This is a genomic window from Chitinispirillales bacterium ANBcel5 (genome assembly GCA_029688955.1).
Taxonomy (GTDB): Bacteria; Fibrobacterota; Chitinivibrionia; order Chitinivibrionales; family Chitinispirillaceae; genus Cellulosispirillum; species Cellulosispirillum alkaliphilum.
The window spans coordinates 1-115,343 of the sequence record JARUKZ010000007.1; the positions used below are offsets into that span (position 1 = coordinate 1).

99 protein-coding genes and 4 tRNA genes (1 of these 103 running past the window's edge) are annotated in these 115,343 nt (G+C 41.1%); 40 read left to right on the forward strand and 63 right to left on the reverse strand.

Annotated features, from left to right (window positions below; translation table 11 throughout):
- The 4 genes from QA601_05215 to QA601_05230 form a co-directional block, all read right to left on the reverse strand.
- On the reverse strand, window positions 1–696 hold a 696-nt coding region (locus tag QA601_05215; GenBank protein ID MDG5814466.1), incomplete at its 3' end, for a hypothetical protein.
- Between the two features lie 85 nt (window positions 697–781).
- Window positions 782–4,753, reverse strand: a complete 3,972-nt coding sequence (locus QA601_05220; GenBank protein MDG5814467.1) for a hypothetical protein — start codon at window positions 4,751–4,753, stop codon at window positions 782–784.
- 534 nt (window positions 4,754–5,287) lie between these two features.
- Window positions 5,288–6,268, reverse strand: a complete 981-nt coding sequence (locus tag QA601_05225) for an NAD-dependent epimerase/dehydratase family protein (protein ID MDG5814468.1) — start codon at window positions 6,266–6,268, stop codon at window positions 5,288–5,290.
- A 93-nt stretch (window positions 6,269–6,361) separates the two neighbouring features.
- Window positions 6,362–6,631, reverse strand: coding sequence for an Lrp/AsnC ligand binding domain-containing protein (locus tag QA601_05230; protein ID MDG5814469.1), 270 nt, complete (start codon window positions 6,629–6,631; stop codon window positions 6,362–6,364).
- Window positions 6,632–7,073: 442 nt separating this feature from the next.
- Between QA601_05230 and metK the strand changes: the two genes are divergently transcribed.
- Genes metK through QA601_05250 form a run of 4 tightly spaced genes read left to right on the forward strand, consistent with a single transcriptional unit; the run spans window position 7,074 to window position 12,423 of the window.
- Window positions 7,074–8,294, forward strand: a complete 1,221-nt coding sequence (gene metK / locus QA601_05235; GenBank protein MDG5814470.1) for a methionine adenosyltransferase — start codon at window positions 7,074–7,076, stop codon at window positions 8,292–8,294.
- 21 nt (window positions 8,295–8,315) lie between these two features.
- Window positions 8,316–9,317, forward strand: a complete 1,002-nt coding sequence (locus QA601_05240; protein MDG5814471.1) for an adenosine kinase — start codon at window positions 8,316–8,318, stop codon at window positions 9,315–9,317.
- An 11-nt stretch (window positions 9,318–9,328) separates the two neighbouring features.
- A complete protein-coding gene (ahcY, locus tag QA601_05245) occupies window positions 9,329–10,741 on the forward strand; it encodes an adenosylhomocysteinase (GenBank protein ID MDG5814472.1) in 1,413 nt (470 codons plus the stop codon).
- Between the two features lie 23 nt (window positions 10,742–10,764).
- Window positions 10,765–12,423: a methyltransferase domain-containing protein gene (locus tag QA601_05250; protein MDG5814473.1), complete on the forward strand. Its 1,659-nt coding sequence runs from the start codon at window positions 10,765–10,767 to the stop codon at window positions 12,421–12,423.
- A gap of 150 nt (window positions 12,424–12,573) precedes the next feature.
- On the opposite strand, the gene QA601_05255 is transcribed toward QA601_05250, so the two are convergent.
- The 9 genes from QA601_05255 to QA601_05295 all read right to left on the reverse strand — a co-directional run bounded on the left by QA601_05255 (window position 12,574) and on the right by QA601_05295 (window position 22,111).
- On the reverse strand, window positions 12,574–14,601 hold the full coding sequence (locus QA601_05255) for a CocE/NonD family hydrolase (protein MDG5814474.1): 2,028 nt from the start codon (window positions 14,599–14,601) through the stop codon (window positions 12,574–12,576).
- 24 nt (window positions 14,602–14,625) lie between these two features.
- On the reverse strand, window positions 14,626–15,912 hold the full coding sequence (locus tag QA601_05260; GenBank protein ID MDG5814475.1) for a hypothetical protein: 1,287 nt from the start codon (window positions 15,910–15,912) through the stop codon (window positions 14,626–14,628).
- 530 nt (window positions 15,913–16,442) lie between these two features.
- Window positions 16,443–16,518 (reverse strand) — tRNA-Glu (locus tag QA601_05265).
- A 24-nt stretch (window positions 16,519–16,542) separates the two neighbouring features.
- Window positions 16,543–16,616, reverse strand: a tRNA-Gln gene (locus tag QA601_05270).
- Window positions 16,617–16,757: 141 nt separating this feature from the next.
- Window positions 16,758–17,081: a flagellar biosynthesis anti-sigma factor FlgM gene (locus QA601_05275; GenBank protein ID MDG5814476.1), complete on the reverse strand. Its 324-nt coding sequence runs from the start codon at window positions 17,079–17,081 to the stop codon at window positions 16,758–16,760.
- Between the two features lie 97 nt (window positions 17,082–17,178).
- Complete coding sequence (locus QA601_05280; GenBank protein ID MDG5814477.1) at window positions 17,179–18,375, reverse strand: type II secretion system F family protein; 1,197 nt, start codon at window positions 18,373–18,375, stop codon at window positions 17,179–17,181.
- Window positions 18,376–18,460: 85 nt separating this feature from the next.
- Complete coding sequence (locus QA601_05285) at window positions 18,461–19,519, reverse strand: type IV pilus twitching motility protein PilT (protein MDG5814478.1); 1,059 nt, start codon at window positions 19,517–19,519, stop codon at window positions 18,461–18,463.
- 45 nt (window positions 19,520–19,564) lie between these two features.
- A complete protein-coding gene (gene pilB / locus QA601_05290) occupies window positions 19,565–21,256 on the reverse strand; it encodes a type IV-A pilus assembly ATPase PilB (GenBank protein MDG5814479.1) in 1,692 nt (563 codons plus the stop codon).
- A 237-nt stretch (window positions 21,257–21,493) separates the two neighbouring features.
- The gene (locus QA601_05295; GenBank protein ID MDG5814480.1) at window positions 21,494–22,111 is read right to left on the reverse strand and encodes a hypothetical protein; all 618 of its coding nucleotides are present in this window, start codon (window positions 22,109–22,111) and stop codon (window positions 21,494–21,496) included.
- 271 nt (window positions 22,112–22,382) lie between these two features.
- Between QA601_05295 and QA601_05300 the strand changes: the two genes are divergently transcribed.
- The 6 genes from QA601_05300 (at window position 22,383) to thiH (ending at window position 27,100) form a co-directional block, all read left to right on the forward strand.
- Window positions 22,383–22,862 (forward strand): SPOR domain-containing protein, encoded by a 480-nt coding sequence (locus tag QA601_05300; GenBank protein MDG5814481.1) that lies wholly within the window; start codon window positions 22,383–22,385, stop codon window positions 22,860–22,862.
- 273 nt (window positions 22,863–23,135) lie between these two features.
- Window positions 23,136–24,029 (forward strand): homoserine O-succinyltransferase, encoded by an 894-nt coding sequence (locus QA601_05305; protein ID MDG5814482.1) that lies wholly within the window; start codon window positions 23,136–23,138, stop codon window positions 24,027–24,029.
- 25 nt (window positions 24,030–24,054) lie between these two features.
- Window positions 24,055–24,972, forward strand: coding sequence for a DapH/DapD/GlmU-related protein (locus tag QA601_05310; protein MDG5814483.1), 918 nt, complete (start codon window positions 24,055–24,057; stop codon window positions 24,970–24,972).
- Window positions 24,973–24,992: 20 nt separating this feature from the next.
- Window positions 24,993–25,199 (forward strand): sulfur carrier protein ThiS, encoded by a 207-nt coding sequence (gene thiS / locus QA601_05315; GenBank protein ID MDG5814484.1) that lies wholly within the window; start codon window positions 24,993–24,995, stop codon window positions 25,197–25,199.
- Between the two features lie 6 nt (window positions 25,200–25,205).
- Complete coding sequence (locus tag QA601_05320; GenBank protein MDG5814485.1) at window positions 25,206–25,979, forward strand: thiazole synthase; 774 nt, start codon at window positions 25,206–25,208, stop codon at window positions 25,977–25,979.
- A gap of 11 nt (window positions 25,980–25,990) precedes the next feature.
- Complete coding sequence (thiH, locus tag QA601_05325) at window positions 25,991–27,100, forward strand: 2-iminoacetate synthase ThiH (GenBank protein ID MDG5814486.1); 1,110 nt, start codon at window positions 25,991–25,993, stop codon at window positions 27,098–27,100.
- A gap of 39 nt (window positions 27,101–27,139) precedes the next feature.
- Here thiH and QA601_05330 read toward each other — a convergent pair whose 3' ends face one another.
- The 3 genes from QA601_05330 to greA form a co-directional block, all read right to left on the reverse strand.
- A complete protein-coding gene (locus QA601_05330) occupies window positions 27,140–28,555 on the reverse strand; it encodes a UTP--glucose-1-phosphate uridylyltransferase (protein MDG5814487.1) in 1,416 nt (471 codons plus the stop codon).
- A gap of 158 nt (window positions 28,556–28,713) precedes the next feature.
- Complete coding sequence (locus QA601_05335; protein MDG5814488.1) at window positions 28,714–30,939, reverse strand: bifunctional alpha,alpha-trehalose-phosphate synthase (UDP-forming)/trehalose-phosphatase; 2,226 nt, start codon at window positions 30,937–30,939, stop codon at window positions 28,714–28,716.
- Window positions 30,940–31,164: 225 nt separating this feature from the next.
- Entirely contained in the window at window positions 31,165–31,635 is a 471-nt protein-coding gene (gene greA / locus QA601_05340; protein MDG5814489.1) for a transcription elongation factor GreA, read from the reverse strand.
- A 151-nt stretch (window positions 31,636–31,786) separates the two neighbouring features.
- Here greA and larE point away from each other — a divergent pair, with 151 nt between their 5' ends.
- Window positions 31,787–32,602 carry an ATP-dependent sacrificial sulfur transferase LarE gene (gene larE / locus QA601_05345; protein MDG5814490.1) on the forward strand — a complete coding sequence of 272 codons (816 nt, stop codon included), beginning with the start codon at window positions 31,787–31,789 and terminating at the stop codon, window positions 32,600–32,602.
- A 59-nt stretch (window positions 32,603–32,661) separates the two neighbouring features.
- Here larE and QA601_05350 read toward each other — a convergent pair whose 3' ends face one another.
- Entirely contained in the window at window positions 32,662–35,307 is a 2,646-nt protein-coding gene (locus tag QA601_05350; protein ID MDG5814491.1) for a DUF2723 domain-containing protein, read from the reverse strand.
- Between the two features lie 361 nt (window positions 35,308–35,668).
- Between QA601_05350 and ettA the strand changes: the two genes are divergently transcribed.
- Window positions 35,669–37,345 carry an energy-dependent translational throttle protein EttA gene (gene ettA, locus QA601_05355; protein ID MDG5814492.1) on the forward strand — a complete coding sequence of 559 codons (1,677 nt, stop codon included), beginning with the start codon at window positions 35,669–35,671 and terminating at the stop codon, window positions 37,343–37,345.
- A gap of 40 nt (window positions 37,346–37,385) precedes the next feature.
- Here ettA and QA601_05360 read toward each other — a convergent pair whose 3' ends face one another.
- On the reverse strand, window positions 37,386–38,513 hold the full coding sequence (locus QA601_05360) for a glycosyltransferase family 4 protein (GenBank protein ID MDG5814493.1): 1,128 nt from the start codon (window positions 38,511–38,513) through the stop codon (window positions 37,386–37,388).
- A 122-nt stretch (window positions 38,514–38,635) separates the two neighbouring features.
- Window positions 38,636–38,723, reverse strand: a tRNA-Ser gene (locus QA601_05365).
- 297 nt (window positions 38,724–39,020) lie between these two features.
- Here QA601_05365 and glgP point away from each other — a divergent pair.
- Together glgP and ptsP are read left to right on the forward strand one after the other, a co-directional pair.
- Window positions 39,021–41,429 (forward strand): glycogen/starch/alpha-glucan family phosphorylase, encoded by a 2,409-nt coding sequence (glgP, locus tag QA601_05370; protein MDG5814494.1) that lies wholly within the window; start codon window positions 39,021–39,023, stop codon window positions 41,427–41,429.
- The gene (gene ptsP / locus QA601_05375) at window positions 41,426–43,180 is read left to right on the forward strand and encodes a phosphoenolpyruvate--protein phosphotransferase (GenBank protein MDG5814495.1); all 1,755 of its coding nucleotides are present in this window, start codon (window positions 41,426–41,428) and stop codon (window positions 43,178–43,180) included. The genes glgP and ptsP overlap by 4 nt, the downstream gene beginning before the upstream one ends.
- Before the next feature lie 9 nt (window positions 43,181–43,189).
- Here ptsP and folE read toward each other — a convergent pair whose 3' ends face one another.
- The gene (gene folE, locus QA601_05380; GenBank protein MDG5814496.1) at window positions 43,190–43,753 is read right to left on the reverse strand and encodes a GTP cyclohydrolase I FolE; all 564 of its coding nucleotides are present in this window, start codon (window positions 43,751–43,753) and stop codon (window positions 43,190–43,192) included.
- 228 nt (window positions 43,754–43,981) lie between these two features.
- Here folE and QA601_05385 point away from each other — a divergent pair, with 228 nt between their 5' ends.
- Together QA601_05385 and QA601_05390 are read left to right on the forward strand one after the other, a co-directional pair.
- Window positions 43,982–44,953 (forward strand): hypothetical protein, encoded by a 972-nt coding sequence (locus tag QA601_05385; protein ID MDG5814497.1) that lies wholly within the window; start codon window positions 43,982–43,984, stop codon window positions 44,951–44,953.
- 28 nt (window positions 44,954–44,981) lie between these two features.
- Window positions 44,982–45,509 (forward strand): methylated-DNA--[protein]-cysteine S-methyltransferase, encoded by a 528-nt coding sequence (locus QA601_05390; protein MDG5814498.1) that lies wholly within the window; start codon window positions 44,982–44,984, stop codon window positions 45,507–45,509.
- Here the strand turns inward: QA601_05390 and pdxA are convergent.
- From pdxA to QA601_05430, 8 genes are all read right to left on the reverse strand, one after another.
- Window positions 45,494–46,486 (reverse strand): 4-hydroxythreonine-4-phosphate dehydrogenase PdxA, encoded by a 993-nt coding sequence (pdxA, locus tag QA601_05395; GenBank protein ID MDG5814499.1) that lies wholly within the window; start codon window positions 46,484–46,486, stop codon window positions 45,494–45,496. The two genes, QA601_05390 and pdxA, sit on opposite strands and share 16 nt — an antisense overlap.
- 242 nt (window positions 46,487–46,728) lie before the next feature.
- Window positions 46,729–46,968, reverse strand: coding sequence for a carbon storage regulator CsrA (gene csrA, locus QA601_05400; GenBank protein ID MDG5814500.1), 240 nt, complete (start codon window positions 46,966–46,968; stop codon window positions 46,729–46,731).
- Between the two features lie 4 nt (window positions 46,969–46,972).
- Complete coding sequence (gene fliW / locus QA601_05405; protein MDG5814501.1) at window positions 46,973–47,389, reverse strand: flagellar assembly protein FliW; 417 nt, start codon at window positions 47,387–47,389, stop codon at window positions 46,973–46,975.
- A 144-nt stretch (window positions 47,390–47,533) separates the two neighbouring features.
- Complete coding sequence (locus tag QA601_05410) at window positions 47,534–48,379, reverse strand: flagellin (protein MDG5814502.1); 846 nt, start codon at window positions 48,377–48,379, stop codon at window positions 47,534–47,536.
- 206 nt (window positions 48,380–48,585) lie between these two features.
- The gene (gene flgL / locus QA601_05415; GenBank protein ID MDG5814503.1) at window positions 48,586–49,794 is read right to left on the reverse strand and encodes a flagellar hook-associated protein FlgL; all 1,209 of its coding nucleotides are present in this window, start codon (window positions 49,792–49,794) and stop codon (window positions 48,586–48,588) included.
- A gap of 16 nt (window positions 49,795–49,810) precedes the next feature.
- The gene (gene flgK / locus QA601_05420; protein MDG5814504.1) at window positions 49,811–51,490 is read right to left on the reverse strand and encodes a flagellar hook-associated protein FlgK; all 1,680 of its coding nucleotides are present in this window, start codon (window positions 51,488–51,490) and stop codon (window positions 49,811–49,813) included.
- 12 nt (window positions 51,491–51,502) lie between these two features.
- Window positions 51,503–52,006: a flagellar export chaperone FlgN gene (gene flgN / locus QA601_05425; GenBank protein ID MDG5814505.1), complete on the reverse strand. Its 504-nt coding sequence runs from the start codon at window positions 52,004–52,006 to the stop codon at window positions 51,503–51,505.
- Window positions 52,007–52,009: 3 nt separating this feature from the next.
- Window positions 52,010–52,825, reverse strand: coding sequence for a transglycosylase SLT domain-containing protein (locus QA601_05430; protein MDG5814506.1), 816 nt, complete (start codon window positions 52,823–52,825; stop codon window positions 52,010–52,012).
- Between the two features lie 283 nt (window positions 52,826–53,108).
- On the opposite strand from QA601_05430, the gene QA601_05435 reads away from it, so the two are divergent.
- Both QA601_05435 and QA601_05440 read left to right on the forward strand, forming a co-directional pair.
- Window positions 53,109–53,477 carry a hypothetical protein gene (locus tag QA601_05435; GenBank protein MDG5814507.1) on the forward strand — a complete coding sequence of 123 codons (369 nt, stop codon included), beginning with the start codon at window positions 53,109–53,111 and terminating at the stop codon, window positions 53,475–53,477.
- An 82-nt stretch (window positions 53,478–53,559) separates the two neighbouring features.
- Window positions 53,560–54,339, forward strand: coding sequence for a TatD family hydrolase (locus QA601_05440; protein MDG5814508.1), 780 nt, complete (start codon window positions 53,560–53,562; stop codon window positions 54,337–54,339).
- Here the strand turns inward: QA601_05440 and QA601_05445 are convergent.
- On the reverse strand, window positions 54,329–56,107 hold the full coding sequence (locus QA601_05445; protein MDG5814509.1) for an EAL domain-containing protein: 1,779 nt from the start codon (window positions 56,105–56,107) through the stop codon (window positions 54,329–54,331). The genes QA601_05440 and QA601_05445 overlap by 11 nt on opposite strands.
- 277 nt (window positions 56,108–56,384) lie before the next feature.
- On the opposite strand from QA601_05445, the gene aspS reads away from it, so the two are divergent.
- From aspS to QA601_05460, 3 genes are read left to right on the forward strand one after another with little or no spacing between them, the layout of a single operon-like run.
- The gene (aspS, locus tag QA601_05450; GenBank protein MDG5814510.1) at window positions 56,385–58,238 is read left to right on the forward strand and encodes an aspartate--tRNA ligase; all 1,854 of its coding nucleotides are present in this window, start codon (window positions 56,385–56,387) and stop codon (window positions 58,236–58,238) included.
- Between the two features lie 17 nt (window positions 58,239–58,255).
- Complete coding sequence (locus tag QA601_05455) at window positions 58,256–59,512, forward strand: hypothetical protein (GenBank protein ID MDG5814511.1); 1,257 nt, start codon at window positions 58,256–58,258, stop codon at window positions 59,510–59,512.
- Window positions 59,509–60,837 carry an MFS transporter gene (locus QA601_05460; GenBank protein ID MDG5814512.1) on the forward strand — a complete coding sequence of 443 codons (1,329 nt, stop codon included), beginning with the start codon at window positions 59,509–59,511 and terminating at the stop codon, window positions 60,835–60,837. The genes QA601_05455 and QA601_05460 overlap by 4 nt, the downstream gene beginning before the upstream one ends.
- A 69-nt stretch (window positions 60,838–60,906) precedes the next feature.
- On the opposite strand, the gene QA601_05465 is transcribed toward QA601_05460, so the two are convergent.
- The 8 genes from QA601_05465 to QA601_05500 form a co-directional block, all read right to left on the reverse strand.
- Window positions 60,907–61,950, reverse strand: a complete 1,044-nt coding sequence (locus QA601_05465; protein MDG5814513.1) for a DUF4340 domain-containing protein — start codon at window positions 61,948–61,950, stop codon at window positions 60,907–60,909.
- A complete protein-coding gene (locus QA601_05470) occupies window positions 61,950–62,888 on the reverse strand; it encodes a hypothetical protein (protein MDG5814514.1) in 939 nt (312 codons plus the stop codon). The genes QA601_05465 and QA601_05470 overlap by 1 nt, the downstream gene beginning before the upstream one ends.
- The gene (locus QA601_05475; protein ID MDG5814515.1) at window positions 62,878–63,696 is read right to left on the reverse strand and encodes a GldG family protein; all 819 of its coding nucleotides are present in this window, start codon (window positions 63,694–63,696) and stop codon (window positions 62,878–62,880) included. Before QA601_05475 ends, QA601_05470 begins: the two co-directional genes overlap by 11 nt.
- Before the next feature lie 23 nt (window positions 63,697–63,719).
- On the reverse strand, window positions 63,720–64,436 hold the full coding sequence (locus tag QA601_05480) for an ABC transporter permease subunit (GenBank protein ID MDG5814516.1): 717 nt from the start codon (window positions 64,434–64,436) through the stop codon (window positions 63,720–63,722).
- Between the two features lie 3 nt (window positions 64,437–64,439).
- Complete coding sequence (locus QA601_05485) at window positions 64,440–65,393, reverse strand: ATP-binding cassette domain-containing protein (GenBank protein ID MDG5814517.1); 954 nt, start codon at window positions 65,391–65,393, stop codon at window positions 64,440–64,442.
- A 239-nt stretch (window positions 65,394–65,632) separates the two neighbouring features.
- Window positions 65,633–65,806, reverse strand: a complete 174-nt coding sequence (locus QA601_05490) for a hypothetical protein (protein MDG5814518.1) — start codon at window positions 65,804–65,806, stop codon at window positions 65,633–65,635.
- A 152-nt stretch (window positions 65,807–65,958) separates the two neighbouring features.
- Complete coding sequence (gene sppA / locus QA601_05495) at window positions 65,959–66,834, reverse strand: signal peptide peptidase SppA (GenBank protein ID MDG5814519.1); 876 nt, start codon at window positions 66,832–66,834, stop codon at window positions 65,959–65,961.
- Window positions 66,831–68,912 carry a LysM peptidoglycan-binding domain-containing protein gene (locus tag QA601_05500; protein MDG5814520.1) on the reverse strand — a complete coding sequence of 694 codons (2,082 nt, stop codon included), beginning with the start codon at window positions 68,910–68,912 and terminating at the stop codon, window positions 66,831–66,833. The genes sppA (QA601_05495) and QA601_05500 overlap by 4 nt, the downstream gene beginning before the upstream one ends.
- A 605-nt stretch (window positions 68,913–69,517) precedes the next feature.
- Between QA601_05500 and sppA (QA601_05505) the strand changes: the two genes are divergently transcribed.
- Window positions 69,518–71,272 (forward strand): signal peptide peptidase SppA, encoded by a 1,755-nt coding sequence (gene sppA, locus QA601_05505; GenBank protein MDG5814521.1) that lies wholly within the window; start codon window positions 69,518–69,520, stop codon window positions 71,270–71,272.
- Here sppA (QA601_05505) and QA601_05510 read toward each other — a convergent pair.
- From QA601_05510 to QA601_05545, 8 genes are all read right to left on the reverse strand, one after another.
- Window positions 71,269–72,570: a DUF2254 domain-containing protein gene (locus QA601_05510; GenBank protein MDG5814522.1), complete on the reverse strand. Its 1,302-nt coding sequence runs from the start codon at window positions 72,568–72,570 to the stop codon at window positions 71,269–71,271. The genes sppA (QA601_05505) and QA601_05510 overlap by 4 nt on opposite strands.
- Window positions 72,571–72,720: 150 nt before the next feature.
- Complete coding sequence (locus QA601_05515) at window positions 72,721–73,077, reverse strand: response regulator (GenBank protein MDG5814523.1); 357 nt, start codon at window positions 73,075–73,077, stop codon at window positions 72,721–72,723.
- Window positions 73,078–73,092: 15 nt separating this feature from the next.
- On the reverse strand, window positions 73,093–73,548 hold the full coding sequence (locus tag QA601_05520; GenBank protein ID MDG5814524.1) for a chemotaxis protein CheX: 456 nt from the start codon (window positions 73,546–73,548) through the stop codon (window positions 73,093–73,095).
- 26 nt (window positions 73,549–73,574) lie between these two features.
- Complete coding sequence (locus tag QA601_05525) at window positions 73,575–74,462, reverse strand: HDOD domain-containing protein (GenBank protein ID MDG5814525.1); 888 nt, start codon at window positions 74,460–74,462, stop codon at window positions 73,575–73,577.
- A gap of 111 nt (window positions 74,463–74,573) precedes the next feature.
- On the reverse strand, window positions 74,574–75,728 hold the full coding sequence (locus QA601_05530) for an NAD(P)/FAD-dependent oxidoreductase (GenBank protein ID MDG5814526.1): 1,155 nt from the start codon (window positions 75,726–75,728) through the stop codon (window positions 74,574–74,576).
- Window positions 75,729–75,918: 190 nt separating this feature from the next.
- Entirely contained in the window at window positions 75,919–76,914 is a 996-nt protein-coding gene (locus QA601_05535) for a hypothetical protein (GenBank protein MDG5814527.1), read from the reverse strand.
- Entirely contained in the window at window positions 76,904–77,860 is a 957-nt protein-coding gene (locus QA601_05540) for a UbiA family prenyltransferase (GenBank protein ID MDG5814528.1), read from the reverse strand. The genes QA601_05535 and QA601_05540 overlap by 11 nt, the downstream gene beginning before the upstream one ends.
- Entirely contained in the window at window positions 77,857–78,831 is a 975-nt protein-coding gene (locus QA601_05545; protein ID MDG5814529.1) for a UbiA family prenyltransferase, read from the reverse strand. Before QA601_05545 ends, QA601_05540 begins: the two co-directional genes overlap by 4 nt.
- A 278-nt stretch (window positions 78,832–79,109) precedes the next feature.
- Between QA601_05545 and QA601_05550 the strand changes: the two genes are divergently transcribed.
- From QA601_05550 to QA601_05560, 3 genes are all read left to right on the forward strand, one after another.
- Window positions 79,110–80,135, forward strand: a complete 1,026-nt coding sequence (locus tag QA601_05550) for a hypothetical protein (GenBank protein ID MDG5814530.1) — start codon at window positions 79,110–79,112, stop codon at window positions 80,133–80,135.
- Window positions 80,136–80,239: 104 nt separating this feature from the next.
- Window positions 80,240–82,270 carry a response regulator gene (locus QA601_05555; GenBank protein ID MDG5814531.1) on the forward strand — a complete coding sequence of 677 codons (2,031 nt, stop codon included), beginning with the start codon at window positions 80,240–80,242 and terminating at the stop codon, window positions 82,268–82,270.
- 148 nt (window positions 82,271–82,418) lie between these two features.
- The gene (locus tag QA601_05560) at window positions 82,419–83,414 is read left to right on the forward strand and encodes a peptidyl-prolyl cis-trans isomerase (GenBank protein MDG5814532.1); all 996 of its coding nucleotides are present in this window, start codon (window positions 82,419–82,421) and stop codon (window positions 83,412–83,414) included.
- Between the two features lie 57 nt (window positions 83,415–83,471).
- Here QA601_05560 and QA601_05565 read toward each other — a convergent pair whose 3' ends face one another.
- From QA601_05565 to QA601_05575, 3 genes are all read right to left on the reverse strand, one after another.
- Window positions 83,472–83,681, reverse strand: coding sequence for a hypothetical protein (locus QA601_05565; protein MDG5814533.1), 210 nt, complete (start codon window positions 83,679–83,681; stop codon window positions 83,472–83,474).
- A gap of 261 nt (window positions 83,682–83,942) precedes the next feature.
- The gene (locus QA601_05570; protein ID MDG5814534.1) at window positions 83,943–84,203 is read right to left on the reverse strand and encodes a hypothetical protein; all 261 of its coding nucleotides are present in this window, start codon (window positions 84,201–84,203) and stop codon (window positions 83,943–83,945) included.
- Between the two features lie 17 nt (window positions 84,204–84,220).
- Window positions 84,221–84,727, reverse strand: a complete 507-nt coding sequence (locus tag QA601_05575) for a hypothetical protein (protein MDG5814535.1) — start codon at window positions 84,725–84,727, stop codon at window positions 84,221–84,223.
- Between the two features lie 199 nt (window positions 84,728–84,926).
- On the opposite strand from QA601_05575, the gene QA601_05580 reads away from it, so the two are divergent.
- On the forward strand, window positions 84,927–85,277 hold the full coding sequence (locus QA601_05580; GenBank protein MDG5814536.1) for a hypothetical protein: 351 nt from the start codon (window positions 84,927–84,929) through the stop codon (window positions 85,275–85,277).
- A gap of 27 nt (window positions 85,278–85,304) precedes the next feature.
- Here QA601_05580 and QA601_05585 read toward each other — a convergent pair whose 3' ends face one another.
- From QA601_05585 to QA601_05605, 5 genes are all read right to left on the reverse strand, one after another.
- The gene (locus QA601_05585; GenBank protein MDG5814537.1) at window positions 85,305–86,330 is read right to left on the reverse strand and encodes an ATP-binding cassette domain-containing protein; all 1,026 of its coding nucleotides are present in this window, start codon (window positions 86,328–86,330) and stop codon (window positions 85,305–85,307) included.
- Window positions 86,323–87,279: an ABC transporter ATP-binding protein gene (locus QA601_05590; protein MDG5814538.1), complete on the reverse strand. Its 957-nt coding sequence runs from the start codon at window positions 87,277–87,279 to the stop codon at window positions 86,323–86,325. Before QA601_05590 ends, QA601_05585 begins: the two co-directional genes overlap by 8 nt.
- Window positions 87,280–87,404: 125 nt before the next feature.
- On the reverse strand, window positions 87,405–88,112 hold the full coding sequence (locus QA601_05595; protein MDG5814539.1) for a pyridoxine 5'-phosphate synthase: 708 nt from the start codon (window positions 88,110–88,112) through the stop codon (window positions 87,405–87,407).
- A gap of 155 nt (window positions 88,113–88,267) precedes the next feature.
- Window positions 88,268–88,354: transfer RNA gene (locus QA601_05600), tRNA-Leu, on the reverse strand.
- Window positions 88,355–88,410: 56 nt separating this feature from the next.
- Window positions 88,411–88,668, reverse strand: coding sequence for a hypothetical protein (locus tag QA601_05605; protein ID MDG5814540.1), 258 nt, complete (start codon window positions 88,666–88,668; stop codon window positions 88,411–88,413).
- A gap of 470 nt (window positions 88,669–89,138) precedes the next feature.
- Here QA601_05605 and QA601_05610 point away from each other — a divergent pair, with 470 nt between their 5' ends.
- Window positions 89,139–90,473, forward strand: a complete 1,335-nt coding sequence (locus tag QA601_05610; protein ID MDG5814541.1) for a helix-turn-helix domain-containing protein — start codon at window positions 89,139–89,141, stop codon at window positions 90,471–90,473.
- 48 nt (window positions 90,474–90,521) lie between these two features.
- Here the strand turns inward: QA601_05610 and QA601_05615 are convergent, their stop codons facing one another.
- Both QA601_05615 and QA601_05620 read right to left on the reverse strand, forming a co-directional pair.
- On the reverse strand, window positions 90,522–92,600 hold the full coding sequence (locus QA601_05615; GenBank protein MDG5814542.1) for an ATP-binding protein: 2,079 nt from the start codon (window positions 92,598–92,600) through the stop codon (window positions 90,522–90,524).
- Window positions 92,601–92,684: 84 nt separating this feature from the next.
- Window positions 92,685–94,280 (reverse strand): peptide chain release factor 3, encoded by a 1,596-nt coding sequence (locus QA601_05620; protein MDG5814543.1) that lies wholly within the window; start codon window positions 94,278–94,280, stop codon window positions 92,685–92,687.
- A 208-nt stretch (window positions 94,281–94,488) separates the two neighbouring features.
- On the opposite strand from QA601_05620, the gene QA601_05625 reads away from it, so the two are divergent.
- From QA601_05625 to QA601_05635, 3 genes are all read left to right on the forward strand, one after another.
- Entirely contained in the window at window positions 94,489–95,514 is a 1,026-nt protein-coding gene (locus QA601_05625; GenBank protein MDG5814544.1) for an ATP-binding protein, read from the forward strand.
- Window positions 95,515–95,634: 120 nt separating this feature from the next.
- Window positions 95,635–97,626: a DUF1538 domain-containing protein gene (locus QA601_05630; protein MDG5814545.1), complete on the forward strand. Its 1,992-nt coding sequence runs from the start codon at window positions 95,635–95,637 to the stop codon at window positions 97,624–97,626.
- Window positions 97,623–98,753 (forward strand): hypothetical protein, encoded by a 1,131-nt coding sequence (locus tag QA601_05635; protein ID MDG5814546.1) that lies wholly within the window; start codon window positions 97,623–97,625, stop codon window positions 98,751–98,753. The genes QA601_05630 and QA601_05635 overlap by 4 nt, the downstream gene beginning before the upstream one ends.
- A gap of 2 nt (window positions 98,754–98,755) precedes the next feature.
- Here the strand turns inward: QA601_05635 and QA601_05640 are convergent, their stop codons facing one another.
- Together QA601_05640 and QA601_05645 are read right to left on the reverse strand one after the other, a co-directional pair.
- On the reverse strand, window positions 98,756–98,950 hold the full coding sequence (locus QA601_05640) for a hypothetical protein (GenBank protein ID MDG5814547.1): 195 nt from the start codon (window positions 98,948–98,950) through the stop codon (window positions 98,756–98,758).
- 346 nt (window positions 98,951–99,296) lie between these two features.
- Window positions 99,297–99,602, reverse strand: a complete 306-nt coding sequence (locus QA601_05645) for a hypothetical protein (GenBank protein ID MDG5814548.1) — start codon at window positions 99,600–99,602, stop codon at window positions 99,297–99,299.
- Window positions 99,603–100,042: 440 nt separating this feature from the next.
- On the opposite strand from QA601_05645, the gene QA601_05650 reads away from it, so the two are divergent.
- Window positions 100,043–101,254 carry an HD domain-containing phosphohydrolase gene (locus QA601_05650; protein ID MDG5814549.1) on the forward strand — a complete coding sequence of 404 codons (1,212 nt, stop codon included), beginning with the start codon at window positions 100,043–100,045 and terminating at the stop codon, window positions 101,252–101,254.
- 26 nt (window positions 101,255–101,280) lie between these two features.
- On the opposite strand, the gene trpS is transcribed toward QA601_05650, so the two are convergent.
- The 3 genes from trpS to QA601_05665 form a co-directional block, all read right to left on the reverse strand.
- Complete coding sequence (gene trpS, locus QA601_05655) at window positions 101,281–102,243, reverse strand: tryptophan--tRNA ligase (protein MDG5814550.1); 963 nt, start codon at window positions 102,241–102,243, stop codon at window positions 101,281–101,283.
- A gap of 150 nt (window positions 102,244–102,393) precedes the next feature.
- The gene (locus QA601_05660; GenBank protein ID MDG5814551.1) at window positions 102,394–103,404 is read right to left on the reverse strand and encodes a tRNA-dihydrouridine synthase family protein; all 1,011 of its coding nucleotides are present in this window, start codon (window positions 103,402–103,404) and stop codon (window positions 102,394–102,396) included.
- A 29-nt stretch (window positions 103,405–103,433) separates the two neighbouring features.
- A complete protein-coding gene (locus tag QA601_05665) occupies window positions 103,434–104,297 on the reverse strand; it encodes a hypothetical protein (GenBank protein ID MDG5814552.1) in 864 nt (287 codons plus the stop codon).
- Between the two features lie 368 nt (window positions 104,298–104,665).
- On the opposite strand from QA601_05665, the gene QA601_05670 reads away from it, so the two are divergent.
- From QA601_05670 to QA601_05685, 4 genes are read left to right on the forward strand one after another with little or no spacing between them, the layout of a single operon-like run.
- Complete coding sequence (locus tag QA601_05670; protein MDG5814553.1) at window positions 104,666–104,851, forward strand: 4Fe-4S dicluster domain-containing protein; 186 nt, start codon at window positions 104,666–104,668, stop codon at window positions 104,849–104,851.
- A 55-nt stretch (window positions 104,852–104,906) separates the two neighbouring features.
- Window positions 104,907–106,091 carry a transketolase C-terminal domain-containing protein gene (locus QA601_05675; protein ID MDG5814554.1) on the forward strand — a complete coding sequence of 395 codons (1,185 nt, stop codon included), beginning with the start codon at window positions 104,907–104,909 and terminating at the stop codon, window positions 106,089–106,091.
- An 11-nt stretch (window positions 106,092–106,102) separates the two neighbouring features.
- Window positions 106,103–106,966 carry a thiamine pyrophosphate-dependent enzyme gene (locus QA601_05680; protein ID MDG5814555.1) on the forward strand — a complete coding sequence of 288 codons (864 nt, stop codon included), beginning with the start codon at window positions 106,103–106,105 and terminating at the stop codon, window positions 106,964–106,966.
- Window positions 106,963–107,619: a 2-oxoacid:acceptor oxidoreductase family protein gene (locus QA601_05685; protein MDG5814556.1), complete on the forward strand. Its 657-nt coding sequence runs from the start codon at window positions 106,963–106,965 to the stop codon at window positions 107,617–107,619. The genes QA601_05680 and QA601_05685 overlap by 4 nt, the downstream gene beginning before the upstream one ends.
- A 69-nt stretch (window positions 107,620–107,688) precedes the next feature.
- Here QA601_05685 and QA601_05690 read toward each other — a convergent pair whose 3' ends face one another.
- Complete coding sequence (locus QA601_05690; GenBank protein MDG5814557.1) at window positions 107,689–108,210, reverse strand: hypothetical protein; 522 nt, start codon at window positions 108,208–108,210, stop codon at window positions 107,689–107,691.
- 357 nt (window positions 108,211–108,567) lie between these two features.
- Between QA601_05690 and QA601_05695 the strand changes: the two genes are divergently transcribed.
- The 5 genes from QA601_05695 to QA601_05715 all read left to right on the forward strand — a co-directional run bounded on the left by QA601_05695 (window position 108,568) and on the right by QA601_05715 (window position 114,057).
- Entirely contained in the window at window positions 108,568–108,939 is a 372-nt protein-coding gene (locus tag QA601_05695; GenBank protein ID MDG5814558.1) for a response regulator, read from the forward strand.
- A gap of 3 nt (window positions 108,940–108,942) precedes the next feature.
- Window positions 108,943–109,524 carry a chemotaxis protein CheX gene (locus QA601_05700; GenBank protein MDG5814559.1) on the forward strand — a complete coding sequence of 194 codons (582 nt, stop codon included), beginning with the start codon at window positions 108,943–108,945 and terminating at the stop codon, window positions 109,522–109,524.
- Between the two features lie 48 nt (window positions 109,525–109,572).
- Window positions 109,573–110,565 carry a response regulator gene (locus QA601_05705; GenBank protein MDG5814560.1) on the forward strand — a complete coding sequence of 331 codons (993 nt, stop codon included), beginning with the start codon at window positions 109,573–109,575 and terminating at the stop codon, window positions 110,563–110,565.
- Window positions 110,555–113,398 carry a response regulator gene (locus tag QA601_05710; protein MDG5814561.1) on the forward strand — a complete coding sequence of 948 codons (2,844 nt, stop codon included), beginning with the start codon at window positions 110,555–110,557 and terminating at the stop codon, window positions 113,396–113,398. Before QA601_05705 ends, QA601_05710 begins: the two co-directional genes overlap by 11 nt.
- Before the next feature lie 227 nt (window positions 113,399–113,625).
- Window positions 113,626–114,057, forward strand: coding sequence for a Spy/CpxP family protein refolding chaperone (locus QA601_05715; protein ID MDG5814562.1), 432 nt, complete (start codon window positions 113,626–113,628; stop codon window positions 114,055–114,057).
- Window positions 114,058–114,127: 70 nt separating this feature from the next.
- Here the strand turns inward: QA601_05715 and QA601_05720 are convergent, their stop codons facing one another.
- Window positions 114,128–114,694 carry a Fe-S-containing hydro-lyase gene (locus QA601_05720; protein ID MDG5814563.1) on the reverse strand — a complete coding sequence of 189 codons (567 nt, stop codon included), beginning with the start codon at window positions 114,692–114,694 and terminating at the stop codon, window positions 114,128–114,130.
- A 12-nt stretch (window positions 114,695–114,706) separates the two neighbouring features.
- Window positions 114,707–115,343, reverse strand: partial view of a fumarate hydratase gene (locus QA601_05725; GenBank protein ID MDG5814564.1) — the 3' portion only. It continues 212 nt past the right edge of the window; only the last 637 of its 849 coding nucleotides appear in the window; its start codon lies beyond the right edge, outside the window; the stop codon is at window positions 114,707–114,709.

The following is a 115,343-nucleotide window of genomic DNA, read 5'->3' on the forward strand; positions in this document are numbered from 1 at the left end:
CCGCCTTGTTTTGCCAAAGATTAGAAGGTTATCAAACATGTCGATACTGGCGGTCATTACTTCACAATCTTTGATGTTGTAGGATGATATTTCTTCTACGTTTTTAGGATCTATATGATGTACTCCTCCGGCTCCTGTCACTAAGATTAAAGTATTGTTGTCTGAAGTTAGCAATGCGGGCAGTTCTCTTTTTGTTGCTTCTCTCTTTAGCTGATCACGTAAATTTCTCATGGATAATTTGACGCCTTTTTCCACGACTACAAAGCGCCACCAAGTATAGGAGCGCATGCCAGGTTGCCCCCCTATAGGTCTTTTAAGCGTTTGAAGCAAGAATTGATCTGCCTGAGGCATAAAGAACAGATTGGCGCCAATGAAAGAACCAGCAATAGCCCCTACATTGCTTATGATTTTTTCTTTTGATATTGTAAACAAATTACTCCCACGGTCATAATACACCAAACCATCTTCAATAATCAGTGCATTGGCTCTTTCGGACCACACTACATCCGGTTCAAGGGTAAACCGGACCAATTTATCTCCATCCTGGAGATACCAATAGTTATCATCTGTTAGTATATCATTTCGTGTCCTGGGAGGACCCATTGGCAACAGCCAGTCGATCTCACCTTTGGCCCGACATTGCCCATTCATAAACCCATTTCTCTGATAATTCCCAAACCGCATGGGGTAACTCACGTGTGACTCCTTTGTTACGGTTTCTGCAGCATTTGTTGCACAGAATAAAAAAACAAGAGCTATACAGAAACTCAAATTGTTCTTTTTAAGTAGTAATTGCATGTACTCTATACCTTACGTTAAACTCGTTATTGTACCAATTCACAATAAAATCAAAATCCTCAGCATTGAATTCACTCGTGTCGCCTTCGTTACGTGCTTTATTAAAGAGGAAATCAGTTAGCAGGTTTTCCCAGTTTTCAAGCCAAGCACCTAAAGAAATTGTTTTTGTATCAGAATCGAAGACTATTGGATCATCATTACCGTCTCTGACTGCTATTGTGTAATTCGCCTGATTGTCAGCTGGAACAGGGTTGTTGTTATCGATAACATGAAAACCGGGCTTAAAATGAAGCAATACCCGATCTGAACCAGAATTATTTTCAGCAATATAAAATCGATTAATCTCTCCTAATGGTGGATCAATCCAGAATCGTAGATTCAATTGGTGCATCCAATCACCTTTGGACACATCATCCCAAGGCGGCATTTGGAAAATATCATTCACTGCATCAATGAACCGTATATTAAGGAGAGGCCGAACAACTAAAATCGCGTTAAAATCCTCTGCTCTGTTTTCATTTTGCATGCGGGTCTCATCTAAATGACGATACAGGTACACGTTTAATGTCCTGCCAGCCCCGTCGACATCCACAGTCGCCACCCTGGATGGTTGCCAGGGATTAGTGGGAAGATCGCTTGAACCATCCCTGAAATAAGTAATATGGTCTGATTCTTCACCACTTGCGCTATTATTGAGACGAAGCTCAAACTGTCTTCCATCCAGTAATGAATTTAGTTCACCGTCAGGTCTGGTAAGCTCATTAATCCAGGCGGTATACCGCCACACATACCTCATTCGTGGTGGTCCACAAAGGCCCATTTGACAGGTTGTATCATTGAAGACTGTAAATGGGTCTGATCCGTATATGCGTCGACCAAAATTTGCATTGTTTGGTGTGATACGAAACACCCAACCACTCTGCGGATCAGAAAACTCCTGTCCATTATCATCAATATAAGCATTCGCATACCCGAACTGTCCAAAAGCTGGCACCCACATATTCTCAACATTTTCAGAATAATCATCAGCCTGACCTGTTGCATGGCCTATTTCATGAGCGAATATGTTACACCCAAATGCTTCACCAAATTCATTAACTGGAAATTGAACACCCGGCGAATTAGCATAATAACTATTCTGATCATTGCATGACTCTTTCCATACAGACATAAGACTAAACGGCCTTTCACGACCATCTCCTGTATTTGCCCGGTTGGAGTAAAACCAATCCCCTTTATCGGTATTCATAACAAACGACAGTGTCATCGGTAAGCCGCCATGGCACCCCTTAAGAGCAGTAGAAAATTGTTGATCATTCAGCACATTGGGCATGTATTCGTCATCATGGAACACTTCTTGTGTGCTATGAATGAAATCGATTTCATTGGCTTCAAAAACAAATAGTGGTTTAATTATTCGATCGTTGCTCCCTGTTCTGACAGCCATGGTATAGTTCTTTTTGTTAAAATGTTCCATGGCCTGTTCCATGCCGATAGTTTTAAATGCATTAATTTCGTCATCTGTTGGAGGAGACTCATCATCTTCGTCACTGTCAGGGTCTGAATCAGTATCTTTAAGAATAAACGATGACCAGTAGATAACGAGGGCGGAGTAAGAGGTTTCACCATCAGCACCACAATCGTGAAAGTAATGAAGGTCGAAATCTCCGATGCCGGATGAATGTGCGATATCATCAATATAGGGCCACTCTGTATCCATAAAGCTCTTCCCGTAATGCACATCCTCATCATTTCTTACCGCTGCCCTCGCTCCTACGATATGCCCCTCATCAGGTTTGGTAGAATCACTCAACGTCGTTCTTTTACTCGTTACATCATAAAACTCACCGCAAAAAAGCACTGCCCGTAAGTTTTGCCGGGGATGCTTAAGATGGTTCTTAGCATTTCCTTCGGAGTCGGTTGAAAAACGAAAGATCGATCCGTCATGACGCTCCTGTTTTGCACCACCGGGTTTTGTACTGTAAAGCTTAAGTCTGCTGCTTTCAGAATCAAAACAGAGCATTCTTGCACGGGATTTTTTAGAAAAAGCTACCGGTGTACCACGGCTTCTGCGCAATTCAAATTCCTCCTGTGTGCCATCGGCTTCCGCACTTTGGTCACGAATCGTTCCCTGCTCAAGCGCATTATCCGTAAGAACTATATCATCCAGACAAAAAACAAGCGGTTTCTCCTCTCCCGTTTCCACCTTAATAAGCTCATTAAACACACCAGTCCTATCTTCAATTTTACAAAACCAATTTCGGCTGTCCCAGGCAGAAGGCAGGTCATAATAGCGCACCCGTTCACTGAGTGGCTTTTTGGCAAGCTCCTGGTGGTTTATCAGTGTGTCGGGTAGCGATTTATCTGCATCGGAAAACTTATGTACAATCATTGGATCAGACTCTTCATCTTCTGTGTAGATCCATCTGTTTTCAGTCTCGAAGGTAAAACGTATGTTTTCACCGCTGTCCTCTTCACCTATACCAAAAACCTTGAGGGTATAAACTCCTGACCCATCACTTTTACAGCACAGCTCACAGGGCTCTTCACCATTGCAGGCCTTTATCTGGAGCCCCTCAGGAACACTCATAAGCTCGTTACGAACTTTGTCAAAATAGACAAACCTCAGATAATACTCTTTAAAACTGGTGTCAGGGCACTGGTCACCAAACTCAATAACAACTCTTTCTGTATTGAGATCATCATATACCGGGTTCTCCACGCGGGTTACCTTTGTTGACCCCTCTGAGTGTTCAATGAGCTCCGGCGCTTTATCCTGGTCATAAAACATTAGCTCCACTCTGCGGTTCGCGGCATCATCACCGGCAATTCCCTCTATGGGGAAACTTTCGCCACAGGGATAGATCCCTTTTCCATTAAATCCATACACAAGAGATGGAAACGTCTCCACTCCTAATGCCTTACTTACCATCTTCTCCAGTATGCAACGAACGGTTTTAAACAACGCTTTCCATGTTTGCGTGCCGATCTCACCATCCACTGAAATATTCTGTCCAAATCTGTTGTTGTACTCTTTCTGAAACGACTTGATACCCGCGCTTGTCTTTGGTCCCGGTATTCCATCCACCTTACCGGGATCACAGGGCCAGCCATATCTGTTTCCCAGCACTTTTATAATTTGTTGGTAATCTACGGTTTGACTTCTTCTTTTTGTGATATCGTCCCAAACTGTTTCATCATCGTCCAGCAATGCTTTGAGGGCTTTGCAGCGGTCTTCTGAGAGCTTGAAGTTATACTCCTCATTCCCTTCAGTGCAGGTGTGTCCGAAAAGCACCACCTCCTTTTGAGGGTTATCAGAGGCAAAACCGAATGTGGAGAGGATAGATTTTATTAATATGCAACTGTCATCTATGCAGGGTACCGCGCTGTCGTAATTGAAAAGAGCAGAGGGGAGCTTTATATAATCGCAGCGCAAGTCTTTTATCCAGGGCATTTCAAGCGGAGGGCTGTCGATGGTGTTTTCACCTCGCGAGTGGGTGATGTTCTTAATGGTATAGGTGCAGGGAGTATTTGGGTCTTCTTTGCAGGCGTTGTGATGAGCAAGGTTCATATACCAGAGATGTTCTATCTCCATAAGAGCTGTGCCGTCATCTTCAATAAACCCCTCAATGACCTGTGCTAAATCCTCCTCATTGCCATCAAAGGTGCAAAAGAGTTTACCTCTTATTTTGGCACGAATGGTTTCCTTTAGATACTCCGCTTTTACCTCAAGAAAGCACTGTTCATTATACTTAAATCCCTTTGGGCCAGGTTTCCACTGTGCAGAAATAAGCCGCACTTCTGGTTCGTGGTCTTCATCTGGTTGGCGCTCTGATTCATCTATACCAGTGACAAATTTAGGAGTTTCATCTTCAGTGTCTTCCTGCCGCACCCGTGTTGTTTCCCTTTTCAGGGGTTTTGGCGCAACACTCCAGTCAAGATCTGAGTGATTCATGGGATGGTAAGTTCCTTTGTGCTGTATTGATGGTTGGTGCGATCTTATTACAATATATAACAGGTGATTTGTGTAGAGCAATGGGGGAGGGGAGATTCACCGCGAAGGTCCAAAGGTCGCTAAGCATAGAAATGGTTATGAAAAGAGAAGGGATAATGTATGGGGGAGTTGCTAACAATTGAAAAGCTGTCTTAAATAGTCAGTACATTGGTCCATCTCACGCTATGCAGAAAGTGCATAGAACCCCCAATCTCTTCATCATTTTTTATTTTTCTACCAATTCCAACTCTTCCTTTGCGCCTTTGCGGTGAGCATCTTAAAGGTGTTTAAGAGAATTTACCCCATCCATCCTTATCCACTACTGGCGGGGCGCTAATTAGAGCACCCACTTGTCGATACTGGCGGTCATTGCTCCACAATCTATCAGCGACTGATTAAGCGGCTTTTTATTAAGTCACTTTTGTTCAGATTGTGTAGCTTTTCCATGTAGTGTACCCGGTTGTTGTTAGGGTTAATGGCTGAAAAAATCAGCAGTTAAGTATTTTCAATAATCCTGTCAAACATCTTATTCAAGTTTTCATCTACTACACACATTTGCGGGTTATCGTTGTAAAAATCGATTATTTCACCTGCCCCCTGAGAAAGCGGTATTTGAGCTTTGAATTCAGGGACCAGTGCTTTAATTTTTGAATTATCGAAGATCATACTATGAGTTTTATCCCCCAGAAGACTGTCTCCCATATCCTTATTGTACTGAGCGATTATATGGGAAGGAACAAAGTGTGTGTTTAGTTCAGTGCCAATAGCATCTGCAAATGTCTTGTATATTTGAAACCAGCTTAACCAATGATCAGATGTGATATGGTATGTTTCGCCAATAGCTTCTTTTCTTCCCAGAAGACCAGCAAACCCCTGTGCGAAATCTTTGCTGTGAGTGAGAGTCCATACAGATGATCCATCACCATGTATAACGACTTTTTTACCCCTTTTTATGCGGTCAAAAACCGTATAACCACCTTCAAACGGCAGCAGTGTTCTGTCGTAGGTGTGTGATGGTCTGACAATGGTGAATGGGAAACCATTGTTCTTTAGTTCTTCCTGTAATATGTTTTCACAGGCAATTTTGTTTCTTGAATACTCCCAGAAAGGATTGTAAAGAGGGGTGTCTTCTGTGACAGGAAGCGACTCTGGAGGGGTTTGGTAAGCCGAGGCAGAACTAATAAAAATGAATTGATCACATTTACCTTTAAAAATATCTATATCGCTTAAGATATGATCTGTTGTAAAAGCAACCCAATCGACTACAGCATCGAAATGGTGATCTTTTAACACTTCTTTAACTCTTTTCGTATCTGCACGAATATCACAGGTAATGTTTGTAACTCCCTTTACAGGTCTTAACTGGCAACTTTTTCCGCGTGTAAGATGATACACTTCATACCCCTTACTTATTGCGGCTTTACTGCATTCAGAGCTTATAATTCCTGTTCCACCTATAAAAAGTATCTTTGTCATGGTTAGTTCTCCATTTTATAATTCAATTTCAGATTAAAGATGTAGTAAAAGAGGTAATAGTATGAGGTATATGCTCTTTGTTGGTATATTAACTTATAATGAAAATGTTCGGTCAAGATCGTATTTGGAATATGCTCTGAATGCAAGTTGTGTTTCAGATTCCAAAATACCATCAACTTTGAGTATCTTCTCGGTGACCAGGTCTGAAAGTTGCTCAGTATTCTTAACCCAAACAATTGCAGTAATATCGTATTTTCCAGCCACAGAGTAAGCCTCTCTTACACCATCTATTGCTGCAAGCTTTGATGCCACTTCATTAACTTTATCCTGTTTTACCTTTAAAAGAATTATCGCAGTAATCATATGATTTTTCCAGTATTCATTAGCTTAAAAAAAATACACCTGGTTAATTATAGTATAAAATGTGCTTTTTTAAAACAGTTTGCAAGCATTATGTGTTCATCTGAGTACAATTAGCGCTCAGTACCAGAGCTGAATTCTAAGGACTACTTCCTTATGCTCGTTGAAGATAAAGGGAAACGCTGGTAACCTGGTCAGGGGTAAGCTGTTTTCAAACGCTTCACTCACCGGACCAGATGATGGTATGTTTCATAACCGCTAACTAAAAAAGAATACCACAATACCCTTGACCTTAAGAATTTGCATGTTTATATTTAAAAGGCACTTTGAAAAAAGGGTAGTTTTACTCTCATATTATTCTCTCTCATAGTAATCCATTTTATATAATCTCTGAAATTTATTACTTGTGTTTAAATTTTCCTCACCTTTCTCGAAAGGAACCAATGTGAGTAAAATCAAAACTGAACATGTATTTACATCAGAATCAGTTAGTGAAGGGCATCCGGATAAAATGTGTGATCAAATCTCCGATGCGGTTTTGGATGCCTGTCTCAAGAGAGATCCACACAGTAGAGTAGCCTGCGAAACCCTTGTAGGTGATAATGTAGTGATGAATGCAGGAGAAATTACCTGCTGTGACTGGGATTCAATTAATTCAGAACAGGTTGCCCGTGATGTTGTGAAACAGATTGGTTATGATCATGAAGCGTTGAAGTTTTGGCATGAGTCCTTTGAATATATCTCCCGTATCCATGGGCAATCTCCGGACATAAGTCAGGGGGTTACACAAGGACAGGGATTGTTTAAGGAACAGGGCGCCGGGGACCAGGGTATGATGTTTGGGTATGCCACGGATGAAACGCCGGAGTTGATGCCCACCCCGATTGCATACAGCCAGCGTCTCCTCAGTGATTTGGTAAAGAAACGCAAAGATGGTACTATTCCATATCTTCGCCCCGACTCAAAATCACAGGTCTCCGTTCGTTATAATGGCGGTAAACCAGTGGAAATAACCAACGTTGTCATATCACATCAAACCGATGATGTTTCTCTGGATAAGATCCGCAATGATATCATAGAGCAAGTACAGCAGGTTCTTGGTCCAACGGGGTTATTAAACGATCGCACAGAGTATTATGTGAACCCCACTGGTGCGTTTGTGCTTGGAGGGCCGTTTGCAGATTCGGGGCTAACCGGCCGGAAAATTATTGTTGACACGTACGGCGGTGTTGGAAGTCATGGAGGCGGAGCATTCAGCGGCAAGGATCCCTCAAAGGTGGATCGTTCCGCAGCATATTTCTGCCGGTATGTCTCTAAAAACATTGTTGCTGCCGGACTGGCACATAAATGCGAAATACAGGTAGCATATGCCATAGGGGTTTCAAAGCCGCTTAGTATAAATATTGAAACATACGGAACCGGTGTTATTGAAGACATAGATTTGCAGCGCATTCTGGAAAGCGGCGAGGTGTTTGATTTCCGTCCTGCTGCTATCATCGAAAAATTGAACCTTACCAGACCACAGGGATGGTCATATCAGCAAACCTCAATGAATGGCCATTTCGGTCACGACCATTTTCCCTGGGAAAAAACTGATATGGTTGATGAGCTGAAAAGTGCTGTCGGTGAGGCGGCATTAAACGAGAAGCAAGAACCAGTGCTGTAACCAGTAGAGGAGCAAAACTTTATGGAACAAGAGAAAATAATTGATGTCGCGGGGATCGGTTCACCTATAATAGATCTCCTTGCTCACGTTCCCGACAGTTTTATTGAAGAACTGGGTGCAACTAAAGGCGGTATGGAGCTTGTTATGGAGCAGGAGCTGAAAGATATCTTGCAAAAGCTTCCAGCAGAAGCGGTTTGTGCTCCCGGAGGTGCAGCAGCAAACACCACATTTGTGCTGACTCAACTGGGGCTTAAAACCTCCTTTATGGGTATGTTGGGCCGTGATTCCCTGGGGGAATACTATTTGGAGAACTTTCAAAATATAGGTGGTGAGTGTTGTCATTTCAGGCATTCAGAAGACCATCCTACCGCTCAATGTATAAGTCTTATCACTCCTGATGCTGAGCGTACTATGCGTACTCACTTGGGAGCTGCTGCGCTTTTTGAGCATCATCCCATTACTGCTGCTGATTTCAGCCAAATCAAGCACGTACACATCGAAGGCTATCTGCTGTTCAATGCTGATTTAATTCAGAAAATTCTCTTTTGCGCAAAACAGGCCCAGTGCACGATAAGTCTGGATCTGGGGTCCTTTGAAGTAGTTAATGCCTCAAGGGAATTGCTCAGAGAGCTATTGAAGGAATATGTTGATATAGTGTTTGCAAATGAGTTGGAAGCAGAAGCTTTTGCCGGGACAACTGATATGGATTCTGCTCTTGAAACACTGTTTGAATACTGTGCGATTGCTGCAGTTAAACTCGGCAGTAAAGGTGCAATGGTGAAAAACTCCGAAATCAAACATTGGATCGATCCGGTTGTAACCGAAAACGTCGTTGATACCACTGGTGCAGGTGATCTTTGGGCAGCAGGTTTTCTGTACGGATTTGTTCAAGGGCACTCACTTGAAACCTGCGGCAGAATGGGGGCGGTGATCGGGTCGCATGCAGTACGTCATCTTGGCAGCAGTCTGACCAGGGAATCATGGGAACAATTAAATGAAGAATTTTTTGAACTCACTGTCTAACAGGAGGTTATATGGTAGAAACACAGCAGCTAGATTATAAAGTGAAGGATTTGTCACTTGCCGAATTTGGCAGAAAAGAAATTGAAATAGCAGAAAAAGAGATGCCGGGATTGATGGCTACACGTGAAAAATATGGTCACCAAAAGCCTCTTGAAGGGGTACGTATCAGCGGCAGTCTTCATATGACAATACAAACTGCAGTTCTTATAGAGACACTGGCAGAACTTGGAGCCGATATACGGTGGGCATCCTGTAACATCTTTTCAACCCAAGATCATGCTGCTGCAGCCATTGCTTTAACGGGGATTCCGGTTTTTGCATGGAAAGGGGAAACGCTTGAGGAATACTGGTGGTGCACCAGACAGGCGCTCACCTGGCCGGATGGAAAGGGACCGCAGCTTATTGTTGATGATGGGGGAGATGCAACACTTCTGGTACACCGGGGCTACGAGGCTGAAAATAATCCCTCTGTTTTGGATGAACCCACCGATAATAAAGAAGAGGCCATTCAAAATGAGCTGTTGCGCGAATTGCTTTCAAAAAATCCACAATTTTGGCATGCTGTTATTGAAGAGTTGCGTGGTGTTTCTGAGGAAACCACAACAGGTGTTAATCGCCTATACGAAATGGAAAAAAATGGTTCTCTTCTCGTACCTGCCATTAATGTTAATGATTCGGTCACTAAAAGTAAATTTGATAACATTTACGGCTGTCGGGAATCACTGGTTGATGGGATAAAGCGTGCAACAGATGTCATGATTTCAGGGAAAGTAGCCCTGGTTTGTGGGTTCGGTGATGTAGGGAAAGGCTCTGCGCAATCACTACAAGGGCAGAAAGCTCAGGTGTGGGTATCTGAAATAGACCCAATCTGTGCCCTTCAGGCATCAATGTCGGGATATAAGGTTACAACTGTTGAAAACGCCCTTACTCATGCTGATATATACGTAACTACAACCGGAAATAGAGATGTTATTACTGCAGAGCATATGTCTAAAATGAAAGATCAGGCAATTGTATGTAACATCGGTCATTTCGATAATGAAATTCAAGTTGAACAACTGAATGCATGGCCGGGTATTGAACGTATCACAATCAAACCACAGGTAGATAAATATATTTTTCCCGATGGACATGCGATTTATCTGCTTGCGGAGGGGCGACTGGTAAATCTGGGATGTGCTACCGGACATCCATCTTTTGTCATGTCAAACTCATTCACAAATCAGACGCTTGCTCAAATCGATTTATGGCAAAATAAACGGGATGTGGGGGTATACCGGCTTCCAAAACATCTGGATGAAGAAGTCGCTCGTCTGCATCTGGAGAAAATAGGGGCTGAACTGACTGAACTGAGCAATGAACAGGCAGACTATATCGGGGTACCCAAAAACGGACCATACAAATCCGAACATTATCGCTATTAAAGTCAAAAAACGAAAGAGGAGTTATGAGTATAGAGACAGAAGAATCACTTGAACAATCTTTCGGAAATGATCCCACAAAGGTGCGTGATACTCACCATTATAAAGATGAGTATGTTAATAGTTTCGTCGATAAATGGGACAACCTTATTGGTTGGAAAAACCGTGAGCTATCTGAGGGTGATTTTTTCATAAAGACATTGCGCCGACACGGGGCCAGAAAAATACTTGACGTTGCTACGGGGACAGGATTTCATTCGATTCGGTTGCTTAAAGCAGGATTTGATGTTGTCAGTGCTGACGGTTCACCTGTCATGCTGGCAAAAGCATTTGAAAACGGAGTAAAAAACGGATATATTCTGCGTACGGTCCAGGCTGACTGGCGCTTTCTCAACCGGGATATACATGGTGAATATGATGCTATCATTTGCCTTGGCAACTCCTTCACTCATCTGTTTGATGAAAACGACCGGCGTAAGGCATTGGCTGAATACTACGCAATGCTTAAACATGATGGAATTTTAATTATCGATCAGCGAAACTATGATGCTATCCTGGATAACGGCTATTCAAGCAAACATACCTATTATTATTGTGGTGATAATGTAAAGGTAGAACCTGAATATGTTGACTCCGGTTTGGCCAGGTTTAAATACATTTTTCCGGAAGAAACTCATTTTCATTTAAATATGTTTCCTTTGAGAAAAAAGTATATGCACCGCCTCTTAAAAGAGGTAGGGTTTCAAAATGTTGAGACATATGGCGATTTTCAGGAAACGTATCACGATCATGAGCCTGACTTTTTCATTCATGTCGTTGAAAAAAAATATAAACCCTGCGGGGAATCAGTACCCCCAGAGTTGTGTGAAGCCACCAACATTGCGCGGGATTATTACAATAGTGGTGATGCTGATAACTATTATTGCACTATATGGGGTGGCGAGGACATTCATATTGGACTCTACAACAATGAAAGCGAAGATGTTGCCACCGCCAGCAGTAGAACCGTTGATAAGATGTTTTCGCTATTAAAGGGCATCGATTCCAAAAGCCGTGTGCTGGATATAGGCGCCGGGTATGGTGGGGCTGCAAGGGCAATTGCCAAAAAGGCGGGATGCTCAGTATCGGCACTCAACCTCAGTGAAAAAGAAAACCAACGTGACAGAGAAATGAATCGCCAACAGGGTTTGGATAAACTTGTAACTGTTATTGATGGCAGTTTTGAAAGTATCCCTTTTCCTGATAATAGTTTCGATGTCGTGTGGTCACAGGATGCCATTCTCCACAGTGGAAACAGAGAGCAGGTTATTGCAGAGGTCAGCCGTGTACTTAAAGCTGGAGGACAGTTTATTTTCACCGATCCTATGATGGTTGATGACTGTTCTGATGACGTACTTAAGCCTATTTTAGAGCGTATACATTTGGAAACCCTCGGTTCACCGGGCTTTTATCGGAAGACCTGCAGTGCTTATGGGCTCAACGAAATTAAATTTCACGATCTTTCTGAATACCTTCCAATTCATTACCAGCGAATTCTGGAAGAAACTGAAGCACATGAAGAAACTCTTAAAAAGACGGTTAGCACAGAATATATCCAGAAAATGAAAAAAGGACTGAAACATTGGATTGATGGAGGTAAAAAGGGATATCTGACCTGGGGAATATTTCACTTTTCAAAAGAATGAAATGAGTGCATTTTTTAGCGTTATCCACTTTAAATAGTGCAATCTCCAGCACTCAAAGTTGCAATAACTCGGGGGAAACGATTTCTTTTGTTTTCCCCGAATTTTAGTATTACCCCAAATAATTGGTGACCGCCCAAAAAAAGGGGTATATTATACCAGTTTGCGGGGGATTGTGATATGCTTATTTTTACTAAACACACGTTCATCTTTTTCGAACGCATCCAGTTGTGTGTGTAAATAGAAATTTTTTCTGTCACAGGTAAGAACTGTTTTTGTTCTGGTGTGAACATGCCAATTTCCCCGGCGCATCCCCCGTTCCCAAATTGTTTCACCGGTTGCAGAGTCGAAAGAGTCGCTGGTTACCATGTACTTTTCCACCGATTTTTGGTTCATGGTCATGCCAATGTCATCTAAAACCCAGACACCGTCATCCTTGATAACCTCAAGGGTGTCAATTTCAGTTGCAAGGTCGCGAATTACCCTCCAGTTTGATTCTCCTGCATGTATTTGAGTGGTTGGTGAGTGTGGAGCGGATTCCGGTGGTTCAAAGGTACGAAGTTGATTATCGCCAAGATTTTCAGGCCGGACCGGTAGCTTTAGCATCGAATGAGCCGGATAGATGGTTAGCATCGATGGATGGGGAGGAAGCCATGCAAGGGGCCAGTAGGATGAGGATATTGAGAGACGAATCTTGTGTCCTACTGGAAACGACTGAGCAATACCGTTTAGATCAACACAGACATCGACTGGTTCGTCCGGAGGTAATTTGACCGGATGTTCATTACCTGTGCGATGTGTCAGATTTAATACACCATAAGTCACTCTGTTCGCCTTGCCATCAGGTGCCACATCAGAGATGCGGGCTGCTACCATTGCCACCGGTTCACTTGATTTCAGGCGCAAACATAGTTTTACTCTTCCAAGAATTTCCACTTTTTCCTCCAGCGGTGCTGTTTCGAAGACAAGTGCCCCGCCATCTTCATCACGTTGATCACCAGGAAGATCAGGAGTGGCGCTGTAAGAGCACCACTTTCCCGCAAAATGTCCTACCGTGGAGGGTGACTGAATAGTCAGAGGAGAAGAATCAAGTGCCTGTGCACTCCGGAGCAGTCGTTTGTTTCCGTCAAGAAGAAAATTTATAACGGAGACATTTTCAGAGGGCCATTGGTCCTCGGCCACCCATCTTCCGGGGCGTTTGTGATATCTTGCCGCAGGCGCTATGCTATCAAGCATCCACACCCTGAGCCGAGGCTCTTCAGCCAGTCCGTTGTTCTTTCCTTTAAGCCAATAATCCCACCAACGAACCGATTCCTGTAGAAAACCAATGGCCGGCCCCGGTACCCCAAGGTGGGGATAGAGATGACTCCAGGGGCCGATAAGCCCATAAGCGGGAGCATGAGAAAGCCCCTGAACAAGGCGAAAAACCGCGTTTGAGTAACCATCAGCCCATCCGCTGGCAGCAAGCACAGGGATCTGTATTTTGCTGAAATCCTCACAAACCGATCCATGCTTCCAGTAAGAATCACGGTGTTGATGATGCAGCCACTGTTCGAGCCATACTTCATCGTGCTCCAGTCGCTTAAGCCACATAGAACGCCAGCGCTCACCCACGATTTCAGGATCTGGCGGGCTGGAATTGTAGGCGAACATGGTGGCTGCCCAACTTAAATTGTCACCCAGAAGACATCCCCCCATATAGTGAACATCGTCAGCATAACGATCGTCGGTGGAACACAAAGAGATAATCGCTTTAAGTGAGGGGGGCTGAAGCGAGGCTATTTGCAGTCCATTGAATCCTCCCCAGGAAATACCAATCATCCCGGTACTTCCATTACACCAGGGTTGTTCGGCAATCCACTCCAGTGCTGCACAGCCGTCCTCCAGTTCCTGTGGAAGATACTCGTCCAAAAGTATCCCTTCGGATTCTCCGCTTCCTCTGATATCCAGGCGTACCGATGCATATCCGTGGCCTGCAAAATAGGCATGAATACCGGTATCACGCTGGCGCATGTAGTCCCGTTTGCGGTAAGGGGTATATTCTACAATTGCCGGAACCGGATTACTTTCGGCATCTTCAGGAAGGAAAATACGGGCGGCAAGATTGACTCCATCGCGCATTTTTATCCACTGGTTTTCTATACATCGGATATTATGGGGCAAATCTGAAACATATCGCACAACTATACCTCCGGATTAGGATCATCATTTTACATCTTCGATATAGTAAGGAAGAGAGTCGAGAATGCGGATATATTTTTGGAGCAGCTCTTCACGGCTTCCTGCGCTCAGATATACAATACCAAGACAATAGCTGTAACTGTCCTGACCTTTAAGATCAGAAAGCCGCACCCCTTCGGGAGCATCCCAGAAAATTATAGAATCAGATACCTGTTCCTGAACTCGCTCTATCTCTTCACGGGTGGGTGCTCGTAAAACAGTTCCATCGCTGAAGTGTCGGAAATAACACTTTGCAGATACCGCCGCATCACCCTGGCGATAGGGGACATCAGGTTTGCGCCCCAAGCCAAGATCTACCATTACTTTGAGATTTGACATACCATCAACACGCTTGTAACATTCCGCATGAGACTGAGAAATACGCGGGTTAACCTCCAGAAGCCACAGGTGATCGTCCTTTTTATCATAATAGAACTCGATATTGAAAGCCTGATTGTCATAACCCAGTTTGTTCATAACCGTGGTCCCGAGCGAGATGATGCGTTTTTTCACCTGATCTGGTAGTCGAGAGGGGTATTCGTAGCGAAAAAAAGAGGAAAGATGTGTATAGTTAATGGAATCCACAACGCCGTAGGGGTAAACCTCTCCATTGTGAACGTATCCTGAAAGTGTGCACTGCGAATCGGTGGCGATTTCCTTCTCTATTATACACCACATCCCATCGATGCCCATGACCTCCGGGGGTAATGTGATATGTTGAAGCGCTTGATTGAACGGCTCACCATAGCGGTGAATTTCATGCTGCATTTTTTCAATAGCGTAAAAAAAATCTTTCTCACTTGTAACTCTCAGCGCAAGTTGAGAGGCTACAGACTTAACCGGTTTGATCCAAAAGGGAAAACTGATTTCAAGATCATTCAGGGGGTTATCGGAAAAAGGGTTAAGTGCCTGAAACTGGGGAGTGTTTTCGGGAATAACCTCCATATGCGCACAACGGCTCCAGTATTTGTGCTCGCAATGAATCACACTCTCAAGAGATGCTCCCGGAAGACGGAGTTGCCGTTTAAACCACGCAGCAAGACATGTTGAGGGATAATCCCACCATGATATAACCGCATCAGGAGTAATACCCCATTCTTCAATACGATGTTCACCCAGCCTTCGCAGGGCTTCGAATTCCCCAAATCCTTTTTCGTGTGCTTCCTTGTAGCTGATAAGACAGTGATAGTCGATTTCATCGGCTCCCTGAATCTCACGGAGTCTCTGGGCATTGAAAGGGTCTATTCCAATGACAAAAACTTGTTTTTTCATCCGCTTTCCCCTGAGTCAGCTTTAAAGCTGGTAAATGTGGATAACTTACAGCTCTGTAAGTGATTCTGCTTAGTACTTCAGAGTAAAAACAAAACCTATGCCAATATTCATGCAGGGGTGAACGCACGGCACCTGGACTATGAACTATACCTCATAACCCCAATACTGTTCATAAAAGATGAGACTTAAGGCACCCGGCTCTATTCACCTGCCCTCTCCAAAATATTCTAACAATGCTGTTTACAAAACCGATCAAACAGCCTTGTTTCATTTATTAACTTTTGTAAAAGGATTAAGGCGCAAAGGAAAAAAATGGTTAGGAAAAAAGAAGGGGTAATTGGATGGTGTGATGCCTGTATGAAAAGGGTAGTACTTTGTGTCGTTGTGGTGAGCTCCTCTAGATCGATCTGAACCCTTAAATCGGTATATGCTAGGGCTGTAGTAGAAAGTGCAGAATAGTAAGCAGGGGCCTAAAAACAAAAAAAACCCTCAAATCTGCTCATTTAGGGCAATTTTGAGGGTCTAATCTATGGTACCGCTACGGGGAATCGAACCCCGGTTTGATGGCTGAGAACCACCCGTCCTGGTCCACTAGACGATAGCGGCAAAACTTTTCTAACAACAAAAAAATGGCTGGGGTGCAAGGATTCGAACCTCGATAGCTGGAACCAGAATCCAGAGTCCTGCCATTGGACGACACCCCAGTTAATTTTGACCTATAAAATATATCTATGGACCATTACAGGCAAGAAAAAACCAACAAAAATGATGTACATAAATGAGGATAGTTATAGCACCGGAACAGCTGTATTAGTTACGTTCGGGTAAAAAGATCTGCACATTATTTATGAATCGCTTTTTTTGACGCCCAGCTCATTGAGCAGCTTATCTGCAAATGAATCCATAAACTCTTCAGAATCATAGAATCCATTCTCAATTTTCTCTCTGACCTCGGCAATCTTTTCAGCCCGCACCTCGGGTTGAGAGGAGAGAGTCGCTGCGATAGTTTCCATCTGTGCTTTAGTTTCACTGAGCCTTTGTCCCTTTGCCGAAATTGTTGGGCTGTCGGGATTCGTTTTGACTTTTTCTCTTTGTTTCTCCGTTTTCCGAGAATCTTCAACTTTTTTAAACTCAGCCCCTAAAGATTGAGATGCCGCACTAATACGCATTTAAATCACCACCTTTCTATCATCCCTAATAGCTTTATCGGCAGTTTGGACCAATACTTTATAGAAAAATAAAAAGTCTTCCGCCCTTAATCTGTTTTTACCCAATTACACCTATCATATCGAACATTGGCAGATACATTGAAACCAAAATTCCACCTATGACAGCACCCATAACCACAATCATAATTGGCTCAATTACAGAGGTTAATGCTTCAACTGCTGCGTCTACCTCTTCTTCATAGAACTGTGAAACTTTCATCAACATCTCCGAAAGGTCTCCGGTTTTTTCCCCCACGGAAATCATGTGTATAACCATAGGAGGGAAAACACCGGTTTCCTTTAAAGGTTCAGCGATGGTGTGTCCTCCTGTGATTCGCTCCAGAGTCTTTTTAATACCAAGTTCAAGAACTCTGTTGCCGGATGTTTTTGCGGTAATAGAGAGTGCATCGATAATGGTTACTCCACTGGAGAGCAGAGTTGAAAGCGTTTGTGAGAATCTGCCTACAGCGCTTTTACGTTCCAGATCACCAAGGATGGGTAATTTCAGTTTTACCGCATCAATTCGCAGCCTGCCATCTTCGGTTTTGTAGTAGTACATCAATCCCACAACCAACCCGATAATTCCCAGTATCATAAAGATAATGTAGCTTTGCAAAAATTCAGAAATACTCATAACAATTTGTGTTGGTAGCGGCAGTTCACCTCCCATATCTACAAACATCTGTGCAAATGTTGGTACCACCCAGGTAAGCATAGCCGCAGTTGCTCCAACAGCCACGACAAGAACAATAATAGGGTAGGTCATAGCTCCTTTAATCTTTCTTCTCAAAGCTTCAGCCTTCTCCTGGTAATCAGCAAGACGGTTGAGGACTGAATCAAGATTACCGGAGGCTTCACCAGAGGCTACCATGTTACAGTACAGGCTGTTGAATGCCTTAGGGTGCTTTGACATGGCGTCTGCAAGAGTATTACCGCCTTGAATATCGCCTGATACCTGCTTTATTATCTGAGCCAGAAGTTTATTTTCTGTCTGGGATGCAAGAATGTCCAAACATTGCACAAGCGGTAGCCCAGCAGAAGTCATGGCTGAGAACTGACGGGTAAAACGAGATATATCCTTCAGTTTGATTGAACTAATGTTTAAAGAAATGTTTGCACCCTTGGCCTTAACAGAAACAGGACGAAGTCTTTTTTTACGCAAAAGACTTATGACTTCCTCCTTGCTGCCAGCCTGAACTTCCCCTCTTACCTGTGCTCCAGTGTTTGTAACACCCACATAAATATAATTGGCCATAGTTGCTCCTTAAAACCAGCCCAGGGCTTTTAATGCCCTGCTTTGTAGTGCCGATAAAAAGTATAATATTGTTTGATGAGGAAAATTACTCCTCTCCAAGTATTTTAATCAACTGTTCCGGATCGGGACTCTTACCCAGTGCATCCCGTTTAGTAATCAGGCGTCGCTGATACAGTTTTATTAACTCGCTGTTCATTGTCTGCATGCCAAACTTTTGACCGATTTCCATGATACCCTGCAGCTGGTGAGTTTTGTCATCACGGATCAGTGATCGTACTGCCATCGTAGCGATCATTATCTCACAGGCCATGGTTCTACCGCCACCAATTCTTGGAATCAATGCCTGACTGATAATCCCCTCAAGTACCATTGAAAGCTGTGCTCTGACAGTGGCCTTTTGATCCGCAGGAAAGACATCGATAATACGGTTTACAGTCTGCGCGGCTGAATTAGTATGCAGGGTTGCCAAAGTCAGGTGACCGGTTTCTGCTATACTAAGAGCAGCCTGAATGGTTTCCAGATCACGCATCTCACCAATGAGAACTACATCAGGATCCTGTCGCAAAGCAACACGCAGGGCACTTGAGAAGCTATTGGTGTCCTGATGAACCTCACGTTGGTTTATTATGCACCGTTTATGCTTATGAATAAACTCAATGGGATCTTCAACGGTAAGAATGTGCCCTTCACGTTCAGTGTTAATCTTATCCACAATTGCCGCCAGAGTGGTACTTTTACCACTTCCGGTAGGTCCTGTAACAAGCACAAGGCCATTTGGCCGCTCTGTAAGTTTTGAAACCACCGGCGGAAGACCAAGTTCATCTACGGGGCGGATAATGTAGGGGATCTGTCGTATAGCACAGGCGCAGCACCCTCTTTGTAAAAACACATTAGCTCTGAAACGAGCAAGGTTCTGCACTCCAAAGGAAAAATCCACCTCTTTATTCTGTTCAAAATTTTTCCGTTGGGCTTCGTTCATAATGCTGTAAGAGAGCTTTAACACCTCATCCGGTGCAAGTCTCTCAGAGTGCATAGGAACAAGTTTCCCATCTACACGATACAGGGGGTTTGAGCCTGCTGTGAGATGGATGTCACTGGCATTGTTATCCAGCATCTTTTTTAACATTTCATGCATCGTCATCATAATAACAATTTACTTTAATTAATGTTAAGGTTACAATATTTAATTTTAAGCTGTTGCACCAATGATCTCCTCAATGGTGGTAAGCCCTTTTTTCATCTTCTCAAGTCCGCACATCCGAAGACTTAACATTCCATCCTCTAAAGCCTTTTTCTTTATAATATGAGGAGGGGCTTTGTCCATAACAAGCTCCTGGATATCTAAGGTAATGGGGAGTACTTCATACAGACCGCAACGACCCTTATATCCGGTGTTGTTACAAAGCTGGCACCCTTGGCCTTTGAACAGTTTAAGATTTTTAACCTCCTCGAGGGGAAGTTTTAAAAAAGGAACAAACTCGTTATCTTCCACGCTTATCTGCTCTTTGCAGTTAGTGCAAATCAAACGGATAAGGCGCTGAGCAACGATAAGGCGTACCGATGAAGCAGCAAGGAAGGAATCAACCCCCATATCGATAAGGCGGGTTAGAGTTGAAGCCGAGTCGTTTGTGTGAAGCGTACTTAAAACAAGATGCCCGGTGAGGGCCGCTTTTACTGAAATCTCGGCAGTTTCCAAATCTCTTATTTCACCTACCATCACCACATCAGGGTCCTGTCGCAAAAAGGAGCGCAACGCTGCTGCGAAAGTCAGACCAATATCAGAGTGCACATTGATCTGATTTATACCATCGATATTGTACTCTACAGGATCCTCTGCGGTCATTATGTTTATATCAGGCTGGTTAAGTCTGCTTAGGGCTGAATAGAGCGTAGTGGATTTTCCACTACCGGTTGGACCCGTTACAAGCACCATGCCGTATGGAGCGTTAAGGGCTTCCTTTATATGAAAAAGACCCTTTTCTGGTATACCGAAATCTGCCATATCCAGCATAAGATTTGATGAATCCAGAATACGCATGACCACCTTTTCACCAAAAATGGTGGGGGTGGTAGAAACTCTCAGATCAACAGTTTTAGGCCCGGTTTTTATCTTTATGCGGCCATCCTGGGGAAGGCGTCGCTCGGAGATATCAAGCTCAGCCATGATCTTAATTCTTGAGATCACAGACGTGCGCAACCGATAAGGGAGCGGTGACATCTCTATAAGCTTTCCATCAATTCGGTAACGAACCCTTAAAATCCTCTGGTAGGTTTCGATATGAATATCACTAACATTCTTACGCACCGCTTCGAGGATAAGATGATTCACCAGTTTAACAACGGGCGCCTCTGAGACCTCTTTTGCAATATCCTCCGGCTCAGGCTCTTTTTCACCTGCCACAACCTCAAAAGACTCGTTTTTCATATCATTGAGGATATTGTCTACACCGGATTCGGGGTTATAGTTTTGATTTATCGCATCCTGAATCTCCCGCGCACTGGCAAGAACCGGTTTTACAGCACAGCTGGTCAGAAATTTTACCGCATCGAGCATAAAAATGTTTTTGGGGTCGCTTATCGCTACGGAAAGGGTGCGGTTTGTTTTATTTATTGCAATTATTGTGTATTTCTGGGCAATGTCATAGGGAATCAGATTTATGACATCTGGATCAAATTCAATATCATTTAGGCTTAATTTTCCTATTTTAAGCTGCTTTGTCAGAAAACGGGAAATAACATTTTCGTCCGGAATTGCCTTGGTTGCAATTAATGCTTCGCCAAGCATCCCACCGTGTACCGTTTGATACTTTAGGCCAGTTAGGAGCTGCTCTTTGGTAATGATGCCATCTTCTACGAGAATTTCACCAAGTTTTTTTGGCATGAATGTACCTGATTGGATTGGTAGTGAGTTTAAAATAAAAAGTTACTGAATTATTCACTTCTAAACAGACCTATGTTATTCATTATAGTGTTTTTAACGTTGAGATTTCAATGGTGTCGATGTTTTATGATGACTTAAGTGATTGAATACATTTTTTAAGGTAGTTGGTAAATATACTACAAAGTTTCAGGTACAACTAATGTAACCTGCAGAAATATAGTTAGTTGAACAAATTCTTTACTGCAAAATCAGCTCGTTTTTATCAAAGGAAAAAACAAATTCCCAAATTTTGTTTTCTTCGACACACAACACATTAGAGGCCAAAGAGGAAAGGGAACAGTTTGCTGCTGTGATCAGGTAACGGGGTCTTAGAGCTGAACGAATCGTTTTAATTACCTCCAGTTCAGTAGAAGGTAAAATGATTACATCGGTCATTTCCTTAAAAATTGAGTTTCTTTGTATTGTATCCGGATAATGGGCTGCTTTATCTAAAAAAAGAATCGAACCGGTACCTGGTGTGAAAAGAGTCGCCTCTGTATTATTAAATGGGATGATGGTTCTTGTTAAAGGCGAGCTTGTGGTGTATAGTGGGGCGGGCCACAGGGGAAAAGAGGGGGCATCTTTGGTGCTTCCCAACACAAACCATCTCTGAGGCGGGGGAGCAAAATAATCATGCCTAAGCTCAGTATTAGAGAAGGTTATCAGCTCCCAGTTTTTATTTGGTGTTCTAAAAACCGTTTTGGGGGTGTTTTTAAAATTAAAATCTGAAGGAATAAGCAAAGTAGTGACTTCTGCTTCAATATAGTAGATAACAAAATTATCTTCATATCCACGAATTATAACTTTGCTCTGCACAGCAAAGGGATTGTTGCTACTTTGTTGTGAGTACCATCCAAGTAGTGATGTGATAAACAGAAGCAGTAAAAGTTTAAGCAGGTAGCCACGACCAAATCTACTGGGCTGGTAGCAGAAAGATTCCTGCTTTCTGATTCTGTCATATTTTTCTCTATGATCGAGAATTCTTGACTCCGATCTTAATAATGTTTATGTTATATTATATATTATTGTTTAAACCATAAAAATAGTATAAGAATTTCATAACGGCAATTTGGGGAGGATGGAGAAGATGAGACTTTTTTCAACAGTGGTATTGCTTCCACTTTTTTTAGCTTGTGTATCGGGTGGTTCAAACTCAGTACTCTCGCGTCCTACCGAATCTTATGATCATCAAAGCCAGGTGTCTTTGGAAGACCTTAATAAAACATTTCTTGATTCCGTTAATGTTGGCAATGAAGTACCTGCTTTTGATTCAAATGCCGGTGCAGAAAGTGGTACCGCACACCAGTTCAGTAGTGCTTCAGCAGAGAACCGTTTCAGAATACAAGTGGTTGCAGCAAAACAGTTAGAGACTGTAAATGAAGAGAAGGAGAAACTTGTAAGCGGTATAGCTCTCCCGGTCTATGTTTCCTATGAACAACCTTACTATAAATTGCTGGTTGGTGATTTTAAGGACAGAGAAGACGCTGAATCTAACCTTGAGTCGGTCATAAACCTGGGGTATTCAGATGCCTGGGTGGTACGGACAAGGGTTCAGGCTCCGGAGTGAGTTACGACGGGTTTTTGTGTTAAGATACTGCTCTGTTGGCAAGTCTGCGCAGTTCTCCAGTCTCTTACAGCCAAAAGGATGTAAGAGATTTTTCCCCATAACTAACACTTGTGCATAAAAAGTAAAAAAACACAGAGTGATTTTGTAATAATAGCGTTTTAGGAGTGTCTAATTTATTATTTTTACCCTCCGCTACTTCTCTTACTAATTGGGGAGCCAAGCGGGTTAGAACTTTTTTAGAGGTACATAAAAAATGATCAAAAGGGTCGCGTAATGACTATTGTTTTGCCCGGTGACTATCATGGAAAAAGCGCACTGGAAAGTTGCAGAGTCCAGTGTATTACACAGGATGAGGCGCTTAAAGAGGATATACGGGCGCTGCGTATTGGAATTTTAAATATTATGCCTAAAGCAGAAACGTATGAATTCAGTCTTTTGCATCCATTAGGCAGGTCTGTGGTTCAGATTGAACCTGTGTGGATACGGCTTAAAACACACAAGTACACAAGCAGCGATCATTCTCACCTCGATAAGCTTTATGTTCATTTTGAGGAGGCAGTGGCAAAACAGCGTCTTGATGGTCTTATTATGACCGGAGCACCAGTTGAGGAGATAGAGTTTGACGAGGTGGTGTACTGGGAAGAGATAAAAAGAATACTGCGCTATGCCAGTAGAAACATCGCCTCCACACTTGGAATCTGTTGGGGGGGACTTGCCCTGGCAAAATTTATGGGTATCGACAAAAAGGTGTACAACAAAAAAATCTTTGGAGCATACGAAACTATCAATCTTGATCGGGAACACCGAATCACCGGAGAGATGGATGATCTGTTCTGGTGTGCCCAAAGCAGGCACTCTGGAATTCCTGATGAGACATTAGAGTTGCAGAGAGATATGGGCGTTGTGCGTCTTCTTGCATATTCCAAAGAAGCCGGCTATACAATATTTGAAAGTACCGATTCCCGTTTTCTGGTCCATTTGGGACACCCCGAATATGAGCCAAGGAGGCTTGTGGAGGAGTACTTAAGAGATAAAAACAAGGGGCGCAAAGATGTGGAGCCACCAAAGAATATAAATCTGGATAGTCCGATAAATACATGGCGCTCTCACAGAACCGAATTTTTCTCCCAATGGATTAAGTATCTGCACGAGTCAACCACTTATTGAACCTCACCCTCTCAGGAGCACATAGATGAATCTAACATCGTGGATGAATCAAAAACTACCACACATTGTCGATGAGCTTGAAGGAAGTATTGAGCAGAGCCAGGATATAAAAACAATAGATGGACTTAATTTGGCCGGCAGAGAGGAAATATACGCAATACTGGATGACATACTCTCGGTTCTGTTTCCCGGCTACTATAGTAAAGAAAAAATTGAACCTTCAGATATGAATTTCTACCTGGCAGATATGCTACGGCATATTAGTTTCAGGCTGGGTAAACATATAAGAGATCTTTTTACCTATCGCTGTCGTAAGGACAAGTGTTATGAATGCAATTGCGAGCAAAGGGCGCATGAGTCGCTTGTCAGTCTCATCGAATCGATTCCACAGATAAGGACACTCTTAATAAAAGATATTAACGCTGCTCAGGCTGGTGATCCCGCTGCACGTTTTTTTGATGAAATTATTCTAAGTTATCCATGTATTGAAGCTATAGCGACTCACAGAATAGCACATCTGCTTTATAATTTAGATGTACCTATTATACCCAGAATCATGTCTGAAAGAGCTCATTCCAGAACTGGAATCGATATCCATCCCGGTGCCGAAATTGATGAGTCTTTTTTTATTGATCATGGTACCGGAGTTGTAATAGGGGAGACCTGTCGCATTGGGAAAAATGTCCAGATCTATCAGGGAGTTACCTTAGGGGCCGTTTCTCCTTTTGATAAAGAAGGAAAACCCAGAAAAGGACAGAAACGCCATCCGGATATTGAGGATGATGTAATTATTTATGCAAATGCAACTATTCTGGGAGGCTCAACTGTAATAGGGAAAGGCGCTGTCGTTGGGGGGAACACTTTTATTACAAAATCAGTTGAACCGGGAAAAAAAGTTTCTAATAGAAATGTTGATTCAAAAAAGGAACATACTGCTAAATAGTACTACAAGGCAAAAAAAAAATGAATGTAACTATAAAATTAAATGGTGAAAATCAAAAAATAGAGAACGGCTCCTCCTTGCTTGATTTAATACATTCCCGTTCCATTGAGCCCTTGCATGTTGTTGTTGAGCTCAACGGGGATATTGTTGATCGGAAAAAATTTGAAACGACATTACTTCACGATGAAGATAAAGTGGAGATGTTAAGATTTGTTGGGGGAGGATAAGAAACAATGGATAGAAGTGATGAATTGGTAATCGGAGCAAAAAAAGTACGCTCACGCCTTATCACCGGTTCGGGTAAATATAGAGACGAAAGCATTATAAAAGATGTTCTGCATGCTGCAGAATGTGATATCATAACAGTTGCTCTAAGAAGGGTTGATTTTGACTCTCCACAGGAAAATATCATAAGTCATATACCTGAAGGAAAAATTCTGCTTCCAAATACTTCCGGAGCACGCACTGCAGATGAAGCTGTTAGAATAGCACGGCTGGCACGGGCTATGGGGCTGGGAGACTGGATAAAAATTGAAGTAATATCGGATAATGTATATCTTTTGCCCGACAATGAAGAAACCATAAAAGCGACTGAAATTCTTAGCAAAGAAGGCTTTACGGTGTTACCTTACATGTGTCCGGATCTCTATTGTGCCAGACGACTCGTTGACGCAGGGGCTTCAGCGGTAATGCCACTTGGAGCACCAATAGGCAGTAACAGAGGACTTAAAACTCTGGAACTTATTAACATTCTTGTTTCAGAAATTTCGGTGCCTGTTATAGTTGATGCTGGTATAGGGAAACCTTCACATGCAGCTAAAGCTATGGAAGCCGGTGTTGATGCTGTACTATTAAATACAGCTATAGCGACCAGTGATGATCCTGTGCAGATGGCCAGAGCCTTTTCTTACGCGGTAAAAGCCGGGCGCTTAGCTTATCGTGCTGGTATGGGAGCTGTTTCACAGGAAGCAAACGCCTCATCACCACTAACCGGTTTTCTTGATTAAAAGGTATAAAGATGAGTTTTAATGATGAAATGGCTCGTTATAGCCAATTTGATTTTGATGGCTACTTTTCTTCTGTTACTGACAGTAAAATCCGATCAATCTTAAATAAAGAACGAATAAATGAGAACGACTTTTTAGCTCTCCTGTCCCCTAAAGCGTCCTCTTTTATTGAAGAGATGGCACGCAAAGCACAAGATATTACAAAACGTCAGTTTGGCAATGTCATTTTTCTCTTCACTCCTCTTTATATCTCAAATATTTGCGAAAACGTTTGCTCTTATTGCTCTTTTGCACGTCAGCATAAGATCTCCAGACGCCACCTTACAGTTGATCAGATAAAAAAAGAAGGTATTGCAATAAAAAACCTGGGTATCAGGCATATTCTTATCCTTACTGGTGAGTCAAGGAAGGTTGCCGGTTCTGAATACTTAATAAAGAGCGTCAATGCACTCAGAGATTTGTTCTCTTCTATTGCAATTGAAATATATCCGATGTCTGGTGATGAGTATGGTGAGATGATTGAAAGCGGAGTGGATGGTCTTACCATTTACCAGGAAACTTACGATAAAATCCTTTATGAAAAACTCCATAGAGGAGGACCTAAAGAGGATTATCTTTTCAGGTTAAATGCACCAGAACGTGCCTGTAAGGAAGGAATGCGAAGCATTACTCTTGGGCCTTTGCTTGGTCTTGGGGAACCCAGGAAAGAAGTGTTCTTCTCAGCTCTTCATGTTTCTTATCTTCAAAATCGTTACCCATGGATAGAGACTTCCATTTCGTTTCCCAGAATACGACCTCTTGCTGCTGATTTTGAGCCAAATTTTGTAGTGGGGGATCGATCGTTTGTTCAATTTATGACTGCTTCCAGAATATTTCTTCAAAGTACAGGAATCACTATTTCAACCAGAGAGAGTGCTGAATTCAGAAATGCAATTCTTCCCATGGGACCTACTAAAATGTCTGCAGGAGTATCTACCTCAGTGGGTACACAAAGTGAAAGCCCTTCAGAATCTCAGTTTGAAATTGCAGATAAAAGGTCGGTGCAGGAGATGAAAAAAGACCTGATTTCAATGGGGTACCAACCTGTTATGCACGATTGGAATCATAGTTACACACGATAGGTGTGATGGTTTACGTTAAACCTTTTTTTTTGAGGTATATTAGAAAGTAAGATCTCTATCTATAATTGTATTATCTTTAATCTCTATTGCTCTATCAGAGTCGTTTTGTATAATAACCGATCCAAATACCTTTATATTTGCTCCAAAAGTAACATCACCTTTGATTGTTAAAGATTCACACTCCAGAAGAGATGGTGCTCCATTGGGAAACCGTGATTGGAGTTGATCGATTCGGCTGTAGAAACGAGGGTCGAGATTTATATCTACATGCGTAGCTTTCCGTTGCGGATTTTGTACTATTTTTATATCTTCTGTTAGCAGGTAATAATCTGACCATAGTAAAAGCAGATCTTCACAGCTTTTTACAGGAGCAAAACGGGAGCGTGGAACTCGTAATGCGGTGGCATTATCAAAAACTGAAATCGCAGAGCCCATTGCAGTTTCTATCTGGAAGACTTTAGGTGATTTTTTATCTCTGGGGTCAAGATTTTTAGTATTAACAATGAGAGGTAATTCAAGAAAGTTATGTCTTTTTCTCAGTACTTCTCTTAAAGAAACAAGATTTAGCCAAAGATTATTAGTATTGAAAAAACGGTGACGATCAATATCCATAAAATACTCTTTATCACTATCGGGACACTGTGCAGATTCCCTAAGTAGAAGATGACCATTTTTATGCTTTGCCAGATGACCACCTTTGCGGTCCATAAATGTTCTGTCAGTAACTTCCATCATAAAGGAATAACCATTTGCGCTAAAGTAGCCTAAAATTGAAGTGTCAAGAGAGGCCCCTAAGTTGTCTATATTTGAGACAAATGCATATTTGTATCCGGATTCGATGAGCTTATCTAAAATGTTTGAAGTAATAAAAGCAGTGTACAGGTCACCGTGTCCTGGAGGGTTCCATTCCAATGAGGGGTTTTGTGACCAGGAAGCCGGGGTGAGAGTAGAGCATTGAATTTTTGGAAATTTGTGCTGTAAAAAGGAAAATGGTATATCAGTTTTAATTCGATCATATTTTTCAAGAAGATTTAGTGAATCTTCTTCAGTTTTGAAACTGTTCATTAAGAGCAAGGGTATAGCGGTATTGAACCTTGAGTTAAGATACTCAATCTGTTTTGCGGTTATGTCCATAAAACTATAGCTGGACTTTACAGGTATAAGCGATTTTGCTTTTTTAAGCCCCATGGTGGTTCCAAGGCCACCATTCAGCTTAATGATGACACAATTTTTGAGCGCGTTCTTACCAATAGTGTCCCAATTTTTTATCTCTTCAAGATTTTTAATTTCACTCTGAGAAAGAGGTGTAATCTTATCTTCTGGTATAAGACCGCTACTTCCTTTTTCCAACTGAATAAAATAATGCAGGAAAGTATCGATAACTGAGTCGGGTAGTTTTTCCCTCTTCATTTTTTCTGAAAACATTGTACTTTTGACAATAGTTGCGTCAGGCACTTTACTTATTCCTGTTCGTTAGTTTATAAGAACTAAAGTTATTGGGAAAGCAAATAATGAGTAAAACGAAAGCAAAGCAACTAAAATATAATTAATTGCTTTGCTTTTTAAAAATCAAAATACTAATGTGCAAAAAGTGTACCTACAATTACTACTTTTTATACCTCTGTGAGTTTTTTAGAATCAGAGGAGCAGCTTTGCTCGATTTTGCTAAGTATTTCAAGTAATTCTTTCACCTCTTTGATCGATTCAACTCCAAAACGTGCCCTCGTTGGATTCATTCCGACCTTTATGCTCCACGTTTCTTTAGGGAGTACAGAAAAGAGGTATTCGTCTGTCTCATCATCGCCAATTGCCAGGGTAAAATCCCAATCTTTAAGCTGAAGAAGTTTAAGTCCGACAGTGCCTTTGTTTATACCTGCATTTTTAATCTCAATTACTTTATTTCCCTCAATAATTCCCAAATTGAGATTAGAAACCTGATCGAGAATAGCATCCTTTAATTCGCTTACCCTTAAAGCAGCCAGTTCAGGATCGGTGTTTCTGAAATGGAATGCAAGAGAGTAATCCTTCTCTTCCAGGACTGATCCGGGTGTACGATCAGTGAAAAGTTCAAGGAGAGGTTTAAGTTCTTTTTTCCAGTTATTTTCCTGCGGTTCAAGTATTTCCCACTTATCAGAAGGTTTTTTGATCCATACTCCATGCTCAGCGCAAAGTATAACGTTAGTTTTACCAAACCAGCGTTCAAGAGTTTCTTTGTTTCGACCACTGACAATTGCTACATCATATCCGGAAAAGTCAGTGAGGCGGTTAAGTAGTTGAAGTAGTTTTTCACCGGGTATTGACTTATGTGGTTTACTAGAATGAGGTACCAGTGTACCATCATAGTCAAGCATTAACAGTGCTTTTGAGCTATTGGCTGCTTCAGAAATAAGCTTGTCACGCATTTTTTTGGAAAGTCGATGTGACTGAAGTTTTTCTCTTAAGTGACGGGTTTGTTCTAATCTGCTTACAAAATCATGAGCCCACCTTCTAACATCGTATCGGGTAAGTCGCTGTTGCATAAGAGCGATTCTGTTAACCTGTTCTTCCTTTTCCATGCAGAGAGCTTCTTTTATAGCAGCGGCAATTTCATCAATATTGTTTGGGTTAACCACTATAGCTTCACCCATCTCTCTTGCGGCACCAGCCATTTCACTGAGAATTAACACCCCGCTATTCTCTTTTTTAGTAGCCACATACTCTTTGGCGACCAAATTCATGCCATCACGCAGTGGGGTCACAAGTGCTACATCACAGGTTTGGTATAGTGCACAGAGTGTGGAAAAGGGAAGGGTTCTGTAGAGATTAAGTACAGGAGCCCATCCAAGCGAACCGTGTTTACCATTTATTCTCCCTATGCTCTCATCGATATCTCTCTTTAGCTGGCGATAAGATTCTACTGCTGTTCTTGATGGGACTTCAACCAGGATCATTGTAACCTTCTCTTTCATATCAGGGTTACGATCCAGGAAAAGATCAAAAGCAGAGAGTCTTTGCAGAATACCCTTTGTATAATCAAGGCGATCTATAGCAATAATGAGGGCACGATCTCCTGTTTTTTCTCGTATAGAAGTAATTTCTTTTTTAACTTCAGGGTCAGATCCGACAGAAGAAAACCGTTTATAGTCTATTCCCATCGGGAACACATCTGCTTTCACAAGACGGCTTCCATAGGAAATTTGAGAAAACGTATACTCATGTCCAAGAAGACGTCTTACACTGTTTAGAAAGTGTCTGATGTAATCATACGTGTGAAAACCAATGAGATCTGCTCCAAGTAGACCTGTAAGCAACTCATTTCGCCAGGGTAACAAGCGAAAAATTTCAAGAGATGGGAAAGGTATATGAAGGAAAAAACCAATGGTTGCATTCGGTAATTTTTCTCTAAGTAGCGCAGGTAATAGCATCAACTGATAATCATGAACCCATATTACATCATCATCGCGTGCATGCTCAAGAACTGCATCAGCAAACAACTCATTTACATGAACATAAGATTTCCAAAGGTCTGTTTCATAAAAAGTATGTTGAGGAAAATAATGAAATAATGGCCAAATGGTTTTGTTTGAAAAACCGTCATAAAACTTTTCAATATCAGAGCGTGTAAGGAAGACAGGAATGCAATTGTGTTGGTAGAGATGAGTACGTATTTTTTCTTTCTCAGGGGCCATAATTCGATCACCCTTAAGCCCGGGCCAACCAATCCATAAACATTTATTACTTTGGTGGAAAGAATCAAGACCTGTAGCCAATCCGCCTACACTGGTTGTATAGTGAATTTGACCCTTCTTTTTTTCTGCTGTTATGGGTAATCGGTTGGAAACCAGAACTATTCTTTTCATTATATACCCCGCACTTCTGTTGAATTAATACTTCAGTAACTTCAAAACCAAACGAAGTAAAAAAAAAGGAATATAGTTTTTAAAGCCTGGGGAAGGCCTGACTGATAGATTATTTGTAGACATACTATGTCGTAGAAACGTAATATATATTCAGGACAAGGTTTGTGCAATAAAAAAAAGGTTACAGGTTTTGGCCACCTGCAACCCTTTAAAGCTATAATCTAATCAGCGGGAGATTTTTTTAATTTCAAATTTCATTGAGCCCCGAGGTGCTTTAACTTCTATCTGTTCGCCAACTCCGTGACCAAGTAATGCACTGGCAACTGGAGAGTTGACTGATATCTTACCAGTAGACGGATCTGCTTCTTCAGTACCGGTTATCTCATACTCAACTTCTTCATCGAAATCAAAGTCCCAGAGCAGCACCTTGGTACCAATTACTACTTTATCGGTTACCACAGAATCTTTACTTATGATTTCTGCATTTGATACCTTCATTTCAAGCTCATTTATGCGAATTTCATTGAGTTGAAGAGCATGCTTCGCTGCTTCGTACTCTGCATTTTCTCTTAAGTCGCCAAAGGAACGAGCATAATCAAGTTGCTTTGCTATTTCACGACGACGTGTGGTTTTAAGGTACTCTAATTCAGATCTTAGTTTTTCAAAACCTTCGTTGGTTACATATGTTTTTTCCATGAAGATGACTCCTTTGTCTGGGTAGAAACAAAAAAAGACCCTCTTCACCAAAAAATGATCTTGGTGAAAAAGAATCTAAATGTGTTTCCTGCTTTATTATATATTCAAATTACATCAGGAATATGGTAAAAGCAAAAAAACAGAGAATACTATGAAAGAAGAACTAAAAAAGCTAGAAAAACTGAAGTCAAACATTTCACAATACGAATCTGCTGTTATAGCTTTCTCTGGTGGTTGTGACAGTACACTACTTGCTGCTGTTACAAGGGATGTATTAAAGACCCAAAATATTTTGCTTGTAACAGCACTCTCTTCTACTTATAGCAGTTCAGAGCTTGAGGATTCTAAAAAATTCTCTGCATTGCTTGGATTAAAGCAGCAGTTTATAGTCTCTGAAGAGCTTGAAATAGAAGGGTTTTCAATTAATTCGCCTCTGCGATGTTATTATTGTAAAAAAGCCCTGTTTAGTAAAATAAAAGAATTGGCAACAGATAAGGGGTACTGTGCTGTATTTGATGGAAGTAACTGCGATGATTTGAATGATTATCGCCCGGGAAGACGGGCCCTTAAAGAGTTTAATGTTCAATCGCCTCTCTGTGAATCTGGTTTAACTAAAAAAAACATACGGGCGATCTCCAACATTCTTCGGCTGCCTTCAGCTGAAAAACCAGCAATGGCATGCCTGGCATCGCGATTTCCCTATGGAGAAAAAATTACAAAGAGTAAACTTGAAAGAGTTGGCAGGGCTGAAAATGGAATCAAAATTTTGGGGTTTAATCAATTGAGAGTAAGAAGTCATGGTGATCTGGCAAGAATAGAAATTGATCAGCCTGAGATTGACAATGCATGGAAGATGCGTAAAGAACTGGAAAAAGTATGTTATGAAGCTGGCTTTGTGTACTCTGCACTTGATCTTAAAGGATTTCGAAGTGGTGCGATGAATGAAAGTATTGAAGATCAGATATAGCTGAAAAGAAAAGCCCCGGCAAAAATCCGGGGCTGGTGTTCTAAAGAAAAAGAAAACTATTAATCCACAATCAGCTCTTCCGCTTTCTCTTCTTCACTAATCTCTTCAGCGGTTTGCTCTATTGGCTGCACTTCATCTATGAATTCAGTAACAGAATCGATATAAGATTCATAATCAGGCTCTGGCGTTTCGGTGGTTTCTTCATTAAGATTTACCCTGCTCTGAGCCTGACGAAGCATCTGCTGATAGTGCTGATTTTGAGGATCATAATCTATCGCCTCTATCATTCTCTCCAGAGCAGTTTCTTCCATGTCGTTTTCCATCAAAATTTCATGTCTTAACCCGCGCGGACGCCAATCCCAGGGCATCATTTCCGAACATTCATCCATGAGTCGAATTGCAGTTTCCAGATACTGGTTGTATTCAGTACGTAAAAGTTCTATACTATCACTACTGACCTGATCCGCTGCAGCTTCTTTTGCTCTAATTTGAGATTGAATGTCATTCATTTTGTGACGAATATGAAAGGTTGTTTGCAAATAGATCGAAGCGTAATTTGAGAGAAGGCGCTTTGAGGTTGTATTGAGTATCTCTGCATCTTCACCAAGACTACGAAATTGGTAAACATTGTCTAACAGATATAAAGTTCGTTCAAGATCAAACTGCTCATCCCTGGATACCGTCTCAGGCATTATTCGACTTACAAGACCCTGGTTCTGGAGGTACGGCCCCAGCCCCATAAAGTTGTTGTCAGATACCGTTAAGGCAAAATAGATCGGTTTTTCCCATCTGTTATTATCGACAAAATTTAGAAGCATTCTGTCCTGAACACGAAGAATTGGATGGTTTTCCATTCCCGGAATAATTACCTCTATCCCCGCTCTTCTTAACTCGCGGCGCAAGGGATTTCTGAAAGGATTCCTTTCGGCATGTATATCGTCAATATCATTATCACTGAAAGTAATGGGTACCGATGGTTCAAGGTCCCTAAGTTGCTTTATATACCAGGGAGTATTTAACAGGCTTAGATTTACAACTCGAACATCCTGCCGTATGCCATAGGCCTCCTGGAGTGCCCATAAAGGAAATGTATCATTATCTCCGTTGGTGATTATAATACCGTTTTCTTCAGCACTCATTAAAAGATTATATGCATAATCATAAGCGACCCAGTCGTTGCTGCGGTTATTAAGGGCATGGTTTGTAGTGGCTGGAATAGCCGGAGAAAGAATCAGCAGCGCTGCACATACCGGTGCGACCAGAGAGCGATAATCACTTTTCTTTGAGGTAAAAAGAGCATGTAACAAACATGATGCTGCAATACCGATCCACATACCAAAATACATAAATCCGGCAGTGAAGAAATAATCACGTATCCTCACCTCCCGGTGAACTGTAGGCATCGCTCCCTGTCTTCCCATTTGTACCCATGCATTATAATCGGCTCTTTCCGGTCGTGTACCATCAGCGAAGTTCATATAGAAAACCAGGCCAATAGTAGTAAGGATTGCAAGTGAAATAAGCATAACAGCAAGGTTACGATTTTTCCTGTATAAATAGATCCATCCAAAAATCATAAAGAAGGTAGGGATCAAATAAATAGTAAGCTTTGATATTCCGGCGCCGAAACCATCAAGGAAAAAGTTGCGTTGTGTATCCAGTTCTCCAAGTCGGAAAAACTGAGTTAAATGAAACCCACCAAAGCCCATATGTTCCTCTATACCGAACTGGGTTCCCAAAGCTCCCCGCCTCCAGAACATACGACGAATCATGCTTTCCTGACCATACTGGCGTCGTTCAAGAAAATCTATAAGTGCAGCCCAGTTATCGGGATGACCTTCATTGATCATGGGTTCCAGTGCAGAACGAATAGGGATAAAAAGATGTACAGAGTACCCTATTAGTGCAAAAAAAGCAAGCCAGAAACAAAAACGCCATTTATACTGGTTTTCACCCTTAACTGAAGAAAAGAGAAATAAGGTTAAGGCTGTTAGTGGGCCAAGCCACAGAAAAGAGGAAAGGCTATAGAGAATAGATGCCATAAGTATACCGGTAGCCCAAAACCTTATATCCCGTCGTTTTTCTTTATCTGCAAGGATAATAAAAAGAAAAGCAGGAGGCAGTATAATCATGGTATACATATGCAGCCCAATTCCAAGAAACCCAATAAACGCTACAAGAACAAGCAAACGGTCACGGTAGGGGTTTGTGCTTTGATACCACTTTAATATAAGCCAGGTACAAATTGCTATAGCAAGCATTGAGAGATTGTATACTGATGTCTCAACTGCGCTGAACCAAAAGGTATAACCAAAAACTGAGAACAGACCACCAACAAATCCACCTACATATACAGTAATTTTTTTCCAAAGTGTGTCGGGTATACCTACATAGCTGATCGCTACCCGCACTACAATCAAGTACATAAACACAGCGGTTAGAGCACTGGCAAGCACAATAGTAAAATTCATCCTGTATCCTACATCTTCAAAAAATGAAAAGAAGATACTTGAGACACGCATGAGGAGTACAAAAAGTGGGTTGCCCGGAGGATGGGGAATACCAAGAGAGTGGCCGGCTGCTATATATTCTCCACAATCCCAAAATGCTACTGTCGGAGCAACTGATGTTATGAATGCTATAAAAGCGGTAAGAAAAACCACTGCGGCAACGAGCCGATTAGTGCGCGCGTGAACCTGTTCCAAAATTAATCCCTTTCTCAAAACATGTTTTGTTTCAGACAGATGAAACTTATTTATTATATAATAGTGAATAGTTGCATCTGGAGTCTGAAACTCAATTGATACGGAAAAGCTAAACAGCTAAAATAATCGTGTTCAGAGTAGACGGTCAATATGCAAGTACGTAATTGAATCTCTTTTATTCATATCTGCACAATAAATTCGACGTAAAATGCTCAAAATATATTGGTTTTGATGTAAAACCTTTAAAAGGTTTCACTAATCAGTACAAAATATTATGTTTACTTGCTTATGATGCACTTTAAATTAAAAAAAATGAACTGAACAGCTTCAAATTCCTGTCCGGTGTTGAGGAGTAAAAAAAATGGCTGAAAAATTTATCTATTATATGCATGGACTCACAAAGGTACACCCACCACGAAAAGAGGTGCTTAAAGATATTTCCCTGTCATTTTATTATGGGGCTAAAATAGGAATAATTGGAGTTAATGGTTCGGGTAAAAGTACGTTACTGAAGATCATGGCGGGTCTGGATAGTGAATTTCAGGGCGAGGCCTGGATTGAAAAGGGAAGAACTGTTGGTTACCTGTCTCAGGAGCCTCAACTGGATGAAACACTGGACGTAAAAGGGAATGTAGAACTTGCAGTAAAGGGCACGCGGGACTTGCTTGAACAGTTTGAAGAAATTTCGGCTCAATTTGCTGAACCCATGGATGATAGTGAAATGGATAAGCTAATGGCTAAACAGGCTGAGATTCAGGATAAAATCGAAGCTGTTGATGCCTGGGATCTTGATCGGCAACTTGAAATTGCAATGGATGCTCTTAGACTGCCTCCAGGGGATGCTGATGTAAAAAACCTTTCGGGGGGGGAGAAAAGAAGAGTCGCTCTTTGTAAGCTACTCCTACAAAAACCTGACCTGCTTTTACTGGATGAACCTACTAATCATCTTGATGCAGAGTCGGTGGCATGGCTTGAGCGCCACCTAAAAGAATACGCTGGATCTGTTATATTGGTAACCCATGATCGCTACTTTCTCGATAATGTAGTGGAGTGGATTCTTGAATTGGACAGAGGCAGGGGTATTCCATGGAAAGGGAATTATGCTTCATGGTTAGAGCAGAGAACCGAAAGGATGCAAAAAGAAGAGAAGGAGGAAAGTGTTAGACAAAGGAGGCTTAAAAATGAGCTGCAATGGGTTCAGATGTCCCAAAAAGCCCGACAGTCTAAAGGCAAAGCCCGTCTAAATGCCTATGAAGAGCTAAGGTCTCTTGAGATACCGGAAAAAGTGAATACAGCCAGTATTGTCATTCCTCATGGCCCTCGTTTAGGTAATGTGGTGATAGATGCTAAAGAGCTAACCAAAGCTTACGGTGATAAGCTTTTGTTTGAGAATCTCACCTTCAGTTTGCCAAGAGCCGGAATTGTGGGAATCATTGGTGCCAATGGAAGTGGTAAAACTACTCTGCTGAATATTATAACATCACGGGAAAAGCCAGATTCCGGTAGTATTACAGTGGGTGAAACTGTGGAACTAAGCTATGTTGATCAGGTTAGAGACGCTTTAAATGGTGAAAATACTGTTTATGAAGAGATTACAGGTGGAAAAGATACTCTGAACCTTGGAAAAATTGAGGTTAACTCAAGAGCTTATGTAGGTAAATTTAACTTCTCTGGCTCAGATCAACAAAAACAGGTAAAACAACTATCCGGTGGAGAGAGAAACAGAGTTCATTTGGCGAAAATGCTACAAAGTGGGGGCAATGTCCTTCTTTTGGATGAACCTACCAATGATTTAGACGTAGAAACCCTTCAGGCTCTCGAACAGGCTATAAGTGATTTCTCCGGCTGTGCCGTTATCGTGACTCATGACCGTTGGTTCCTTGATCGCATTGCGACTCATATCCTTGCTTTTGAAGGCGATAGCACTGTTGTATGGCATGAGGGTAATTACGACAGCTATGAAACTAAAAAACGGGAGCGGTTAGGGATAGGTGCTGAGCAACCACATCGAATTAAATATAAACCTTTGCAAAGATAACCTGTTTTGAGAAATTTAGCTCTTGGCAGGAATAATCCTGCTAAGAGTTTATGACATGATCGATATACTTGGCCTTTTTTTGGGCCAATTTATACCATGAATAATTTTGGGCAAATCTCCTGCCTTCTTCCCCCATAGCTCTTCGATTATTTCTCTCTCTTAGTAGGATAGCAATATATTGGCTCATTTGATTTGGAGTTTCAAATAGAAAACCGGTTTTTTCATGAACTACTGTTTGGCGCAGACCTGGTATATTTCGGGCAACAACGGGTGTTTGACATGCCTGAGATTCAAGAGAAACCATTCCCCAGGACTCATACCTTGAGGGTACAACGGTCAGAGAACAACTGCTTATGAGACTAGGCAGTTCTTTTCGTTCTACTCTGCCTAAAAACTCAGTATTATCGTCTATTTTATGCCACTTTATCCTAGATTTTACTTTTTCACTGTCTTTACCGCTTCCAGCTATAATAAGTCTTACTTCAGGGTTATGTTTGACCAGGATAGAAAATTGTTGAAGTAAAATGTCTATACCTTTTTGGAAAATTTCTATACGTCCTAGAAATAGAACAGTTTGTGGATCTTTTTCCTCTTTGGGTGTAGTAAAAAACTCTTCTTCGACTCCATTTTCTACCACCATTGGGTTCGAAGGGTTTAAAGCACATTTTTTTGAGATTATGTTCATTAGATCTTGTGAGCTAAACAGGGTATTTCCATTGAAATGGCTTATGCAATATTTTTCAAAAATAAAAGGGATTAATCCTGCTGGTCCAAATTTTTTTAAATGGATGGATGCACCGTAATAGTTTTGAAGGATTGAAATAAGTTTGCCTGAAGTGATGTATTTAAATGAAAAAAGGGGGGAGTAGGGTGAAAAATCTTCGATTACTACATCGTACAGGCTCCTTGTCCGCTTTAGCATCTTTTTAGCTTCAGAAGAGTACTGTAATCGGCTTAAAAGATAACTTTTCTTTTTTTTTCCTAAAAATATCACTTGTACTCTTTTGTTAATGGCATAGTTTTCAGATCCCACAAAAGAGGCACAGTATATATCTATCCGGAAATTTTCGGGAAACCTTTTGTATAATTCAACGGTTCTGTAAAATCCACCACCACCAAGCCAGGGGTTTTTTTCATTATCGTAGATAAAATGGGCGATTCTAAACACAAAAATATTCCTCAACTACAAAAAGTTTCAACAAAATAGGTGCACTAACGAATAACCAATTCATAGGTTTATGATTCTATAAGGAGTCTATATGAAGGATATCAACTCTGAGGTAGTAATTTCGGAGGGGAGAGGATTCGAACCTCCGGTAGGGTTGCCCCTACGCAGGTTTAGCAAACCTGTGCCTTAAGCCGACTCGGCCACCCCTCCAAAAATTGGAAATTTAATATAACTAATTATCTATTAAATAACAAGAGTATTTTTTGCTGTGGGGACGATCAAAACTAATGAACTGAGCTTTTAATGCGATATAGTATATATTTATGATTTATTAGCACATTAAAATATTGTATTTTTTTATACCATCTTATATTTAATAGGTGATATAATTTAAATAGAATTAGACACTGAAACTTTTTTCTAACAGGGGAGTATTGCTTCAGGAAGTATTGAGTGCCAGGGATCGGGAATATTCACACTTTCTTTGCAGTGTTTCTATAAATCTCTATGAACAACAAAAACTTACGAGAGACCTTTTACCGCTACCTACGCTATTTTCTTGCAAAAGATGAATCGACAGCAACTACCTACGATAAATACATGGCTTTGGCATATGCGGTAAGAAGCGAACTGGTAGATCGTTGGATTGAAACCCAGAAACGGTATAAAGAACGCACCCTCAAGCGGGTATATTATCTTTCAATGGAATATACTCTCGGCAAAAGTTTATACTCAAATATCCTCAGCCTGGGGATTATGGAGGCCATGACCTCTGCAGTCGAATCCCTTGGTTTCTCTATAGATGAGTTGTACCAGAAAGAGGATGATTTTGAACTGGGTAATGATGGAAAAAGCAGAGTTGCTGCTTGTTTTCTGGAAGCAGCTGCGACCTTAGATATTCCCGTTATGGCATATGGGCTTCGATACGATTACGGACAGTTTCAGCAGCAGATTAAAAACGGCACACAGGTTGAAAAACCTTACGATTGGCTTCATAGAGGGCATCCCTGGGAAATAGTGCGCCCTGAATACTCCTGCAGTATACAGTTTGCCGGTGATTGTAAAAGAGCAAATGATTCAACCCCACTTGGCCCTTATAATTGGAAGGGAGAGGAAGTCGTTCACGCTGTCCCTTATGATGTACCAATTGCAGGATACTGCAATAAAACCGTTAATACCCTTAGAATGTGGTCCGCACGGGCAAGTGAAGAGTTCCTTTCCGATTATCTTAATCACGGTGATTATGTCAGAGCCTGTGATGAGAAAAGCCAATCAGGCAGAATAACTAAAGTTATGTTCCCCGAAGAAGGGGTTAGGCGTGCTCATGAACTACGTCTTAAGCAGCAGTACTTTTTTGTTAGTGCTGCGCTTCAAGACATTGTGCGCAGGTATAAAAGCCAGGGTGGTGAAATAAGTGATCTGGACAAACAAATCGTAATACAGGTAAACGGTAGCAAATGTGCGCTAGCTATTCCCGAAATGATGCGAATTCTTGTCGATAGTGAAAGGTTACCCTGGGGCAAAGCGTGGAGTATTACGCAAAACATTTTTGCCTATACAAGCAACGCAGTGTCAAAAGACAACATTGAAACCTGGCCTGTTTACAAAATAGGTCAGATGCTACCACGTATAATGCAAATTATCTTCGATATAAATCAGCTGCATCTTGAAGAAGTCGGTAAAAGAACAGGTAATAACAGCTCGACTCTTCGTGAGCTCTCTTTGATAGAGGAGGGAGAAGTTAAAAGGATTCGTTTTGCTGATCTGGCTATCCTGGGATCCTTTTCTATAAATGGCGTTTCAAAGTCTCATACCGACTTGATAAAGAAACAGATCTTTCCACATTTTTCACGCTACTTTCCCGAAAGATTTAACTCTAAAACAAACGGAGTTGCTCATCGCAGGTGGCTGCTTGTTGACAATAAAGATTTAGCTGAACTGATAAGTGACACCATTGGAAACAGGTGGATAAAAGAACCTGAACAACTTATCAATTTAGAACGACACGCAGACAATACAGATGTTCTTAAGAAGTTAGCTTTAGTAAAAGCTAAAACTAAAGAAAATTTGTGCACCATTTTGAATGAAACAATTGGTGTTTCTGTGAATAAAGATATGTTTTTTGATATTCAGAGTAGAAATATTCATACGGGCAAACGTCAGGTTTTACATCTGTTGCATATATTGCATCGCTATATTCTGATAAAAAACGGGGATAAAACACTTTTGCCCAGAGTACATATCTTCTCCGGTAAGGCCTCGCCTTCAGATTTTCTTGCAAAGCAGATTATTCATCTCATAAATGTTATAGCTGATCTTGTAAACAAAGATCCACAACTTAGTGGGAAAATGAAAATCGTATTTATTCCCAACTTCGGTATGAGCTGGGCTGAAAGGATAGTGCCTGCTGCAGATCTTTCTGAGCAAATATCCACTGCTACCCTTGAGGCATCCGGTACTTTCAATATGAAGTTTGCCCTCAATGGTGCTATAACCATAGCAAGTCGAAGTGGGTCGAATTTAGAAATGATTGAAAAAGTAGGCACGGATAATATATTTCCTTTCGGTAGAAAAACTGAAGAACTTCTGGCAATGAATGATTATAATCCCAATGATATTATAGGTGCAGACAGAAGACTTGAAGATATATTTTCCCTCTTGGATGAATTATTACCTGCTGTTCAGGATGGACATGCAATATATCCACTGCTATCTTCCTTACGTGATGCAGATAGGCAATTTGCTTTACTTGATTTCGATGACTATGTGTCTAAACAAAAGGATATTGATATTCTGTTTGCTAATAAAAATGACTGGTACAGGAAATGTTTATTAAACATCGCAAGGGTCGGTTGGTTTTCTGCTGACCGTGCGGTAAAAGAATACGCTCAAACTATTTGGAAAATACCTGTATGAATAAGGGTTCAAAACTCACCGGTATATCTGTTGTTTCTGGTTGGGGAGCTGGTAAAGCCTACTTTGTAGGAAGAGCTGTACAACAAGCATCAGCAGTGACTATTTCCCGTCAGGAAGTAGGCAATGAGGTTATACGCTTTGGAGAGATACGCGAGCAGGCAAAAAAAGATTATCGTCAGCTTATAGAAGAGATGGGGGACAGGGCTCCACTGGACACTTCCATACTCAACATCTACGAACACATTCTCGATGATCCTGCTTTTATTGGGCAGGTGGTAGAAACTATTACTACACGTCTCTATGACCTTGAAAGTTCTATACGCATCGTTTCTGATGATTTCATAAAACGGTTTGAATCAGCTGGCACCTCCTATTTTAAAGAACGATGCAGCGACATGGTAGAGGTGTGCGAAAAACTTGTTTCTTATCTGTATCAGGACAATGGAAGAGCAAGGAGTTTCATTGAACCGGTTGTTTTAGTAGTACTTAGAACATTCACCCCTACAGACATTTTAGCCTATGATAAATCAAAAATTGAGGCTGTAGTCACAACAAGCGGTGGAAAAACCAGTCACGCTGCTATCCTTGCGCGCTCCTATTCAATACCGGTTATTTCCGGCGTACGTAACCTAAAGGAATATATTCATCCTGGAGACCAGTTACTGGTTGATGCTACCAATTCAACGGTGTACATCAGACCATCTGCTTCTGTTTTAGGAAAATACAAACGCAGTGAAGGTGTTGAGCAGCAATTAGCACATTTAAAGAAAAAGTGGTGCAGGCCCGTTTACACTAAAGATGGGGTTAAAATTGACGTGCTTGCAAATATTTCACTTCCAGATGACGTTGATGAAGCTGTTGAACATGGTGCTGATGGTATCGGTTTGGTTAGAACTGAATATTTGCTATCAAACAGAAAAGAGATGCCATCAGAAGATGTCCATTACGCCTACTATAAAGAGATACTTGCTAAGAGTAATGGAAAACCCTGTGTAATCCGACTTATGGATATCGGGGGAGATAAAATTCCTCAGTTTTTTGAAATGCCCTCAGAATTTAATCCGTTTATGGGCTGGAGAGCTATTCGTATTTTTCTGGAACGAAAAGACATATTCGCCACACAGATCAGAGCTATTCTAAAAGCTGGTGAAGGCTACAACTATTCTATCATGGTTCCTATGGTTACAACACTGCAGGAATGGCTTGCAGCAAAGGAAATAATAGGCAACATTGCTGCAGAAATGGGACTTAGTATGCCCAAATGTGGTGTGCTATTCGAAGTCCCTCTTTCAATTCTTGAGATGAATACTTTCATGAAAGAAATCGATTTTGCATCCATTGGAACAAATGATCTGATCCAGTATCTTAGTGCTGCTGACAGAAATAATTCAAAAGTTAACTACCTTTACAACCCTGTTGAACCAGCATTTTTAAGAATAATAAGATCTGCTTTCAGAACAGCAAATGATAATGGAATGCCATTATCAATTTGCGGAGAGATGGCCGGTAATCCTTCACATACCGCTCTGCTCATAGGCTTAGGACTAAGAAAATTCAGCGTTATGCCAAGGAATATCCCACTTATAAAAGAGCTAATAGCCAACATCAGTCTGGCAGAAGCTTCTGAAAGCATCTCTCATATAGATGCTATTGAAACCACTGAAGCTATGACTAAGTGGCTAAAAAATATCAATAAAAGACTTTTGGGTGATGCTCTTACCAAATTACCATCCACCGATGCACTGCTTTAGTTAACTGAATTAAGAGCGTTCCATTGCTATAAGGCGTAAGAATTCATTTCTGGTTGCAATCTCATCCCTAAAGCTTCCAAGCATAGCAGAGGTTATCATTTTTGAATTTTGCTTGGATACGCCACGCATCATCATGCAAAGATGCTGGGCTTCTATTACAACTCCAACCCCCTCAGCGTCAATCGGTTCCATGATCACATCTGCAATTTGTTGCGTGAGTCGTTCCTGAACCTGAAGTCTTCGGGCAAAACAGTCAACCAAACGCGCCAGCTTACTAACACCATACACTTTGTTTTGGGCGATATAGCCAATATGGCACTTGCCAAAAAACGGCAACATGTGATGCTCACACATACTGTACAGCTCTATGTCGCGTACGATTATCATGTGATTGCATTCCTCTTTAAATATTGCCTTCTTGATTATTTCTTCAGGATTCTGTTGATAACCCTGAGTCAGATGGGCCCACGCTTTGCAGGATCTGGTTGGCGTATCAAGCAAACCCTCGCGTTTAGGATCCTCACCAATAGACTCTATAATCATCCTGATCCCATTCTCCATTTTTCCATCCACTTTTTAACTCCTAAATTTCCAGTAACAAAAAACTCTCAGAAAACGTTTAAAATATGTAACAACTTTTTTTAAAAAAATTGAGGAACAGAAATTGCCGTTTAAGGCTAAAAAAATTATGTTTATAGGGAAAATACATTTTTCCTAGGCAATTATGGTTAAAGGAATTGGGTAAGAAGTATACTTAAGTTCTTAAACTGTTTAAAAAATCACAGGGAAAGGGCCGTTATCGTGCGTACCAGAACACAAAAGAAAAACTCCTATATCAAAGCGTTAGCTCTGCTTTTGGTGCTAATTGTTGGTATCATCCTGTACTCAAAAATCAGCAGTGGTGGGATGATGTCCGGTCTTGCCGGGTTATTAAATGCTGATTTCGAAAACTTTAGAAATCTAACACGGTTTGATGAAGATCAATTGGATGCTATACGAGAAGAGTTTGCCGGCTTTTGGGTTTACGATTTTGGTGATCCTGAGGTCGATCCGGTAGCTGTGTCTGAAAGGCTTGAATTAATCGATAATGGTATCGCATGGCATGTGATCACTTGGACTTTGAATCTACCTTCAGGAGAAAGAGAACGGTTTCATCATGTTAGAAACGGATATTTCGTTCCATATTCTTTAAGTCATGACAGCAGTACAAATCTTTGCGAAGGAATTATAATTCACCAGGCATTGGTAACTGAAGCTGATACCTGTTATGGGGAAAGTAAGGCGCTTGAGATGTGGGAACTTAGTTTTCAGGACGATAACTTAAACTTTAATAATCGCATATTCACTAAATATGATGGTGAACTTTTGGAGTTTTTTCCTGATAATGATTTACTACCTCTGGTGGATCGAATAGATGTTAGGGCATGTCGAATGGGACTAACTCTCAGGCATTTAAGCAGGGCTTCTTTGAAAGACAACTTTGACGAGGTTAAGGGAGATCGTAAAACCATTGTTGAATCCATTATAGAAGAGTATTACACTCCTCTTGAGATAGAAGAAATGGTAAGGGGGTATGATGAGAGAGCTATTCCTGAGAGTATAGATGTTACTCTTAACATTTCAAAAGAGGGTGAGGTGACTAATTTTAGGAATCATTCGACCAGTCTTGTAACCGCCAGGTTTAATAAAGAGCTGAACAGGGAAATCAAGGGATGGGTCTTTCCCGCCTTTCAGAAAGATGAGTCGTTTCGTATCACTATTCCTCTTAAGTAGAATGGACGATTTCTGAAAAGGTGATGTTGTGCTCTCAAGGTGTGTAATTAATCATTGTGTTGCTACTGTGACGGTATCATTCAGGCATACAAGTACCGGTAAAATAAGGATAAATCAGGTTGATTTAGATCCACCGGGAGAGGCCGTGACTTCAGAATCAGTTGTGTTTAAAGATGAGGAAAGGGTTTGGGAGTACTGTGAAGTTTTTCGCTTGTTTTTGAGCGGAAACATAAAGCAATTTCCTGATGTGCCGCTTGAGCTTAAACACGTTACTGCTTTTAGAAGGTCAGTTTTGCTTGCAGCAAGACAAATACCGTGGGGTAAAACAGTTACCTACGCCCAACTGGCTGAAAAAGCCGGAAACAAGGGTGCCATACGGGCTGCTGCTTCTGCTTTGGCAAACAATCCATTTCCTCTTGTTATTCCATGTCACAGGATAATTCGCAGTGATGGAACTTTGGGTGGTTTTTTAAAAAGTAAAAATGATAAATCAATTTTACTGAAAGAAAAGCTTCTGGAGCGGGAAGGTGTTGATGTAAATCAGCTTCGGCTATGAAACAATTTCCAGGCAGTCTCTATAGCACTGATCAAACTTTGTTGAGAAGCTATACCCTTTAAAGCAAGATCAAATGCTGTTCCGTGGCCTACAGATGTTCGTATTATAGGAAGGCCAACAGTGATATTTACACCCCGATAAAAGTCCATCGATTTTAGTGCTACAAAACCATGGTCATGTAACATTGATACAACTCCATTGAATTCACCTCTAAATGCCCGCATAAACACTGTGTCTGGCGGATAGGGCCCTGTAACCATAATGTTTTCTTCCCTGCCTCTTTTTATTGCAGGGTTTATCGTTTCTATTTCTTCTCTTCCAAAAAGGCCATTTTCACCAGCATGGGGATTGAGGCCACTTACAGCAATTAAAGGTTCCTTGTTTCCAAGTTGTTTCAAAGTTTTATTAAGCAAACGAATCTGTTTTAACACTCTTTCTTCATTTATCTGCTCGATTGCTTCCCTTAATGAGCAGTGTGTTGTTACGTGGGCTACTGCAACATCATGGAGAAGAAAAACCATTGAGTAGTTAGTAGTTGAAGTATAGTGAGCAAATATTTCGGTATGGCCTGGAAACGGTATCTCAGCAAGTTTTAATGATTCCTTACTGATAGGGTTAGTTATAACGCCACACGCTTTTTTTTCAATAGTAAGCTGTATGGCTTTTCGAATATAGCTAAAAGCAGCTTTACCGCAAATGGCCTGTGGCTTGCCGGGAGTGTACAAGTGTGGAGCTGTAACATTTAAACTGATGACATTAATTCTGTCTTTAACTGCCTCACATGGCTCAGTAATTTCGTTGAATCGGCAGTTTTGGTTTAGTTTTTTGGCTGTATATTGAAGAACAGAGAGATCTCCTACAATTACTACTCTAAACTTATCAAAGTAATCACTCTCAGAGAGTGCTTTTAGAGCAATCTCGGGTCCGATACCGGCAGGATCTCCCATCGTTAACAGAAATACCGGAGAATTTTTCACAGATTCAACACCAGGTTAAAAGAAGAATAAACGTTATAATGGTAAAATTAATAACAAAAATATAAAATAGCAATAATTGAGACGGCTGCTAAGGTGTATAGAATCTTTAACAATAAGAAGATAAAACAATAGTTTTGTGGAAATAGAAAAAAATAAAGCACCTATATGCTTTAGCGACCAGCTTTAAAATAGAAAGTAACTAATTCTGAATAGAAAAAAGGTAATACATACTGTTTTAATTCCTATTTTGAATCGGCTTTTCTAAATACTGAAGCAATGTTTTCCAGATTCTGTTCCTTAGATTCAGAAGCTTCTTTGTTTTCTTTTTGAATCTTTTCGTAAATTTCCTCTCGATTTACAGCAACATTCCTTGGTGCTTCAATTCCAAGTTTTACGTTTCTGCCATCCAGATCAACGATCTTAACCACGATCGTATCTCCAATGCGTATGGATTCACCAAGTTTACGTGTTAAAACAAGCATGGTATTATTTCCTCAAAATAGGTTCCCGGGTACTGTATTGGTCATCATCAATAATAATCTGTTTTCCAATCCTTTTGCTTTTATTAATTATAATGGGTCCAATCAGATTAGCTGTAGATTCTAAAGGGTTTTCTCGTATAGTAACAACAGAAAACAGTAGAATATCTTCAGGTTTTTCTATCCTTAGCTCTTCCAGCTGTGTTTTTTTTATATCTGGAGAGTAATCAGGTGAAAATAATAGGGGATTTATAATAGCGAATCGTAGACGCGATCCGTCTACACAAACAAGCCATTCAAACGGTGCATAATCAGGAATTGAAATAATTACAAATTCCTTATTGTTCTCAAAACCCGGAATGCCTGAAGGAAATTTGATAACGTCTTCACTGGAATAGACAAGATCCTTAAAAAAATCACTCATATACAATTGGCTCCAAGAAATTAATCACTAAAAAAATAAAATCATTTAAACCTCGAACAATGTCAATACTATGTACCATTTCAATTCATAATCATCTATCTTTCAATCCCCGTCTTTTTCTCTGGACGGGGATTGTGGGAATTATTATCCAAGCAGACTCAGTACGCTTTGAGGTGCCATATTAGCCTGAGCAAGCATGGAAGTTGAAGACTGGCTCAGTATTTGATTTCGGGTAAATTTGGTAGTTTCTGCAGCAAAATCAGCATCGCGAATCACCGATTCAGCTGCCTGCATATTCTGTTCCTGGTTTTCCTGATTTGTAAGAGCGTGTTCCATACGGTTCACTACGGCTCCCAAATCGGCCCTTAAGGAATTTAACCGGTTTAAAGCTTCGTCAAGAGTGGTTATAGCTTCAGCTGCATTTTCCTGTGTATCGACCTGAAGATTTGCTCCATCGATGCCAAGTGAAGCGGTATCCATTGGGTCTATTTGATACTGAATCGTGTCAGCTGTGGGGTCATTGTTTGGTCCAATATGAAATATTCCCCCTGGAGCGGCTCCCCATGGTGCATCGCCATTTAAAAGTTTTTGGCTGTTGTATTGGGTTCCGTTCACAACACGATCGATCTCTTCTTTGAGTTGATCGATTTCGATACCTATGTAACCTCGTTCTGTAGGTGTAAGAGTATCGTTTGCTGCCTGAATCGATAGTTCACGCATGCGTTGGAGCATAGAGTTTACTTCGATTAATGCACCTTCAGCAATAGAAAGCAAAGCAACTCCGTCCTGGATATTGCGTGAGCCCATATTGAGGCCGCGTACCTGAGTGCGCAGCTGCTCAGAGACACTTAATCCGGCAGCATCATCGGCAGCCCGGTTAATTCGCAGTCCGGTGGACAACTTCTCCAAAGATTTCTGAAGATTTCTGTCTACACTTCTAAGTGCGTTACCAGTAATCATAGCCGGCACATTGTTATTAATGCGAGGCATAGTACCCCCTTTTTAAAGATTATGCTTCCGTGCAGCCGGTCTTCCGTACTGCCTCCTCCAGGTCATCCTGACCATGCCTTGCTTCCTTGCTTCTTCTTTGCATTATATGCAACCTGTATGCCAAATCTGTTTTTGGCCCAAATACCACCAAAAACGTTAATTTAGTCCTTCACTCTCCATCCTAACAGGTAATTTTTGCCTCCTTATCAGAGAAAATTTACCAGGGAAGGTTGTATTACACGTGATACTGATTTCAGTGCAGCATTATATACATTTTCAGTCAGCATGAATCTGCTGATCGCTTCTGCCATATCGGTATCCTCAAGTGTTGACTGTAATTCCGTTGTTGTAGCAAGTTGGTGTTCATTGCGCTCAAGGGTAATTTCAAATCGATTCACCCGTGCTCCATTTTTTGCCCTCGCTGCAAGAACTGTCTCGTGAGCAGATGATATATTGTCCACAGAACTCTGTATCTGAGCATGATCATTGGTATGGAGTGCCTGAGCAAATGTTAGGATTGTAGTAATCATTTCATTTCCAGTAGCATTATTGTTAAAAACTTCATCCAATGTTATATTTATAGGCATGGTGATGCCGCTTTCAATTTCACGCTTGATCTCTCCTTGTGTAGTGACTATGTCACCATGCACATTTTTCCCCTTCGAAATATATTCAAAGCTGATACTGAACTCATCTTGCTGATAGTTGGCACCACCCGGTTCAATATCCTGAAGAAGATCGGGGTTTATAAGTGTTATTTGCCCAGTTATATAATCAATAGTATAATCAACACCTTCTGTATATTCAGCTCCCTGATAAGAAAGGGTAAAAGAACCCGGTAAAATATTTTCGACTGCATTTCCACTAAACCCTTCATATAATTGTACGGTAGAATTTGGTGCAAGTCCATCAGCCATAAAGTAGCTCATACGTAAGTTTTCATAATCATCGGCAGTAGTACTTTGAGACTTTTCTAACGTAAGGGGAGGGATTTTTGTTTGAGTTCCACTGAATATGTAGTCGCCCTTAAACTGCGTTACCGCAAGTGTTATCATTTGTTTAGATAGTTGATCAACTTCCTGTAAAATAAATTTTCGTTCATTTTCTCCTATTGTGTCTGATGATGCCTGAAGGCCAAGTTCACGCATACGTTGAAGTAAATTATTCATACTGTCCATGGCTGTTTCAGTTACATTCATGTATCCAAGGCCGTCTTCTATGTTGCGTCTGAACTGTTTGATTTGTTGTTTTCTGGTTTTAAGCTTCAAAGTATTAGCAACATCAACAGGGTCATCAGAGGGGCGCAGAAGACGTCTGCCGGTAGAGATTTGCTCCTGGAGTCTGGCAAGCTCACCATACCGTTTATTAATAACAGACTGCATATTTCGATTAACAGTTTGAAATGAAATTCTCATCTATTTGCCTCCTGCTTTACATATTCATCAATACATCAAGCATTCTGTCTGTAGTGCTGATTAAACGAGCTGAAGCCTGATAGGTATGCTGATATCTGATAAGGTTGGCCATCTCCTCATCCAGTGAAACCGCACTGATTGAATCCTGATGGCTCTGATACTGTTCTACCAAAAATTCCCTGGTTTCCAAATTGTTTTGAGATTGGTTTTTGCTTAATCCAAGTTTTCCAATGAAAGAGCTATAAAATTCGGAAAAAGTAGAGGTGTGATTTCCTACAGTATCGGGATTCATAACAAGATCAGTACGAAGTTGTGCAATGTTTAAGGCCGTAGAATTATCACCCGGCCCCATGAAACCACCGGTTCGGTAATTGAAATCAATTGTAAATTCCTGGTCATCATAGCCATTATGTAACAGCTGAAAGGTACCATTCTGGTAATTAATATGGTAATCGACACCCTCCCGAAGCAAATTATCCGCAGTACGAACCACTACGGAATCTCTCACTATGTTTCGCGCCTCTACCGGTGGGGTAGCATCCGGGACTCTAAATAATTGAGCAGGTGGATCACCATATTGATGGGCTGTTGGTGCTACGGTGTTTGTTACTGCCGATTGAATTTCCCCGGCAGAAGCTGCTGCAATATTATGAACATCACTTGCTATAGACGCAGAAATTTCTATATCACTGGCCCCAGTGGTTTCAGGGTCAAAGAAGAAAACACCACTATAACCCTCCATAGTATACCCTGCGGTGTGTAACGAGTTTACGTGTTCGACAAGTGATAAGGCTAATTGATCAATGTAGTCCTGATATTGAGGAACAGAGATATCACGGCTATCAAAGAGACCTTTAAGATGTCCGCCCCCGGGATTAAAGGGACGTTTCGATTCTGCGAAACGTATCGCAATATCTGTAACACTCTTTCCATCTGAAGTTTTCTGAGATGAAGTAGTCATTTCCAGTTTCTGGTGGTTAACCGGAGAGACTAAAATGCTTCCAGATGCGCTGACAGTGATCTGGCCCATTTTGTTTTCGGTCATTGAAATATCGGTAATTTTTGATAACTCTTTGAGTAATCGGTCTCTTTGATCTCTGCTGTCATTTGCATTCTGCCCGCCAACTTCGACAGCCCCAATTTCAAGATTTAGGTTATAAATCTGTTCAGTAATCTGATTAATCCTGTTTACCTTTTGAGTTATTTCATCATTTCGCGTTTGGCGAAGATCCCTTAATTCACCCGCAACATTATGAAATACATTGGTTAGAATTTCTGCATTTGTTTTAACCATGGTACGGGCAGAAAGGTCGGCTGGATTATTAGCAAGGTTTTGCCATGAATCGAAGAACTGGTCCATAAAGTGCAAAACTCCAGTATCTCCGGGTTCTGTGAATATATTCTCAATTCTTCTAAATGTATGATTCATTTCTTCAAAATACCCAACCTCAACATTTTGGCGCCTGATCTGATCATCTATAAAGGTGTTTCTCATTCGCTCTATATTAACAATAGATACACCCATTCCAACCTGACCCAAAGCAGAATCGTAGCGACTTTCTGTACTTAAGTTAAGTCTCTTTCGTGAATAACCTTCTACATCAGCATTAGATATATTCTGGCCGGCTATATCCATGGCCATTTGGGAAGCGAAAAGTCCCCTTGTGCCAGTATTTAATGATGATAACAGACTCATACGATTGTATCCTTATATTACCTGATTAATAACAGCAACACCTGTGGGAGAGTAGTTCTGTTTACCTCTTTTCTTGTATCCATTTGCACATCTTGTTGATTGTTTAATTAGATCAAAACTGTTATTCATAATAACCAGTGATTCTTCTAACAAAATGCGATTTGAAGTATTAATTTCACTTAATTTCTTTGCGCTCTCTTTAAGTTCAGCCGATACTTTTTCAAGATTTGAACAAAACTGAGTAGGAGCAAACTGTAGCAGTTTGCTTAAACGAACTGAGTGGGGGAGATTTAGTTTGTTGCATAAAGTGTTGCATATATCGATTCTTTTTTCTTCAAGCTTATCAACCAACCATATTTGTTCATCATACGCTTTACTGGAATCGTTCAACAGTTCAATGCTATCTTCTTTTATGCTTTGGTTTATGCAAGTCGCTGATTTTATGAGTTTAGTATAAAGCTCCAATTCCTGACTTAACAGTTCAGTTAGCTGCTTGAAAATAGGTGTTAAATCCATTTCTTACTCCATTTCTGCAGCTCTGGCTTCGTTTCTCATGCGCAGTACTGCTTTTACATAGTGCTGAGTTTCTTTAAAGGGAGGAATCCCGTTATACCGTCTTACATTGCCTGGTCCGGCATTGTAAGAGGCTAATGCCAATTGCTCATTACCATTAAACATATCGAGCATTTGTCTAAGATATCTAACCCCACCATCTACATTTTCCCGGGGTGAAAAAGAATTTGTAACTCCAAGCTCTCGTGCCGTTGGATCCATGAGTTGCATAAGCCCTTTGGCACCGGCTCTCGAAACAGCATATGGATCACCTGCGGACTCTCTTGCCATTACAGCTTTAACCAGGTAGCGATCTACATTATATTTTTGCGCTTTTTCGTCGATGAGATCACTCCACTTATTAACTGTTCTAAGAAGAGGGCTTAAAGTGGAGTTAGCAGTATTGGGCTCCGTAGGTGAAGGAGTGTTTATGACTGAAGTTGCTGGTCGTTGTTTTGCCCATAAAGGTATTTCTCTCCACTCTCTTGAAGCGTTGAGTGTTTTTTCTGGAGTATCATGGCGTTTTATTTCTCGTTTAAGGAGATTACTTAATCCAAGTGATGAATGACGGGCACTCAATGATGCGTATTGGTTATCAAGCATTTCGGTGTAAATTTTCCCCGCCATACTCTGAGGTACCAATGCCCCTTCGCCAACTGTGCTGCGCATTGCACGTAACATGATGGAGGTAAACATGGCTTCAAATTCCTGTGCAACGGCCTTGATCCCTTCAGGGCTGTTTTTTAAATTATGGTACTGATTAGGCATTGATGAAATGTGCATAAAACAGAATTCCTTTCCTGTGACAGGTGAATATGCAATACATATGCCAATTCATAATATGCAAAGAATCAACTGTTTACGTTGGTTGGGAAGTTTGGAAACGGAAAAATATGCCTATTAGATTGGTAGAAAACTCCTGCCATTTTAAAAAATGTACAGATTTATGTGAAAGAGTGTGCGATGTTGGTTGCTAGTTCTTTATTACTTACATATATTTAATATCAGTTTCCGAAGACTTTCATATTTTGGATGTTTTCGGTTTTTTTTTTCTCCAGGAGAATACATGGTAAAAGTTCTGGTTGCAGATGATGATTTAGACTCTCATGAGCTTCTCAGTGACATACTTCAAATCAATTTTCAGGATGTGCAGGTGGACCGGGCATTAAACAGCTCAAGTTTTGTAGCAAAGGTCATGGAAAGCCAAACCCAGTATGATCTGATTTTGTTCAGTGTCGACATCGATGAAGAGCCTCAGAAAATAGTGCAGCAGATCCAGAGCCAATTTCCTGATATTTTAAACAGAACTGTTCTTATGGTAGGGGCAGACCAATCTAGTTTAAATTCGGAGCTTTTGCAAAAGCTGCCCAGAGTATCCAAACCTTTTTCTCTTGATCATTTTGCTGAAATAATCAGAAAGATCTGTGTAGAATAATCATTTACCTTCCATCTCTGCTTGCTGCTATACTTCTGATCAAGTTTAAATTGACCATAAAACATGGATCCCAGGGGTAGGTATGAAACTCTTTGATTCACACTGCCATCTTCAGGACGAGCGTATTTTGGGGGAATGTGCTGATGTTGTTAATCGTGCAATCTCTTCCGGGATTGCTGGGATAATGTGCTGTGGGACTCAAATTGAGGATTGGTTGAGAGTAGAAAAACTCACAAAGAAACATTCTGTCATATATGGCTCATATGGAATTCACCCCTGGTATGCACAGCAGGCATCTGAACAAGGATACGAAAAACTTGAGGATCTGCTCAGTGCTGACTCCAGAGCCGGTCTGGGAGAGATAGGGCTGGATTATACGGTCACTACAGATCGTTACAAGCAGCTTGAAGTATTGAGCCGGCAGATTACTATTGCTGAAAAGTATGAACGCACCATAAGTGTTCATTGTGTTAAGGCATGGGGTGATCTGATATCTCTATTCAGAAAAAAAGGAGGGGTGAAAACAAGAGGGATAATTCATTCTTTCTCAGGTTCGGCTGAAGTAGCAAGTGAGTTGGTTGAACTGGGCTTTTTTATATCCTTTTCTGGTTCCATATGTAACCTTCGGAATAAAAAGACCCCTAACTCTTTAAAGGCGGTTAAATGGGATAGAATACTGCTTGAAACCGATTCTCCCGACCTGCTGCCTGTGGGTGTACTAAATGGTCCCAATGAACCGGCTAATTTGGTCTTTATTGCACAAAGAGTGGCTTCTATCCTTGAAGCAGAAGTCGATGAAGTGGCATCAAGTACTTACCAAAATGCTTTGAAGGCATTTAATATTATAGATTTTATGAAATAATTTTTGCCGGATCAAGTTGAGTGAACAAAATTTCTAATTTTTTCGTATCAACAGGGGGGCTATATAAATAACCCTGAACCTTTTTGCAGCCCTGCTTGATCAGGTACTGTAACTGTTCATCTTTCTCTACACCTTCAGCAATAACTTCCAGATTCATGGTTTGTGCAAGTACAATAATAGCTTTAACGATTGCTTCGTCATTGGGGTCAATAGAAATATCCTTAACGAATGATCGGTCTATTTTTAGGGTATGAATAGGGAATTTTTTTAAGTAACTCAGCGATGAATATCCGGTGCCAAAATCATCAATGGCTATCTTTATACCCATATCTTTGAATTTATTGAGGGTTAAAAGTGTGGTTTCCGGGTTTTTCATTCCAAGGCTTTCTGTAATTTCCAGCTGAAGGAAATTTGAGCAAAGGTTTGTGTGCGATAACACCCGTGCTACAGTAGAAATCAGGTCTTGTTGTTGAAACTGTCGTGCAGAGAGATTAACAGAAACACTTATATCGGTGTTAAAGTGTTTTTGCCAGTATTTAAGCTGTTCACATGCGGAAAATAGCACCCATTCACCAATTGGAATGATAATACCTGTTTCTTCGGCAATAGGTATAAATTGAGCTGGTGGGATCATACCCAGCTGGGGATGATTCCAGCGAATCAGTGCTTCAACTCCAATCAGTGTTTGATTTTCTGTATCAATCTGAGGCTGATAAAAAAGTACAAATTCATCTCTTTTCAGTGCTTTTCTAAGATTGTGCTCCAGGGTTAATTGCTCAAAGGCCTTAGCGTTCATGGCAGGCTTATAGTGTTGATAATTATTGATACCCATCTCTTTTGCTCTTTGCATCGCAGCTTCGGCATTTTTTAGTAGCTGTTCAGGATTTTCCCCATCAGAGGGAAAAATACTTATACCAATACTTGTGGTCACATATAATTCATGATCATCAAGCTTTATTGGTTGTGTGCATAGGGTAAGAATACGTTTGGCGACTTTTGCTGCATCCTGTTGTTGTGATATCTCTTCCAGAATTATTGCAAATTCATCATCACCGAGTCTAAAAACAGCATCAACATCTCGAAGTGAATCGTTCAGTCTGTTAGCAATAGTTTGAAGTAAAATATCCCCGTTTAAATAGCCCAGAGTATCATTTATGATCTTAAAACGGTTGAGATCAAGTAAAAGCAATGCCATTAAACTTTTGGTTCTTCGGGCGTGGTTGAGCATAAAAGAGAGACGGTCGTGAAGTAAAAGTCGGTTTGGAAGCCCTGTTAAAGGATCGTAATAGGCATGTCCATGGTTTTGGTTTCTGATGTTTTGGGATATATCACTAAATATTCCTACATATTGTCTGACCTGATTCTCTGAATCCTTTACCGCTTTAATACTAAGCCATTCAGGGTAGATTTCACCATCCTTACGTCTGTTCCAAATCTCTCCCTGCCACACACCATGTTTATTCAGCGAATGCCACATATCATGATAAAACGTACTGTTATGACGATTTGATTTAAGAATAGAGATTTTTCTACCAATAACCTCAGTAGTACTATATTTAGTAATGGTTGAAAACCCCGGGTTAATAGATTCAATTATCCCCTGGTCATCTGTTATTACTATCCCCTCCGAGGCATTAGTGAAAATGACATCCCAAAGTTTCAGTTTGTTTTTCGCTTTTTCGTTCTTCTCCGGTGCATACAGTTTGAGTTGTACCTTGAGTGTTTCTAGTTCTTTTTGTAATTGTTTGCGAGTCTTAGGTCTATTCATATTTTTTGTGATATGTTCCAGGAGTTCTCTTGCCATGCCTTTTAACGTAGATTATATCACTTATTTTTAAATGGCGCAATTGATTTGATCTTAAAATCTGAGGAGTATATCATAAAAAAAATTCAAACATATGTTCATGAACCGAAGTTTGTGGCGTATCCTGAATATATTTTAGATATTCTGTGGTACAGATCTGAATTCTGTTTTCCTAAAAGGATACTATACGCCAAAAAAGTAGAAGACAAAATAAAAAACTGAAAGAGGCAGGGGGCCTAGCATGTCTTTGGTTTCACAGAGTAACAACCCTGAAGTGACGGATCAGCAGACCAGTGATTTCTGTAAAAAGGAGAATGCTATCAATACTATTCATGAGTACCGAACCCATAATTGCAGCCAATTACGGAAAAATCATGTAGGTGAACTTGCCAGAATCAGTGGATGGATTCATAATAAAAGAGACCACGGTGGAGTGCTTTTTATCGATCTGAGAGATCATTACGGTATTACTCAGGTAGTTATATACCCCAACAGGGCATTTCAGAAAAAAATCGCGCACCTTGCAAAAGAAACTGTAATACGTTTTGACGGGCTTGTTGCATTGCGCTCCACTGAAAACATTAACCCCAAGATCCCTACCGGTGAAGTAGAAGTGGTAGCAGACAGTTTCATCGTTCTTGGTGAGAGTGAAACTACTCCCTTTAGCATATTCCCTGAAGATCCCCTACCTGAAGAGATGCGTCTTGAGTATCGGTTTCTGGATTTAAGACGTTCTGAAATACACAAAAACATTGTAATGAGATCAAAAGTAATAGCTCATATCAGAAAACTGCTTACAGAAATGGGATTTAACGAGTATCAGACACCTATTCTCACCAGCTCATCTCCTGAAGGGGCACGCGATTATCTTGTGCCATCCAGATTGCACCCGGGACAGTTTTATGCTCTGCCTCAGGCTCCACAGGTTTTCAAACAGTTGCTGATGGTTGCAGGTTTTGATCGATATTTTCAGATCGCACCTTGCTTTAGGGATGAAGATGCACGAGCTGACCGTTCACCAGGGGAATTTTATCAGCTCGATATGGAAATGTCTTTTGTTACACAGGAGGATGTTTTTAAGATTGTCGAGCAGGTGTTGGGCGATGTGTTTACTACTTTTAGTGACTGGAAATGTGATGAAATTCCATTTAGAAAAATCCCTTACAGAGAAGCAATGGTTAAGTACGGGACCGATAAACCTGATCTGCGTATAAATATCGAAATACAGGATGTATCAGAGTATTTTCTCGATTCAGGTTTTAAAATCTTTTCTGATACAGTTAAGGATGGGGGAGTAGTTCGTGCAATTCCGTTAAAGGGAGGGGGAGCTCAACCCAGAGCCTTTTTCGACAGAATGGTTCAGTTTGCGCAATCGCTAGGTAGTCAGGGCCTTGCTTATCTGGTATGGAATGATGATGGGATCAAGGGGCCTATAGCTAAATTTCTCGCTCCAGAAAAAATAGAGCAGCTGTCCTCGGATCTGGAAGTAAAATCGGGAGATGTGGTCTTTTTTGTTTGTAACGAGGAAAAAACCGCAAACAAATTAGCTGGAGAGATTCGTTTGAAACTGGGCAAAGAACTGGATTTAGTAGAAAAAAATGCCTACAGGTTTTGTTGGATCACAGATTATCCCATGTATGAATACAATGAGGAGTCAAGGAAAATAGAATTTTCTCATAACCCCTTTTCAATGCCACAGGGTGGGCTTGAAGCACTTAATACTATGGATCCTTTAAGAATTAAGGCTTTTCAATACGATATCGTTTGTAATGGAATTGAGCTCTCAAGTGGAGCTATTAGAAATCACAGACCCCAAATAATGTACAGGGCTTTTGAAATTGCTGGTTATACTAAGGATCAGGTTGATAAACGATTCGGTGCGTTGATAAAAGCGTTTCGATACGGTGCTCCACCTCATGGTGGAATTGCTCCGGGCATTGACCGTATGATTATGCTCCTTACTGATGAACCAAATATTAGAGAGGTTATAGCTTTTCCGATGAACCAAAAAGCACAGGATCAGATGATGAATGCACCTGCAAATGTTAATGAAAACCAGCTTAAGGAGCTTAATATAAAGCCTGTGCAGTATTAGAAAAAAAGGAGGGCTTTATGTATAAGGTTAAAATTCTTTTAGTATCGTTTTCCCTTTTATTTACAGGGGTGTCTCAGGCAAAACTTTTGATCCCAATGGATCAGACACAAACAGATCATCTAAAAGCATATGGTGTGGTGTATAATATTCTTAAAGAGGGCCAGACAGTCTATTGGCTTCTTAACTTCCGGGGTGGCTCCTTTGCTCTTAATAATGGAGATTCTTTTATACTGAATTTTCGCAAAGCAGGAGTAAAGACTACAGACATTGGCCCCGAAAAATGGGGTGAAATATCCAAAACTATTGAAGAGAACAACATGCATAAGGTTGTTTTGGAAACACCACCTAAAATAGCTGTCTATACCCCTCCGGGTAAGCTTCCCTGGGATGATGCTGTCACACTTGCCCTGACTTATGCAGAAATACCCTTTGATAAAGTTTATGACAAAGAAGTACTTTCAGGAAAACTTGATGACTACGATTGGCTTCATTTGCACCATGAAGATTTTACTGGGCAGTATAGTAAGTTTCATCGAAGTTTTAGCAATGCCCCATGGTATCAAAAACAACGCCATGAACTTGAATCTCTCGCCAGAAGCCTTGGTTTTGATAAGGTGTCCGAATGTAAGAAAGCAGTAGCTTTAACAATAAGGAAATATGTGGAAAATGGAGGCTTTCTGTTTGCAATGTGCAGTGCTATTAATACTTTAGAAATTGCTTTGGCTGCCCTGGGGACAGACATCGTCGATGAAGTTTATGATGGTGATGGTGTTGATCCCGACTATAGAAGTAAGCTTGACTTTACTATGACTATGGCTTTTGAAAATTTTGAAATCATTACTGATCCCCTTGCTGCAAGCTTTTGTAATATTGATGTAAATCAGGTAAACACCCCAAATCGAAAAGAAGCAGAGGATTTTGTACTCTTTGAGTTTAGCGCAAAGCTTGATCCTGTCCCAAGTATGTTGACCCAAAATCATTCATCTGTAATTAAAGGATATTTGGGACTCCTTACTTCTATGAACCGTAATGTGATCAAAAACGATGTGATAATTTTGGGTGATGTTCCCGGTACCACTATGGTTAATTATATACATGGAATCATAGGAAAAGGACAGTTTGCCTATCTTGGTGGTCATGATCCCGAAGACTATGCTCATGCCGTAGGGGATAAGCCAACAATGCTTGAGCTTCATAAAAATTCACCCGGGTACAGGCTTATCCTCAATAACGTTCTCTTCCCTGCTGCTCAAAGACAGGAGAGGAAAACTTGAACACGAGTAAAAAGGCCCTCTTTTCCTGGTATATGTATGATTGGGCTTACTCGGCTTTTGCTGTAACTGTACTTGCCGGATTTTTTCCTCTTTTTTTTAATAAATACTGGTCCGCTGGTGCCCACACCAATTTAAGTACATTCAGGTTAGGGGTGGGGAGTACTGTTGCAGGTTTACTGATTGCATTTCTCTCTCTCTTTATGGGGTCAATCGTTGGTGTCGGTAGAGGAAAAAAAAGATTTCTTGCCCTATTCATGTTGCTTGGTACTACAAGCACTTTTGGGCTCTATTTTATCTCACATGGAAACTGGTTAGGTGCATTAATCGTATTCATTCTCGGTAATATCGGATTTTCCTGTTCAGACCTTTTTTATAACTCGCTTCTGGTTGATGTCGCCGAAAAGAAAAAAATGGATCGTGTATCTTCAATTGGTTTCTCTTTTGGTTATCTTGGCTGTGGTATACTGTTTTTAGTAAATGTTTTGATGGTCACCTATCCGAATTTTTTTGGATTTGAAAGCGAGATCCACGCTATAAGGGTTTCTTTCCTGACTGTTGCGATTTGGTGGGGCGTATTTTCTGTACCATTATTTCTTTTTGTTAAAGAAAAAGAAATCAGGTATAGTCAAGTTACCAAACCTGCCCTTCTAAATACCTTATCGAATCTTAAAAACACATTTCGGTTAATAGCAAAGAATCGTAGTGTGTTTCTGTTTATTTGTGCGTATTGGCTTTATATCGATGGGCTTAACACCTTTATAAGGATGGCAATAGATTTTGGCCTCTCTATTGGCTTTTCTTCAAGGGCTCTAATGATCGCTCTTTTAGCAGTGCAGTTCATTGCTTTTCCATCGGCACTAGGATTTGGTCTTCTCGCCAGATATTTTGGCGCACAGAAAATGATACTGTTTGGAATACTGATTTATATAGTTGTTATAGGTGGGGGGGCATTTGTGCTTGAAAATGAAATTCAGTTCATTATACTTGCCTCTTTAACGGCTATTGCGCAGGGAGGTATTCAGGCTCTTAGCAGATCATATTACGGAAAATTGATTCCTCAGGGAAAAGCATCAGAATATTTTGGGTTCTATAATGTTGTTGGAAGATTTGCTGTTGCAGGACCGCTACTTGTTGGAATGGTTACATTTTTCTCTCATCTTTTAGGTTTAAAGGCAACTTTGGCATCCAGGGTGGGAATGTCTTCGATAGTACTTTTATTTGTTAGTGGTGCTGTTTTCCTGATCATGGCAGAGAAGACCCGCAAAAAAGTTTCGATCTCCAGTATTGGAAATGTTGATGTAAAGATAGTAGGAGAGAAAATATAAAATAAAAAAAGAGTACTCAGCGTTGAGTACTCTTTGAGCTTGGTTTCTTTGTATTTACTATTGCTAGTGCTAATTTGCTATACTAAAATCCATTTCCTCAACTGGTTCTTCAACCGGGGGATGATCAGATTTTAAGCTTTCGATATCAGCATAAATAGTACTTAGGTTGTTGCTTGAGATAAGAAAAACATCATCTCTTATGTCGGACATAATAAAGCGATTGTTAGAATCTTCCTTTTCTGCTCCTATTACAATACTGTGGCTTGTGCCTGTGGCCAGGTCAACAGAGACGGTTAAGTATGGTTGAGAGAGTCCAAGCTTGTCTTTGTCCTTGATCTCGTTTTCAAAACCGGTGGCATTCAGCGAAGATAGTACTGATAACATATTCTGTACACTGTCCTGAGCGGCGTAATGCTCAACAGGTTCATTAATGTTCCAGTGGTTTTCTGTTCTATCAAGAACAATATCTTCATCTATCCCCGATCCGGAAATAGAAATACGTGAGGCAAAGTTCTCATCAAAGCTCAAAATCCGCTTATCTCTCCATCTGTTCAAGTCACTAAAAAAGGAGCTTCTAATTCCCCCCGGAACTGTATACACCGAATTAGAACCTGCCAAACGTACATAATGGCTGGTCCAGTCTGTAGCACTTTTGCCGATGTAAAAGGAACCTAGGAGGCTCTTAGAACGGTCCCACACTTGAACATGTATTCCCGATTCGCTATCCACTTCAAACAGTGGCTGGTTATCTGGATTTTCAGATACCAGCACATCTCTTCTAAGGTGTACAATTTTTTCGAGAATTGTTTGAACCGCTGCACTGTCAGCACGATATACGGGTGTTTGATCATCAGCAATAAAACCCTCTGTTGATTCATCTGGATCTTTATGCTCTGCTGTATGTTTAACTTTCCAGGTGTTGTTGTCCCTCGTAAGTTTAACAGAACTTTGATTACCCTGTATCGAAATTTGGGAAATAGAGTTTTCATTAAGACCCGGAAAAAATCGCAAACTGTGCTCAGGTGGTCTGGTGTTGCTTAGTTTTTCCGAAACGACTATAATCAGAATAACGATTATAAGCACACTTAAAGCAAGCAGTGTCTTTCTATTCATTATGCCTGATCCTCCTTTTTAACATCACTTGTTTTAACAGTAACAGGTACTGCAATTCTTTCTCTACGTTTGTAAAAGATAAATAATCCGATGATAATCATAATTGCTGGCATTAAAACAATATTTGTTATCCTTATCAGGTTAGGCGCAAACGATCCTTCGCCAATGAGATCGCTGGTAATAGAGTTGTCCCTGATCGCACGGGAACGAATATCAATAAGGTTGTTATCGAGTGTAAGCCAATCTACAAGGTTTAACATTAACGTGAGATTATTTTTGGATGCATTTTCGGCAGAGACAAAATCAGCATCACCAATTACAACAAGATTTGCATTTTCATTAGAACTAACAAAGGGATAGGATACATCACTTGCGGATGCTGCAGACAGATTTATCTGGCTTAGTTTGTCATCGTCACTTATTTGGGTTTCAGTTGAGGTTGTGGTGATCTCTCCGTCAAAATAACTATTGAAACTTCCTGATAAGTGTGCAGCTAAAATATGTGGTGAGGTTTTGTCTTCATCCGGCGGTACCCAATCCTGTTGGGGGTTCAAATTAAAGAAACCTTCTGCGATCCAACTTTCTTTACTTGATGAAGCCAGAGCTGTTGCTTTAATATCACTTTCAGGATCATCTTCTGTTGGAATGGTCAAAGAGCTTACCCATGGTAGCACTACATCAGCAAGGGATGATACGGCAGGATTTGTTTCGTTAAATCCATCGCCCCTTACACGTACAAAGTAGGGATAGGGAACGTTAACATGCATGCTAAATGGTCCAAAGTTCTGTGGAATTTGAACCTGACCACATGAAGGGTCAAGAACAAGATTACGCTCTACACGTACACCATAATGTTCTAATAAGTCTAAAATAGGGGTTTCTTTGACTTGTCCCATTACTCCATGTTGAAAGCTGACATCCACCGCATCAGCCATCACGATCAAATTCCCCCCCCCTCATAAAGAACTGATCAAGTGCATAAAGCGTTTTCTGGTCAAACTCAGAGCCTCCGGGAACGATAAGTGTTCTTATCTTGCTGTCAACAGGATTGCCATCACTTAACTCAACAGTTTCAACTGTGTAGTTTTCTTTTAATCCTTCAAACAAAGGGGTGTATAGTTGTTGAATCGATGATGGAGGATTTGGATCTTGTTGGTGCATTTGGGGCATAGGCATAGAATTACCTTCAGTATCGAGAACTCCTACAGTAGGAACCTCAGTACGAACCACTCGCATAATTGCCTGTGTAAGATCATATTCCAAATTATGCAGGTTTTGTATTACAGGGATAGATTCACTCCTATCCTCAAAAAGGATAGCTAATCCAAGATACCCGTTCATTACCTGGGCCTTATCTCTGTCAAACGACTGAATTTGAACTTCAGGAATTCCAAGTGACTGTGCAGCCTGACGTATTTGCTGGTCATCTGCGGGATCTTCGTAGGTGATCCTCAGATTTGGCCCTGAGTAGGCTTTGTACTCAGAAAGTAAGTCTTTAATAGTTGCTACAGTCTGGTGCATATGAGAGGGAAGGTTTTTTGATAAAAACACTCTAACATTTACCAGATCATTAAGCTCCCTTAAAGCTCGTTTGGTTGGCTCTGAAACGCTATACTGTTTTGATTCAGTCATGTCGATACGAGTGAAATACCGTGTAGAGAGATAGTTGAGAGCCACCAGAACGGCTAAGACTGCAGCGATAAAGATCGACAGCTCAGTACGGTTTTTAAATTTTTTATTTTCCATAATTATTATCCGTCTCCAGTGTTTTATTCGTATTTTCTGCTACCAAGTGATTGTACATTCAGAAATAGAAAAAATCCAATTACTGACAGGTAATAAATAATGTTTCTACTGTCAATAACTCCGCGCTCAATGCTTTCAAAATGATTGGCGAGGCTTAGATGGCTTAAAATGGGAACCATAGCTGAAGGCATCCTTAAAGTCATAAAAGGACTTCCGATCATTATTAAAATGAAAATTGCTACAAGTCCTAAGATAAAAGCCACGATCTGATTTTCTGTATGTGAAGAAACCCAGAGCCCTATCGATAAATAGGCGGCCCCCATTAATATTGCCCCTAAATAACCACCAATAATAGGGCCTGGATCAGGATTACCCAAAATCATTAATGTTACAGGTATTGTAAGGGACAGTAAAATTACAATGGCAAGGAAACTGAAACTTGCTAAAAATTTACCTAAAACTACCTGAACATCACTTACTGGCCATGTCAGAAGAAGCTCAAGAGTTTTAACTTTCTTCTCTTCTGCCCAGCTTCTCATTGTAATAGCTGGTACCAGAAAAAGAAAAACCCAGGGGAGCAGACTGAAATAGGATCTCATCTCCACTTGGTTAACAAGAAAGAACGTCTGAAAATATAAAAAATTGGTTACAGCAAGATAAACAGTTATAAATATATAAGCAATAGGCGATATGAAAAATGAAACAAATTCTTTTTTAAAAATCGCCAGAACCGTATTCATGAATTAACCCCTTGTTAGTTGAGTGAACACCTCTTCAAGGCTTGCAGATTCTTTTCTGAGTTCCGCAAGACTCCAACCATTATCAACAACACATTTAAACAACTCTTCACCTATCTCCTCTTTATTGCTTCCTTGCACTTCAACATTATTCCACTCCCCATCAGAAGCATCGAAAGAGACGGTGTTGATGTTGGGTAATTGGGACATGGTGGATCTGATTGTTTCCTTCTCTCCCTTAATCTTAAGCATATAACGGCTACCGCCTTCAGATCCGTGTGTAAGCTCATCGGGTGTACCGGTCGCTACAATTGATCCTTCATTTATTATAAGTAATCTATCGCAAGTTGCACTAACCTCGGAGAGAATATGGGAACAGTAGATCACTGTTTTTTCTTTTCCAATTCTTCTGATCAAATTTCTGATCTCAACAATCTGATTCGGGTCAAGTCCGGACATCGGTTCGTCTAGGATTAATAAGTCCGGATCGTGCATCATTGCCTGAGCAAGACCCACACGTTGGCGATACCCCTTAGAGAGTTTCCCAATCTGACGCCCAGACATTTGAGAGATGTTGCAGATGGTAAACATCTCATCTATTCTTCTTTTTAAAACGCCTGCTTTTAGGCCTCTTATCTCTCCTACAAAATTTAGATATTCTTTTACGGTCATGTCGGGGTAAAGAGGGGTGTTTTCAGGAAGATACCCTATCTTTTTTCTGACCTGTAGGTTGTTTTGGCTGGTATCAGTCCCATCTACCAGAACTGTGCCATTGGTTGGGGGAATAAAGCAGGTAATAATACGCATCGTTGTCGTTTTACCAGCGCCGTTGGGTCCAAGGAATCCAAATACTTCACCCTTTTTGATGTGAAAGTTCAGATTCTTTACGGCGTGAACCTCTCCGAACTTTTTGTGAAGGTTTTGCACCTCCAACATGAACGCACTATCATTTGCTTGCATAAAGTACCACCGTTGGATGAGCTAAGGTGAATTGATGTGATAAGAACTTGTTCTGAGGATTTATTCCAGAGAATCAATAAGAACACTTTTTGATTTCAGAACCGTTCTTCTTTTTTGGTTCTAAATACGTCTTGTACTCTGGATTATTGTAAGAAGATGTTTTTTTTTGATTTTAGAGGGGATGTTGCTATATCCCCCCGATAATCAATGAGGTATAGACTTGTGTTACTATCTAAGTTTTATTCCTCGTTCTTTTTGGCTTCCTGGATTTGAATTCTTAAATCCTGGGCCATTTTCTTAATGCTTTGAAGACTTTTTCTTGCACGTGTTCCAGCTGATTTATTGCCACGTTCAAATTTTTCGTATTCCTCTTTGAGTATTTCAACTTCATTTAAAAATTCCTGAAGACTCATTGTTCCTCCTTGGAGAAGATAATTGAAAAGGGATTGAAAGTTTTACGTTTTTAATAGGGCGCATGGTTTGTACCCGCATCATAATATCATAATTGACAGCGTGTTTGCGCCAGTCTTTTTCGCTTTTTTATGGGGTTTTTACCTAAAAAATCCTATTTAAGCTTGTAATATAGCCCGGTAGGTTGGAAAAAAGATGATGAGAATGGAAGAATATCTTGTACGGTTTCGGTTATTATGCGTGAGAATAAAGAACGTTGTTTGAGATTCTCTACCGGTCTGGTTCCTTCAGGAACTCCTGTTAATTTTTGCAGATAGCCAAGTGCGTCCTCAAAACCTCCAAGTGTGTCAATTAAATTTTTATTCAATGCCTGCCGACCAGTAAAAATACTGCCATCAGCAAGGGATTTTACCTCACTGAGCTCAAGATCACGTGAACTGGCAATATCAGTGATAAACTGATCATGAGTATCGTGCAACAATTCCTGAAGCAGCCCTTCTTCGTAATGGGTCATCTCCCTGTGAGGACTGGCGATATCCTTATATTCTGCACTTTTTATCGTTCGGAAGCCTATACCCAATCTATCTGTCAATTCTTTTGTTTCAGGAGAAGTAAAAATAACGCCGATTGAACCGGTTAAGGTTCCTGGTGAGGCAAAGATCTTACTTGAAGGAGCACTTATATAATACCCCCCGGAAGCGGCAATAGCTCCCATACTTACCACTACGGGTTTATCGCTTTCTTTGTATCTAACTATCTCACTGTATATCTCCTGACACGGAGCTACTGCACCACCCTGTGAATCAATCCTGAGTAACACTCCTGCAATGCTTGGGTCAAGGCGAAAGGATTTTAGCTCCTGCACCACACTTTCGGATTCAGTGATTACACCGTTAATTCTGACAAGACCCAGTTTCCTTAGTGATGATGAGCTTTTGACACTGTGTTGGTTAGGGCTTAAGGAAATTATAATTCCAAATATGATGGGAAAAAAGATCACCAGTGCAATGATATATTTTTGAAATTTCACCTGGTATCTCCTGTGCGAATCACTTTGATAGTATCACCTGGCATTAAAACAGCATCCTGCTGGAGATCGTTTAATTCATACAACCTCTCTAATGAGATATCAAAGAGGTTAGAAATCCTCCATAAGTTATCACCTTGTCTTATTTGGTAATATATAATCTGCTTGGAATCTTCGCTCTCGCTGCTGGTTTCAGGAGTGGCACTGGGAGAAGCAGATGCTTTCGATTTCTCATAGTAAAGAATATCTCCGGGAAAAATACTTGGATTACGGGAACTGAAATTATTGGCCTTTAAAAGATCACTGAGACTTATTCCAAGATCTTTAGCTATGGAGTAGGGGGAGTCGCCGCTTTTTACAACATACTCCGCCATTTCTGAATCGGAAGTTGAAGTAGTGTTTTGGCTTCTAACAGGTGCAGAACGATAAATAATTAGACGTTGCTCTAAACCAAGTTGTTCTGGATTATCTAAATTGTTCCAATCACAGATGTCCTGTACAGAGACACCGAATTGTTGTGCGATTCGCCAAAGAGTATCACCAGGTCTTGTTCTATATGTTATTCTTTGTGCTCCTTCAGTTTGTCCCCCTGAAGGGCTTCTTTGTTGAGGCGTAGATGCTCTTTGTGCTGTTTCTTTACCAACAGCAGGAAGTGGAATATATAGGTGGTTTCCTGCGATAATTCTGTTGGTTCTTAGCCTGTTTACACTCCTGATTGCCTCAACTGTTACACCAAAATTTCTGGCAATAGCAATAAGGTTATCACCTCTGCGGATTCGGTATCTGTACCATCGTACCTTTTTCTCGTCAGGTAAGTCACTAATAAATTCTCTAAATGTTTCAGCGTACCCATTAGGTAAATAAAGAAGTACATCTGACATATCTGGTGGTGTACTCCAGTGAAGGATATGTGGATTAATTCTCCTTAAAGTATCCAGCTCAATACCTATGCCTTCTGCGATTGTAGATAGTTCTATACACTCATGAACATAGACCGTGTCTCTATCAAAAACAAAATCCTCTTCATAAGTGAAACCAAATACATCGGGATTTTTGGCTACAATCAGTGAGGCAAGGTAAAGAGGAACGTAGTTCATTGTTTCTCTTGGTAAAGATAAACCCCAGTAATCATCACTGGAAGCATTTCTGATTGCTCTGCCAAGCCTGCCCTCACCACAGTTATACGCTGCAAGAGCGAGATACCAATGATTAAAATCGTTATACAATTTTGACAGGTAACGTATAGCTGCATCGGCACTTTTTAAGGGATCTCTTCGTTCATCAATCCAATAATTTTGGCGCAAGCCGTATACTCTACCGGTAGAAGGAATGAATTGCCAGATTCCGGCAGCATGAGCAGGGGAGTAAGCCACAGGATTAAACCCACTTTCAAGAATAGGTAAATAGGCAAGATCCTGTGGCAATCCCGCATCCTTAAACATCTGTTTCTTTACAGGTAGGTAGTATCCGGCGCGCTTAAGCCAACGATCAAAAATGCCTCTGCGGCTTCTCATGAAAAATAAAAGTGAGCGTTTCACTCTTGAATTCCAGACAATTGGAATGTCATAACTAACTTCGCTTTGACTCGAAAGCTTGTGTAAAATTATGCTATCCTCGGGTTGTACTTCAAGAGTATCGAGGGTAGAGAGTAAGCGTTTTTTAAAGTAGAGCACCGAAATCATCTCGGGGACAGCAAATTCTTCGGGCATTTCATTACTGTATATATAAACAATATCATCAAGATATGCCTCCAGAGGAAACCAGCTCATATCCGCATAATCTATTCCTATCCGAATAAGATCAATTGTTTCTTTTAATACAGAATCAGCTTTTTTAAACTCCTCGTTTTGATAACTCTTCCGGGCATACCTAAGAAGCTCATCGATATTAGCACTTTCTACCTTCTCCTGATATTTTTCAGTAGAATCGAGGTGTGAGTCGATTATCTCTACTTCTTCTATTACTTTGGGCTCTGGGGCGGCAACATCTTCAGTATACTGTTCTTTAAGAGCTGATGCACATCCTGCCAGTAGTATAACGGGCAGTACCAGCAAAGTTCTGCCAAAAGAAAAATTTTGCATAAATCCTACTAAAAATATTTTGTTAAACAGTTAAATTAGATTACAGCTATCTGCATTTAAATAAATCACAAATACCTGAATTATAAAATTACATCATGTTATATACTTAGAAGCAAGAACAAGTAAGTATCATGAAAATAGTTTAATAAAAATCTTTTAACTGAAAATTTTGTTTGTTTGTTCTGTATAATACCGGGTTAAAACTTTTACACTTTTTTTCAGCCCATTTTATCTCTTCAAGAACGTTTTTTCGCTTTGAATCACAGTAATTTACATAAATTCTAGTTTTTTTGGAACACTTACTTTGGTGAGGGCATTGTGTACAGGAGGTTTTGAGAAACTGCATGCTTTTCACTCCTAAATAGTGCTTCGTTGTAACTTAAGACTCAGTATACACAACAATAGATGGTATTTCAAGTCTTAAAACCCCCAGTATTTTGTGGCTGTTTTATATCAATGAATTACAGGAAAATGAATCGAAACTTTTAGGATGTTCTCTATATCGATTTAGCTGTTCACTGGGATCGTTCAGATTATATATTAAATACATCAGTTTTTTTTCCGGCTTTTAGAGGACCCAGAAAAAGAAATCAAAGGAGTGTAAAATGCATGTACTTACAAAAGTGCTTGCAGTCATAGGTGCTGTTACTCTTATTACTGTGATTATTTTCATTGTTTTTGGTATTTATACACGACACACAAGGGATAGAATCTATCCGGAAACGGTACTTGAAATTGATTTTGGCCTTGGTTTGGTTGAATCACCACCACCGAGCCCGGTAAACAGGCTGATCAGAGGTGAACGTTTAAGGATCAGAGAGATTGTGGAGGCATTGGATACTGGTGCCCAAGATAACAGGGTACGCGCTGTGATTGCACGTATTGATGGTGGGCCATTTAGGTATGGTGATGTGCAGGAAATCCGTGATGCAGTGAAAAGGTTTCGGACATCTGGTAAGAGAGCCATTGCCTATGCTGAAACATTTGGAGAGTTTGGACCGGGCAATAGTTTATACTATCTGGCTTCTTCATTTGATGCAATATACCTGCAACCTTCAGGGGAACTTGGTCTTACAGGACTTTTATCCCAATCTCCGTTTATTGAACAAACTCTGGAGAAACTTGATGTCCAGGCCCAAATTACGGGCCGGGAGGAGTATAAAACTGCTCAATATTTATACACAGAGAGAGGGTTTACAGATGAACAGAGAGAGGTGGCCGAAAGTATTACTGATTCTATTTTATCTGTGATGGTTAGAGATATAGCGGCTGATCGTGACTTTGATGAACAAACCCTTAGAAACCTTATAAAAGAGGGACCATTTGGGGCTCAGCAAGCTCTTGAGCATAATTTCGTCGATGAACTAGGGTACAGAGATGCAGCATTTACCCGAATAAGGGAAGAAGCGGGTGAAAATGTCCGGTTCCTTTTTGCACAGAAATATATCAACCGGTTGCCACAAAACAGGCGCGGGGAAGCTATTGCCTTAATTTATGCTGATGGAGCAATTGTTAGAGGAAAAAGCAGATCCAATCCTTTTACTGGTGAGAGGCTTTTGGGAGCAAAAACAGTAGCTGCTGCGATCAGGGCTGCCGTTAGAGATAATGATGTCGGTGCTATTGTTTTGAGGATCAACAGTCCGGGGGGCTCTTATGTTGCTTCAGATAAAATTTGGAGAGAAACGGTACAAGCCAGAAAAGCCGGGAAACCTGTAATAGCAAGTATGGGAGCCGTTGCAGGATCTGGGGGCTATTTCATTGCCATGGATGCTGAAAAAATAGTCGCTCACCCTTCAACAATTACGGGCTCTATAGGAGTAGTGGGTGGTAAAGTGGTAACCAGAGGCTTTTTTAATAAACTCGGTATAACATTTGATGATGTGCGAACCAGTGAGAATGCAGTATTGTGGTCACCCCTTCATCCCTATACCGAGCAAAATTGGGAGTACGTGAATTCATGGCTTGATAGAGTGTACGATGATTTTGTTACTAAAGTGGCTGAAGGCAGAAATATGGAAAGAGAAAAGGTAGAGCAAGTTGCGAGGGGACGGGTCTACACCGGTACAGAAGCGCTCCATAATGGACTAATCGATACTCTTGGAGGTTTTCCTGCAGCCTTCAACATAGCAAAAAGCGTTATGGGGATACCTGTAGATAAACCAGTGCGTGTTAAAATTTTTCCTGAGCCGCAAACCCTTCTTGAACAACTTACTGGTAGAACTCCAGAGAGCAGTGAACAGAGAGGGACGGAATTAGAGTTGCTTGAAAGTGGCAATGTAACGGATCTTATAAAAGAAGGTGTTTTGGGTAAAGGGGATCTCAGGGGTATCCTTTATATGAACGAACCAATAGTGTATTAGTGATCTGTTATAACTTTGCTGTCGATAAATGTAAATAATTGATCGCAGGACATGGATAAAGAATCTTTAGCATCGGCTCTCATAGTGCTACTAATTTGGCAACACCGGGTTCCTATATCCTTTAAGATTAAGAGATATTCATTTCTGCTGCACTGCTGAGCAATTTTATAAAGCGAGTGGATCAGATGTATAATGACTTCGGGTGAGTCACTGCTTATTCTGATTATCGGTTCAAACGCATTATATACAATCTCTCCAAAACTGAAAGTTTTAACAACCAGCCTTACAGCCCCATTCTGATCTAAAAAAAACGGTGATGGGGGAGGGGTTTGAGCGATTGTATTAATTGCTGCACTTAAGCGATCCAGGCAAATTAGTGCTGTATAGAAGTCGTTTGTGACCGGCGGTAAAGAACGTGTTGCTATTTGCACAAATTGGTCCATGTCATAAAGAATGTCTTTTATGGGTAGCCTATGTGTTCCGGTAATGATTTGCGAAGTTATTTGGCGCTGTGTTTTTTCATCTGTAGTTTTACTTATTTTTACTAGTATATTACCCTTAAGTATAAATTGCCCGGGTTTAGGAAGTATCTCAAGTATCAGCTCATGTTTATTTGCAATATGCACGAGGCTGTGTTCATCATAATCCTGCAGGTATCCATCTTTCTTTGCTCTTATCTCTTTCCACGAAAAAATGTCGGGATTATAGCTAATACCACTTTCTGCATTTCGGAAATAGAGTCTTTTAATCACAGTTTCAGTTTCATGTGCTGTTTCCGCAATAATGGTATCTATCTGTACTGAACGGTGAATGTGATGAATGAAATAGATTAAAAATCCGGTATTTATTATGACCGCCAGTAATGCGGTATTGATTGCTATTGTAGGCAATGCCTGACTGACATCATCGGGAATTTCACGCAAAATTAAAAGACAATAAAGAAATGTCGCAATAAAGGACCCCAGTACTATCTGGTTAGATTTGTCGCCCATAAAATTGGGAAGTACTTTGGGCCCAAACTGTGATGAAGCAAGCGATACTGCTACTACGGAAATTGAAAAGACAACTCCTGCCACAGTGATCATTGTGCTTGCAATACTGGATAATATATACCTGGCGCTTTCGGGGCTGGCGCTGAGTAGTATTTGCGGATAGAGGAGCTCTTCATTTTGAATTATCCAAAAGTCAAGACTAAGTATAAGAACTGCTATAAAGAGGGCAAGTACTGTGAGAAAAGCAGGAATATACCAGGGACTTTGCTGTAGCCAGAACCAAAAATCGCGAATTCTGGCGAACATAGGACATGTCCCCTTACTGTTTTATAGTGTTCAATATACTCCAGGAAGAGATACGGAAAAGCAAAATGTTTGCCAAAAGGGGAGAAGAAGAATGTTTTTTTCAAGCGCGCGTACATACTAAAGGTACGCGCTGGAAACCATACCTATAGTTTAAATCCCCAGTTTTTCTTTTAGTGCGTCTGGTGTAAATGGTTTTACAATATAATTGTTAGCTCCACTTTTCAGTGCTTCTATCACACGGGTTTTTTCCGATTCTGATGTACACATAATCACCTTAACATCTTTATACTCAGCAATGCCGCGAATTTTTTTTAAAAAAGTCAGCCCATCCATTACTGGCATATTCCAGTCCAGTAGTATTAGATCGACGGGCATAGCACTTTTGAGCTTTTTAAAAGCATCATCTCCATCACCAGCTTCTACTATATCGGTAATACCAAGACTGGTGATTTGGGTTTTTTGAATTCTTCGCATAGTTGCGGAGTCATCTACGAGTAATACTTTCATATTACAAAACACTCCTTATTTGGTTTTCAAAGAAACTTCCATAGCAAACTCACCGAGTTTGGAAGTAAACGGTACAATTATAGTAGGTGCACCGCTTTGACCTGTTAGTACGTGATTTCCTATAATAATATTGGGCAAAGATATAGAAAGATTTAAACTGGTTAAATCCCGTTTTGCATAACCGGCCACTATGTTTGCAATCTCCCCGATAGCATCTGAGAGATCGGGACCTGGTTCGGTAATTTCGGCCCCAACCATATTCGAAACCACTTTCAGTGCTACTTGTTGGGCAAAGCATAGTGAAATAGCCCCCTGGGCATCTCCTGAAAGACCAATTACCCCCGAGATATCATACTTGGGAAGAGGTTTTTTCTTAATGAAAGGCGCTTGTGGCTTAATGTCTAAGAATATCATGGTCTTAAAACAGGTGATAGTTGAACTGATAAAAGGGTTGATATATGATACATTCATGTCTTTGCTACCTCCAAAGAAAATGGCTAAACTGCTCTGAGTTGCATACTGTTTTGAGAGGAATTAAATGAAAGAACCAGATCAGATCTTTCAACTTCGGTTTCTGCCTGTTTAAGGTAATCTATCAATGAGTTCTGTGGAACTTGCAGGTAATCGAGGATGTCTTTATCCCCGTTTGACATCAGACCTTCAAAGGAGCCAAGTCCTGAATTGCACAGAATATATTCAGAAAAGTAAGTAGCAGCGGCTATGGATTTATGTTTTAGAGGTGCCTTTTTAGGGCAGTGGTGAAAACGAACACCACTAGTCACACTTTGATCAAACTTCCATAGCTCAAGCAGTGCAGCACCCAAGCCTGCATGGGTTTCTCGTGGTGCTATAGCATGCTCAGCTTCAAGAAAAGAGATCTCCTTTTTAAGCGCAAAATCAATTATCTCCTCAAATTCCTTATGGAAAAACTGATCATAAATAAGAATTCCAATATCATGCAAAAGCCCTGAGAGAAATAGAGACTGTCTTTGTGATGGAGAAAATTCAATACAACTTATACTGGCAACCATGCTGGTAAGAAAAGCAGAGGTGAGAGAATGGCGCCAGAATTGTTTGTAATCCAAAAGGTTTGATTTGCGTGAAAACTTCTTAACAAGACTTGCTGCGATAGCAATATGACTTACCTCATTGAACCCTATTCTTGTCACTGCAATTGGAATAGAGGTTATTCTCTGTGATGTACCATAAAGGGAAGAGTTAGCAACCTTTAATACCTTACTGCTCAGTGCAGGGTCCTGCTCAATAATACGCGAAAGCATAACCGCATTTCCTTCATCACTGGCGATCATTGCCTGCACACGCAATACCACTTCTGGAAGTGTTGGAATACTATCAATGGCAGAGAGACGCTGTAATATATTCATAAAATGAGAACCCCGAATGTTTAAATCTAAACCTTAGTATATCATCATTTCCAATAATGAGTCAATGCATAAAGTATAACAAAATTTCACGGGGTCGATAAAAGGAGCTTTTTATCTAAACAATTTTGCAGCCTTGAAAAAAAGAATGGGGTTACGGGCAAAAGTGGTGGTAAAAACACGAAGATAATTGATCTTTGAAGGATCTTCTCTGGCCAATGATTTTGCAATACGATCCAGAAATGTATCATCACAACCGTGAACGAATTCTTTAAGAGAGTAGGAGCGTTGTTGCTGTTTTCCAAAACGTCTTTTCCACTCTTTTTCATAGAATTTTAAACCAGAGTAGTCTACTCCGTTTTCGGTTACAGCTTTGGATGCAATGGTTCCTGCTAAGTTACCTGCATACAGTGAGTAAGCGATACCCGCTCCATTCAAACAGTTAACCTGCCTTGCAGCATCGCCTACCAGCATCGCCCCATCTTTTACCAGTGGTTTCATCCATTTTGCCACCGGAACACCACCACAGTGCACATCGCTCACTCTGGATTGTGGGAACTGTTGTTCTATAAAGCTTAATAGCAACTCCTGCGCTTTACCAGCTTCACTGTAGCTGCCAGAAATACCTAATCCTACGTTTGCCTCACCTTTTGCTCTGGGAAACACCCATGCATATCCTCCCGGTGAGATGGATTTGCCGGTATAAAAAACACATGAAGAGTTTTCAATAAAAGGAGAAACCACTTTGGCAAAAGCACAGGTTTCAATATCGGAAGCTTTTAAAGCTGTGTTCCAGCCAAGACATCTTGCAAGGCGGCTCTCTACTCCATCGGCTATTATCACTATAGAAGCTTTAAGAGAAACAGTGGGACCTGTGCACAGGTACTTACCATCAGAGTCTTTGTTAAGTGAAATGATCGCTGTAGAGGGCTTATAATGTACTCCGTTTTTAATGGCTTTTTTCACAAGGTCGCCATCCATTGCTACCCGATCAAGGATATAACTTGTCTCTACGTCTCCAATCTCGACTCTTATACCTGAAGGCGAAACCATCGCTGCAGATGTAATTGAGTTTCTGATCCACTGCTCTTGGGGCTCAAAAGTAACACTCATACCCTTCAGTCCAACACCTTCTCCGCACCGAACAGGTATACCTGCCTGCTCCTTACGCTCTAAAAGACAGACCTTTTTATTTCCATTAGCTGCAGCAAAAGCGGCCATTGCACCTGCGGGGCCAGCACCAATAACTGCGATATCATAGTTTTCCATAGTTTTCTGCACCTGTTTAAAAATCAGCTAACCTTTAAAGCCCCAAAGGGACAGATCTTTACACATTGATTACAAAGAGAACACTTTTTATTACAGCACTCAAGTTCATCTGTTAGGATGAGTGCATCACTGCAACAAACACTTATACATGTACCGCACTTATCACATTTTGTATAATCGATGTTTATCTTCAATTTGCCCTCCTCAATAATCTTTCTGTATCACGTCGTAATGAACGGTTATTTTGAATCTCTGCTCGCTCTAAAATATCTCTGCAAACCCTTGCAGCTTCTTCAGGCTTCCCTGCATTATAGAGCATATGTGCCTGCTTGTTTGCAGTCATCATGCTATTATGACTGCCCATTGCTTCAGATTTATATGACTTTGATAATATACCATATACTTGTGCTGCTTTTGCATACATACCCTGATCATCGTAATATTTTGCTTTAGCCCACAGAACAAATCTGCTATCAGGAAACTTCAGAGAAAGTCTTTCGATGATTGCAAGGCTTTTCTCTGGTTTATCTTCCTGCAGGTAAATATCAGAAAGTGCAAGTAGTGCTGAGTATCGGGTAAGATGTGCTTCCTGGGCACATTGTTCAAGCTGCTCAATACCACTGGATTTATCACCTGGGTACCAGAAAAGTACCCACCAGAATCTCCGCCTCAGTTCTGCTCTTGCATAATCGTATAATCCAAGAAAGAAATTTACATCTTTGTTGGAAGGATCTAGCTCCCGGGCTTCTTGTAGGGTGCGAATGGCATCCATGCCCGTGCTGTAAGCAGCCAAATAAGCGCGGTTTCTTAGGTAAAAGGAAGCATGCATCGACAGAGCCATCCCTTTAAGTGTTTCAGACAAAGAGCAGGTTCCGTGAACTCTTTGGTAACGGCTAATTAGACTGCAAGCTCTTTCAAACGATTTAAGAAAAGCTGTTGAATCGACCATTTCATCATAATCAAGGTCTCTTAACCCAAGTGCTGAAAGATGTAAAACCGCTGCAAGGATGTCGTTGCTATCTTTTTTTATTGCAGCATCGGTGTGAGACAGTGCTTTTTCAAAATTGCTGTTGAGGATAAGGGTTAGAATGCTATCACAGTAAGCAACCCGCTCCTCAGTGAGCTCAAATGCTGCTAATCTGATAAAGAGCAACAAAACAACTGATATAACTACTCTATTTTTCATTATTGTTAACCGGGATAAGGGATGGATAGATAATACCGTAACGTCTACGAAAATACAGCCATGTTGCCGCAAATACAAGTGTTGCACCACCAAACAGAGCCGGAACAGCCAAAGCTGAAGCTACAATACATAAACTGCCACCTATTTTGTATGTAGCTTCCATGAAGACCTCACTTGGGTGCAGTAAAAACAAAACATAAATAGGCAACGACAACGTTGCACAGAAAAATGGGATATACTGACTCTGCAATGCTGACGCAAAAGCAGCAATAATTAATAGTAACAAGGCCAGAATGTGAGCATTCCTTTTCCCAAGATAGACTGCAGTAGTGATTTTTTCATCTTTTCTGTCTCCTTCAATGTCCGGAAGAGTCGAACTAATTGAGCCCGAGCACATCAGTAGAAAGTAGGGCAGAGCATGATTTATAAACTGAAATGAAAAGATGCTCTCACCGGCAATATACCATCCTGCTCCAAAGGCTATAACGCCATAACCAACGGCGTTGGAAAAAAAATCAAGGAATGGCTTGCCGGAAAATCTGGTCGGTTTACAACTGTATAGTATTCCGAGTAACAGAGCGAGTAAGGATAGTAATGCCAACTGGTATTTTTGTAAAATAACTGGTATTGAAACAGACACCACTGCACAACACAACGCAACAATAGTAGCTCTTGAAACAGGTATGTTGCCCCTAACAAGAAGGGGAAACCCACCGTTTTCTTTATCAGCATCGATATCACAAACCTGATTGATTATATAAACTGAAGCCACGGAGAGCGAGAAAAGTAAGCATAAAAAAGCGGAGAAAACATTAACTTGTATAGCTAAGGTGTTTTCTACAGAAAATATACCAAAAGCACTAAACCCCCAAACCGGAATTAAAAGGACTGGTCGGGTTATGAAAAACAGGTCAATAATATGTGTAATAGTTTTATTTTTTATCATTTTGCTTTAAATGTAGGGTACTCTATTCCAAAGCGCCACTTATAATAAAAACGACTCAATAAGAATGTAAAGGCAATAAGAATACCGTAAAATGGTACAAAGATAGTTACGCAGGCACTGAGCAGAAAAACGGGCCATTTAAAGGAGTTGAATGCAGATACAGAGTCGGTGAATATAAAAAATCTGATGAAGAAAAACAGGCTTATTGCACTGGGGATAGCCATAACCCAGCTATTATACTCCATTGAAAAGGAAAATATCAATGCCAGGGTACACATCATCGTCGCTGCAAGGGCTGTTTTTTTTTCACCATAAGAGACACAGAACGTCTTTTTCCCTGTTTTAAGATCACCGGGTGCATCGGGAATTGTTGTAGCCAGAAATACTGCTCCGTTTGCAAACCCAGGAGCAAGTGAGGAGATTAGCCCAGTGTATAAGAGATCGGTACTGAAAACGGCATCACTTTTGGTTATAAACCAGCCTACAAGAAAAGTAATTATTCCATGCCCAAGTGCATTTGCTAATACTCCGCCGATGGCTCTGTTTTTTAAGCTCACTGGTGGTAAATTATAGAGAAATCCAAGGATAAGAGCTATAATAAAGAGCATAAAGATTGCATTTCCAAGAAAAAAACCAACCATAAGGCCGCTAAAGATACAGAATAAGGCTACAACCCAGGCTGTTTTAACAGAAATAAATCCATCTGGCAGCAGAAACAGTTTATTATTTATACGGTCACTCTCTATATCTGTGATCTGATTAACCACATAAATTGAAGCAACAAGCAAAGAAAATCCAATTAGTGCAAACCACAATGGTGAGCTGCAAGTGGAGTGTACAAAAGAAAAGCCGGGGGTGGCTTGTGCATTACCTGCAATCCATCCAAGAATTAAAATAGTCCATACAGGTGCTAAAAGCGGCAATCTGAGTAGGAATACCAGATCGAGAATTTTTTTCAATGTTCCTGCCAAATTTTTTCCTATTTATCTTCGTTGCTGGTAGCTAGCACCGTCTGATGCGGTTAGTGATGAAAATAAAACTTGCCACCGCAAAATACACCCATCTTTAAGTATTGCCATAGGCTTGCAGCCGCTTGCCTCTTTGCCTTTTTATAGTATATTCATTATAATATAGTGCTTCTCATATATTTCAGGTAAATAATGGGTGTAATTTTTTGTAAGAAGAGATTACCCAAGTTATTTTTAACAATTACGCTTTTTATGGAGATCTAACTATTCAGGATACGGCATTGAAGATTAATTATCCGGCAAAAGCTCATTTGATTTGTGCAATTTGTCTCCTTATTCCATTATCGGTCATGTCCTGGGAGAGTAGTGAGTATGGTACGATGGTGGGAGAGCTGTTTTACTCGGCACGCTCTGCGGCTCTGAGTGGAGCTGATCTTGCACTAAGTGAAACTGGCCCTCTTCTCTCCAATGCTGCAAATCTGGGCAGAAATGAAAAAACTACCCTAATCTTCACCTACTCAGATGCCTTCTCCGGTGCATACAACAATTCCATGCTTCAATACGCTACCCCCCTTACGAAAAATTCAGGTTTAGGAGTTTCTTTAGCCTACCTCCATGTACCAGGTATAGAAGACACCAGAAATATTGATATCACCAATATCGATCTGGATAATGTAGAGCGCTTCTCGGTTTCTGAGATATGGCTTCGTGTAGGCTATGGACATCGAAATGAGCTGGGGATGTTTAACCTCCATTATGGCGGTGCCATAAACGCCAGGAGAAGAAGGCTTGAAAAAGTAATGGGGTATGGAATTGGCCTTGATGCCGGAATTGTTCTAAGCACTGAAGATCCTAATCTGTCTTTGGGGCTTATGGTTGAAAATATCACCGGTAACTTTGTTCACTGGAGCTATAACTATAAAGAATACTCTAAGCCCAATGTGAGATTCAGCTTTGCCTGGAGTAGGGAATTACCCTATGTTTATGGACATTTACTGTTTGCTTATACATCTCCTGACATGCTCTCAAATGAGGGGATAAATAAAGGGTGGGATGGTAATGACAGCGAAGAACCACAGCAGGTCTCACTGAGAGAGGAGCCCTGGTTAATGATTCGGGCCGGAAGATACGGACTTGAGTATTCGATTATGGAAACTGTTATTCTGCGTGCAGGTCTTCAAAGAGGAGATTTTAGTATGGGGGGTGGGGTGATTCTCTTTGAAAATAAGCTAAATGCTGATTTCACCTACCTTACTCATGAGCTTGCAGGTACATGGAAAATGAGTGTGACTTATAACTGGCACTAATTATATAATGAAGACAGGGTTATAGCGTCTTAAAATACAGAACTTTTATTAATAGATTTGTTCAAATACCTGGCTAACTTTAAAAAACATATTTGAGATTGCAGATGATTAAACAGGAAGAACAGACAATACTGATCGTTGATGATGATCAGCTTTTATGCAGTGCGATTGCCACATATCTGAGTAAAGCAGGATATAAACCGATACTTGCTAACAACGGAACACAGGCACTGCACATACTTGAGCATACATCTCCTAACTGTATTATTATTGACCTGTATATGCCTTCTATGAATGGGATTGAACTTCTTGAAGTGTTAAAAGAGAACAACAACAGTATCCCAATTATTATCACTACCGGTCACCCTGATATGGATTCCGCGATTAAGGCAATTCAAAATGGTGCCTATGATTATATTATTAAGCCATTCAAATTTGAGGAGATGTTGCAAAAAGTCAACCAGGCACTCAATTCGACCAAGCTGGTCAGGGAAAACTATGTGCTTTCAGAGCTTGCTTCCCTTCATGAGATTACAGGTAAACTTACTACAACCCACAAAATTGAAGACCTCCTTGATATTACTTTTGAGCACTGCCTTGAAACAGCTCAGGCTGTAAGTGGATCGATACAGCTCTATGATAAGGAATCTGATGAACTTGTAATTGTACGCCAAAAAGGTATCGGTAGCGTGAAAACCAGGTCATCACTGGATGAAATGGGTGAGTGGACCATATCCAAATGGGTCTTTAAAAGTTCTGTACCAATACTTATTGGCGACAGCGATAAAGTGCCGGGTACCGATATTGAACTTAAAAGAAAAGAGATAAGCTCTTCGATATCTGTTCCTTTAAAGGTAGGCAAAGAAGTAATAGGTGTTGTGAATTTAAACAGAAAAGATAAAAAACAACCTTTCAGTGCTGTAGATTTAAGTGTAATTGATGTATTAGCCTCACAGGCCAGTATTGCGATCAATAATGCTTTTCTGTACACTTCAATCAATCAAAAGCTTGATGAGCTATCACTTATCAGCACGTATTCTGAACAACTGATGGGGCTTGTGGATAGGTATGATGTAATCGGGTGTTTATTTGAGACTGTTAAAAAGCATTTTCACATTGATTTTATAGGGTTTCTTTTTATGCAAAAAAGAAACTATGAATTTCTTCACTGGGGAAGAGGAGAAGTCGCTGAAGAGAACGTTGAAACAATTTGTGAAAGAGTTCTTGATGAGCATAATAAAAATTCATCACTGAAAGCTATACCTAAGAAAGTGATAAAACATCACCTCGATCTTAAGCAAGAAAGACCATTTACCGTTACTTATCCTTTTACATTTGAACATATAATACCAGTTAGCTGGGAAGATTTAAGATTTGGAACTATATACTTCGCTTCTTCAAGAGAGATAAACGACCCCGCAGAAAAAATATCTCTATTATCAAGCCTGGTAAGTCAAACTCGTATCGCGCTTACTAATTCAAAACTATACAATGACATGAAGGAAAATTATATTCGTACTATCAAAGCCCTTGCGATTGCAGTAGATGCCAAAGATACATACACCCACGGACATTCAGAAAATGTGATGAATATTGCTGAAGACTTAGCACGTGAGATGGAACTTGAAGAAAAACATGTAGGGATTATTCGCGATGCAGGGCTTCTTCATGATATAGGGAAAATTGGCATTCCCGGTTATATTCTAAATAAACCAGGACCACTTACTTATGAAGAATTCAATGGGATAATGAAAACACATAGCTCCCTTGGAGCAAATATCGTTAAGGATGTTCCGTTTTTGCAAGATCTGCACAATCTTATCCTCTATCACCACGAACACTATAATGGCGCTGGATATCCTGAAGGGTTAAAACAAGAGCAGATCCCTATAGGGGCGCGAATTCTTCATGTCGCTGATGCCTATGAGGCAATGACATCAAACAGACCTTATAGGAATAGTCTTGGAAAAAAGGAAGCTGTTAAACGCCTCGTTGAAAATAGCGGCAGGCAATTCGATCCTCAGGTAGTCGAAGCTTTTTTGAGAATCGCGGAAAAGAAACGGTGGATCGATGGAGATATAAATAAGTTTTTAAAACAAATCAAAACCGAAACCGGAAAAAAAGAGGCCCCATAACCTTATCCCCGCTAAACTGATGTAAATAAATGATCTACTGATCCTGGTGCAGGTGATATAAAACATTTGAAGACTTGAACCAATGCAATGCAGGTATTAATTTCTGTCCAATTTTATAGTTTAACCTAACCTTTTCGTTTGGAATGATATGAAAAAAAGTATTTTGCCCTTAATTACAGTTCTGTTTTTGATTATTGTAAGCTGTTCTAAAAACAATGAACAGTCTGAAGTTGTTGTAATTGTTAATGGTACTGAGATTACCAATCAGGATATAAGTGATGCTACTGAAATTCTAAGACAACAACTTTTACAGTTTTCACCGGAGTCTATTCTTGATGATCCCACACAGATGAGAATGAATGTAGCTCAACAGTTGGTTGCTAATCAGCTTATGGTTGAAGAGGCGAGAAAGGAAAAGATCAGTCCTGATCCCGAACAAGTTGAAACCGCATTCAAAATGGTCACATCAAGACTTGATGAAGATGAACTTGAGAAAGAACTTGCTAAAATAGGCGAGACTAAGGAAAGTATTAAAAACAAAATTGAAGAAGATATGACTGTAGAACTTCTTATGAAAAGACTCTTTGATAATGCGGGTGAAACAACAGATGAGGAGTCTTTGGTGTACTATCAAAATAACAAAGAAAATTTTACCGCACCTGCCAGAGTACGCGCTGGACAAATTGTATTATCATTTTCCGATTCCGCAGAAAATGATAAAGAAAACGCCAGACAAAAAGCAGCCTCTGTGCTCCAAAAAGTAAAAGAGGGTAAAGATTTTGAGCAACTTGCACAAGAGTATTCCTCTCTTTCAAGAGTAGATATGGGATGGATTAGAAAAGGTGACCTTAGACCTGATATCGAAGAAAATCTTTTCTCATTAGAAAAAGGTGAGGTAAGCGAAATTATCTCGGCAGAACGCGCGTTTTTGATACTGAAGAAAACAGATACAGAAGAGGCCCGCCAACTGGATTTCGAAGAGGTAAAAGAAGATATCAGCTCAAAGTTAAGTTTTCAGAAACGAGGGAAGTTACTGAACGGGTATATCGATCAATTAATTGCTAAAGCAGATGTTGAATATGTGGATCCTACACTAATTCCACCTGATATTAGTATTCCAGTTCAGACAATTGAAAATGAATAGTGGAATTATCAATTCTAAAATACAGTTTCATACAAAATGAAACTGTATTTTAGAAATTCATTGAGAACTTTCCTCAATTCGATACTTTCCATATTTTAGTTTTAAATCGTGAAGTTGATAAGAATCACTGTCCGGTCGCATCCCAGCTTTAAAAAGTGTATCCATAACCTCCAGACTTTCAACAGTTTTTCTCAAAGTGTTTAAGTCAGTTACAAATACTTCTGCAAGACTTGCCTTTAAAGAATAGTCATTCTCTGCTTTATTCATAATTCGAATTCCATAAGGACCGGTAATTTGCTTGAATTTATATGCGTGCAAATTAACCAACTTGTTAACTTTTAGCATCGTTATACGTCTCTCTACAACATAAATAATTGCTCGAAATAAAGCAGTTATAACTACTAGTGCCCAAATAGAGGATAAAACAAAAAGATACACTAATAGAGCACAAACAAAAGAGATGTAAAAACGATAAAACGTTACAACACCTCTTAGTATAAAAAAGATTGTTTTCATTCTCATGAACTTTTATTGGTTGTTGTTGCCAAGCATGCTCTTTAGAGCAAGTGCAATAATTTTTGCACTCTTCTCGCTAATTTGCTTTTTAGGGGGACTCAGCGATGAAATAGCTTTTCTGTTTTTTACAATAAACTGATCCAAACTTGAAGATGGTTGAATATTGTTTTTATCAAAATTACCACCTTGTTTTGAAATGTTTTTGCGGGCGGAAGGGTTTTTCTTAAAGCGTTTTAATCCATCTGGGGTTCTGTATAGTGGATTTTCGTACATTGTGCACTAACCTCATTTTAGATTCTAAATTCTCTGTCCAAAATTTCAGAGATGAACCTGTCGATAGAAACCGGGTAGTAGTTGAAGTTGGGGCTGGAGATCAAGCCGGTTCGTGTATCCTCCTGCCGTGCTAAAGAATCTTCAACCCTGTTCAAGTGTTCCTCAGGACTCTCCTCATACACCTTTATACGGAAATATTCACTCTCGACTTTAAGATTTTTTTTACCTGAAAACCCAAAAGAAAAAACTCTTCCCTCTATAGTATCATCAAAAGTTTCGGGATCAAATACTTCACCAAACGTCTCATGTAATGCACTTGTGGAAATAACAAACTTGGGAGAAACATTTATTTTCCCGTTAACCTCTACGGTATGCGAAGGATTATCGTCTGCTGGGGAAATTAAAATATAGGGCAGACTGTGATACCCCGAAACAATGCCACACAAGGGCTTGCGTAGTATTTCAGTCCTATGGAAAACCTCACGTAGCTTTTCATTAAGTTCTGGGTCATTACTGTTCATCATAAGCGCAAATGATCTTTCTTAGTGAAATCGTGAATCGTTTTAGCTGGTCGTGGAATTTTGGTTTATATCTATATGATACCAATATACGTTTAAAATTTCGGAAATCCAGAGAAATTATTTTAAAAAGAGGCAAATTATATAGGCTTTACCTTTAAATAATTGTACCGCTTATGCTCTATGGTATGGTTTATGAGTAGCTTTGAATCGATCGAATAAAAAAACAGAGGGCGGAAACCAGATAAATGAAACGAGAAATCGGGGAATAAGTGATATTGTATTGACCTCTCCTATTGTGAATCTTCCGGAAAGCATCAATATAACAGATACTAAAATCAATGACGAGCAAAGAATGAAGGTCGATTTGGTGCTCCAGTCAAATTTTCTAAAATATATGCGGTCAGAACCAAATAGTAAGGCGATAAAAAAGGACGCTGTTGCAGGAAACATAATTAGAATCTGTGCAATAATTGGTTCTTCACCTTGTGACAGTATTAAACTGAAAATTACGGTCCTGAGGAAGGAAATAAGGATAAAAATATTGATAGAGTAGGCTAAAAACTTTCTCATGTAATTCACCTCACAAAGGGGAGTTGATGGATATTGTATCCGGATTATAGCATGCTACCATGTGTTCTTCACCCTGGTTTTCCAGTGATGGATGAGATGTGCGACATCGTGAGCTCCTTCGTGAACAACGTGGGTAAAATGAGCAGCCTGTAGTTGAACTGTATCCCCTGGGATCATCTGCACAATTGACTGCCGATTCAGGGCTGATCTTTTTTAGAGGCGTAACGCTTCTAAGTAACAGGTGCGTATACGGATGTAGGGGAGAGGTGAAAATTTGTCGCTCTGTGCCCATCTCTAAAATTTTACCCAGATACATCACCCCTATTCTATCTGCTACATGTCGAACAACCGCCAGATCATGTGATATAAAGAGCAGGGTTTGTTTGTATTTCGATTGCAGGTCCTGGAGTAAATTTATGATCTGAGCCTGGATGGAGACATCAAGGGCACTTACCGGCTCATCTGCTATAATGAATTCCGGTGAAGTAGCAAGTGCCCGGGCTATCCCTATGCGCTGTCGCTGTCCACCAGAGAACTCATGGGGATAGCGCTCAAGATATGATTTGGACAGGCCTACCTGGCTTAGCATTTCAAGTATTCTCTCTGTTCTTTGTTTTTTTGAATAAAGACCATGGATAATGAGCGGCTCTTCAAGAATGGCTCGTACATTCATCCGTGGACTCAAAGAGCTGTAAGGATCCTGAAAAATGATCTGAATGGATTGTCTTAATTTTTTGCGTTCCTTTGTGCTTAGAGCAGACCAGTCTGTGGGACTGTTTTTCCACGGTCCGATACGCATCTGCAAACTACCGGAGGTTTTTTCCACAAGTCCCATTATCGACTGTGCAGTGGTAGTTTTTCCACACCCGGATTCACCTACCAGTGCAAAGACCTCACCTGGAAAAATAGAAAAGGTAACATCGTCAACAGCTTTCACGTAAGATGAAATTGTGCTAAAAACCCCTTTTCTTACCGGAAAATGAATCTTAAGATTGTTAACCGATATACTGGGTTTCTGTATTTGATTATCACTCATACAGATGGCACCTTACCTTATGTTGTTCATTTAACAAAACCATTTCAGGGTGTTGAATTGTGCATTTTTCCATGCTTTGGGGGCATCTGGGGTGAAAGGGGCAACCATCGGGGATGTCCTGTGGCGCCGGAACTTCCCCGGGAATTACTCGCAGCCTATCCTTTTTCTTATGGATTGTAGGAATGGTTTCCAGAAGACAGCGGGTATAGGGATGCATTGGGGAGTCAAAAAGCTCATCAGTTTGGGCTTGTTCAAGGACCTCGCCTGCATACATTACGATCACTTCATGAGCTAAATCTGCAACAATGCCCATGTTGTGGGTAATTAGAATCATGCTCATGTCCCTTGTATCCTGCAAACTCTTCAGTAACTCGAGCAGTTTTGCCTGCACTGTTACATCCAGTGCAGTGGTAGGCTCATCAGCGATCAAAATTCTTGGAGAACATGCCAGCGCCATAGCAATCATTACTCTCTGGCGCATACCACCGCTAAGTTGGTGGGGATAACTTTTAATTACTCTTATAGGATCGTTTATCCCTACTTCACCAAGGATTTTTTTAGTAGCAAAGAACGCTTTTAAGGGGTCCATTGATCGGTGAAGTTGTAAAACTTCTTTGATTTGATCGCCGCATGAAAACACCGGATTAAGAGATGTCATTGGGTCCTGAAAAATCATTGAAATACTCTGACCCCGTATCTTGCGCATCTCTTTTTCAGAACACTTCACCAGGTCTTTTCCCTTAAACAGTATGCTTCCTGAATCTATTTTGCCCGGTGGAGATGGCACCAGACGCATTATTGAAAGAGCACTGATGCTTTTACCGCACCCCGATTCGCCTACTATACCCAAAGTCTTCTTTTCCGGGAGATTAAAAGAAACCCCCCGTACAACATGTACTGGCTTTTTATGGATAGTGAATGAAACGTGCAAATCGTTGCAGCAGAGCATTATTGTTAACCATCTCCTTATGTGTTTTAATCTACAATGGTTGAATTCTGTGTATTTAGTACCGGATCAGAGAAAAATTGTTTCAGGATCAGCTGCTTTTGGATTTTCTCTTCTGAAACATACGCTTAAATCAGAGCCAGCATATCTCTTATAGCATTTTCCAGGCCCACAAGAGCTGCCCGTGAAATAATTGAGTGGCCAATATTCAACTCCTCCATTTGATCAATCTGTGCAACAGCAGATACATTCTGATAATTAAGACCGTGCCCGGCATTAACGTGAAGTCCCAAAGTGGTGGCTGCTTTTGCGCAATCTTTTAACTTCTCCAGCTCCTCTTTTTGGGCAGAATATTTGGCGTTGGCATAATACCCGGTATGCAGTTCAATGTGGGTGGCACCAATTCGTCTTGCTGATTTAATTTCGTTAATTTCAGGGTCAATGAAAAGACTGACCTGTATATGATTGCTGACCAGAGTTTCAATAATTTTGGCAAGCTCTTTTTCCCGTTCCCTGACCGGCAAACCCCCTTCGGTGGTAAGCTCTTCTCTTTTTTCCGGAACAAGTGTAACCATGTAAGGTAAGACATCAACTGCAATATTAACCATCTCGGCTGTAGGAGCCATTTCAAGGTTAAGGTGTGTACCTACCGTTTGTTTTAAAATATAGATATCTCGATCCTGAATGTGACGCCGGTCCTCTCTAAGATGGGCTGTGATGCCATTTGCACCAGCCAATTCAGCTATGACCGCGCCATGAATAGGGTCTGGTTCCTTTCCGCCTCGTGCCTGCCGAATAGTTGCCAGGTGATCGATATTTACACCAAGTGTCGCCATTTTTACCTCACCAGTTTTAAGTTAACTCAATTAAATTATTATTTGCGCTCAAAAAACAGTAGGAAATTGAGGTAATCAATATTAATTCCGCGCTTTTACAGTGCTTTGATCAGAATGTATATACGGGCAGAGTTATATTTTGGGGAAAAATGAGTTGGTGCCGAAGTCCGGAATCGAACCGGAACGATGTTGCCATCGCTGGATTTTGAGTCCAGTGCGTCTACCAATTCCGCCACTTCGGCAATAGGCAAGAAAATTAATTTATTGGTGATAAAAAAGCAATGAAGAATATTAAATATTACAGGTCATTGTCATTCTCACCGCTATTTTTCCACTCTTCATCGTCGGCATCGTTTTCCGGTGATTCATTCTCTTTATTGAGATCCATTATGGTCTCTTCAATAATTGCTGTAGCGTTCATTTCGATAAATTCACATACCTCATCACTATCCGCGGTTCCATTATCCCTGAGATAATCGAGGATAGACAGACCGGTCGCTAGCATTATATTGTGAACCAGGTTTTCGTCAAAAAGTTTGCAATGTTTTCCACTCATCAGACTTCCTTCTTCTTTGCTGTACCCAAAATCTTGCTCATGAATACCAATTATATACCAAACTTATAATAATCGTCAATAAATTTTAAAAAATGACTCGATAGTCACTTCTCTCCAGAAAGATTTATCTCTATGATATGCAGCAATCTATTGACTATAATTGGTGTTTAGTTCTATTTTGATGTAGTATATAATATATAGGTGCATTATTCTTTAGATCTGTGCGAAATGAACAGTCAGAGCGTAGTGTGCTTATTTTAAGCCGGCAATCCAGAATTACTAAAAAAATTCGTTAGAAAACCGGGCATCTATTTGTTTTCAAAAAAAGGTTCTCAGGCCCGAAAATGATTCATAAAGGTAAAAAAAGTCCAATTTTTTTTATTGCTGTTTTTATATTTTTTCTTCCGCATTCTCATTCTGTTGCCTCTGAGACGCGGCACTGTTTACGTTTCACTCTGCCTCAAAAGGGCGTGGTACTCAAAGAACCGGCTTGCACTATTGCAGTTGAAGTTTTGTGTGAGGAAATAAAACATGTAGAATTCAGTGCTAGCTATTTTCCCTATGGCAGTGAAGAAGCTCAGACCACTTCACTTGGTTTAATCGACCGTCCTCCCTTCAAAATGATTTGGAATACTCAAAACATCCCCAATCAGTATTTTGTTGGAGCAACACTCTTTGCTGAAGGTACTACAGAGGATGGGGATGTAGAGGTAGTTAGTTTTGAAGGGGTATTTCCCTTTCACAACAGATTTGACTATGATTTTAACCTAATACCATTTGCTTATACCGGTTCTTCAAGAGGACCGGAGAATGCACTTCCTTTCGAAATGCCAATCAGTATGAGTGCCAGTGCCTGGTTTCACTGGAACGAAAAAGAATTAGTCGTTTCTGTTGAAGTAAGAGATCCGGCCTTCTATTCCAACAGCTCTAAAAATTTCAGGCACAACAATGGTGTAGAGATAATGTTTGATGTAGGCAATAGAAAATTGCCCTATCCGGACCACAACACCCTCTTTTATTTCGTACCCATCGATGGATCTCCCTACAAGGTCAATTACCAACCACAATATTCACAGGATGGTGAGTTTAGGATTACAACACACACCGAAAGTATTGATTATTCCTATAAATTGAAAAAAAGAGAATTCAACGGGTACACTGTGATGCTTTCAATACCTGCTGAGGCATTTGGGGATGAAATACCTGATACATTGGGAGCCAATGTGGTCTTGAAGATAACCGGCGAAGATGGTGATCAGCAAAATATCTCTCTGGTACCAGGAAGTGCTTATCAGATCTACAGCCCCGCATTCTGGGATAGGTTATATATACAACCTAAACCCCTGCTTATGAACAGATTTGTTTTGTGGGCAATATATTTTCTAATCGGACTGCTGCTTACATTTCTTGGATATGCAGTGCATTATCTGCTGCGAAAACCTCAAATGGTAAAAAAATTCGAGCGTAGTGAGGAAGAGCTTGAGCAGTTTGAAACCCTGCGTTCTGTAATTTCCGATGAGCTTACCAATAAAACTTTATCTATTGAATATGTATCGAAATTAGTTGGTGTAAGTGTCTCCAAGATTAATGCCATCATAAAAACTCACACAGGCCATACTTTCAGCTCCTACCTTATGCAATGCAGAGTAGAGATTGCCCGTGAACGTCTGCGCTCATCCCGCTCAAGCGAGGCTTCAATCGCTGAGCAATGCGGTTTTAAGGATGTAAATGAGATGGAAAAGTATTTTGTTAAGTTTTACCACACTACACCCTATAAATTCAGGTCCGAACAGCAAGTCGCATAATCAGCATTTTTGAAGCAAGTATCAGAGGAATTTTTGGGGAAAAAATCATTACCTTGCAGATGAAGAATACATCTGTTCTTCTTTGTTTTGCAAGATGTACTGTATTTCGCTATCGAGCCGGTTCTTATCGTAGGGTTTGGTAAACCATCGGTGGATCTTAAAGCTTTCGATACATTGCTGGTTAGGCGGATATCCTGAGACCACAATAATGGTAATATCTCTCTTGATCTGCCTTAAGGAGTTAATTATTCTTACCGGATCTTCGTTTTCAATACTCCAGTCCATAATTACCAGGTCACATTTATCCCTGTTTTTGATTAGTTCCGCTTTTGCGCTTTCCTGATTTACCGCCTCACATACAGTGTAGTTTAGATCTTCGAGGAAAAATTTCATAACTTCCTGAATCTTGGGATCATCATCGAGTAGTAAGACTGTAGAAGTCATTCGGCCTTTGGAAGCGGTCGTTTCATCGATAACATAATCAGCAAGAGGGAGTTCAATTTTAAATGTCGTTCCTCTTGGGGTATTATCCTCGATTGAAATATTACCTTTGTGCAACATTATAATCCTGTGCACAAGCGCAAGTCCAAGCCCGGTACCTTTTCCTTTTTTCTTGGTGGTGAAAAAGGGGTCAAACACCTTTTCCCGTATCCGGGGTGGTATTCCCGAACCGGTATCAGAGACTCTGATAGTTAGAATAGACGGATGGTCGGTCTCCTTTACCAAAGAGCAGCTGACTCTAATTGTGCCGCCATTGGGCATAGAGTCTCTTGCATTGCCAAAGAGGTTTTGAAAAACCCGCTTAAGGTATTCCTGGTCACCATGAAGCCAGTAATTGTGATCAGAGAATCGAAGCGTAATTTTATAAGCATCGCCCAGTTGAGAATCATAGAGAGGCACTATTGTTTGTAGCAGCTTTTTCATGTTAACGATGGAATCATCCAAAGGCTGTTTTCTTCCCAATGCCAGCAGTTCTGAAACAAGAAACTTAGCATCCGCAAGTGTTTCATCGATAAGCTCCATACGTTTTTTGGTATCACTCTCTGAGCTGTCTCGAATCACTACTTCAGAAATATCTTTTATGGTCTGAAGGATGTTGTTGAAATCGTGTGCCATACCACTTGCAAGAGTTCCAAGCGAATCCATCTTTTGATATTGAAACAACCGTTGCACCATCTCTTCACGCTGCTTTATGGCTAATTCACGATCGGTTACATCAAGCATTATTCCTTCAAAGAGTGGGCAAGAGCCGTTATTTGAAATATATTGAAGCATACAGTCAACGTATTTATGGTTGCCGTTATAATCTTCAATCTCATAGGTTCCCTTTATACCACTTGTTTTAAGACGAAAATTTGAATTGGGTGGAATGAAGTTCTCGATGTTTTTTCCAAGCAGCTGATTTGCCTCTACCCCCAAAATGGATCTGCTGGCAGCGTTTGCCCAGAGAAATCGTCCATTATCGTTGAGAGTAAAAAGCATTTCCGGTAAACGGTGTACTACACTCAGGTACTTAAGCTCTGAATTAATCAATTTCTGTGATGAACGGAAGTTGTTTCGTGAAATATGTGCGCTTACTGCCGAGGTAGCCAACAGAACTAATATGTTAATGAAATGGTTTGAAATGTGGTTATCGGCGATTTGATCAGATTGTGTCCAGTAAAAATAATAAAACAGTGAATATGCAGCACTGCAAACGATACCACTGAAAAGTGAGAGAAAGATCTGATTATGAAGCGCCGTCATAATGACACTCAGTAAGTATATACCATAAACAGCATTTAAGAGCAAGTAACTATCATACCCTGATCCAAGATAGGTGAAAAAAATAGCAGAGAAGACTGTTACATCGAGAAAAACCAACGAATATAACGATAGGTTTGATAGCTGATTTTTACCTGCGGTTAGTATGCAGTAGAGGCTGTATATGAGAATAAACAATGAAGCCGTAAGCTGAATCGCGTAGGAGAACAGATCGGTTTGTTCAAGAAGGAGATAAAAAGTGGCAACAAATAAGTAAAAACTGGAAAGAATCAGTTTAACCCAGGCGATAAAATAGTGGGAATTTTTCTCCTTTGCGGCAAAACCCAGACTGTTATTTTGTTCCTCTTTAAACGTTTGAAACATAAGAATCTTTATTATAGTGCAATGAGACTAACCATTTGTTGCCAATATACTAAATTAGGAAACCGGGAAAAATAAAAAATTTATTTAATCTCTAAAATCATTAAGTTCAATGCCTTTATTGTTTTCTTCAAAGTACTTTAAGTGCCATTCACCAGTAAATAACAGCACCGGAGCGCCTTTTTCATCCACAGCCTTTTGAACCCCATGCGGTATGCGAGGCGGTGATTGAGAAGAACTGGGCTCACAGATCCATCTGACCATCGTCCAGGGGGCTTTTTCCAGATTCACCTTCGTGCCGTACTCTGTTTCCATTCTATGTTTCACCAAATCAAACTGAAGTATCCCCACAGCTCCAAGCACTGGTGTTTTACGGGCAGAATCTGCTAATTCAAAAAAATGAATGAGCCCTTCCTGAAGCAGTTGGGTGAGACCACTTTGAAACCGTTTATAGTTTGCCGGAACTGGGTTGTGAATGAATGAAAAACATTCGGGTGGAAACCGTGGAATTTCATTAAAGCATATGGAATTGTCCTCACTTAAGGTGTCGCCGATACTAAAGTAGTTACCACCCACGATGCCTATTACATCTCCCGGGTAGGCTTCATCAACACTGATTCGTTCCCTGCCAAAAACGTTGCTTGAGTTAGAGAGCCTTAATTTTTTACCACTGTGATTATGGGTTACCTGCATATCGCGGGTAAATTTCCCTGACACAATCCTCACAAAAGCCATTCGATCACGGTGGCGAGGGTCCATATTGGCTTGAATTTTAAACACAAATCCCGAAAAACTGGGGTTATCTGGTTTGATTATGGTGTTGGAATCTGTGTGGCGGGGCTGTGGTTGGGGAGAATGTTCAATGAAACTATCCAGAAGCGCTTCTATTCCAAAATTGTTGGTGGCGCTGCCAAAGAACACGGGGGTGGTTTTTCCTTCTAAAACATCTTGTGCATTAAAATCAACTCCAGCGTGTTCTATCATTTCAAGTTCTTCAGAAATTTGAGCATAGGTACTTTCATTAAGCAGCTCTTTTAAGTAGGGATCATCGAAGCCGTGTGTTTTTACCGGCGCTTTGTAGCTTCCCCTTTCAGTACGTTCGAAAAGATGGGCAAGGCGGCTTTCTCTGTCCCACACCCCCTTAAAATCAGGGCCACTGCCAAGAGGCCAGTTTATAGCATATGCTTCAATATTTAGTACCCGTTCGATTTCATCGAGAATAGAGAGTGAGTTTAGGGCCGGGCGGTCCATCTTATTAACAAAGGTAAAAACCGGGGTTTTCCTTCGTCTGCAGACCTCAAAGAGCTTTTTGGTTTGCTGCTCTATCCCTTTTCCACCATCGATAACCATAATTACCGAATCGACTGCGGTAAGAACACGATAGGTATCTTCAGAAAAGTCATTATGCCCCGGGGTGTCCAAAAGATTGATCGAATATCCCCGGTATTTAAAATTTAATACAGTAGAGGAGACAGATATCCCTCGCTTACGCTCCAACTCCATCCAGTCGGACACTGTGGCACGTTCCTTTTTTCGGCTCGTAACAGAGCCCGCAAGCTGAAGGGCTCCGCCGTATAACAGAAACTTCTCGGTGAGAGTCGTTTTGCCGGCATCGGGATGGGAAACAATTGCAAATGTTCTTCGTTTGGAGATCTCTTTTTGATATGACATCGTTGCGGTCACTAGTTCCTTACTTCCTGGAGTTTACTCTGCACATTACCTGAGATTAATGTTTTACGTAAAAATGCGATGATTACGGGTGTGGTAAAAATAGATGCAAAAGGGTGTATTTAAAAGTGTTTTTTTGTTGTAATTAGAACTAATATACTTTAAGTGGAATTTGCTTTGCTCTCTCTATTTACCAAAACCCCTCTGTTTTGGGTGGTGAATCTTGGTTGCTAATCCTTACCTGATACCGTTAATAGCTTCTGTGACGATTTTTATTGCAGATTTTTTGTCACCCCTTGGGTATGCCCACTGGCTTCTCTACATCATCCCTATTCTCCTCTCCTATAAATCAGAAAATATTAAAGTGGTGATAACTACTCTTGTGGCATCGGTAGTACTGATGTTTTCAGGTGTAGTCGTCTCACCCACAATAGGATTTCCCTTCTTTATTTCTTTTCTGAACCGGGTGCTTGGATTTATTGCTACTACCGCATTCACCATTATAATACTGAATCTGATTAAGAGCAAAAAAGAGGCAATGAAATATTCACAGGATCTGCTCGAGGCAAATAGCGATCTTGAAGCTTTCTCCTACTCTGTTTCTCATGACCTTAGAACACCGCTTCAGACCATAAAAGGGTTCGGTGCCATTCTTTTAGAGGACTATTCTGAGATGTTCGACTCAGAAGGGCTGCTGTATCTTAAAAAGATTGTTCAGGGCAGCGAAAAGATGGAGACGATTATAAATGATATGCTAATGCTTTCTAGGATCAGTCGTCAGGAGATGAAAACAGGCGATATAAATATGGCTGATATCGCAAAAACTTTAATCTGTGAATTTAAAAGCGCTCAGCCAAACAGGGAAGTGGAATTTGTAATAGATGAAAATCTCTCGGTTAGGGCCGATCCTCAGCTTATTACCATCGCTTTAACAAATCTGCTCAGCAATGCCTGGAAATATACCTCTAAAAAAAGCAACGGACGTATAGAATTCGGTAAAATAGACAAAGAAGGTAAAACAATATATTATGTAAGAGACAACGGTGCCGGTTTTGATATGTCCCGACGTGAAAAACTTTTTGAGCCATTTTCCAGACTTCACTCCGACTCAGAATTTGTGGGTACAGGAGTTGGGCTTACGATAGTTAAAAGGGTAATTCAAAGGCATAGGGGTGAAGTGTGGGCTGAAGGGGTAAAAGGTAAAGGCGCGGTCTTCTATTTTACGCTTCATAACCCGTTTATAATTTAAAACGTTACAGTTATTTCAATCCGGGGCGCACAGATAAGTCCTGAGCTGTACATACTTTGACTTCAGAGTCACTGTAATACTATATTAACTAGTTTATCCAACTTTGAAGAGAAAAGTGTCATGGATGATTCAAAAGGCGAAGAAAAGATAAGGGTCAGTTTTTCACAGGGGCTTAACCTGCTTATCCCTTATGTGAGGAAGAGATTAGCGCAACAGCTGCGTTCTGTTGTGTTTATTACGCTTTATCTTACCTTTTTTCAGACACTTGTGCTTAGGGTCGCTATAGCGGATGCTGCAGTAATTGCCACCGGGATGGCCCTTGTAATTGTAGGGCTGATGTTTTTTATGGAGGGGCTTTTTCTGGGTATAATGCCCCTGGGGGAGATGATCGGTTTAAAGCTTCCCCGCAAAGCGCGTTTGCCACTTATTCTTCTGTTCTCTTTTATTCTGGGGATTGGCGCGACTCTTGCCGAACCGGCCATAGGAATATTGCGAGCTGCAGGTGCCACGGTGCTTCCCTGGGAAGCACCACTGCTTTACTATATCCTTAACCATCACCCTGACTACCTGGTGTATGCAATCGGGTCAGGGGTTGGATTGGGTGTGTTGTTCGGAATGGTACGGTTTCTGTACAGTTGGTCTCTTAAGCCGTTTGTTACTGTGCTTACTATTGTTATTGGTGGGCTAACCGTTTGGGCTACTTTTAATCCTAACCTGATGTATCTGGCCGGGTTAGCCTGGGATAGCGGCGGTGTTACAACCGGTCCCGTTACTGTACCTTTGGTTTTGGCACTTGGGATTGGCGTATGCAGGATTGTGGGGGGAACCGGTCTTGGAACCTCGGGATTTGGGGTGGTTACACTTGCTTCACTCTTTCCCGTACTGACTGTTCAACTGATTGGTATACCCTTTTTGGGAACTGTTCCACAGCCAATGACTGAAGAGGAGTTTGTATCCTCTGAAAACCGTTCAAGTGTCATTTCGCTGTTTAATTCCGAGAAACATTTTTATGAATTCATCACCGAACAGGGGTTAGTTGCCTACGATTCTGAACACGCAATTGCCGGATCTGAACTTAAAAGTCTTGAAGTAATAACCGCTACCAATGATGACCCACACACAGTCCAAAACGAGCCCCGGGCTCAGGAAACTGTGCGTGATGTTGTCCTGAACAATTTGCTTCTTGCAATGCGGGCGATAATTCCCCTTACGTTGTTTCTGCTGCTGGTATTAAAGCTGTTTTTGCGAGAAAGAATTCTCAAATCTGACGTCATTTTTACCGGGGTCTTTTTTGCGCTCATTGGAATGCTTTTCTTTAGTATTGGTATGGAATACGGGCTTTCGCGCCTTGGAAATCAGGTAGGCAGGGTATTGCCGGTAACTTTCAGGGCTATTCCCATAGAAGAGGAACAGCTAAAAGTTGAAAACTTTGATACAACCTTGATTAGTGATGCAATCACCCCCGCGGGCTACAAAGCTCCCTTTTTCTATCTTAAAGATGGTACACAGATACAGAAGGTTGAGTATAGTCGGGCGCAGCATGATACCGTTGCCAATGTTTATGACTATGTGCCTGTTCGTGGGCCTCTGACAGGGCACGGGGGTGAGCTTGCCGGTTTTATAATCATACTCCTGTTTGCGATTATTATGGGATACGGTGCTACTTTTGCCGAACCTGCTCTCAATGCTCTTGGAATTACCGTTGAACAACTGACGGTGGGAACATTCAAACGGATACATCTGATGAATGCTGTAGCTTCAGGGGTGGGGATCGGGCTTGCCTTTGGGATGGCCAGAATCATATGGGATTTGCCCGTTGTTGTTATGCTTCTTCCACCCTATCTTGTTGTGTTATTTTTGACCTGGATCTCTTCAGAAGATTATGTATCGATCGCCTGGGACAGTGCAGGTGTAACGACCGGGCCTATTACGGTGCCACTGGTTTTAGCCATGGGGCTTGGTATCGGTGGTCAGCTTGGGGTTGTTGAAGGGTTTGGGATGCTGGCACTCGCGTCGGTATGGCCTATTTTGATTGTGCTCTCGGTCGGTGTGGTTGTATCCATCAGAAGAAAAGCACTCGCACGCAGTATGCAAAAAGAGGAGAGTGTATGACAGGGCAAATGGGCCGCAGAATCAGCAGGATTAATGTAGTGGCAAACAGAGATTTGCTAAACCGCTCACCACTTGAAATATTGTCTGAAAATGGTATCGAAGCGATGGCGCATATCATCGGGCGATCAGCTTTGCTTAGTGAGCGCAGGGGAGTGATGTCTGCACTGCTGGGACCATCAACACGCATCGCCTCAAATTCTGTCGATGTGATAACGTTTCTGGTGGAATCTTCCCTGGAAGAAGCCGCGCTGCAGCTTGTCGCCTCAAAGTTCAATCTCAATATTCCGGGTACGGGGACTGTGTATAGCGAAACGGTTAATTTGCAAAGAGATTGTGGGGGCTTTAAAGTTTGTAACTCTCTGCCACAGCAGAAACCAAAAGTACGTATGCAGAATCAGCTTACCGGAATCTGTTGCATCGTTTTACGGGGTGAAGGTGATTCGGTGGCACGGGTTGCTCTTGAAACCGGCTCCTGTGTTCCAACCGTTACTTATGGTCTGGGAGCAGGGCTTAGAGACAGGCTGGGACTCTGGCGCATCACCATTCCCGCGGAAAAGGAGATCGTTACCATGGTGGTAAACTCCTATGAGGCAGAAGATATTATGAATATAATAGTAGACACCGCAAGCCTCGATCAGCCCGGAAGGGGTATTATCTATCATTTCCCGGTTCACAGTGGATTAATAAACATGAAGGTGAGTAAGGAATCCCGCTCTCAGGCGGCAAGCCTGGAGCAAATGGTATTGGCTTTGGATGAACTGAAGGGTGGTACAGAGTGGCGCAGAAGAAGGTTGAGCAGCTCCTATCGCGAGACGCGACGCAAACATCTGACCGACCTTACTGAATTAGCTCTGTACTGTGATGAAGGAAACGGTGATGAATATGTGAAAGTTGCTTTGGCTGCCGGTGCCTCAGGTGCTACACTTAATGAGTACAAATATGTTCACCACGAAGACGTAAAGATAACCCCGGCTCGTGAAAAATGCAGCATGATAACAACACCCCGGCAGCTCCGGGACATACTTACTGCCCTGGATAAAGCCGGGGTGTTTAATCCTGATAATCATAACGATGTAATTACCAGAAGCATTACACGAGCATACTCATACTCCGCTTTGCAGGACTGAACCTAACTGCTGTCCAGATCGGAGCTGTCACTGAAAACAGGTGCGATCTCCTCTACTATTTTACCAATAACCAGATCACTGTAAAAGTGCCCCGCTTCAATCTTTGTTCGTAATTCGCCCAGATATTTATGCTGTTCGATGGGCTCCATCCAAAGAAAACGTCCTTTGCGGACTCTTGTGTGAGTTTGTTTCTCCATAAACACTATCCCTGTGTTAAATTGCAGCATCCTTGCTGTTTCTATTTTTCTTATCGACCGGTGCAAAAAAGACCTTTAGAAAAAAAAGCAGGGGGGCTCAAGTAGGGCTAACGGACCACTGAAACCAGGGGGTAAAACTGTTGGAGCACTGGCAGGAGCGGGCACCCGGAAAAAAACGATGATCTTAAAACAGGGGTAAGGCAGGTTAGTGTGTCTCGTGTAAGTCATTGTATGTGGTTAGGTTGAGGAAATATAAATGTCGTGGCCTGGCTATGTTCGTTAAGCGGAAAGTCTAATGACTGAGTTCTCTGTGGGGATAAAGTGCAGGCTTCTGTGAGGCACAGGTTCAGTTCCTCAATGGCGTCGGGTCGCGTAACACGCCTTGTGCAGTGAGGAACATGCCTTGTGCAGTGAGGAACATGCCCTGTGCAGTGAGGAACATGCCCTGTGCAGTGAGGAACATGCCCTGTGCAGTGAGGAACACGCCCTGTGCAGTGAGGAACACGCCTTGTGCAGTGAGGAACACGCCCTGTGCAGTGAGGAACACGCCTTGTGCAGTGAGGAACACGCCTTGTGCAGTGAGGAACACGCCCTGTGCAGTGAGGAACACGCCTTGTGCAGTGAGGAACACGCCTTGTGCAGTGAGGAACACGCCCTGTGCAGGGGTGTTTGACCCATGTTCCTCACTGTTTGACCCATGTTCCTCACTGTTTGACCCATGTTCCTCACTGTTTGACCCATGTTCCTCACTGTTTGACCCATGTTCCTCACTGTTTGACCCATGTTCCTCACTGTTTGAACTGTGTTCCTCACTGTTTGAACTGTGTTCCTCACTGTTTGAACTGTGTTCCTCACTGTTTGAACTGTGTTCCTCACTGTTTGAACTGTGTTCCTCACTGTTTGAACTGTGTAAAAGCTAACTTGTTCTTTTCGACCGCGTTGCGCTCATATTGCTGTTGAGTGTAGCCAGCCGGGGGCGCGGTGGTGGGTGAGAGAGTGATGTTTCGATGGATTTTTTTCTTATTTTTGCACCAGGTATTTATCCTTTACGATCTTTGTATAAAAACTGTATAATAGCAGGTAAGAACCTAAATGAGAGGAACGAGAGTGGTACGTTATAATATCGAGGAATTGAATGATGAGATGGTGCTGGGTGAATCGATATTCCTCCCATCAGGAGAGTTGTTACTTGCAGCAGGTTATAAACTGAAGGAAAGATATCGCCAACGACTGAAACAACTTGGATACAGTGATGTATTGATAGAAGTAGCGGGTACAGAGCAGGTACAACCCGAAAGTACTGTTTCAGAGAGCTCTCAACGTGAGATGAACAACTCTGTATCAACCTCAACAAAGGAGCTTGCCAGTGCAATCACCAAGTTCAGGCAAAAGAGCAATCAGCGGGTAAAAGAGATCATTAAGGAAAATCGTCAGTATCTTGCCAAATATATTATGACCTCCTCTATGGCCAAAGCACTGGAGCAGTTTATCGATGAGATCATGAGTCAGTCATCAATTGTGCTGAACCTTTCGGCTATTCAGCAAACACAACCCGAGCTTTTAAATCATGTGCTGAATGTAACCATTACCTCTCTTTGTATCGGGAAGAAATATCGTTTATCCTATGAAGAGATGAAGCAGCTTGGTGTAGGGGCAATTAACTATGATCTTGGGCTTATAGCGCTCAACCAGGAGCTTCTTGAGAAAAAAAGAAACAATAAAGAACTCACCGCCGAGGAGTTAAAACAGTACAGGCAACATACAATTTATGGCTATCTGATGCTCACTCAGAATCCACTGATACCATCAACCAGTGTAGCGGTTGCGCTTCAGCACCATGAGCAGCAAAATGGCGGGGGATTTCCACAACATCTTAAAGGAGACAACCGTCCGCCAATAAAAGACTTTTCCAGGCAGAATATGATCCACCGGTTCGCTGAAATTGTGGCTGTAGCCGACACCTATGACATGCTTCTGACCGGCAGGTACAATGCAGGGAAAAAGATGGATGCAAAGAATGCTATAAAAGAGGTCATTTGTATGGGAGGGCACGCACTTAACTCTGATATAGTAAAAACGTTGGTTTCCATAATTCCACTGTTCCCGGTGGGGGCTCGTGTAAGAATCGCTGATGCTCCCACGGCGCAGTTAACCGGGTATGTAGGAGTTGTTGCCAAAGATAATATTGAGAATATGGAACGGCCTCAGATAATACTATACGAAACAAAGAATCATCAGAAAATAAAACCAATACTGATAGACACTTCAAAGTACAAAGGGTTTACTCTTGAACTGATCACCTGAAAAGTGGTTCAGGAGTAAACCGCTACTTAACTGACACCAATCAGGCCTCTTACCTTATCGATTGTTACCTGGGCCACTTCACGGGCTTTCATCGCACCTTGTTTTCTGATTTGATCGATGTAGTCTTTATTGTTTTCAAGCTCTTCCCGTTTTTCTCTGAATGGGCGAAAGTGCTCCCAAACAGCCCCAAAGAGCTCCTTTTTTGCATCACCATAGCCGTAACCACCTGCGCGAAACTTTTTTTCCATTTCCAGAGCCTGGTCTGGTGATGCAAACATTTTGTAAAGTTGATAGATAGTGCTGTTATCCGGATCCTTTGGTGCTTCAACCGGAGTCGTGTCGGTAACAATTCCCATGATTTTTTTTCTGATCTGTTTTTCTTTGGCAAATATTTCGATAGTATTGCCATATGATTTAGACATCTTCTGTCCATCAGTTCCCGGTATTATGGCAATCTCCTCCCGTATCTCGGGCTCGGGCAGTGTAAACACCTCTCCATAGGTACCGTTGAATTTGATTGCAATATCACGGGTCACTTCAATGTGTTGTTTCTGATCACGGCCTACGGGCACAAGGTTGGACTGATACATAAGAATATCTGCGGCCATAAGAACCGGATAGGAGAAAAGGCCGCTATTTGCCGGGATGTTTTTAGAAACAGCATCCTTGTAGGCATGGCATCGTTCCAGAAGCCCCACAGGGGTTACATTGCTCAGATACCAGGTAAGCTCTGCAACTTCCGGCACATCTGACTGAACCCAAAAGATCGACTTCTCTGTATCAATTCCAAGTGCAACAAGATCGAGTATGGCATCATGGGTATACTGAGCCATCATTTTACCATCAAACATTGTTGTGAGACTGTGAAGGTTTGCGATAAAGCAGAAAAGCTCACCTCTGGACTGGGATTGAACCATAGGCTTAATCATCCCCAAATAATTACCGATATGTATAGATCCTGAAGGTTTAATTCCTGAAAGAATGCGCATTGTACACTCCTGAAGGTAGCTGGTTTCGGTTTAAATAGAAGCACAAAATAAAAAACGCCAGAATAAAACGGAAAAGTTGTGACATATTACGTCTTTTGGGCAACTAAATTACACTCCGGTTCTGTTCACCAGGATAGTTATCTTAGTTTTTCAGGTAGTGCTTAGTGAGGGAGAGGCGCACAGTTGAGGAGTGTTTGAGAGAAATGCGTTTGCCCGTGAAAACAGTGTGTCGAGATTCGAAGAAGATTGAACGGCACTGTAAAACTGGTGCCCAAACAGGAAGTTTCGGGAAAAGTAGTAACAAAATTGCTTTATCCTTCCAATGGCTTTTTCGGCAGGGAAGTCCTCCAGGGTGTAATCGCAGTAGGTGTCCCAGACCTGATGATGGTCTACGTTGCATTTAAGCCCACTGATCTGGGCGAAAATCCAGGGTCGTATAACCGCCATTCTTCCGATCATTACTGCTTTGCAGCCCGATTCCCCCAGCAGTGTTTTAACGTCTTTGGGGCTACAGATATCACCATTTGCTATTACCGGTATATGGGTTAAAGCAGTAATCCAGGGGAATAGATGCCACCGTGCATTACGCTTAAGCTTTTCGTTGGAGAAGCGTGGGTGGACAGTGATTGCATCGATCTTACACTCTTCAAAGATCCTCAGCTTTTCTTCAAAGCGCTTCTCCCAGCCATCCTTTCCATCCCCCAGCCTGCACTTAACGCTCAATGGTCCATCCCACAGTTGTCGACAGTTAGCGAGCAGAGAATGAAGATCTTTGGTGTCTTCAAAGAGCGCACATCCCGATTTTCTCCTTTTTATCGCCGGGGCCGGACAGCCAAGATTAATATCGATTGCGTCGGCCTGGATTGTTTTTAATCTGGGTATAATCAACTCCAGTGGTTCTTCGGCATTAATGCGAAGCTGGTATACTACTTTGCCTTCCGAAGCTCTGCGTTTAGTGTAGGGGGAGCCGTGCAGATCCTCTCCCTTAAGCGCTGTGGCCGAGAGCATCTCTGTAAAAAGTGCTCCGTAGCCACCAAAATCAGCTATCAGCCTGCGAAATGCACTATGAGTAACTCCTGCCAGTGGAGCAAGAAAAAGAGGGGGAGCGACATTCAAAGAGGCTGCTTTAAATTCCTGAATTAGAATGGGGGAGTTATTCATTTTTTATTATCTAACCAGAGGGTAAACCATTAGCTGAGTTGTCGTAACAGGATGGAGTCCAGGATATGAAAAATTAAGTGTCGTAGAAAAAATCCCGAAACCATGTAGATCATTAGCATCATAAATATAGAGAAGAGAAACTCCTGGTTTTCATCTCTGTTTTTACTTGGTTTAGCCAGACGGTAATCGGAGAAGAAATAAGCGCCGACGGGAAATATCATTCCGGTTATGGCAAATATAAGTGCAAAAAAGGGAGGAAGGCCCCAATACTGGGTAGCAACAATGTGCCCTCCAAACACTGTGGAGAGAATAATGCCAAGCAATGGTCGTAGGGTACGGAAGTGCCTGCTTCGGGTGTTTTCATACCTGGTGGTGTCAGTCTTCAGGTGACTCCATAGCTGGGGGTCAAAATCTACCGGCGATGTGGAGTTTATCACCAGATCCTGTAGCTCTTCGATCATTAAACCTGAATTTTCCAGGTAAAGAGGCACAGAAAGAGAGTTGTTGTCTTTGGTTTTAAATACAATGAAGCCTTTTATAAAGGGTAGGTGATAGTGATTGATGGCTATAACGTTATTGATGTTTATCGTTTGTACTGCTTTTGATGATTTTATGCTCAACCAGTTATCTTCAATCAGGATAAATCGAGAAGAATAGTCCCGGGAAATCTGGCGGTAAAAGAAAAACAGAGCGAAAAAAACGATACTCAAAAATACCGCAGATCGAAATGCCTGAGTCAGGACAACGCCGCTTAGGTAGAAGGTATAAAAGGAGGTGAACCAGTATACTGTAAGAACGGGTATAAAAAAGAGGAAAAAGAAGAGTTCAAAGAAAAAGGAACGATCATAATGATGGAAAACCTTTTTGGGAGTTATTAGCTGTTCTGTACTCAAATGCGTATGCCTCTTTGGGTTTGTTAGCCAGTATAAAGTAGTAAAATATAATTGTATTAAATGCAATAGGAAATAAAAGGGTGCAAAGTGGTGTAATGATGGAGAAAAAAGGTCTGAGCTCAACATTTTTTTACCTTTGCTTGCGATTATTGGGGCAAAAATAGAAAACTATGTTCATAGGGGAAGCATTAAGTATTTTCCCTAATCTTTGTCTTAATCGGGCTAAAGAGTATATATTCTTCAGGCACTTTGAGGCTCGCCGGAGTGTGGAAGCTGAACGCTAAAGCGTTTTGATAGCAGTTTTGAGTTAAGTATGGGCGGGTCAGTAAGTTATACATAGAGGGGTCTAAGTTTTTTAAGGAGCTTGTATGGCAGCAGTTAAAGTAGATCAAGAGAAGTGCAGTGTGTGCAGAATCTGTACCATGACCTGTCCTGAACCGGGGGTAATAAAGATTGAAGACAAGCAATTGAAAATCGATTCTTTGCGCTGTAAGGCATGTTTTGTTTGTGCCTCTGTTTGTCCTAAAAAAGCTCTGCGCAAGGATGAGGATTAAAGGAATCGGTACTAAGAGAAAAAAATATTCGTTCAGATATAAGTGAGAGAGATATATGAGTAACCAACAGAAATCAGTGGATGCCGGGCATCTGTTTTTTGAAGCAGAGCGCCAGAAGTCTTTCATTACTGGTAGTGAGGCGGTGGCCGAAGCGATAAAGAGAGCTAATGTTGATATGGCGATCGCTTATCCTATTACACCCCAGAGTGAAAGTATGCACCTTATCGGTGATTTGTATGCACGTGGTTATCTTAAAGATTACTACCGGGCCGAGAATGAGTTTGCCGTTATGGCTTCGATTCACGGGGCAGCCCTTGGGGGCGGGCGGGTTTTTACTGCCACAAGCGGACCTGGAACGTTGCGTGCCATGGAGATGTTTCCGGTGTGGGCCGGGTCACGTCAGCCCATCGTTTGCGCGTTTATGTGCAGGGGAGTGGCACTGCCACCATCCATTCAACCCGAAAATATCGAGATGTCCTTTCTGCTTGATACCGGGATGCTGATGTTTCATGCTGAAAATGCTCAGGATTATTTTGACATGATTCTTAAGGGATATGCCATTGCCGAGCAGCCTGATGTTCATCTGCCGGTTGGGGTATTTGCTGATGGTTTCTTTGTAACCCATACCCGCGAAATAGTGATGCTTCCGCCTGAGGAACTTAAATTACAGGAGTATGATCCTAAAGCCTGTCCGGTACCGGTATTTGACATGGAATCACCACCGGCACGTATTACCCGCGATCCACTCCTTAATAAAAGTAACTTTATATCCTATGCAGCCAACGCAAGCTGGCATCAGGAGATCCTTGCAGCTGCTGAGCGGGCTCGCAAGCATATAAAGCACTATTTGGGTGGACTGATCGAAACAGAAAATAAGGATGCAGAGATTTTAATCGTTGCTTCCGGAACTGCCGTCTCTCAAAGCCGTGAAGCAATAAAGGCGTTGCGTGAAGAGGGAATTGACGCTGGACTGGTGAAGGTGAAATCGATACGGCCTTTTCCTGAAGCAGAGATAAGAGAGGTGACAAAAGATGCATCGCTTATCCTTGTACCTGAATTCAATGCTGGTGGATGGCTTGCCAGAGAGGTAAAGGCTTCAATCGATAACAACAGCAGAGTAGTGGCGGGACCACGGGTTTTTGGCGGCATGACTATGCCCAAGGATCTGATTGTAAGCGAGTTGAAGAGTGCATTGCAATCACGCTCCCATGTAAACGCATCACCTCAAATGTCAAAGTAACGGAGAAAACTATGTCAAATAAAATACTTACTCCTGTAAAAGAGTTCGAGGAGCTGTTGCCACAGGAATACAAAGATCTGGTGAACAATGGTCCTCACAATGGCAAGGGTGGGGTTAAAAAGCTTGGTACATTTAAAGAGGTAACCGAAGCTCATCCACACTGTGCAGGTTGTGGTGTCGCTCTTGGTATCAGGTTATCACTTGCAGCACTGCCGGCACCTGAAGATACTCTTGTGGTTGGTACTCCCGGATGCTCCTTTTTTGCACTGTCGCAATCTGCCATAAATTATTCCAATACCGCCTTTGGTAATCAAAACGCTGTTGCTTCCGGTTTAAAAAGGATGCTAAAGTTACGGTATCCTGATAAGCATAAAGATGTGGTGGTGATGGTTGGTGATGGTGGTGTGGCAGATATTGGTCTTGACTACACACTTCACTCCTGGTTTCGTGGAGAGAATATCACTACCGTTATGCTCGATAACGAGGTTTATGGCAACACCGGGGGACAGGAAAGCGGCATGTCTCTTAAGGGAAAAGTGTTAAACATGGCTCCCAAAGGTAAGGAGTTTAATAAAATTCCGGTCTTTGAGATCGCAAAAACTTCAGGGTGTGCCTATGCTGCGAAGATCACCATTGCAAACCCGGTGAAACTTGGTAAAGTAATCGAAAAAGCAGTTCTTATTGCAAGAGAAGTAGGGCCCACCTATGTTCAGCTTTATACCCCTTGTCCTACAAACCTTAAGTTCGCACCCGAAAAAACGATACAGGCTGCTAAGGACGCAGAGAAAACCTACTACTCCTTTGAGGAGTTTATTACCAAAGAAGCAGAAGAGTATCTCAGCAAAGAAGCAAAAAAACAGGAGACAAAGCAATGAATCTTGATATAAGAATGGCAGGGCTTGGTGGACAGGGTGTTGTTACCGCCGCACATATTTTGGGCACAGCGGTGGTTAATAGTGGCAAACACGCATCCGTTAACCCTTTCTTTGGGGCCGAGAAACGACTCGCCCCGGCTGAGAGTTATGTGAGGATTTCTCAGGAGCCAATTTATGACAGAGGTGAGGTGTTATTTCCTAACTTTATAATGATTTATGCTCCTGAAGTTATTACTATGGGTAAATCCTATACCATGCCCTTCTACTCCGGGCTTAAAAAGAATGGGCTTGTGCTCATTAACTCAGATAAAGAAATCCTGTCGGATAAAGAAATGGACGGGCTGAAGTCCATTGAAGCGAACATATACTATGTACCCGCAACGAAACTGGCAATCGATTTTGCCGGTACAGCGATGGCCGCCAACATGACCATGCTGGGAGCGCTGTGCGGGTTGGTTGAACTGGTTGATTTGGATGCAGTAATGGATGCTGTTGAGGAACGATTCAGTGGAAAAACCAAGATGGTGGCTTCCGGTACCACAGCTGTATTGGATGAGGCATTAAAAAGTAAGTATGAGAAAGTTTCGCAGATGATTGAGAAAAACCGTCAGGCTATTGTAAACGCGTTTCAGTATGTAAAAAAAGAGATGTGAGGGGCTTAGCCTCTCACATCCATCCTCTTATAGCCCACAAGCAGCTGTTTTATTCCCTTTCGTTTATTTCTATTCTTCGGTTAAATTTTTAGCGATCTCTTCTATCACCTGTATTGTCGCAAGATTTATTAACAGTGAACAGGCAATTTTGCCGCTGTATCCATGAATATCTACATTTCCTGACAGAATGCTGGGGAACTTAATTGTTCCAAAAACCTGATAGGGAGGAACTTGAGTTAAAGGACCAAGTTTTTTTTCCATCTCCGGTAGTGTGGACCCTACTGCCATGTTTACTACCTCATTAAAAAGCTCAGTAAATTCATATCCTGTCTCTGAGAAACTATGGCCACACTCATTACTTATACCTTTTGCCGTTGCGGTTTCTGTGGTAATAATACAAACGCCCTGCACTTTCCCTGTAAAATGCATAAAGGTAGAAAAGGATCCATGTGATTTATAGGGGCCTTTATGCAGGGAGCTGGCCTGAATCTCAAAACTGTAACCGGTGAGTTCATGAATTACTCTGATAATGTTTTGAGCAAATAGCGCGGTGTAAGTTCTTAAGGTAATATCATTAATTTTGTGGGGCATATAATCTCTCCTAATCTGTATGGATTGAGGTGAACGAATCTTAGATTGTATAACCAAAAGGGGAAAAAAGCAAGAAAAAAAGGACAAGGTAATATTTAACTTATCAAAAAAAAAGAGGTTTAACTTTTGAGACAATGATATAAGATGGGTAAGATTAATACATTAAATAAATAAACAAGTCGTTGTTTGAAATTTAAAAAAATATATAGAATACATTCTGGAAATATGTTTTGGGATTAGAAAAAAAATACATTGAACAAATGTGGATTGTTTGATAGAATAATTTTCTGATACTCACAGGCCAAAGTAAGACGCTTGTGGTTTTTGGTACCCCATTCTCGAAAGGATTAAGAATTTATGGCCCGGATATTAATTGTAGATGATTCCTGGTTAATTCGGCAGACCTTAGTAAATCTATTTAAAAAAACGGATTATGAGATATCTGTAGCGGAGAATGGAACGCAGGCACTTGAAAAATGTAAAAAAGAGAAACCTGATTGCTTGCTATTGGATTTGCTTATGCCGGATATTGACGGTTTAGATGTTTTTAAGCAGCTGAAACAGGAGGACTTTGATGTTCCTGTACTAATATTGACCGCCGATATTCAAAGTACTACCCAGGAGCGGTGTTTTAAGGAGGGGATATTTGGGTTCCTTCAAAAACCACCCAAAGAAGAGAATGTGTTGTTTATGGTGGAAAAAGCTCTAAAAAGTAAAACAGAGGGATAGGCAATGATTAAACAGAACCCCATTGCTATAGATATATTAAGAGAATTGATGAATATGGGGGTAGGCAAAGCTGCTAATTCTCTTAACCAGTTGTTTGGAACACACATAGAGTTTACAATACCCTGGATCAATTTCTATGGGGGGCAGGGCATTTTATCCAAATGGAAGGAATGTGAAGAGCTAAATACCGCTGTGGAGATGAAGTTCAATGGTGATCTTACAGGTACGGCTCTATTGTGTTTTAAAAGGGATGATGTGAAAAAAATATTTAATGGCATTCTTTCAGGTGTTGCGCCCGAGGATCTTGAAATAACACAGGATAGTGCCCTTAGTGAGGTTGGAAATATAGTGATAAATGCTGTTACAGGCTCGATCAGTAACATCGCAGAGGCTCAGATAGAATATCAAATCCCACAAATAGTAAAAAACTTCGAAAACAAACAATTTCTGTCAAATCAAACTGAGGTTATTTGTCTGGGGGCCAATTTCCAGTTTCAGGAACAAAAAGTAAATTCATTGATCATGTTGTCCTTTGAAGAGTATTCGTTGGGTACTATGATAGGTGAGCTGGTAAATAAGTTTTAAACAATCATTGTCTGGGTTCGCTAATAATCATTAAAGGATGCTGCGAAAATGGGTAAAGGTAAGCATAAAGTGCTTCTGATAGACGACTCTATATTTATGAGACGAAAAATCGAAAGTATTCTCAGTATTGGTGGATACAGTATTGCAGAAGCGTCAACTGGCAGAGAAGGGCTCGAAGCGGCAGAAAAAGAGGACTTTGACTGCATTGTACTTGATTTGCTTATGCCTGATATGGATGGATTTAAAGTGCTTGAGAAGCTTCGGGCTATTCGAAATACGGTGCCCATAATAATTGCCTCTTCAGATATTCAGGATTCCGCAAAGGGCAGATGTTTTAAACTTGGAGCTTTTGACTTTGTGGAAAAGCCACCCGATAAGGAAATACTGCTTCATAAAGTTCATATAGCGATCGGCCTCAACGAGGAGGGCGGTACATTGGTACTTTCCGATAAACAGAATGATGTGTTAAAGGAGATGATAAATATAGGCATCGGCAAAGGTGCTGAGATGCTTAATGTTATCCTTGCAACTCATATAAAACTTGAAGTGCCTTTTGTTAGAGTATTATCACAATCTGAATTTGAATTTGATGTTAAAAAGAATCAGCTTGACAGTCTTGCGGCGGTTAATCTTTCATTCAAAGGTGATATATCGGGTAATGTCGAACTTGTTTTCCCAAAAGAGAGCGCGGCAAATTTAGTCGCGGCACTCATCGGTGAAGAGCCTAATTCCATGTCCCTGGATTCAATACGAACCGGAACATTAAGTGAAGTGGGAAATATTGTCATAAACGCGGTAATCGGAAGCATAAGCAATATGCTCAATTTTAAGCTCGCTTATTCAACTCCCACCTATGTTGAAGGAGATTACGAGAAACTTTCGATGATGATACGAAAAGGGGCAAACTCTGTCATTTTACAGGCCAGAGCACGGTTTATTATTGATATGTTTGCGGTTACCGGAGATATTGTACTGTTCCTTGAGCTGGACTCACTCGATAAAATTTTTACTATTATTGAAAGAGTTTCAAATGACCAATGAACTATCTGCTGCTTTATATAAATATGAAGCTCTGGACTACGCTCTTACCGGAATGTGCATATTGCGAAGAGATTATATCGTGTTATTCTGGAATGAAAGAATGGAGGAGTGGACCCGGATTGAGAAGAAGGATATAATAGGACAAAATGTAAAAGATTTTTGCTCTCATCTTGCCGATCCACGGTATACAATCAGACTGGAGGAAATATTCAGGGGTGGTCCGCCTGTAATCTTTTCCTCACAAATTCATAAGCACATGTTTCCCGCTCCTCTGCCCAGTGGAGAGATGAGAATTCAGCATGTAACAGTTTCATCTATTCCATCGGTCGATGGCAAAGAGAGCTACGCGCTTTTTGCTATTGAGGATGTGACAGAACTAACTAACCGCCTAACCGATCTCGATAAAGCCCGACGCGACGCGGAAGTCGCCAACAGGGCAAAGAGTGATTTCCTTGCCAACATGTCCCATGAGATCAGAACACCAATGAACGGTGTATTAGGGATGTGTGAAATTCTTCACGGTACAAGTCTTAGTGAGCATCAGCGAAACTATGTCGATATGATTTTACGCTCAGGCCGTGCCCTGCTATCGATTATAAATGATATCCTTGATTTTTCTAAAATTGAAGCAAGGAAAATGGAACTTACTTCATCGGTGTTTAATCTCCGCGATGTTTTAAACGATGTGGTGGAAGTTGTTTCTCATTCGGCAGTCAGTAAAGGACTTGAATTAACGATTAATTGTGACTGTGAACCAAATGCTTGTGAATATTATATTGGCGATGCCGGAAGAGTACGTCAAATTGTAATGAATCTGATGAGTAATGCCATAAAATTCACCGATAAAGGTTCTGTCACTCTTTCTTTAAAAACTGCGACTACAGAGAATGATATAGCAGACGTTTTTATAATCGTAAAGGATAGCGGAATAGGAATACCGGCTGAAATGCGTCCGGTTCTCTTTAAAAAATTTATGCAGATAGAGAATTACGCGACAAAAAGTCGTCGTGGCAGTGGATTAGGGCTTAGTATTTGCCGGGAACTTGCGTTAATGATGGGCGGGGATATAACTGTTGATAGCGAAGAGGGGAAGGGGTCAGAATTCACCGTACATTTAAAACTACCCATCGCGAATAAGGAGCAAGTTGAAAATTACCTATTAGATAAAAAACAGAAGACTAAAGATTTGTTACTTGATAACGATCATATGAGTGGTGCTAAGGTGTTGCTTGCTGAAGATAACCACATTAACCAGGCTGTAGCCATCAATTTACTTGAAAAACTCGGGTGCTTTGTTACGGTAGTTACTAACGGAAAAGACGCGTTGAAAAAGGCTATAGATGAGGATTTTGACATGGTTTTCATGGACTGCCAGATGCCGGTTATGGATGGTTATAAGGCGACCCAAAGTATAAGAGAGTACGAAGATAAGTCTGGTACTCATATTCCTATAATTGCCATGACAGCGCATGCTATTCAGGGTGACAGAGAAAAATGTATAGATTCCGGTATGGATGATTACATAACTAAACCGGTTGAACTGGAAAAGCTAAAAAGTGTGGTAATGAGGTACTTTAAACCCAAAGAAAACAAAACCTCTCAAATGCGACCAACGGTTCTTATTGTTGAGGATGATTCTGATGCAAAGGAGAGGCTAAAAGCTGCCGTAAAAGAAGTGTTTCCCATGGGAAACACTTACTCAGCTATGGATGGGGTTGAAGCTTGTATGCTACTGGGAAGCCTTAAACCCTCCATCTTTATCTGTGATATAATGATGCCTAACATGGATGGTGAATCGGTTATTTCATATCTGCGCAGATCGATTAAGTTTACTGAAACAAAAGTGATTGTGGTAACTGCTTTATCACCCGAGTCCAAAGCTATTGATCGTATAAAGAGTATGAATGTAAGCTATATTATCTACAAACCTCTGGAGCATAAGGAAATCCTTAAAAGTATTTACAGCTGTCTTTCAAAACCGGTAAATCAGGATGAGTATAATTCAGCTTTAATTTACGATCAAATCTCTCCTGATATTGATTACTCTGGTTTAGTGGAGTGTTCGTTACATGGGATTGGGATTTTTCAAAACGAAAAAATAATTTACATGAATATGAGTTTCGCGCGTATGTTCAATCGAACGGTAAGTGAAATGTTGCAAGTAGAGACCACCGGAATGCTTCAGTTAGTACATCCCGATGATCAGCCTAAAATGAAAGAAATGCTCTGTAACAGCTCTAAAGAAACATCTGCTTCGGAACCAATTCGCCTAAAAGACCCTTTTACACAAAACGGTACTACTGTAGATCTCTTTAAATGGAATATTGTTTACAGAAATTCCCAGGCTACTCTTGTTATGGCTGTTGAAAACCAGGAAAAAACTCTTCAAATTGCTAATATGGGACAAAAAACGATGGTCGATTTCAAAGAGCAGGAGATGACTGCGGTGAATTTTGAAAACATTGATGTTAATTCAGATTTGCTTGAAAAAATTGATCCTGAAATCTTAAATTTCCAGGATGTAATGGAACGGCTTGGAGGCGATCGGGCCTTTTTGGTTCAACTGCTGAAGATGTTTGTAGGGCAGTTACCTGAGGATATTGAAGAACTCCAAAAAGTTATTGAAAACAAGGATTCGAAAAAATGCGAACTTGTAGCTCACAGAATTAAAGGTGCTGCACGAAACATGAGCACTAATAAAATCCGTGATATCCTTCAGAATATTGAGGACCATTCAAGAACAGGGGATTTCGATAAAATCGAAATGCTCTTTAATGATCTAAAAACACAAATTAATGCACTTAGGGTTTCATTGTTAGAATGCTCCGCTTAATTGATTCAATATACACCAATGTTTGTGCAATTTTTCCGGTGCACAGTCGTAAAATGACCAGATCTGTTTAAAAGAATTCTGTTTTACTACTCTAACAGAGTTACAGCACAAGAGATCTAAACAGAAGAAGGCTCATAAGGTCTCCATATCCCGGGAACATGGAGGCCTTTTGTAGATACTTCTAAGCCTTTAGGATTCGTTCAAAAGAAAAATATTCAGGAGGAGATATGAAATTCAGCTTTGCTGTAGCAATTGCACTAATGGTAATCGTGATTAGTATTCCACTTACTGCAAAAACCGGAAAAATTGAAATACTTGAGAAGCGTATCGATCAGGTGAAATCTGAGCTTGATCTTACAAATGAACAGAAAGAGCGTATCGCACCTACTGTACAAGAGCAGAAAGAACAGTTTATGAAACTGAAGGAGAACTGTGGCAGAACAGAGTGTGATGACGAGAAGAATCGACGTAAAAGAATGGGTAGATGCCCTGAAATGCGTTCCTTCATGGCAGAATCCAGAGCCAAAATTAATGCTGAGTTAACTGAACAGCAACAGGAACAATTGGATGAGATGCTCAGAGGTATGCGACAGAATAAAAGACAGCGATGCCAGGGGAGAGAGAGGAGAACCGAAGGCTCAAACGCTCAGTGCCATTAATCTTATAAATAACTTAAGGGGTTGGGTTCAATTTGGATTCAACCCGTTTTGGTGAAAAAAAGCAAAGCTATTACTGACCAATCAACTTTTTGTATTCTGATGGTCCCTCTGTGAATAGATTTCGGCCAGTTGAATCGATAGCTACTATAAGAGGAAAATTTTCTACCGACAGCTCATGAATGGCTTCAGGTCCCAAATCTTCATACAGTAAAACTTTTGCCGATTTTATATGTTGTGAGAGCAGTGCACCCGCTCCACCTGTCGCGGAAAAATATACAGCCCCACATTCAACAATGGATTTAACTACCTGGGAACTTCTGTTTCCTTTCCCTATCATCGCGCTAAGGCCGCTGTTTTTAAGCAGAAGCGGGGTGTAACGATCCATTCGTGAACTTGTGGTAGGACCGGCACTTCCAATTGCCCTTTGAGGAGTTGGGGGAGTGGGGCCGCAGTAATAAATTACCTGTGATTTTAAATCCAGAGGAAGCGTTTTACCGGCTTCAATGAGTGCGCAGAGCCTTTTGTGGGCTGCGTCACGGGCAGTATAAACAGAACCGCTGAGGTATACCATATCACCGATCTTAAGTCGTTTAATTTCATCTTTTCCCAGTGGAGTGGTAAGAGAAATACTATTCATCTAATCTCCTTTTCAAAGAGAAATTACCGTTTTTCGTGCAGAGTGACAGTTAAGACTTACAGCCACCGGCAAACTTGCGATGTGACAAGGAAAATGTTCAATGTGGACTGCAAGCGCTGTGGTTTTACCACCCAGACCCAGTGGACCGACTCCACTTTGATTTATCGTAGTTAAAATCTCTTTTTCCAACTTGGCGTACAGCGGATCAGGATTCAGAGAACCTGCTTCACGCAGCAGTGCTTTTTTTGCCAGGTTTGCGGCCTTATCGCTTGTTCCTCCTATGCCTACACCCACTATAACCGGAGGGCAGGGGTTTCCACCTGAATCTATAACCGAATCGGTTACGAATTTAACCACCCCATCTTTTCCATCAGATGGTTTAAGCATCCTGAGGAAACTCATATTCTCGCACCCCCCTCCCTTTGGAAGGAGTGTTATGGTACAGGTGTCACCTTTCACCGGTTCCACATGAACCAGTGCAGGGGTGTTATCAAAGGTGTTAGTTCTTGAAAAGAGCGGATCACTAACTATGGACGCGCGCAGAAAACCATCTTTATACCCCTGTCGTGTGCCTTCATTTATCGCTTCGATAATTGTCTTATCATCACTGATGCACACGTCGGTTCCCATGGAAACAAAAAATACGGCA

Coding starts and splice junctions, on each gene's coding strand:
- QA601_05220 (MDG5814467.1), bottom strand. CDS start 4,753: ATGAATCACTCAGATCTTGACTGGAGTGTTGCGCCAAAACCCCTGAAA.
- QA601_05225 (MDG5814468.1), bottom strand. CDS start 6,268: ATGACAAAGATACTTTTTATAGGTGGAACAGGAATTATAAGCTCTGAA.
- QA601_05230 (MDG5814469.1), bottom strand. CDS start 6,631: ATGATTACTGCGATAATTCTTTTAAAGGTAAAACAGGATAAAGTTAAT.
- QA601_05240 (MDG5814471.1), top strand. CDS start 8,316: ATGGAACAAGAGAAAATAATTGATGTCGCGGGGATCGGTTCACCTATA.
- ahcY (MDG5814472.1), top strand. CDS start 9,329: ATGGTAGAAACACAGCAGCTAGATTATAAAGTGAAGGATTTGTCACTT.
- QA601_05250 (MDG5814473.1), top strand. CDS start 10,765: ATGAGTATAGAGACAGAAGAATCACTTGAACAATCTTTCGGAAATGAT.
- QA601_05260 (MDG5814475.1), bottom strand. CDS start 15,912: ATGAAAAAACAAGTTTTTGTCATTGGAATAGACCCTTTCAATGCCCAG.
- QA601_05275 (MDG5814476.1), bottom strand. CDS start 17,081: ATGCGTATTAGTGCGGCATCTCAATCTTTAGGGGCTGAGTTTAAAAAA.
- QA601_05280 (MDG5814477.1), bottom strand. CDS start 18,375: ATGGCCAATTATATTTATGTGGGTGTTACAAACACTGGAGCACAGGTA.
- QA601_05285 (MDG5814478.1), bottom strand. CDS start 19,519: ATGATGACGATGCATGAAATGTTAAAAAAGATGCTGGATAACAATGCC.
- pilB (MDG5814479.1), bottom strand. CDS start 21,256: ATGCCAAAAAAACTTGGTGAAATTCTCGTAGAAGATGGCATCATTACC.
- QA601_05300 (MDG5814481.1), top strand. CDS start 22,383: ATGAGACTTTTTTCAACAGTGGTATTGCTTCCACTTTTTTTAGCTTGT.
- QA601_05305 (MDG5814482.1), top strand. CDS start 23,136: ATGACTATTGTTTTGCCCGGTGACTATCATGGAAAAAGCGCACTGGAA.
- QA601_05310 (MDG5814483.1), top strand. CDS start 24,055: ATGAATCTAACATCGTGGATGAATCAAAAACTACCACACATTGTCGAT.
- thiS (MDG5814484.1), top strand. CDS start 24,993: ATGAATGTAACTATAAAATTAAATGGTGAAAATCAAAAAATAGAGAAC.
- QA601_05320 (MDG5814485.1), top strand. CDS start 25,206: ATGGATAGAAGTGATGAATTGGTAATCGGAGCAAAAAAAGTACGCTCA.
- thiH (MDG5814486.1), top strand. CDS start 25,991: ATGAGTTTTAATGATGAAATGGCTCGTTATAGCCAATTTGATTTTGAT.
- QA601_05335 (MDG5814488.1), bottom strand. CDS start 30,939: ATGAAAAGAATAGTTCTGGTTTCCAACCGATTACCCATAACAGCAGAA.
- greA (MDG5814489.1), bottom strand. CDS start 31,635: ATGGAAAAAACATATGTAACCAACGAAGGTTTTGAAAAACTAAGATCT.
- larE (MDG5814490.1), top strand. CDS start 31,787: ATGAAAGAAGAACTAAAAAAGCTAGAAAAACTGAAGTCAAACATTTCA.
- ettA (MDG5814492.1), top strand. CDS start 35,669: ATGGCTGAAAAATTTATCTATTATATGCATGGACTCACAAAGGTACAC.
- glgP (MDG5814494.1), top strand. CDS start 39,021: ATGAACAACAAAAACTTACGAGAGACCTTTTACCGCTACCTACGCTAT.
- ptsP (MDG5814495.1), top strand. CDS start 41,426: ATGAATAAGGGTTCAAAACTCACCGGTATATCTGTTGTTTCTGGTTGG.
- csrA (MDG5814500.1), bottom strand. CDS start 46,968: ATGCTTGTTTTAACACGTAAACTTGGTGAATCCATACGCATTGGAGAT.
- fliW (MDG5814501.1), bottom strand. CDS start 47,389: ATGAGTGATTTTTTTAAGGATCTTGTCTATTCCAGTGAAGACGTTATC.
- QA601_05410 (MDG5814502.1), bottom strand. CDS start 48,379: ATGCCTCGCATTAATAACAATGTGCCGGCTATGATTACTGGTAACGCA.
- flgL (MDG5814503.1), bottom strand. CDS start 49,794: ATGAGAATTTCATTTCAAACTGTTAATCGAAATATGCAGTCTGTTATT.
- flgK (MDG5814504.1), bottom strand. CDS start 51,490: ATGAGTCTGTTATCATCATTAAATACTGGCACAAGGGGACTTTTCGCT.
- flgN (MDG5814505.1), bottom strand. CDS start 52,006: ATGGATTTAACACCTATTTTCAAGCAGCTAACTGAACTGTTAAGTCAG.
- QA601_05430 (MDG5814506.1), bottom strand. CDS start 52,825: ATGCACATTTCATCAATGCCTAATCAGTACCATAATTTAAAAAACAGC.
- QA601_05435 (MDG5814507.1), top strand. CDS start 53,109: ATGGTAAAAGTTCTGGTTGCAGATGATGATTTAGACTCTCATGAGCTT.
- QA601_05440 (MDG5814508.1), top strand. CDS start 53,560: ATGAAACTCTTTGATTCACACTGCCATCTTCAGGACGAGCGTATTTTG.
- QA601_05445 (MDG5814509.1), bottom strand. CDS start 56,107: ATGAATAGACCTAAGACTCGCAAACAATTACAAAAAGAACTAGAAACA.
- aspS (MDG5814510.1), top strand. CDS start 56,385: ATGTCTTTGGTTTCACAGAGTAACAACCCTGAAGTGACGGATCAGCAG.
- QA601_05455 (MDG5814511.1), top strand. CDS start 58,256: ATGTATAAGGTTAAAATTCTTTTAGTATCGTTTTCCCTTTTATTTACA.
- QA601_05465 (MDG5814513.1), bottom strand. CDS start 61,950: ATGAATAGAAAGACACTGCTTGCTTTAAGTGTGCTTATAATCGTTATT.
- QA601_05475 (MDG5814515.1), bottom strand. CDS start 63,696: ATGGAAAATAAAAAATTTAAAAACCGTACTGAGCTGTCGATCTTTATC.
- QA601_05480 (MDG5814516.1), bottom strand. CDS start 64,436: ATGAATACGGTTCTGGCGATTTTTAAAAAAGAATTTGTTTCATTTTTC.
- QA601_05485 (MDG5814517.1), bottom strand. CDS start 65,393: ATGCAAGCAAATGATAGTGCGTTCATGTTGGAGGTGCAAAACCTTCAC.
- QA601_05490 (MDG5814518.1), bottom strand. CDS start 65,806: ATGAGTCTTCAGGAATTTTTAAATGAAGTTGAAATACTCAAAGAGGAA.
- QA601_05500 (MDG5814520.1), bottom strand. CDS start 68,912: ATGCAAAATTTTTCTTTTGGCAGAACTTTGCTGGTACTGCCCGTTATA.
- sppA (MDG5814521.1), top strand. CDS start 69,518: ATGCATGTACTTACAAAAGTGCTTGCAGTCATAGGTGCTGTTACTCTT.
- QA601_05510 (MDG5814522.1), bottom strand. CDS start 72,570: ATGTTCGCCAGAATTCGCGATTTTTGGTTCTGGCTACAGCAAAGTCCC.
- QA601_05515 (MDG5814523.1), bottom strand. CDS start 73,077: ATGAAAGTATTACTCGTAGATGACTCCGCAACTATGCGAAGAATTCAA.
- QA601_05520 (MDG5814524.1), bottom strand. CDS start 73,548: ATGAATGTATCATATATCAACCCTTTTATCAGTTCAACTATCACCTGT.
- QA601_05525 (MDG5814525.1), bottom strand. CDS start 74,462: ATGAATATATTACAGCGTCTCTCTGCCATTGATAGTATTCCAACACTT.
- QA601_05530 (MDG5814526.1), bottom strand. CDS start 75,728: ATGGAAAACTATGATATCGCAGTTATTGGTGCTGGCCCCGCAGGTGCA.
- QA601_05535 (MDG5814527.1), bottom strand. CDS start 76,914: ATGAAAAATAGAGTAGTTATATCAGTTGTTTTGTTGCTCTTTATCAGA.
- QA601_05540 (MDG5814528.1), bottom strand. CDS start 77,860: ATGATAAAAAATAAAACTATTACACATATTATTGACCTGTTTTTCATA.
- QA601_05555 (MDG5814531.1), top strand. CDS start 80,240: ATGATTAAACAGGAAGAACAGACAATACTGATCGTTGATGATGATCAG.
- QA601_05560 (MDG5814532.1), top strand. CDS start 82,419: ATGAAAAAAAGTATTTTGCCCTTAATTACAGTTCTGTTTTTGATTATT.
- QA601_05565 (MDG5814533.1), bottom strand. CDS start 83,681: ATGAATAAAGCAGAGAATGACTATTCTTTAAAGGCAAGTCTTGCAGAA.
- QA601_05570 (MDG5814534.1), bottom strand. CDS start 84,203: ATGTACGAAAATCCACTATACAGAACCCCAGATGGATTAAAACGCTTT.
- QA601_05575 (MDG5814535.1), bottom strand. CDS start 84,727: ATGATGAACAGTAATGACCCAGAACTTAATGAAAAGCTACGTGAGGTT.
- QA601_05585 (MDG5814537.1), bottom strand. CDS start 86,330: ATGAGTGATAATCAAATACAGAAACCCAGTATATCGGTTAACAATCTT.
- QA601_05590 (MDG5814538.1), bottom strand. CDS start 87,279: ATGCTCTGCTGCAACGATTTGCACGTTTCATTCACTATCCATAAAAAG.
- QA601_05595 (MDG5814539.1), bottom strand. CDS start 88,112: ATGGCGACACTTGGTGTAAATATCGATCACCTGGCAACTATTCGGCAG.
- QA601_05605 (MDG5814540.1), bottom strand. CDS start 88,668: ATGAGTGGAAAACATTGCAAACTTTTTGACGAAAACCTGGTTCACAAT.
- QA601_05615 (MDG5814542.1), bottom strand. CDS start 92,600: ATGTTTCAAACGTTTAAAGAGGAACAAAATAACAGTCTGGGTTTTGCC.
- QA601_05630 (MDG5814545.1), top strand. CDS start 95,635: ATGGATGATTCAAAAGGCGAAGAAAAGATAAGGGTCAGTTTTTCACAG.
- QA601_05635 (MDG5814546.1), top strand. CDS start 97,623: ATGACAGGGCAAATGGGCCGCAGAATCAGCAGGATTAATGTAGTGGCA.
- QA601_05640 (MDG5814547.1), bottom strand. CDS start 98,950: ATGGAGAAACAAACTCACACAAGAGTCCGCAAAGGACGTTTTCTTTGG.
- QA601_05650 (MDG5814549.1), top strand. CDS start 100,043: ATGAGAGGAACGAGAGTGGTACGTTATAATATCGAGGAATTGAATGAT.
- trpS (MDG5814550.1), bottom strand. CDS start 102,243: ATGCGCATTCTTTCAGGAATTAAACCTTCAGGATCTATACATATCGGT.
- QA601_05660 (MDG5814551.1), bottom strand. CDS start 103,404: ATGAATAACTCCCCCATTCTAATTCAGGAATTTAAAGCAGCCTCTTTG.
- QA601_05670 (MDG5814553.1), top strand. CDS start 104,666: ATGGCAGCAGTTAAAGTAGATCAAGAGAAGTGCAGTGTGTGCAGAATC.
- QA601_05675 (MDG5814554.1), top strand. CDS start 104,907: ATGAGTAACCAACAGAAATCAGTGGATGCCGGGCATCTGTTTTTTGAA.
- QA601_05680 (MDG5814555.1), top strand. CDS start 106,103: ATGTCAAATAAAATACTTACTCCTGTAAAAGAGTTCGAGGAGCTGTTG.
- QA601_05685 (MDG5814556.1), top strand. CDS start 106,963: ATGAATCTTGATATAAGAATGGCAGGGCTTGGTGGACAGGGTGTTGTT.
- QA601_05690 (MDG5814557.1), bottom strand. CDS start 108,210: ATGCCCCACAAAATTAATGATATTACCTTAAGAACTTACACCGCGCTA.
- QA601_05695 (MDG5814558.1), top strand. CDS start 108,568: ATGGCCCGGATATTAATTGTAGATGATTCCTGGTTAATTCGGCAGACC.
- QA601_05700 (MDG5814559.1), top strand. CDS start 108,943: ATGATTAAACAGAACCCCATTGCTATAGATATATTAAGAGAATTGATG.
- QA601_05705 (MDG5814560.1), top strand. CDS start 109,573: ATGGGTAAAGGTAAGCATAAAGTGCTTCTGATAGACGACTCTATATTT.
- QA601_05710 (MDG5814561.1), top strand. CDS start 110,555: ATGACCAATGAACTATCTGCTGCTTTATATAAATATGAAGCTCTGGAC.
- QA601_05715 (MDG5814562.1), top strand. CDS start 113,626: ATGAAATTCAGCTTTGCTGTAGCAATTGCACTAATGGTAATCGTGATT.
- QA601_05720 (MDG5814563.1), bottom strand. CDS start 114,694: ATGAATAGTATTTCTCTTACCACTCCACTGGGAAAAGATGAAATTAAA.